Raw genomic sequence first — 107,484 nt, 5'->3', positions numbered from 1 at the left:
GAAAAGGGGACATTACTACTTTGCACAAAGGGGACATTACTACTTGGGGCTAACAAATTTCTGCAATACGCTTGCCAAATCCGCCAATTTACTGCACTATTGATCTCGATCTGATTCAAGCCGACTGAAAACATGCACGCTGCGCGCCACTACTTTTATTTTTACTTTAGCTATTCCAGCCCATCGGCGGTGGAGAAGCGGTAAGCACTCGAGTAGAAGAGCCCAAACCAACTTTCTAAAAAACCGCCAGCGATGGCGGTTTTTTTTTGTCCAATTTCGATATTGATCCAGGAGAACGCCATGCCCCGCACCGACGATTTACGCATCCGAGAAATGAAAGAACTGACGCCTCCGTCCCATTTGATCCGCGAATACGGCTGCTCCGAAAAGGCCGCCAACACGGCTGCCGACGCGCGGATTGCGCTGCATCGCATCCTGCATGGCCAGGACGACCGCCTGATGGTCGTGATCGGGCCGTGCTCGATCCACGATACCAAGGCGGCGATGGAATACGCGCACCGGCTGGTCAAGGAACGGCAGCGCTTTGCCGGCGAGCTGGAAATCGTGATGCGGGTCTATTTCGAAAAACCGCGTACCACCGTCGGCTGGAAGGGCCTGATCAACGACCCATACATGGACAACAGCTTCCGCATCAACGATGGCCTGCGCATGGCGCGCGAGTTGCTGCTCAATATCAATGAACTCGGTCTGCCGGCCGGCACCGAATTTCTGGACGTGATCAGCCCGCAGTACATTGCGGACCTGATCAGCTGGGGCGCGATTGGCGCCCGTACCACCGAATCACAGGTGCACCGCGAACTGGCATCCGGCCTGTCGAGCCCGGTCGGCTTCAAGAACGGCACCGATGGCAATATCAAGATCGCGGTGGAAGCGATCAAGGCAGCGTCGCAGCCGCACCATTTCCTGTCGGTCACCAAGGGCGGCCATTCGGCGATCGTGTCGACCAACGGCAATGAAGATTGCCACATCATCCTGCGCGGCGGCAAGACGCCCAACTACGATGCCGTCAGCGTCGAAGCGGCCTGCCAGGGCATTGCCGCATACGGTCTGGCGGCACGGCTGATGATCGACGCGTCGCACGCCAACAGTTCCAAGAAACCGGAAAACCAGATCCCGGTCTGTGCCGATATCGCGCAACAAATCGCCAGTGGCGACACCCGCATCGTCGGCGTGATGGTCGAGTCGCATCTGGTCGCCGGCCGCCAGGACCTGATACCCGGCAAGGAGCTGACCTACGGCCAGTCGGTCACCGACGGCTGCATCAATTGGGAAGACAGTGTGAAGGTGCTGGAAGGCTTGGCGGAAGCGGTTCAGCAACGCCGCCTGAAGGATCCGGACGCGTAAGCGGAATGACCGGCATCGGTGTTGCAATGCAACGGGCACCGATGTTTTGCACAAGGAATGAGCGCTCCGGGTACGATAATGTTGTCAAATACCGGATTTACGCTTCATCCTGGCGGCCGCTCGCCATAAAACGCCCAGTTGCCCAGTTGCCTGATACTGTCCCGGCGGGCTGCTGACGATAATTTATCGTGACATGCAGCTTTAATCTTGCGTGAAAAATGGAGCGGCATCGCCGTCGCGGACCGCAACAAAGTATCGCCAGCACCACAGCAGCGGGAGGATTATCGACCATGTGACGAGTCCAGTTCCTGTGAACGCCTGATCGTCGAGCAGATAGTAATTGCACAGGCGCTGCGGAGCTTCCTGGTACAGCATGCCAACGATCGCCATCATGCCGGCGAAGTTTCCCAGGAAGAAGAGTTGAATCACTTTGTTTGCGCGCGACAGGGAAGCGGGAAGTATCAGCCCGTTAATGAATATCAGGACAAATTTGAGAAATTCTTCTGTCGGCGATACGAGCGCGTGCTCCAGCGTCTTCGGAATCATCCAGTAGGCAATCAACAGGGTCGTTGCCAGCATGCCGGTGAGACCGTGTTCGTCATACGCGCGCCAGCGTTTGACGAGGGCCCAAGCCGGGTTCCGGTGCAGCGCGGTGCAATTGGTGCAATTGGCGACAGCCAATGCGGTCAAACAACCGGCACTCAGTATCGCCGGGATCTGCACCAGCATGTGCAGTGCCATGGTCCGCTCCAGCCACTGTCGACATCCGATGGCCGCAAACAGCGCGATCGTTCCAAGCAGCAAAAATACCGTCGTTCTGGCGGGGGCGGAAAACTGCAGTCTCAAAACGCACATGACTTCCCCTGGCCCGATCCCGGCTTGCCGCGTCCAATCGGATTCTCCGCCGAGGACAGTGCTGATGCCAGCGCAGTGTCGGGGTCGTCATAATCGACGATGCGCGCCAGCTGCCCATCCACGAGTAGGTGAAAAGCCGCATTGTGCTGAAATTCTCCCAGCGGCGCGGGGATCACGACAATCCCGAATGCAGCAAGGAGTGCTGTTCGTTCTTTTGCATCGGCGATGCCGGCAAATTGCCAGATCTGTGGCTTGGCATGCATCCGCCTGGCATAGTCCGATAGCAGGGTGGGCGTATCGCGTTCGTCAAAGCTGAGGCTTAACAGGCCAACGCGCTGTCCCAAGCCGCGTCTCTCAATGATGTCCTGCAGTTGCTGGAATTCGGTGCCGACCGCGGAACAGATCGCATTGCAGCGGGTGTAAATGAAAGACACGATCCTGACCCGTCGATCGCAGCGCAAGGCCTCGCTCAGACTCACGCTGACGCCGGACTGCGTCTGCAAGATAACATCGGGAATTGCCTTCGGATGCTCGCTCACAGATAGCCTGCGCGCATCTTCGCTGGTGGCTACACGAAAACCCTCGGTCGTTCTGTAAATCGCAGCGCATCCTGCGACCAACACCAATAAAAGGGCAAATACGGTTTTCATTGCAGCATGCGCGCTCAACGCTCAAGCATCATTTCAGCTTGGCCAGCTCATCGTCGCCGTTCCATGGCGATGTCTTCGCCTTGCCCGCTTGCCGTTCTGTCTGCACCGAGGCCACCGCAATCGGGCCGGCCTTGTTGCCAAAATTGGCGCGGACGAAGGTCAGCACGGCGGCGATTTCAGCATCGCTTAATTTGTCTTTGAACGCGGGCATCGTGCCAGTGTAGGCGGTGCCTTTCACGGTCAATTTGCCGGAAATGCCATGCAACAAGATATTGACAGGAAGGCTCTCTTTGGCCAGCACCCATTCCGACCCGGCCAGTGGCGGGAATACGCCCGGCAGCCCGGCGCCGCTGGCCTGATGACAGGCCACGCATTGCGCCGCATAAATCTGTGCGCCATCAACCGGCCCGGTGCTCGCTCCGGAGTGCGCCATCAGATCTGCCTTGGTGCGGTTATCACCCCATTGCGCCTCGTCGCCAGGATGCGCCATCAGAATGTAACCAATCGCCCACGACAGCGCCAACACGATGATGACGATCACTTTTTTCGGCACCGGGCGATTCGTTTCATGCGGATCGGGGTTTTCCCGAATTTGCGGGTCCGATGTTTTAGATTCTTCTACCATGGTGCAACTCCAATTGTGCAACGGGCGCTGCCGCTGGATATCTTGTTGATCTTATTTTTTGATGACCTGCGCAGAAATCGCGGGGTAAGTATGGTCAAGCGAGATCAGGTATTGCACCAGATCGAGCGCTTCGGGCTTGGCTACCACGACTTTTCCAGCCGGGTTATATCCTGGTGGCAGGGTGATGACCTTGTCGCCCGGTTCGGCCTCAGGCTTGATCTCGAACAGGAAGGGATACGATGGCATGATGCTGCCAGGTGTATACGCGCGCGGCTGATACAAGTGACCGATGTGCCAGTCGACGCTGGGCTGACGCGCACCGATATTGAATAAATCGGGCCCGGTGCGCATGGTGCCAAGCAAGTGCGGATTATCGTAATAATAATCCGCGGCAACCGATGCACGCCCCCAGCCCCGTTGAAAGTCGGGCGCCTGCACCTTGTCGCGCGGCTGTTGCGAATGACAATAAATGCAGCCATTCCTGATGTATTGGTCGCGCCCGCGCAGCTGCGCCGAGGTATACGGCTTCAAGCCGGCCGCTGGCTTCACACCGGACAATTGCATGTACGGCATTACCACCAGCGAAGCGGTGGCCAATGCCAGCGTTACCATCGAGCCCGTCAACAGTTTGAGTTCGTTTTCCATGGTTAAGCCGCCGCCATTGATGAGGGGGTAGAGGGAACGTGCAGCAGTGCAGCGCCAATCCGACGTGGCCCGTAGCGCAACGCCATTGCGGCAAAATGAAATGCAAATACCAGGTGGCCAAGCGTCATGATGGCGCCGCCAACCGAGCGACTTTTCAGATAGGGGATGGTGACCCGAACCGATTCCATGAATGGCCGGGTGGCATCGAGCATGGCCATCCCTTGCAGCCAGCCGCCGATAGACAGACCGACGAAGTAAATCGAAAAACCGATGACGACCAGCCAGAAATGCAGGGCGATCAGCTTGGGATACGGCCACTCCCATGACATCACGCGCGGCATCACGAAGTAGATCGCGCCGAACATCACCATCGTGAAAAACCCGTACAGGCCCAGATGGGCATGGGCCACGGTAACGTGCGTGAAATGGGTGACGGTGTTGACGCTGCGCAGCGCCTCGACAGAACCCTGAATCGAACTCAAGGTGTACATCATGCCGCCCAGCACGATAAATCGCAGCGTGGGTGAATAGATCAGCGTCGCAAACTTGGTCCGCATGGTCAGATGCTGATTGACCGAAAACGCGATCACCGGCACGATCATCATGACGCTTTGTACGATCGATAATGTGATCAGCCAGCCCGGCACCGGACCGCCGATCAAGTGATGACCGCCGACCTGTCCATAAAAGAACGCGAGCGTCCAGAAACCCAATAACGACAAGTTATAAGATTGCACCGGGCGGCCGATAATTTTTGGCAGGAAGTAATACACGGCCGCCAACGCCATCGGCGTATAAAACAGCCCCAATACGTTGTGTCCGAACCACCAGTTCATGGTGGCTTGCTCGACGCCGAAGTGCACACCAGGGACGTTCCCTACCAGAAATAGAATCGGAAACCAGAACAACGCTGCACCCATGTACCAGATCGACACATAGAGATGATTGACGCGCCGATTCTGCAAGGTAAACACCAGCGGCAACCCGACCAGGGCACCACCGATGACGAGCAAAATGTCGACTTGCCACGGAATCTCCAGCCACTCCATGCCGTCACTGAGACCTACCGCAATGCAGCCGATACCGGCAATCAGCCCCGCGTTCCAGATCAACGCACCCAGCATCGCAAAGCGTGCGCCAAGCAATTCGGTCTTTAACAGGCGCGGCAACATCCAGATCGCAATGCCCAGTGCCGCCATCGGTGCCCAACCGTAGGCCACGGCATTTAGATGAATGGTCCGTAGGCGGCCGAAGCTGAGCCAAGCCTCGCTATTGAGCCAATCAGGCTCATGCAGCTTGATGGAGCTGGTCAGTCCTGCGAACGATGCCAGAACCAGCCAGACCACGGCGCAGGAAAGAAACACAAAGGTCACAAAAGCAGTCGAGCGATCGGCCTGCATCCGCTCTTTCAAGTCTTGCTCCAGTTGAGCCGTTTGAGCGGCATCCAATGGCAGGAGCTCAGGATCGGCGGCCGATTTCTGCAAACCGATACGTTGCACCGGACTAGCCGCAGGCTCTTCCACCCGGCCTATTTCTCCTTCGGAAAAAATGACTTTGGCGGCCGCCGGATTGCTGTCAAACAATCTTTTCCGCAAGGACCAGATGAATATGAATAATCCGGTAATCGAAAGAATGAATGACGATAAGAGTAGGGTGACGGTATCCATGAGCATTCAAAATAGTGATGTGAATAGAAAGATGGAGCGAGGGCGCCGAACGTGTCATGCGTGCCGCCATCCTGATCTAACCCTCCTTGCCGTCGATCCTGGCATGCAACAAGTAAGGCCCATACACCAGCAAGTACAGCAGAAACGCGCAGGTCCAGCACAAGGTGGCGGCCAGCAATGCGCTGGCCCGGATATCGAGACTGGTGATATTGGCGCACAAACGCGCTACGGCGCCGATTTGAATCAGCACATACATCGCCACTTCGCGCCGCCCGGCCTGCAACGGCCGACCCGTATGGCCCAGCGCGGTGCGGGTCAGCATGCCGATGATCAGTCCTGCCATCGCGCCAATCGCCAGCGCATGGAAGGCGCTACTCTCGGGCACGATATGCAGCGCCGTCAATGCGATCAGGACCAGGCCAAGGGGTATCCATGCATAGGATAGATGCAAAATCCACAGCAAGGGATGGCGCCAGCTGCGCTGCGGCGTCCAGCTCGCCAAACGCAACGATTGCGCGCCTGCTGCCAGCACGGCGACAATGGCAATTACATCGCCGGGAAATCGGCATAGCCATGCGATCGCGGTCAGCGCGACCAGGGCCAGCGCGACCCGGTCTAGCGCGACCCGGTCCAGCGCGACCCGGTCCAGCTGCGGACGCATCGCGGGTTGGCTGCCGGACACGGTATTTTTGGTAAAGACCGGAATGACGCGTCCACCGATCACCGTCTCCACCATCACGACAATCAAGATCGCCGTTTGGATTGCCAATGTGGGCGACACCGCGATCCACCCAAGATTGGCCGCGTGAAACAGGCCATTGACGACGCTCAGCAAGGCAAGGAAGACGATCAGCAACAGATTGCGTCGATTGCCGGCTTGTCTCAGAACGCCCCATAACGGCCACGCCGCACACGGGATGAATGCCAGATCGATGGCTGCCGCGACGACCGGATCAGCCATCAGCATCGCCACGCGTCCAGCGATCCACAGAGCGCACAAGGCCGCCAGGTGCCGGCCGTGCGGGGTCGGCAAATTGGTCCAGTTGCGCGCTGCCGTGAACAGGAAGCCGACAATCACCGCCACCACAAAACCGAATATCATCTCGTGCATATGCCAGCCGAGGCTAATGCGCGGTGCGACCGGAATCCACCCTGAATAAACGGCCAGCCATAATGGGACGCCGATCGCGGCAAATGCCGCCGCCAACAGGTAAAACGGCCTGAATCCCAATGCCAGTACCGGATGGCCCCACCAGTGTTGCTTGCGGCGGCCGAGACTGTCAGGGCTGTCCGCGCTCGAGATGTTTATTCGTGGCATAAATCCAGTTTTTTATTTTTTAAACATATATAATAAATACTGCATTTGGTGTGAAATATAGGCTGCTACACCACTTAACGCAATATGTATTTTGTATTTTCACAGCAATCTGGACCACCGATGAGACTCACAGCGTATACCGATTACACACTGCGGACCTTGATGTACCTGGGCTTGCACCGCGATCGCCTGGTAACGATTCAGGACATTGCCGATCTGCACGGCATTTCAAAAAATCACCTGATGAAAGTGGTGCATCAATTGGGTACCAGCGGCATCGTCGCGACGGTGCGCGGGCGCAATGGCGGGCTTAAGCTCAACAAGGAGCCGGAAGATATCAATATTGGGGAAGTGGTCCGCAACACCGAGACCGATTTCTACATGGCCGAGTGCTTTGACCGCGAACACAACAAGTGCGTCCTCTCCCCCGCCTGTTCCTTGAAACAGGTGTTGGGTTCGGCGACGCGAGCGTACCTTGACGTACTCGATGGCGCGACACTGGCAAGCCTGATTCCGAACGGTCGCCAGTACGACAACAAAACCATCAGTACGGTAAAGATGCATCCGAGGCCAAAGCAGGTCAAACCATCGGAATAGGACTGCCCGTGCCGAATTATTGCCAATGGACTGCCGCGGCAATTGCGCATCAGGTGTACCGCCGGTTGCGATGCGCGAGCGCTGATCAAGGCATCGCATGTGATTGTTATGTCAAATTAATTGCATCGTGAAATGAATATTGCCATGCCCAGCAATGACCGCGCCACGCTTGTCACCGTCAGCGATTGGTTTGACTGGACCGACCAGCTATTCTCGTTCAAAACCAGTCGCCCGCCCGGTTATTGCTTCACGCCGGGTCAGTTTGCACGGCTCGGGCTCGCGGTAAATGATGGAATGGTATGGCGCGCCTACTCGATCGTGTCGGCCAGTACCGCCGACCATCTTGAATTCTATGGCATCGTCGTTCCCGGCGGATTGTTTACCACGGCGCTCAAGGTATTGCGACCGGGTGACCCAATCTGGATCGAGCAAAAGAGCGTCGGGTTCATGACGGCCGACCGTTTTGTCGACGGTGAGGCCTTATGGATGCTGGCAACGGGTACCGGTTTGGGGCCATACATTTCAATCTTGCGGGAGCGCGACGTCTGGGAAAAATTCAAGCATATCGTGCTGGTTCACGGGGTGCGCCGATCAAATGAACTCGCCTATCTGGACCAGTTCGTCGCGTTGCAAGCGCATCCGCCATGTGCCACGGATCCGGCGACGCTGCAGCTGGTCCGATCCGTGACACGGGAAGCTGCAGCACAGGGCGCAGGATTGCCAGGATTGCTCAAGGGCAGGATTACCACCTTACTGGAAAACGGCACCCTAGAAAGTGCTGCAGGCATGCGCTTGACGCCCGAAGCATCGCGTGTGATGTTGTGTGGCAATCCGGACATGATTACAGACGCCCGTCGCCTGCTGCATCAACGCGGATTTTTACCGTGCCGCCGTGTCATTCCCGGTCAATTCCTGACAGAAAATTATTGGTGACCATGGCGATCCGCTCGCAGGTCATTCTTTGATCACGCCGGAATGGACAGGCGGTGCCTATCGGTTGCATGCAAGTGGCGAACTAGCGCATTGACGGGGGGGAATTCGCCGACTCGGCTCAGCGCCGAGGTCCGACTCGGTGTCATGGGTGGCGAACAATCATCGTCTGTACCTGTTACCGCCGGCGCACGGCGACCTCAGAACCGCCGCGTCAGCGTCATCTGTTCGCCATCGCGGCGCATATCGGTGCGGTTCAGGAACGACATGCCGAGCAAGGCGTACGGCAGCCCGGTTTCATGGATCACCGCATCGATCTGGCGCAATTCGATATCGCCGACCTTGACGCTGTCGAGCTTGATGCGATACACCGCGGCGACGCCGTTGGCGGTATTGACGGTGATCCGCTGTCCATTCTTGTAGTCGATGCCAAGGCGCAGCGCGTCGCTAGCCGACAGCGCAACCATCGACGCGCCGGTGTCGACCAGCATGCGCATGGTGCCGCCATTGATCTGGCCCTGGGCAAGGAAATGGCCACGGCTATCGGCCTGCAGCGTAACACTGGCGGGACCGGTGGAAATGGTGTGATTTGCGTGCTGACCAATGACCAGGGTCTGGCGCTTGCCATTGACTTCGACGGTGGCGCTGTTGCCATCGCTGGCGACCAGGCGCGTGCCTTCGGCAATGGTGTTGCCGATCGCATAGGTCTTCGGCGCCGCATCGTCGATCACCAGCACCGCCTTGCCGGGAAACAGGCCAACTACGCCGATGTCGGCGGCGTCAGCAGTGCCGGCCAGCAGCAACAGGCAGGTCATCAGGGGGATGATGCGCATTCGATTCTTTCGGTGAGCCGGTCCGGCATCTGCCGCGTTTCCGGCTTGCGGTTAGCTGCCATCGCCGCCGGATGTCAGTCGCGGAAGTTGTTGAATTCCAGCGGCAGATCGGCAACTTCCTTGCGCAGCAGCGCCATCGCCGCCTGCAGGTCGTCACGCTTGGCGCCGGTGATGCGCACCGCTTCGCCCTGGATGCTGGCCTGCACCTTCATCTTGCTGTCCTTGATGATGCGGACGATTTTTTTCGCGGCCTCCGATTCGATGCCGTTCTTGATCTTGATGACTTGCTTGACCTTGTCGCCGCCGATTTTTTCAATCTTGCCGATGTCCAGAAAGCGCACGTCGACGCTGCGTTTGGTGAGCTTGTTGGTCAACACATCGCGCACCTGGCTGAGCTGGAAGTCGCTATCGGCGTAGGCGGTCAGATCGCGTTCTTTCTGTTCGACCCGGGCGTCGCTGCCCTTGAAATCGAAACGGGTCGAAATTTCCTTATTCGACTGTTCCAGTGCATTCTTGACTTCGACCATATTGGCTTCTGATACAACGTCGAACGATGGCATGATGTTTCCTTTACTTGTCTTGTGTTATTTCACCGCGCAGCGTCTGCTGCATTGTCCAATCGGCCATTTTAACGGACAACATACCGGGTGGCTATCCCGCTGTCCGGCGCATTTCCAACTGATTTCCATCTATAATCGGCGCGCTATGACAGTTCCACTCACAATAGAGCGCGATTTTTCGCTGCGCCGACTCAACACCTTCGGTATCGAGGCCAGCGCGGCGGCCTATCTGCGCATCACGGCGGCCGGGCAACTGGCCGACATCGCGCACGACGCCAGCCTCGACGGCTTGCCGCGGCTGGTGCTGGGTGGTGGCAGCAATATCGTGCTGACCGGCGATTTTCCCGGCCTGGTAATGCATATGATGATCGAGGGCATCGCGGTCATCGGCGCGGATGCGGATGCGGTCTATGTGCGGGCGGCGGCCGGGGAGTCCTGGGCTGGCTTCGTGCAGTGGACGCTGGCGCAGGGCTGGGGCGGGCTCGAGAATCTGTCGCTGATACCGGGTAGTGTCGGCGCTGCACCAATCCAGAACATCGGCGCCTATGGCGCGGAGCTGAAGGATTGTTTTCATGCGGTGAGCGCATTCGATCGGGAAACCGGCCGGATTTTCACGCTGGACAAGGCCGCCTGCCAGTTCGGTTACCGCGACAGCGTGTTCAAGCAGGCGCTGCGCGAGCGCGCGATCATTCTCGACGTCACCTTTGCGCTGCCGAAACGCTGGCAGCCGAATATCCGCTATGCCGACGTGGCGCACGAACTGGCGGCGCGGGCATTGCAGGCGCCCACCCCGCGCGATATCAGCGATGCGGTGATCGCGATCCGCAGCCGCAAACTGCCGGACCCGGCGCAAATCGGCAATGCCGGCAGCTTCTTCAAGAATCCCGTGATTTCGGCTGCCCGGCGCGATGCGCTACTGCTCGAGCACCCGCAACTGGTCAGCTACGCGCAACCCGATGGCAGCATCAAACTGGCGGCCGGCTGGCTGATCGATCAATGCGGCTGGAAGGGCAAACGGCTCGGCGCGGCCGGGGTCTATGAAAAGCAGGCGCTGGTGCTGGTCAATTGCGGCGGCGCGACCGGTCGCGACGTGACGCAACTCGCCGCCGCGATTGCGGCCGATGTGCAGGCCCGTTTTGGGGTGCGGCTGGAGCCGGAACCAATATTTGTTTAGGCGCGCGGTCGCCGCGGCGTGGCCGCGCCGACTACCACTGCTAAGCGGATTATTGGGGGGTATATGTAAAAATAGGCGGGTTACCGCATTTATTCCGGCGGTGTTTAAGTATACTGCTGGCAGTATAAATCGAGCGAACGATCTGGCCAGCGGCCCTGCGGGTGCCGCAATGCCGCCCGCATTCCAGCCGATTTCCGATTGATTCGATCCAGTCGTGTCGCGTCAACCGAAGTGACACACGTAATCAAGTGTCTCGACCGTCTCGATATCAAACCGCGCATTACCCGCGACCTTGAATTTCTGGCCACCCTCGTATTCGTTCCATTTTTCTTCCCCTTGCAGCCGGACGCGGCATTTACCGCCGACGATTTCCATCAGCTCCGGCGCCTCGGTGCTGAAGGTCAGTGTTGACGGAAAAATCACGCCGATGGTTTTTTTCGTACCGTCAGGGAAGATTAGGTTATGTGAAACGCACTTGCCGTCGAAATAGATATTCGATTTCTTGATCACGGACACATGGTCGAATTGGGTGCTCATTTTTACCTCTTCTTCAGTTGATGCCGCGCATTTGACAACGGTGACGCGGCGGATTTGCCTGCATTCGTTTCGTATGCTACCAGTGCGTTGCCGGCGCGAGTTTGATCCCGCGCCAAGTGTCGGTTGTACATTGCCTGATGGCAAGGACGTCAGTTGTAGAATGGGTGCAACCCATCCATTCAGTTCGATCGCCGCTGCGTTGCACCCATGCGACGGCACGCGCAGCCCAAAAAAAGGGTCCACCGGACCCTTTTTCAATCGCGATAGCCGAGCAGCCCTGCTTACTTTCCGCGCTTGGCCCGCGCATTGGCTGCGATGCGCAGCCGCAGTGCGTTGAGCTTGATGAAGCCGCCGGCATCGGCCTGGTTGTAGGCGCCACCGTCTTCGTCGAAGGTCGCGATGTTCATGTCGAACAGCGAATCGGTCTTCGAGTCGCGCGACACCACGATCACATTGCCCTTGTACAGCTTGATGCGGACCCAGCCGTTGACCGATTGTTGGGTATGGTCGATCAGCGTCTGCAGCGCGACACGTTCCGGCGCCCACCAGTAGCCGTTGTAGATCATCTCGGCGTAACGTGGCATCAGGTCATCCTTCAGATGCGCGACTTCACGGTCGAGCGTGATTGATTCGATCGCGCGGTGCGCACGCAGCATGATGGTGCCGCCCGGGGTCTCGTAGCAGCCGCGTGATTTCATGCCGACGTAGCGGTTTTCCACCAGATCGAGGCGGCCGATGCCGTGCTTGCCGCCGAGCCGGTTCAGTTCGGTCAGCACTGCGGCTGGCGACAGGCGCTTGCCGTTTAGCGCGACGATGTCGCCCTTCTCGTATTCAATATCGAGGTACTCGGCCTGATCCGGCGCCGCTTCCGGGCTGACGGTCCAGCGCCACATCGATTCTTCGGCTTCCGAACTCGGGTTTTCGAGGTGACGACCTTCGAAGCTGATGTGCAGCAGGTTGGCGTCCATCGAGTACGGCGCGCCGCCTTTCTTGTGCTTCATGTCGATCTCGATGCCGGCATCTTCCGCATACTTCAGCAGTTTCTCGCGCGACAGCAGATCCCATTCGCGCCACGGGGCGATGATCTTCACGCCCGGCATCAACGCATAGGCGCCCAGTTCGAAGCGCACCTGGTCGTTGCCCTTGCCGGTCGCGCCGTGCGAGATGGCGTCGGCGCCGGTCTCGCGTGCGATTTCGATCAGGCGCTTGGCGATCAGCGGCCGTGCGATTGAGGTGCCGAGCAGGTATTCGCCTTCGTACACGGTATTGGCGCGGAACATCGGGAACACGAAGTCGCGCACGAATTCTTCACGCACGTCGTCGATGTAGATGTTTTCCGGTTTGATGCCGAACTTTATCGCTTTCTGGCGCGCCGGTTCCAGTTCTTCACCCTGGCCGAGGTCGGCGGTGAAGGTGACGATTTCGCATTGATAGTTATCCTGCAGCCATTTGAGGATGACCGAGGTATCGAGTCCGCCGGAATAGGCCAGTACCACTTTCTTGATGTCGCTCATGTGCTTCTCTTTTCCATTAACAATCTAATCAAATAAAACCAAGGTAAATCGAACCGAATCAGGCCGGGTCGTGGCACACCGCTTCGACGTTATTGCCGTCGGGATCGAGCACGTATGCGCCGTAATAATGTTGGTGATAATGTTCCCGCAAGCCGGGTGCCCCGTTGTCGCGTCCGCCAGCGGCCAGCGCCGCCGCGTGAAACGCATCGACTGCGGCGCGGCTTTTGGCGCGCCACGCGATATGCGCCGGACCAGAAACCGGCGTCACCTGCACGAACCAGGTGTCGTATTTGCCGGCATCGCTAAAGCCGAGCATGCGCACGCCGTCATGCTCGAATTCCAGCGCGGCACCGTAGCCGAGAGGCGCCAGCACCTTCTCATAGAAGGCCTTGCAAGTGTCGATATCGGCGACGCGGAAAGTCATGTGGTCGAGCATGGTGCCTCCATTATTTTACGCAACGACAGGCTGCACCACCGCACGGCGGTGTCTCCCGCGGATTCGCAAGCTGTTATCGACGCCCGAGTACCAGGTATTCGAGCAGGGCCTTTTGCACATGCAGCCGGTTTTCTGCTTCATCCCAGACTACTGATTGCGGACCGTCGATCACGTCGGCCGCGACTTCTTCGCCGCGATGCGCCGGCAGGCAGTGCATGAACAACGCGTCCGCTGCCGCGCGCGCCATTTTCGCGCCGTCCACGATCCAGCCGTCGAAGGCCTTCAGCCGCGCCGCGTTTTCATCTTCGTAACCCATGCTGGTCCAGACGTCGGTAGTCACCAGATGCGCGCCCTGGCAGGCGTCGGATGGATGTTCGAACAAGGTGTAGTGGCTGGCGTCGACCGTCACCAGTTGCGGGTCGAGATCGTAACCCTTGGGGGTCGACACATTCAGACGGAAGCCGAAGACCGCGGCCGCCTGCAGCCACGAGTACAGCATGTTGTTGGCATCGCCGATCCAGGCCACGGTGCGACCGGCGATCGAGCCGCGCTGCTCGATATAGGTAAACACATCGGCCAGCACCTGGCACGGGTGGTGCTCGTTGGTCAGGCCATTGATCACCGGCACCCGCGAATTGGCCGCAAAACGCTCGATGATCTCCTGGCCGAAGGTGCGCACCATGATGATGTCGCACATGCGCGACATGACTTGCGCCGCATCCTCCACCGGCTCGCCGCGGCCGAGCTGGCTGTCGCGCGTGTTCAGGTAGATTGCGGCGCCGCCGAGCTGGTGCATGCCGGCTTCAAACGACAGGCGGGTACGGGTCGAATTCTTTTCAAACACCATCACCAGCGTGCGATCGATCAGCGGGTGGTGCGGCTCGTAATTTTTGAATTTGCGCTTGATCAGGCGAGTGCGCTCGATCACGTACTCGAACTCGTCCAGCGTAAAGTCGGAAAACTGCAGGAAATGTTTGATTGGCATAAAGAGAATCAGCGGCATCACGACAATGCCGCCGCGGGTCATGTTCTTGTTGTGCTAAATGTTTGATTATAAGAGATTTATTGCAGGCTGTTTCCTTCAACCGGGGATGGGCGGGCATTTCGGCAAGGCGAGACCGAAACCTTGCCTGAGCTGCCGCCCGGCAAGCACACGCTACGACTGCTGTTTGCCGACCACAAGAGTGTTCCTTACTATATTCGACGCACATCGTCGACGCACATCGCTGATTTCTCTCCAAACACCATCGCACCGATCGGCGTTCGATTGCCAGGAACGGTGCGCGCCAACATCAACCGACAGGCCCGACCTGCAGTATGTCGCAGACCCGGCGAAATCTTGTTGACGTTGTCATTTATGCAAGCTAGGATCGCCCCTGCGCCTTTACTTGCATCTTTACCAATCATGCTGAGTGCGGCGCAAGTCCGGTTAAATTGATCATAAAACCATAAAAAAGGAACGAGCATGCTTGAATCGAAAGTGACTGTATCCAGCTTGGGCAAGCTTACCAAGCTTTGCCTGACCGCTGCGATTGTTGGCCTGGCAGGTGGCGCCGCTGCCGGCGAACCCCAGCGATTTATCGTCGCCTATAAGGCCGGCGCTGACTTGAATGCCAATGCGGCAGTGATCCGCGCCCGTGGCAATGTGAAACTCAAGATTCACGGCATGAATGCGATGTCGGTTGAAATGTCGGACCAGACGCTACAGGATTTGCGCAACGACCCCAGTATCGACTATGTCGAAGCAGACGCGATCCGCAGCCTGCCTGGCGTGAATACGATGTCGGCTGCAATGGCGGACCAGGCACTGAGCCTGTCCTCGGCGGCTAGCCCGTCCTCCGGCAAGACCTATTTCCCGGGTCAACAAATTCCTTACGGGATCAAGATGGTTCAGGCGGACCAGCTGCCGAACGGCGGCGCGCGCACCGGCAATCGCATGGTCTGCATCATCGACTCCGGTTACGATCTTCAGCACGAAGACCTGAACAACAACGGCACAGTCACCGGTGAATACGACCCCGGCACCGGCTGGTGGAACGCCGACGAAAACCATCATGGCACCCACGTGGCTGGCACCATCTCGGCCCTCAATAACAACGGCACCGGCGTGGTTGGGGTCATTTCGAGCCGCCAGCTGCACCTGCATATCGTCAAGGTTTTTGGTGCTGATGGCTGGGCTTATTCCTCGAGCCTGGTCGCCGCTGCCAACAAATGCGCCAGCGCCGGTGCCAACGTGATCAGTATGTCGCTGGGCGGCGCCGAGCCAACGTTGACCGAAGCAAATGCCTTTGCTGCACTGGCCAGCAAAGGCATTCTGTCGATCGCCGCTGCCGGCAATAGCGGGAATGCGGTGCTGTCTTACCCGGCATCCTATCCCAGCGTGATGTCGGTGGCTGCGCTTGACGAAAACAAGCAGCATGCCAGCTTCTCGCAGTACAACAACAAGGTTGAAATCGCTGCGCCGGGCGTCCACGTGCTGTCCACCGTTCCAATGGGCACCGGTAGTGAATCGACGATCAGTATTGCGGGAACGACCTACGTGGCCGGCGACATGACCGGTTCTCCGAAGGCGACCGTCACTGCGCCGCTGGCCGATTTTGGGATCGGCGATGCAGTAAATGCTGCGGTTGCCGGCAAGATTTGCCTGATCGAACGCGGCGTGATCGCTTTCGGCGCCAAGGTGGCAAACTGCCAGGCTAGCGGTGGCGTCGGCGCAATCGTCTACAACAGCCTGGGCCGTGGCAGCTTCGGCGGCACGCTCGGCGATACCGTGACCGCCATTCCGTCCGCGACCGCTTCCGCCGCCGACGGCGCTGTGATGCGGACGCAGCTAGGTCAGAGTGCCACGGTCAAGGTCAAGGCCACCAATTATGCGTATTTTGATGGCACCTCGATGGCGACGCCGCATGTATCGGCAGTTGCCGCTCTGGTGTGGAGTTACTTCCCGATGTGCTCCGCAGACCAGATTCGCACCACGCTCGACAAGAGCGCTGAAGACCTCGGCGCGCCGGGACGCGATCCTCAGTACGGTTTTGGGCTGGTTCGTGCCAAGGACGCTTACGATCGCCTGGCGACCTACGGTTGTAACAACTAATCGCTGTTGCCGTCTGGACAATCAAAAAAGGACGCTTCGGCGTCCTTTTTTGATTGTCCAGACGGCGCTGGCGATTGCGGCCTGAAGCATGACTGCGGCCAGCGCCTAATACAGTTTTTGCGACGATTCGTGCAACAGCTGTGCGTATAGCGCATGGCGCATGCGCGCGATCTGACCGCCTTCGGTCGCGGCCAGGACTGCACAGCCGGGTTCGATCAGGTGATGGCAGTTGTAATACTTGCAGTTACCCAGAAATGGTGAAAATTCACGGAACGCGCGCTCCAGCATGCCTTCCGACAAATGGTACAGGCCGAATTCCTGAAAGCCGGGTGAATCGATGATCGAGCTGTCATTACCCATCGCATACAGCCGGGTGAAGGTGGTGGTGTGCTTGCCGGTGTCGAGCGCCGCGGAAATCTCGCGGGTGGCGATTTCGGCGTCGGGTACCAGCAGATTGATCAGCGACGACTTGCCCATGCCGGACTGGCCGATCAGGATGCTCGACTGGCCGGCCAGCAAGGGCGCCAGCGTGGCGCAAGCCTGTTCCGGAAAGGCGCGCGCCGATACCTCGTGCACCGGATAGCCGAGCGATGAATACGGCAGCAGCCGCTCGCGGGTTCGGGCCAGCGCGTCGGTGACATCGGTTTTGTTCAGGATGATATGGGCACTGATGCCGGCCGCGTCGGCCGCCACCAGGGCACGCGAAATCAGATCGTCGGCAAAGCCGGGCTCGGTCGCCACCACGATGAACAATTGCGTGAGATTGGCCGCCAGCAATTTGGATTTGTATTGGTCCGAGCGATACAGCAGAGTCTTGCGTTCGGCGATCGATTCGATCACCGCCTGGTCAGCCGAGGTCAGCTTCAGATTGACGCGGTCGCCAACCGCAACATTGGTCTTCTTGCCGCGCGTCACGCATTGCAGCCGTAAGGTTTCGGTTTGCGCCAGATAATGGCGGCCGTGGGCGGCGATGATGGTGCCGGTAAGTTGGGTCATTGTTGCTTATTCAATTCGCGTATTCCATTCCCATAAGTGCGTTGATGCTGCGCAGGCCGGCCATTGTGTCAGTTGTTCAGGTATTCAGGGCAAACGATTGCTGGAAAATCGCATCCACCTTGGCGGCGCAGATGAAATCATTTTCCGAGAGGCCGCCGCGACCGGCGTTGACCGAGTGGGTATCGAACCTGACGCTGCAGCGGTTATAGGTCACCACCAATTCCGGATGGTGGTCTTCGGCGTGGATCACATAGGCGATCGCATTGATGAAAGCCAGGGTCTCGTAATAATTATTGAAGGAAAACGTCTTGCATATTTTTCCTTGTTGCAGCGCCCAGCCTTCAATCAGTTTCAGGTATTGCGCGATGTCGGCGTCGCTCAACGCCTGTTCCTGATGGGCGCATTTCTTTTCGAGCAAATCGGCAGTGGTCAGCATGATGTGGTCCTCGCTATATTAGTGCGCGCTGTCAATGCGCGTGGGCGGCCAGCAGTTTGCCGATACGCACGCTGGCCGGCGGATGCGAATCATAAAATTTGGAATGCAGCGGATCGGGCGTCAATGTCGATGCGTTATCCTCGTACATCTTGACCAGCGCCGACACCAGGTCGTGCGCATCGGTATATTTGGCGGCAAACGCATCGGCCTCGAATTCATGCTTGCGTGAAGTGATCGAGGTCAGCGGCGAGAACACGAACGTAAACACCGGCAACGCCAGCGCGAACAGGATCAGCGCCATCGCATCATTACTGCCTAGCAGCAGCGGATCGACGCCCAGGCCGGTGTAGAACCAGACCTGCGTCTTCAAATAGCCGAGCAATGCCAGAAACGCGAGCGACAGCGCAAACATCATGATGATACGCTTGACGATATGCTTCAGCTTGAAATGGCCGAGCTCGTGCGCCAGCACCGCCTCGATTTCCTGGGGCGCCAGGCGTGACAGCAGGGTGTCGAAGAACACGATGCGCTTGGCGGCGCCGAATCCCGAAAAATAGGCATTGCCATGAGCGCTGCGTTTCGAGCCGTCCATCACGTACAGGCCTTTCGACGCGAACCCGACGCGCGTCATCAAATTCTCGATCCGGGCGCGCAGGCTGTCATCGGTCAGCGGCACAAACTTGTTGAACAGCGGCGCGATCACGGTCGGGTACAGCACCAGCATCAGCAGCTGGAACCCGCTCCAGACCAGCCACGCATACAGCCACCACAGGTCGCCGGATTTTTCCATCAGCGTCAGCACCACCCAGATCAGCGGCAGCCCGATCGCGGCGCCGAGCAGCGTGCCCTTGACCAGATCGGTGAAGAACAGCCGCAATGTCATCTTGTTGAAACCGAATTTCTGTTCCAGCACGAACTGCTTGTAATAGTCGAACGGCAGATCGACCACGCCGGAAATCACGGCAAATGCGACCAGCAGCGATATCTGGTAAGCCATGCCGGGTCCGGCAAATTGAAATAGGGTGGTGGACAGCCATTGCAGCCCGCCCAGCAGGGTGAAGCCAACCAGCAATGCAGTATTGACGAGCAGCATGACCAGTCCGAGCTTGGTTTTGGCGACCGTGTAATCGGCCGCTTTCTGGTGCGCTTCGAGCGGGATTTTTTCGGCAAATTCTGCCGGCACCGCATGGCGATGCGCCAACACATGACGTATATGTCGCGCACTGAGCCAGAAGCGCAGGGCCACCGTCAGCGCCAGAAAACCGACAAACAAAAATGAAAACGTGAGAGAAAGCATGCCGTGCCTGTGAGAAAATGAGCGATTGCTAAAGCCTAGGAAAGAATTATGTCACAAGCCACAGATTTGTCCGCACCAGCGTTGGTGCCGGGCACGCCGGCCCGTCCCAATGAATTCAACCTGGTCTGGGTCGACATGGAAATGACCGGCCTCGATCCCGACAATGATCGCATCATTGAGGTGGCGGTGGTGGTGACCGACATGCACCTGAATATCCTGGCCGAGGGGCCGGTGTTCGCGATTCATCAATCGGACGACACCATGAACGGCATGGATGCGTGGAACAAGGGTACGCACGGCCGCTCCGGCCTGATCGATCGGGTCAAGGCCTCGACCGTGTCGGAGGCGGATGCCGAAGGCGCGCTGATCGACTTCCTGAAACATTTTGTGCCGAGCGGCAAATCGCCGATGTGCGGCAACACCATCTGCCAGGACCGCCGCTTCATGGTGCGCGGCATGCCGAAGCTGGAGGCATTCTTCCACTACCGTAATCTCGACGTGTCGACGCTGAAGGAACTGTGCAAGCGCTGGAAACCGGAGATTGCGACCGGCTTCAAGAAACATCAGAAACATACCGCGCTGGCCGACATCATCGAATCGGTAGAGGAACTGCGTTACTACCGCGAGCATTTCATCAAATTGTAATCAGCAAGCTGCAGCATGCTGCAGCATGCGCGCAGCGCTGCACGTTAGCAGGTGGCGTGTTGCTACAAGGACCCGGAGTCGGCTCGCGCCGGCAGGCGGGGGGCGGCACAGACTTGCGAGTCTCTGAGTCTCTGATATACTCCGTCGTTATTGTTTATTTGCCGCATATCAAATGATGGGAGTTAGTGCATACTCCCGATATCGCGTTAAGTTGTAGCCGTGCATCCTGGCGATGCGGCTGCCATGCGCAGCGACGAGCGCACCGCAACTGGCCGAATGTCGCGACGCTCGCGACCCGCTGCCAGCCCAATCGCGGTGACTGATTACACCGGTCGGGCGCGATATCCACCTTGTGCCTCAAGCGCGAAATCGCTCTTTCAATCGCATCCATTGGCTGATGCACCACAAATCTGCGCCGCGCCCGTAACATCGGCGCCATCCATTTCAGCCATACCACTGCAGGCCGACGCGATCAACGCGCGTCGGCACAACCGCGAAACAGGCGCCCATGGCGCCATATCGCGCCACCTACACAGGACTCTGCTTATGATCGAAACCCTGCTCCGGCAATATCAGCACTATAACGACCGCGACAGCGACCCGAGCGTGCTGCTGGCGGCACTGGTCGCGGCCATTCGTCCGCGCCGCAAGGGCGATGTCGCCGCCGCAACGCAGTCGCTGCACGCCTTGTGTCACCTGCTGAACAGCAACGATGACTGGCGTGCGATGATGCGCAGCGCGATCGTGAGCTTGCTGCTCGGGCGCAAGCATCTGTCGCTATATGTGGACGCGGGGATTTTGCCAAACACCGGATTCTTCTCCGAGTCGGCGCGTCGTGTCAGCCATAAACTGCTGCCCGATGCGATCGATCCGGCCTATTTGCGCGATGTGATGCGCCTGATCTTTACCGAGCCCGATGACGCGCGCTGGGTCAGCGGTGTCGCTGGCGAGGTCTGGCTGGAACTGTTTGCCGCCTTGCGTTTTGGGCAGGATGACGAGTTCGGCCTGCGCATGCTGCCGTACGTCATCGGACAATTGCTCGAAGCGATCCAGGTGCTGTCGTATCGCATTTCCGCGATGGGACTGGAGTCGGAGCTGATCCATGTCGATCCGCAACTGGAAAATGTCGATTCGGCATTTCTGGCGCAAAACGTCGCGACGCTCAGTTATGCCGGCGCCTATGCGGCGTGGTGGCAGGACGCGCAGCAATCGTGGCCCAGCAGCACCCATCTGCTGGTACAACTCGGACAGTGCCGCGATGTCATCAACCGCACCCGCGACCACGCATCGGAAACCGGCACCAGCGTCCACCTGACCTTTACGCTGGAGCGCTTGCGCCAGCATTTGAGCCGGACTGAAAGCCTGTTGGCGGTGCTGACCGCGCTTGGGCAAAGCCGCACGCTGGAGGCAGTCGGCCAACCGCTGGTTGCGTTGTTCAAGTATCTCGTGATGTCGGAATGCCGGCGCAACAATCTGGCCCACTACTGGCGCCAGAACATGTCGGTGCTGGCGATCCGCGTCACCGAGAACGCCAAGCGCACCGGCGAACACTATATTACCGACAACCGGCGCGAGTATTTTGCGCTGCTGCGCTCGGCGCTGGGTGCCGGTTTCATCATCGCCTTCATGGCCGCCAGCAAAATCCTGATGGGTCGTTTGCATCTGGCGCCGCTCAGCCAGGCGCTGTTGTACTGCCTCAATTACGCGCTCGGGTTTGTGCTGATCCATATGCTGCATTTCACGGTCGCGACCAAACAGCCGGCGATGACCGCCAATGCCATCGCCGCCAGCATCGAGGACAGCGGCGACGACAAGCGCAGCCTGGCCGATCTGACGACGCTGATTGCGCGCACCACGCGCAGCCAGTTTGCTGCAATCTTCGGCAACATCCTGCTGACCGTGCCGGTGGCGATCCTGATCGCGATGGCATGGCACGCGGTGAGTGGCGCCCATTTCGTCGATGCCGGCAAGGCCACCAGCATGCTGCAGGAGATCGACCCGTTGAGTAGCGGCGCATTTTTCTACGCGGCGAATGCGGGATTCTGTCTGTTCCTGTCCGGCCTGATCGCCGGCTATTACGACAACCTGTCGACCTACAACAAGATTCCGCAACGGCTATTGCAGCTGCAATGGCCGCGACGCTGGTTTGGCGAGGCGCGCATGCAGCGCTTTGCCGGCTATGTCGAGCGCAATCTGGGCGCGCTGGCGGGGAATTTCTTTTTCGGCTTCCTGCTGGGCGGCATGTGGGCGATCGGCGTGCTGTTCGGTTTGCCGATCGACATCCGCCACATTACTTTTTCCGCCACCAATGTTGGCTTTGCGCTGGTGGCCTTCGATTTTCATCCGGACACGCGGATGCTGGTGATGGGCGTGATGGGTGTGGCCGTGATCGGACTCACCAATCTGGCGGTCAGCTTCGCGCTGGCGCTGATGGTGGCGCTGCGCGCGCGCAGCGTCAGTTTTGCACAGGAACGGCAACTGGCTAGCAGCCTGTGGCACCGATTGCTGCGCCGACCCCGCGAATTTTTCCTGCCGCCGAAGAATTAAGGTGGAGTATTGCTATTTTTGCCGTATTTTAAATGCGGGATAGCTGCATATTGACGGGAGTATTGTATTGAGTATGCCATCCCGTGCGATAGGGTGCAGGCGCAACGGCCGGCGGATTGGTCGCCCATCCGCCGCATGCCGTCGATGCAGCGCCGTTGGGACGTTTATGCCGTCGGTTCGGCGCCGCAGCACTTCTTAAACTTCTTGCCACTGCCGCAAGGACACAGGTCGTTGCGCCCGACCTTCGGCGCCTCGCGCTTGACGGTGTCGATACCGGAGCTGCGCAGCGGTAGCCAGAACTTGTAGATGTCCTGGATATTTGCTTCAATCTCGATCGCCAGCTTGTGCGCCTTGACCGGGTCATCGACCAGCGGTAATTCGTCCTCTTCGATCTCGTCGGCGCCGAGCAGGTAGATCGGTCGCATCAGTGGTGCCAGGTTCGATTCCCAGATCGGCTCCCACGCCTCGGCGCGCAGGTTGATGCCTTCCCAGAAGCCCCAGGCCCAGGCCTCGCCGTCGATCAGCGATTTGCCTTCGTGCTCGTGCTCGCAAAATAGCGGCTCGAACTCCTTCGGCGCGACTTCCAGCGTGATCGCGATCTCATTCATGAAGCGCACGATCAGATTGACCATGCGCTCGGCTTCCTTGTCGTTCTTGAAGGTCGGCAGCTGTTGCTCGCTGCCCCACACCTGCGGCAGCCATTCGCTCATCGGGATCATCACCGGCCCGATCGCGATCGCGCTCAGGTAGCCATGCAGCGAATCCATCGTCATCGCATCGTCCGGACAGCGGTCGGACAGCAGGAACTGGTCTAGTTCGTTAAATTCTTTATCGGAGAGTGGCTGGTCGAGTTGCATGGTGTGCTCGGAAAGGTGGCGGAATCAGGGCGACAGTGTAACGCGTTGCGGTTGGATCGCGGCGCTGGGGCGATGGTTCGCGCCAATCGACAATGCCGCGTCGCGATGGCTGCACCGATAACCGGACCGGCGGTTCAATTGCTACGTACAATGGTGGTATGCCTATTTCAACCCCACTATCCTTCATCGATTTGTCGCCCGATTGCGTGCTTGATGCGCTCGACAGCATCGGCGTGCGCGGCGATGGCCGCTTGCTGGCGCTCAACAGTTACGAAAACCGGGTCTACCAGGTCGGGCTGGAAGAGGGCCCGCCAGTCGTGGCAAAGTTCTATCGGCCGGCGCGCTGGAGCGATGCCGCCATTCTGGAAGAGCACGCGTTCGTGCACGCACTGGTGGAGCGCGAGATCCCGGTGGTGCCGGCGCTGGCGGTCGATGGCGACCGGACGCTGCATCAGTTCAATGGCTTTCGCTTCGCGGTGTTCGCCAAGCACGGCGGCCGGGCGCCGGAACTGGAAGACCGCGCGACGCTGGAATGGATCGGGCGCTTCATCGGACGCATACACGCGGTCGGCGCGTTGCAATCGTATCAACACCGGCCGACGCTCGATATCGCCAGCTTCGGCGAAGAGCCGCGCGATTTCCTGTTATCGCACGACTTCATCCCGCCGGCGCTGATGGCGACTTACCGCAGCGTGGTCGAGCAGGCGCTTGAAGGTGTGCGGCGCTGTTACCAGCGCGCCGGCGAAGTGGCGATGCTGCGCCTGCACGGTGACTGCCATGGCGGCAATGTGTTGTGGAACGAAGTCGACCCCAAGCGCGCCGGTGGCGGTCCGCACTTCGTCGATTTCGATGACAGCCGCATGGGGCCGGCGGTGCAGGATCTCTGGATGCTGCTGTCGGGCGAACGGGCCGACATGCAGCGCCAGCTGGGCGATGTGCTGGCCGGCTACGAGGATTTTTGCGATTTCGATCCGCGCCAATTGCACCTGGTCGAAGCCTTGCGCACGCTGCGCCTGATCCATTACGCGGCATGGCTGGCGCGGCGCTGGGACGACCCGGCGTTTCCGCTGGCTTTTCCGTGGTTTAACACGGAGCGCTACTGGCAGGACCGGATTCTCGAACTGCGCGAGCAGATCGCATTGATGGATGAGCCGCCGCTATGGACGGCCTGAATCGCGCAAGTGATCAGTATGTGCAACTTCACCTTAATTAAATTGCGCAAATAGATTGTGATGACGGGAGTATGTTGATATTTCGTGGTCTCGGATGAAGCAGAGTTCAGCTGGAACCTCAGCTGGAATCGATCGAACCATGGTAATAAATCAATCAGCGCGCAAAACTTTCTTCTATACTATTGTTTTTGGATTTCGCCAGGGGCCACCATGAAAACCGTCTCGCAGATTCTGCAGTCCAAACCTAACCAGCAGGTCTACCGCATCGCTCCCACGGCACCGGTACTGGAGGCGGTGAAGTTGATGGCCCAGCATGGCATTGGCGCCGTGCTGGTGATGGACGGCGAGCAGATCGTCGGCATCATGAGCGAACGTGACTACGCCCGCAAAGTCGTGCTGCTGGGTCGATCCTCCAGTGATACGCCGGTGCGCGACATCATGAGCGCCAATGTGATGTACGTGCGGCCGGATCAAACCAATGAAGACTGCATGGTCCTGATCACCGAGAACCGCCTGCGCCATCTGCCGGTACTCGATCAGGGCAAGCTGGTCGGCATGATCTCGATCGGCGATCTGGTCAAGGACATCATCTCCGAGCAGCAATTCGTGATCCAGCAGTTGCAGCACTACATCAGCGGCGAGCGCTGACAGCTGAGCGCATCAACAAGTACCGCCTTGGCGTTGAACTGCTTACGATTCCTGCGGCCGGCCGCAGTACCCTGAAACAAAGGTGTGCCGGTCGCCATTCGCCTCATAAGCGCTGAATGCTGATCGATACCCGATCGGTCGATGTATTGCTGACCTGATGCAGATCGCCGATGCTCGGCGACACCGCGCTCACGTCACCGGCGTTTAGCTTGACCGGCTCGCCATCGCGTCGCGGCAAACCGTCTGGCGCAATCACGTAGCGCTGCGATATTTCGCCCCGCGCAACATCCCGATCAATCCCCATACGGTTGTGGATCGGCGTGCACTGCGCCGGCCCCCAGACGAAACTGACCACCGAAAAACGCTGCCGCGGATCCAGATGCAGCAGGTATTGCCGGACTGCTGCAGGTCCGGCTGCGCGCACGATGCCGGCAACCAGTCGTCCCTGGCCACCAGCCGCCGCAGCAGTTCGCCGCCATCGTGAATGATCGCCGCTTCAGCGGGCGCGCTGCCCAGCAAGTCGCTGAAGGACGCGATAAAGCGCTGCAGAGGGGAGGCATGGTCTTGCGACAGGGCGCGCCTTGTCAAGCGTGCATGGTTGGAAAAATCCCCACTGCCCGGTATTTGGGCAATGCTAATTAAGTATTTAAAATCAATGACTTAACGTAATGTTCCGTGGTTGCGCACAAACTTGTCCACAGAAGGTGTGCGTAAGTTTCCACAGTACCGTCGAGTTGTCTTTTTCTCGAGGATAAGACCGGCAATAATATGTACTAAGTCAAATTCGATTCTATATAGAGTGTCAGATTAGGTAAAAACTCCTCGCAGCGAAGGGCGGTAATCGGCCATGAACGGTCATTCGATCCCATGCGTGGGCATCTGTCCTCATCCAGTCGATGCCGCATTTTCTGCCATTAGTAGCTCAAGTTCTCGACGATCGGAAATATTGATAGAATGCAAAATAACCTTGTTGTGTTGCTATTCACCGAAATTTAATGCTGTGTGAATGCCCAGCTACTGGTCCGCAAAGCTAGATTAGGAGCCATTCTTGGCTATTTCATGTTTCGGAGTTCGGGCGCAGCCGACGTAGATACAGCAAAGGTGCGCCCGATAACAAAGTTAGCACTCATACCATGGACATACCACCGCTTATTGAAATAGGATCCGATCCTGTCTGGCTCTTTGCCCTTTTTGGCGTGTTCCTGCTTTTCTTTCACGCCTGGCTTGTCTACTGGAAGCCAATTGGTGACATTGGGTGGAAGCGTGTTGATTACCTTTGGCTTAGTGTTGCTGTTATCGGCCTCGTGGGTCAATCTACTCAGGTAAGGCAGCACTGGTACGCATCTGCGTATGACATTTCGCACTACAGAGTAGAAGGTGCTTTGATGGCATTGAAACGGCGAGCCGATTTTTCCATTGGCCCCGCCATATGTCGGACCTTCGTTAGAACAGAATATTCACCGACGAATTTCGATCAAGTTCAGGCCGAGTACAACTATGCTTGTGCTGAGTTCACCAGACTCACCAAGGAAGTCCGATCTGTCGAAGGAAACCGCGACGTTGGTTTTCTCGATCTGTTGGACACCTCACTTACACGGAACAAACTCACGGATTCAATACTCATCGAAACTTTAGCCAATCTAGAAACGGCTCACCGTGGGTTTATCGATGCGTTGAAGGAGAGATCAAATTCAAAATACAAGACACAGACTACTGCGAACGAGTTTGTGCTGATCGTCCTTTCTCCGTTCCTTCTCATGTTTGCTCTTGCTCTCAGAATTGCAAAGGTCACTGGTGAAATTCGCCTCAAGCGCTAACCCTACATATATGGACTCCCCCAAAGTACAAGAAACCGCGCTATCCGGTTAATTTCACCTTAGCCCCCAAAGGAGCACTCGTCCCTATGCCACCAACCCATCCCTTCTATGTTGACTGGACGTTTTGGGCAGTTATCGTCGCCTTACTAGCAGTCCTCCTTTCGCAGCTTCCGCCCGTGCATATCTTGCTGCGGCCGAAGCGACTGGAAGTTGAAGTTCATAGCCGCCTGCAGGTAACTCACCAAGTCGGCAATCCGAACGTGGGACTCTATGTCAACATCGCAAACACTGGTGGCCGTGAGCTTCGTGTCCGCAGGGTTCAAGTCGACGTGTCGCGCGACGGAAAGTACCTCGGCGCATTGCCCGCCCAGAACTACTTCGAAACCCCTTCTTCCCAGTCATCGGTGCTGTTCGTGCCGTTCTCGCTCAAGCCCGGTGAGCATTGGGGGCACGCCGTGAACTTCTTGAGCTTCTTCGATCGTCAAACCGAAAAACTCTATCGACAGAACCAGTCGGCGTTGGACGCCGACATTCGCCGCAAACTAGATGCGCGACCGAAGGGCGATGAGCAAATTGTTGTTGCAGAGCAGTCGTTGGTGGCGCCATTCACCGCCCTGTTCGATCGGCTCTTCATCTGGGAACCTGGCGAGTACGTCTTCGCTCTTTCGGTTAATGCCGATCCTGGCTCTGCTTCATACACAAAGAAGTACAGGTTCACGCTATACGAATCCGACACACTTGCGTTGAGAAAGAACGCAGAGGACTACCAATACGGCGGGGGTATCTCCTACAACGTACCGCGTCACGTCGGTGTATTCGTTCCGTTGGCAGAGCATGTGGGATAACCCTTCCATCGAACGGACACACAACGGAGGGGCACGGCGCGCGCCGTCTGGCGCCGTGCCGCCGTTGTGTGCCGTTGATGTCAAACGTTATGCGTCACCATGAGCATGACTTGCCTCGTACAGTACGCAGCGGCTGCAAAGGACACTGTCATCATGTTGGCAGCGGTGGTCGGCGCATATGTTGCGTTGCGCGGTCTCTCAACTTGGAATCGACAGCTCAAAGGCGGAGTTGAGTACGACCTCACACGCCGAATCTTGAAATGTACTTTTCGTTTGCGTGAGGCAATCAAAGGAGTTCGAAATCCAGTGATTTGGGGCAACGAAATGCCGTCACCACGTGAGAACGACGCGCAACGATTGACAAAGGAACAATTGCGACACTACGGTACAGCCAATGCGTACCAGAAGCGATGGGACAAAGTTACAGACGTTCGGTCTGACCTGCAAACAGAACTGCTGGAAGCCGAAGTCATATGGGGCCGAATTATTCATGAGAAGTTCGATCCGCTGTTTAAGCTACAAAATGAACTTTTTTCGTCCGTTCATGCGTACGTGGCTGCGTGCAACCCCGATGAATCAGAGCAGGCGCGAGCCGCCTACCAAGAAATAATGCAGAAACGCAGGGACATTCTGTATGACTTATCGTCAGAAGTTCAGGATGAATTTTCTCAAGATATATCTCGCGCAATCGAAACAATTGAATTATTTCTACAGCCGCATCTTCGAAAGTGAGGCGTAGCCCCTCAATCCAGCGCGCTGCCTTCGGCAGCCGCTGATTCGAATGTTAGGCACAGTGGAAAGGAAGGCTACATTCAGTACTTCGGCGGAGACCTTTGTGCGAGCGCAGTTCCGCGAACGCTTCATACACGAGGTCACAAAGTATCCAGGCAGGTCAATGGCGCGTGTATGCCACGACATCGATGCGGTGTTTGAGAGCCGCTATCGCAACGGTATGTGTGGATACGAAGAGAGTGATGTGTGCTCTTTACGAAGAGAGTGATGTGTGCTCTTATTTACGGTCATGTGCAATTAGAGAATCCAAACTTGGGGCGAGGCGATGGAGGTCGTACAAGGAGACAGAGGTGGCATCCTCATCATCATCGACGGGTCGGGTAAGCGCTTCTTTGCTCAATCAGTAGGATTTCCGCCGCCCGACCAGTTTGCGTGCAACGAGTAACCCCTCCACCGAGCCGACAGACTCAAGCTATGCTTGAGTCTGTCGCTCATGTCGAACGTTGGGCGTCCGCTTTCGATAAATCTGTACTTCCGCTTTGGGTAAGATCATTCTCAGCCATTCAAATCAGACATGAATTGTCAGGCTAGGTCTGAGTTAATACAAATAATAAAAAATATTTTTAAGCCAATGATAAAAGATGCTCCGCACGCGCACAAAAATTGCACGGAGAATTTTCAGACATAAAAAAAGACCCAGATTAGAATCTGGGTCTTTTTTTATTGTACTGCTGGTATTCGTGGTAGGCCGTGCGGGATTCGAACCTGCGACCAACGGATTAAAAGTCCGCTGCTCTACCAGCTGAGCTAACGACCCGAAAGAACAAGATTATAGGCAACTCCGTGCCGGCTGTCAAACGTAAAACTGTTTTTGGGCAAACATTTGCTTACTGCACCAATCCATCACCGCGTGTGACGACAACCAAACGACAACCGCACGCGAATGGCATCATCGGGCGGTGGAGAGCCTTTCCTTCGCGGTCTGCGCCGCCGGCGTGTCGGGGTATTTCGCGACTAGCGATTCCAGCGTTCTCTTTGCCGCTGACTTGTCTTTCAGTTCGGTATAAGAGCTGGCGATGTTCAGCAATGCGTCCGACGCTTTGGGACTGTCAGGGTAATTCTTGACCACTGCCTGCTGCGCGTTGATGGCATTCTTGTAATCACGCTGCGCATAGTAGGAATTGCCGAGCCAGTATTGCGCCGAAGCCGCATAGCCTGACTGCGGATAGCGGCGCAGGAAGTCGTAAAACGCGGCGCCCGCACCCTTGTAGTCGCCTGCCTTGAAGGTGGCTAACGCCGTGTCATAGGATTTTTGTTCCGACGGTTCGATGTTGGCTTCCTTGCCGTCGACGTTCATTTTCTGCGGTTCCAGCTTGCGCAGTCGGCCGTCGAGATCGACGTAGAAGTCTTTTTGGCGGCGCTGCTCGTTAGCCAGTTCATTGGCCAGCACTTCGAGCTGACCGCGCAGCTTGGCGACTTCCTGTCGCAGTTGCTCATTCTGGTTCGCCAGTTCGAGCGTACTGCTGGCGTTGGCCTTGCTATCGAGGCGGGTATTCACTTCGCGCTGCAAGGTGTCCATGCGGGTGCGCACGTCGAGGATCGCGCGGCGCGCTTCATTGTCATCGAACAGGGCGGCACTGGCCGTCAGCGGCGCAAAAGAAACTGCGGCCAACACGGCCGCAGCGACAGTTGATTTTGAAAAAATCATCATACTTGTCTTTGGTTGATTGAATGCTGATTGTTAAATGCTTACTGATAAGCGATGTCGGAACGGCGGTTTTCGGCAAAGGCTGCCTCATCGCTGCCCAGTGCTTTTGGCTTTTCCTTGCCGAACGAGACAGCTTCGATTTGCGCTTCCGACACGCCCAGCAGTGCCATCGATTTACGCACCGCTTCTGCGCGTTTCTGGCCTAGTGCCAGATTGTATTCACGGCCGCCGCGCTCGTCGGTATTGCCCTGGACAACGACCTTGCGATCCTTGTGTGCAACCAGGTATTTGGCATGTGCTTCGACCACGCCCTTGAATTCATCCTTGACGATGTAGCTGTCGTAGTCGAAGTAGACGCTGCGCTTGGCGAGCACGCCTTGCGGATCGTTCAGCGGATCGGTCGAGCCGGTGTCGACGGTGGAGACCGTGCGGGTGTCCGGCGTCGTGGTGGTGGCAGGGGCGCGATCTTCCACTTTGACATTGTCATTGAGTTTGACCGGCGAGCTGCATGCTGCCAGCAATACTGCGCTGGATACGATCATGGCGAGTGTTTGAAGTTTACGCATCTAATTTCCTTTGTTTGTTGTTGAATAAAAATCTGAATCACTGAACTGGAATACTGTGATCGGCGACGCGCTGTCACTGGCTAGTCACTGGCTATTTACCGAATTATTTCATGAACGGACCCCAGGTCGGTTCACGGATATCGCCGGCCTGGGTGGTCAGGCGGTATTTGACGCGACCATCGATCGAGACCACGGCGAGCGCGCCGCGGCGTCCGGATTCGGTAGCATACATGATGTATTTCCCATTGGCAGAAAAGCTCGGCGATTCATCCTTGGCGGTGTCGGAAAGCCGTTGTTCCTGGCCGCTCGCCAGATCGAGTACAAACAGCTGGAAACGGCCTTCGCGGCGCGAGATGAAGGCCAGCGATTTGCCGTCCGGCGCCACGCGCGGGCTGATGTTGTAGCTGCCGTTGAAGGTGACGCGCTGGGCATCGCCGCCGTTCGCGCTCATCTTGTAGATCTGCGGGCCGCCGCTGCGGTCGCTGGTGAAGTAGATCGACTGGCCATCGGCGGAGAATTGCGGTTCGGTATCGATGCCGGCAGTATGGGTCAGGCGGCGCAGGCCGCTGCCGTCGGCATTGATCACATACGACTGGGTCAGGCCGTCGCGCGACAACGCCACCGCGAGCTTGCTGCCGTCCGGCGACCATGACGGCGCCGAATTGCTACCCTTGTAATTGGCGACCACAATGCGCTGCCGGGTGACCAGGTCCTGCACGTAGACCACGGGTTTTTTTGCCTCAAACGACACATAGGCGACCTTGGTGCCATCGGGCGACCAGGCAGGGGAGATGATCGGCTCGTTCGAGCGCAGGGCGACCTGCGTGCCTTCGCCATCGGCATCGGCGACTTCCAGCCGGTATTCCTTGCCCGCTTTGGTGACGTAGGCAATGCGCGTCGAGAAGGCGCCGCGGTTGCCGACCAGTTTTTCATAAATGTCGTCGGCAATCCGGTGTGCGGTGACGCGCGTCGACTGCGGTTGAGCAGCCAGCGCCAGGGCTGATAGTTGCGCGGTTTTTACCGTATCGAGCAGTTTGTAACGGACGTCGAAACGGCCGTCTGCCAGCTTCTGCACGCTGCCGACCACCAGCGCGTCGGCGCCGCGCGCCTTCCATTCACCGTAATTGATCGCGGTCGTCTCCGACATCACATTGCCGGTGTCGATGATCTTGAAATAGCCGCTCCGCGCCAGGTCGGCCTTGATGATGGCGGTAACTTGCTGCGGCGCGATCGCTTCGTCGGCAAAACCGGCGATCGCAATCGGGATCTGGTTGGCGCCGACGCCGGAAGTCTCGATCCGGATCTGGGCTTGCGCCAATGCGGCAGTCGTCAATCCGATCAGCGCCAGGCCGCGCAGGAAATGTTTGTTGGTCATGACTATTGATCTTTCAGCTGATGGACCCCGTGGAAACCGCGCGGTACGGAACCCGATTTATCCTTGGGATATGGTTGCGATTTTTCAATGGCGCGCCGCACCGCCTCGTCGAAACCGGGTATGCCGGACGGTTTGGTCTTGCGGATGCCGCCGACCGAGCCGTCGGGCAGCAAGTCCACCTCATACTCTACGGCGGGATTGCCGGTCAAGTCTTCGGCGGCGTTGAAGTTGATATTGGACTTGATCTTGGCACTCACCCGCTGCGCATAACTGGGGTCGCCACGCGGCCCCTGCGATTGCGCGGCGGTACCGGTGCTGGTGGCGGCGCCGGTGCCGCCAGCTTGCGCCAGGATGCGATTCATATCTTCATCGTGCCGTTTCTTGTCGGCAGCCGCCTCCGCTGCAGCCCGCTTTTTCTTGGCATCTTCATCCGCTTTCTTGGCGGCTTCGAGCTTTTTCTTGTCCTGCGCTTCTTGAGCCACCTTCTGATCTGCCTGCTGCTTCGCTTCGGCCTTGATCTTGTCCTTGCGATCCTGTTCGGCTTGCAATTCGCGTTGTTTTTGCTGCTCAGCCTGTTGCTGTTCGCGCTCGCGTTCCTTGCGTTGCTGCTCCTTGCGCTTTTTCTCCTGTTCCAGCGCGATGTCCGGCTTCGGCACTGGCGGCTCGACGACTTGCGGCTTCGGGATTTCCTTGACCACCGGCGGTGGCTCCACTACCGGCGCTGGTTTGGTCACTATTTCGGGTTCCGGTTGCGGGCGTGGCGCTGCTTCGCGGACGTCCGGGCTCCAGACTTCAGCCTCGATCGCGACCGGGGTCTCGTTTTGCCAGCGAATGCCGATCCACAGAAACGCGAACAGCGCCGCGTGCATTGCCGCGGCCAGTGCCAGCGCGCGCCAGCGGCCCGGTTCTTCCGGTACAAAATAAGGATACGGGACAGTCTTCATTGCGCAATTGCTCGGTCAGCGGCGATCACTTGGTGGCTAGCCCGACGCGATTGATACCCAATTTTTTGGCCTCCGAGATGACCTGGATCACCTCATCGTATTTGATGTCGCGATCGGCCGAGATCATCACCGGTAGCTCGTCATCGGCCTCGTGCAGCGCGCGCAGTTTTTGCATCAGCAGTGCACGGCCGGCGGCGCTTTCTGGTTTGCCAGAGCGGCCTTTTTTCCCCGTAATGCCGATGGTGGCGGTGGTATTGGGTTTTAGCGTGATCTCGATATATTCGGTCGGCGGCAGTGCCGTCTTGGCGGCGGTCGGCAGGTTGATCACGCCCGGATTGGTGATCGGCGCCGCCACCATGAAGATGATCAGCAGCACCAGCATCACGTCGATATAGGGCACGACGTTGATTTCGGACTTGAACTTGCGGGTTCGTCCGCTGCGCATCGAACCTGAATTGAAGGAGCCCATCGCTGTACCTTACCGCGCCTGCCGATGCAGGATGTTGGAGAATTCTTCGACGAAGCTTTCGAAGCGGATCGACAGCCGGTCGATATCGTGCGTAAAACGATTGTAGGCGACCACCGCAGGGATCGCGGCGAACAGACCGATCGCGGTTGCCACCAGCGCTTCGGCGATGCCTGGTGCCACTGCGGCCAGCGTCGCCTGCTGCACATTGGACAGGCCGCGGAAGGCATTCATGATGCCCCAGACGGTGCCAAACAGGCCGACATACGGCGACACCGAGCCGACCGACGCCAGAAATGCCAGATGCGCGTCGAGTCGATCCATCTCGCGCTGGTAGGCGGCCCGCATCGCTCGCCGCGCGCCGTCCAGCATCGCGCCTTGGTCGGCCGCATCCTTGTTGGGGTACGTCGCCTTGACCTTGATGAATTCAGCCATGCCCGATTCGAAAATACGTTCCAGCGCGCCGTTCTTATGGCGGTTGCTGGTGGCGTTCTGATACAGCGCATGCAGATTGCCGCCGGACCAAAAGGTACGCTCGAATTCTTCAGTCTGGATGCGCGCCGACTTGATCGTGAACATCTTGCGGAAGATGTAGGTCCAGCTGGTGAGCGACACGCCGAGCAGCAGGGCCAGGATCAGTTGCACGATCACCGATGCATTGGTGATGAGGGATAGGAAGGAAAGGTCTTGGGTGACGGTCATCGGTCTGTGGTGTGGTGGCTGCGGGTCTATTGTAAGCGGTCAATTGTAACCGCGGGATCCGGGTGGCTGGTGATGCCAGGTGTTGGGCATCGTCGGAAAGGCACGCTGCAGGCCGCTGCAGACGACATTGGGTGCTTCGGTAGCATAACTATGTTTTTCTGAGCACGTATCAATTCTCAATTTTTGTTACAACTTCAGCCGGAATCGGGCTGGGGCGAAAGCTGTTGACATCGACGCAACCGACCTTGATGCGGCCCGAACTGAGCAGTTGTTCGCCGCGCCACGCCTGCTGCATGAACTGGACCGAGGCGCGGCCTAGCTTTTCGACCACCACGGTGACGGTGAGCAAATCGTCGAGCCGGGCCGGCGCATGGTAGTCCACCGCGGTACTTTTGACGATGAACATCACGCCGTGGGTTTCGGATAAGGCTTGCTGTCCGACGCCGGCAGCGCGCAGCCACTCGGTGCGGGCGCGCTCGAAGAATTTGAGGTAATTGGCGTAAAACACCACACCGCCGGTGTCGGTATCTTCGTAATAGACGCGGATATTCCAGGTGAAGTCAGGGGACATTGCAGTGGGTTAAATTGAGCGGGTGGGTGGTGCGGTGAACATCGGCGTCCGCGCATGGAAGGGTATTCTTTATGTTGTCAATGAAGGCGATCATCGGTTGCCCCCTTGCAATGCGAGCCGAAATTGTAGCCCAAAGCGCCAGCCTGCTTCCGATGCCAGTAATGCACGGGAGAAACAGGCATCATCTGCCGCGCTGCATATGCAAAATTTTAGGGAGTATATGGCCAAAGTGCATCATTACAGCACGGATTCATTGCGCTTTAAAAAATACAAGGAGTAGTATATTTATGAATCGCGAACGGACCTGCAACGTCAAAAAGAGGTCGAATGGCAGTGCGGCAGCACAGTCTTGCCCAAATCCGGCCATTCCCTTACAATCTGCGCTCTATTTCGTCTCACGTGACTGGCGAAAAAGTCGGGGTCGGTGATCAGCACCAACCAGCATCCCGGCGACAAGATGGAGATCCATCGGGGAACGTGAGATTTCTTCAGCCGTTCGCCTGGGCAGCCACAAATGGAAGCGCACGACTGAGGCTGCCTGTCTTCTCTTATTTGGCCCTCATTCGATTCTGGCAAACGCTTGCTCACCTAGCTGTCATGCAGTGCAACGCATTTGTCTCGCATTTGTCTCATTATCGTTTGGAGTTATTCATGTTCGCAAAAAACCATACCCTCGCCAATGTCGACCCCGATTTGTGGGCCGTGATCCAACAGGAAAACGTTCGCCAGCAAGAGCATATCGAGCTGATCGCGTCCGAGAACTACACCTCGCCGGCCGTGATGGAAGCGCAAGGCTCGCAACTGACTAACAAATACGCGGAAGGCTATCCCGGCAAGCGCTACTACGGCGGCTGCGAATACGTCGACGTCGTCGAGCAACTGGCGATCGACCGCCTCAAGCAATTGTTCGGCGCCGAAGCCGCCAACGTGCAGCCGAACTCCGGCTCGCAAGCGAACCAGGGCGTGTTCTTCGCGATGCTCAAACCGGGCGACAGCATCATGGGCATGTCGCTGGCCGAAGGCGGCCACCTGACCCACGGCATGCCGCTCAATATGTCCGGCAAATGGTTCAACGTGGTTTCCTATGGCCTGAACGACAAGGAAGAGATCGACTACGACGCGATGGAACGGCTGGCGCGCGAGAAGAAGCCGAAGCTGATCATCGCCGGCGCCTCCGCCTACGCGCTGCGCATCGACTTCGAACGTTTCGCCAAAGTGGCGAAAGAGATTGGAGCCTACTTCATGGTCGACATGGCGCACTACGCCGGTCTGATCGCCGCTGGCGTCTATCCGAACCCGGTGCCGCACGCCGACTTCGTCACCTCGACCACGCACAAATCGTTGCGCGGCCCGCGTGGCGGCATCATCCTGATGAAGGCCGAGCATGAAAAAGCCATCAACTCGGCGATTTTCCCCGGCATCCAAGGCGGCCCGCTGATGCACGTGATCGCCGGCAAGGCAGTCGCGTTCAAGGAAGCCTTGACCCCGGAATTCAAGGAATACCAGCAGCAAGTCGTGAAAAACGCCGACGCGCTGGCCAAGGCACTGATCGCGCGCGGTCTCCGCATCATCTCCGGCCGCACCGAATCGCACGTGATGCTGGTCGACCTGCGTGCCAAGAACATCACCGGCAAGGCGGCCGAAGCGATCCTCGGCTCGGCCCACATCACCTGCAACAAGAACTCGATCCCGAACGATCCTGAAAAGCCATTCGTCACCAGTGGCATCCGTCTCGGCAGCCCGGCCATGACCACCCGCGGCTTCAAGGAAGCGGAAGCGACCAAGGTCGGCAACCTGATCGCTGACGTGCTCGACAACCCGCACGACGAGGCCACCATCGAGCGCGTGAAGGCCGAAGTCAAGAAAATGACCGACGCGTTCCCGGTCTATGCCTGAATCGGTAGGTAAGTAGTTCGGTCTGAAGTACAGCCCAGCCAAGGGCCGGCGCCTTGCCAGGCGCCGGCCCTTGGCTGACCACCTTGCAAGCACCACTACGCATTACCCATCGCGATGAAATGTCCGTTCTGCCAGCACGAAGACACCCAGGTTCTCGACACCCGCGTCTCGGAAGAGGGCGACAGCATCCGTCGCCGTCGCCGCTGCGTCAGCTGCGACAAGCGCTTTACCACCTTTGAGCGGATCGAACTGGCGATGCCCGTCATCGTCAAGAAAAACGGCAGCCGCACCGAGTTCGATCAAACCAAACTGCGCGCCAGCCTGATGCTGGCACTGCGCAAGCGCCCGGTATCAGCCGCTGCGCTCGACACCGCCATCCACCACATCGAAGACAAGCTGCGCTCCAGCGGCGAACGCGAAGTCAATTCCGGCGTCATCGGCGAACTGGTGATGCGCGAGCTGAAACGACTCGACAAGATCGCCTATATCCGCTTTGCCTCTGTATACAAGAGCTTTGAGGATGTGGCCGAGTTCCAGGACGCGATTGAAGAGGTTGACCAGGAGCGCAAGCCTCCCACCCAGTAGCCAGGGCCGGTTCGAGCCCGGCTTACATCCTCAGTTACTCCGCAATTACTTCGTCTGATTTGGACATCAGACAACCTGTGATATTTGACGGGTGAGCGGTGCCATTAAGTTGCCATAAATAAACTACACTGCCGTCACTTAAATACCGTGATCGGTGTGTCATGCGCAATCCAGTACAAACCCAGCCACAAAACCGCCAGCAAGGCGGCTTCACCCTGATCGAGGTCTTGATATCGGTATTCGTGCTGGCGCTCGGCGTGATCGGTGCCGCCGGCATGCAGTTGGTGGCGATGCGCACCGGCCAGCAATCGGGCGCGCAATCGCTTGCGGTACAGCTTGCAACGGAGATGGCCGACAAAATGCGCGCCAACGGCAAGCAGATGAATCAGTCGGACGCCAGCAATCCTTACCTCGGTGTCAAATTCGACTCGGTCAACGATACTGCGCCAACTGCGCCTGCCGCGAACTGCTATAACGCCGCGTGCAGCGATGCCCAGATGGCAGCTTTCGATGTGTACGAATGGAAAAAACGCATCAAGGCGGTCCTGCCCGGGGGCCGTGTCGAGATCTGCCGTGATGCAAAGCCGTGGGACAGCGCCAAAGGCACGCTTGCCTGGTGCGCGGCGACGGCGTCCAACAAAACCACTGATCCCATGGTGATCAAGGTCGGCTGGAACGGCAAAGGCAAAAACGCCGACGGCAGCTCCAATGGCGACGGCAAATATCCTCCAGCCGTGGCGATCACTATCGAGTCCTACACAAAATGACGCGACTTCCATCAAACGGCAAGCGAAGTTGCGTCCTCGTGACGCGCAACGGACAGTCCGGCCTGACCCTGGTCGAACTGATGATCTCGATCACGCTGGGCATGTTGGTGGTGCTGGCTGCGACGGCATTGCTCGTGTCGAGCAAATCCGCCTACACCGGTCAAGACGACAGTGCCAAGGTGCGGGATACGGCCAACTACGCGCTGGAGCTGATCAACCGCGCGGCGCGTCAGGGCGCCTACGAAAACTGGGACACCGGCGAAGGTGGCGCGCCGATCCTGACGCTGCCCAAGATGAGCGCCAATATTGCCGGCCTGGATGCCAGCAGCTTGAAAGATACGACCACCGCCATCGATTCTCCATTGACAGGCGCGACCGCCGTGGTCAATGGCAGCGATGTGTTGGGAATCCGATTCTTCGGTTCCGGCCCGGCTGGCAAACCCGACAATGGAATGATCGACTGCGCCGGTTTTGGCATTTCCGCGCCAGCCTCCCAAAGTACCGCCGAGCAGGATCGCGGCTGGAGCATTTTCTATGTCGTCAAGGACACAGGCGGAGAACCCGAGCTGCGCTGCAAATATTATCCGGACGGCGGCGGTACATGGGCATCGGTGGCGGTGGCGCGCGGGGTCGAATCCTTTCAGGTGCTGTACGGCCTGGATACCGATGGCGCTAAACCTGGCGAGGGTGACAGGATCCCGAACCAGTTCGTCACCGCGACAGCCATCAACGCTTTGGACGACAAGCTGTCGCTGGATGGCGCCGATGCGGCGGCCCAGGCGATCGATAAAAACAAGAGAACCAACTGGAAGAGAGTGGTCGCGATCAAGGTCGCGCTGCTGCTGCGCGGGACAAACAAGTCTCGCAACGATGTACTGAACCAGACCTACGATCTGTTCGGTTCGGACTACAGCACGGGCAATGCCGCAGCCGACACCGGCACGTTGATCAAGGAAGCCGAGCTACCGACGGCGACCAGAAACCGATACAGAAAGTTGTTCCTCGCGGACATCCAGTTCCGCAATCAGGCCGAGGGTAGCGGAAAATGACAGCACGAACCAGAGCACAAATGGAAGCAGGACGACCATCTCGTTCGTCCGCCATGCCGGTCGGGCGGCTCGCGCCGATTCGTTTCAGGCAACGTGGCGCATCGCTGATCGTGTCCCTTTTGATGCTGATTGCGGTACTGCTGCTCGGTATCTCGGCTGCGCAGATGGCGTTGCAGAGTGAAAAAGCATCGCGCAACGACCGTGACCGGCAGATCGCCTTCCAGGCCGCCGAGGCGGCGCTGCAGGATGCCGAGATGGATATCGAAAATTCCACCGACACCAGTTCGCGCAGCAGCACCTTTTCCGAAAAACCGGTACTGGCCAATTTCGACGCCGATTGTGGCCAGGGAGCGACCAACACCTATCTGGGTCTTTGCACTACGGCAGTGGCAGGTGCAACGCCCGTCTGGTTGAAGGTCGATTTTACCGACACCGGTTCAAGCTCGACCAGGACCGTCCCTTACGGCAAATTCACCGGTCAGACCATGCAAGTTGGGAATGGCCAGCTCAGCAGCAAACTGCCGCGCTACCTGATCGAGGTGGTCAATTACAAGGCTGCCGGCGAGGATGCCAGCGCCCAGGCAACTTTCTTTTATCGCGTCACCGCGATGGGATTCGGCGCGCGCGATACGACCCGCGTCGTTTTGCAGAGTTTTTATCGCAAGGTCGACAAGCCATGATGTTCGGAGCCATACCAATGCCTAAGTCATTCAAGCGGGTCGCCGTATCGACGGGGCTCGCGTTGAGCCTGGTGCTGGCGCAAACGGCAACTGCCGCGGTGCCGGAAGTCAACCTCGCTCAGGGGCCTTTATATAGCGGCAGCGGCAATGTGCATCCGAACATGCTGCTGAACCTGTCGGTCGAGTTTCCGACCGTGGGTGCCGCATACCGCGGGGCGAGCGACTATGACAAGACCAAGCCCTATATTGGTTATTTCAATCCTGCAAAGTGCTATACCTATCCGACTTCGGTGGCCGGCGCCAAGGTCGTGAGCATCACCACCGGTGCGACCGTCAACAATTCCAGGCCGGTCGCTTATCGCACGACCACGACCACCTCGACTTCGGGCGGGGTGACCACCATCGTCACCACCGTCGATACCGTCACCAGGGTGGCGGGGAAAGACGCCGTCCCCGCAATCCCTGGCGACCCGACGATACCAGCCGTGCCTGCCGTGCCGACCACCTACAACCATACCCCCACCATCACCACGTCGACCACCAGCGCCATCCCTAACCCGGATTTGACGGATGCCGGCCATTTTTCGATCTTGAAGGTGGCCGATGCCAACCATGAATGCGGCGGTGATTCCTTCAGCGGCAACTTCATGAACTGGGCCTCGTCGTCCTCGATCGACATGCTGCGATATGCGATGACGGGCGGCGACCGGATCATCGATACGCTCGATACCACCGTCTTGCAACGCGCGTATTTGCGCGACGTCGGCGGCACCTTCTATGCAGACGCCACCTATTTTCCGCGCAAATCGGTGGATGGCTCCGGCAGCTCCAGCGCGCCGGGGCAGGTGACGCCGTTCAATACGAAGACGCTTTACGTGGTGTCTTGCCGCAATCGGATCCTGTTTAGCGACGTGGCGATGACGCATCGGGATAAAAATAAAAAGCTGATCAATGATAATGACTGCGACAGCACGCGTACCAGCGGTGCGACGCCCGATACGCTATTAACCTCGGATAAATATTTCGGCGAATACCTGACCCGGGTCAGGGTCTGCGACGGTAGCGAAGGCCCGGACCGCCGCGACAACGCGAATTGGCCGAACTTCTGTCAGAAATACGGCAGCAATTACAAGCCGGAAGGCGATTTGCAGCGCAAATCCGACAAGCTGCGGGTCGGGGTGCTCGGTTATCTGACCGAACACTCGACCACTGATCAAAATTTGTATGGTGGTGTGGTGCGTGGGCGCGTCAAATATGTCGGCCCGAAGAAATTCGATGCCCCGGCATTCAGCGAAAGCGCCAACGATAAGCCTGAATGGAGCGCAACGACCGGTGTGTTTTACAACAATCCGGAAGATGCAAATAATCGAGATGCCAGCGACAACAGCGGGGTGATCAACTATCTGAACAAGTTTGGGCGCACCAATCCAAGCAGCCTGGGCCGCTACAAGGGCTATGACCCGATCGGCGAACTGTATTACGAATCGATCCGCTATCTGCAGGGGCGCCAGCCGACGTCGGATGCAATTTCTTCGCTAGGAACGGCAACTACCGATGACAATTTCCCGGTACTGAAAACCTGGACCGATCCGGTGACCGCGTCCTGCCAAAACAATTACGCGGTAACGATCGGCGACGTGAATACCCACTACGACCGTTACATCCCAGGAAATACCAGAGACACCTATACCAAGGATATCAAATCACCGAGTATAGCGGACCCGGGGCGCCTGGCCGATGTTGTCGACCCCGCCCCCAAGAAGCGACAGTGGCCGGCGCTCGATGTGATGGCGCAAACCAAGCTGGTTGGCAACATGGAGGAGGATGCGTCCGGCTCCTTTGGTAATTCGTCCAAACGTGCGAATCTGAACAATCCGACCACTCTGGACATGATCGACACCGGTTCCAGCGGGCATGGCACCTACTATATGGCCGGGCTGGCGTACTGGGCGCACACCAACGATATCCGGTTCGACAAGCCGGTGCGCGTGAACACGTTCTCGATCGACGTCGATGAAGGTGGTGATGGAAAAATTGATTGCAATACACGCGCCCCTAGTGCGGGAGAACCGTCTGATTGCGTGTCGAAAACTACTTATCCGAATCCGGAAAAGACTTCCACGAAACCGAGGAACAGCCAGCTTTATCTCGCAGCAAAATACGGCGGCTTCCTCGATCGCAACAAGGATGGCAATCCGTTCAAGACCACCGTGGGCAATGACCCGACCGAACTGACCAACAACAGCGAATGGGCCAGCAACGGCACCGATCCGGATAATTATTTCCTGGCCAGTGATCCGGTCAAGATGGTCAATGCGATCCATAATATTTTCAAGGAAGTGGCCCGCAACAGCGGCACGATTTCCGGCGTGACGCTGACCTCGACGCGGGTGTCGTCCGATAGCTCGTTCGTGTACCAGCCCGGTTTCGACCCGTCCAAATGGAGCGGCAGCCTGTTGAAACTCGAACTGAAGCTGGTGGATACGGCGCCTGGCAAACCGACCGACCCCGGCCATGTCGCCAAGAACGTCGTTCAAATCCAGGACGCGAAATCGCCTACCTGGGATGCGGGCGTGGTGTTGACCGGGAAACCCGCGTCTACCGCCGCAAACGGTTCCGCGATACCGGCCGTGGCACCGTATCCGACTGCTGACAATCGCGCCATTTACACGGCCAAAGTCGCTGCCGATGGTTCGCTCATCACGATGCCCTTCACCTGGACGAGCGGACTGGGTGCGGCCCAACAAGACCTGTTGAATCTGTCTCCTGTCACCGGCACCAGCGACGGTTTGGGCCAGCAACGTGTCAATTTCCTGCGCGGTGGCCGCGCCGACGAGATCGGCCAGGCCAATGGCGTGTTCCGCCAGCGTGATCGCGTGCTGGGCGACATCGTCAACAGCAATCCGACCTATGTCGGCGCGCCGGCCGCCGGCGTGCAAGGCAAGGACTACAAGACGTTTTACGACGACCACGCCAATCGCACCAAGGCAGTATTTATCGGTGCCAACGACGGCATGCTGCACGCGTTCTCGGCGTCGGACGGCGCGGAATTGTTTGCCTATGTGCCGAATGCGCTGATCGGCAGCATGAATCGGATGACCGACCCCAACTATGTGCATCAGCCGTATGTCGACGGCACCATGACGGTGACCGAGGCGTATGTGTCGGGCAAATGGAAGACCATTTTGGCGTCGGGCATGGGCGGCGGGGCACAAGGCGCATTCGTTCTGGACGTCACCAATCCCGCCGATTTTTCCGGCGGCAGCGGCGCGATCTGGGAATTTACCGACAAGGACGACGCGGATATGGGCAACCTGACCAGCCCGCCGCTGGTCGCGAAATTTCGTACCGGCGGTACTGCTGCCGCGCCGACTTACCAATATGTTGTCGTCATCCCGAGCGGCCTGAACAATTACAAGGACGATACGGGTTACAAGGATGCCAGCGGCAACAGCGCTTGCAATCCGGCCTCGACCACCTGTGACGCAACGGCGCCGGGCGCCCTGTTCCTGCTGTCGTTAGACAAGAATCCGAAAGACGCCTGGAAGCTCAACACGAATTACTACAAGTTCAAGACGCCGCTCAAGGACAACACCCTGCAAAATGGCCTGGGTTCGCCGGCTCTGGTGACCGGTAGCGACGGGGCAGTGCGCTACTCCTACGTCGGGGACCTGCAAGGCAATCTGTGGCGTTTCGATTTCACCGGCGATGCGCCTTGGTCCGGCGCGCTGCCGGGCAACGGCACGCCATTGTTTACCGCCAAGGATGGCAATGGTGCGCGCCAGCCAATCACCGAGCAGCCGAAAGTGGTGTTCGCACCCGGTGGCGGTTATGTCGTGCTGTTCGGCACCGGTAAATTTGTCGAGAACGCCGATGCCGCAGCGGGCAACTTCAAAACGCAGTCGTTTTACGGAATTTACGACACGACCTACAATAAAGACGTAGTCACCGGCCGCAGTCAGCTGGCGAAACGCACCGTAGCTGCGGACACGGCAACCGGCAGCGATGCCGTGACCGTGAGCGGCGACGATTTTGACTATGGCGTCACGTCGCCCGCCTTCAAAGGGTGGTATTTCGACTTCCTCAATTCCGCCACCACCGGCGAGCGCAGCGTGACCAATGCCCTGGTGGCCTACGGCAAGCTGTTTTTGAACAGCCTGGTGACCGGCAGCGATCCGTGTGTAAAAGGTGGCGGCCGGACCTATGCGCTTGATGTCCTGACTGGCTTGCCGATCAATGGCGACGGCGTGGGCGTAAGCGGCGGCGTCACCGGGCAGGTATCGACCGTCGGCATGCTCAGCTCGCCGGTGTTGTTCGAAACCGGGACTACGGTGGGCGACAGGGATTCGATCGGCAAGCGCGTCGCCAAGAAAAGCTATTCGGTTTTCAATTTCGGCACCGGCGGTAGCGCCGGTACCGCCGGTGCCGCGACCAATGGCACCGGCTCATTCAAGCCACCGGCAGGTCGCAATAGCTGGCGCGAAGTGTTGAACTATCAGGAATTGCGCGATGCAGCCAATAAGTAATCGGGGGTGACAAATGAAAAATAGATTCACGCATGGATTCACCCTGATCGAAGTGATGATCGTCGTTGCGATTGTCGCGATCATCGCCTCAGTCGCATTTCCTTCGTATCAGAAATCGGTCATCAAGGCCAAGCGAAGCGAAGGGCGTGCCGCATTGATGCAGATCATGCAGCAGCAGGAACGCTATTATTCGCAGCGGACTACCTACATCATTTCGTCCGATTCGGCCTACGCGTTCAAGAAATATTCGGGCGACAGCTCTGCAAGCAGCGTGTACGACGTGGCAGCAACAGATGGCTGCGCCACCACCGGCTTGGCTAACTGCGTGCTGCTCAGCGCCACGCCGAAGTTTACCGATACCGATTGCGGCACGTTGAAGATCGATAGCACTGGTAGTAAGAGCGCCACGGGTTCCGGCGCCGGATGCTGGTAAGCCTGTGAAAATCCCTACCTCTACTGGCGCCGCCGTCAATGTCAAGGGCTTTACGCTCATCGAATTGATGATCACCCTGACGATCGCCGCCATCTTGCTGGCGATTGGCGTGCCAAGTTTCCGGAGCCTGATCCAGAATCAAAGAATGACGACGACGGTGAATGATTTGTTTTTCGCCATTAATCTGACGCGTTCGCAGGCTTTGCAAATGGGTGGGCGGGTCGATCTGGCGCCGATCGACAATGCGGACTGGTCCAAGGGATGGAGAATATTCGTCAACAAGCCGAACGACACCGATCTGACCTACAACAGCGATGACCAGCTGGTATTCAGCCATGGGCCGATTCCAAACGGGATCACGATTACGACTGCCTTCACTGACGGGGTAACACAATATATTACCTATAACGGCACCGGACGCACTCGCACCAATACCAGCAGCCAAACCCCGCAGCTCGGCACCATCACGTTGACGCAGGATACGCAAATTCGAAGGATCAAGCTTAATTTCCTCGGACGTCCACGTGTCTGCGACCCGGCCCAGGAGCCGACGACCTGCACCAGCACCGCCGACACCAAGTGAGCTGTATACTTGCTGCATGCGCAAGCAGCCGCTTGCGGTATTGTTTCGTTCTTTGTGTTTGATATTCGGAACCCCGTGGAAAATCTCGATGATCAGCAATGCATGGCGCGCGCCTTGCAATTGGCCGCCCATGGCATATATAGCACCGCACCTAATCCCAGGGTCGGTTGCGTCATAGTCAAGGACGGCCGGATCCTGGGCCAGGGCAGCACCCAGCCGCCCGGCGGCAACCACGCCGAAATCCAGGCTCTCAACGACGCCCGGACCAAAGGCCATGACGTACGCGGCGCCACGGTGTATGTCACCCTGGAGCCTTGCAGCCATTTCGGCCGCACCCCACCTTGCGCCGATGCACTGATACGCTCAGGTGTCGCCAGAGTCGTGGCGGCGGTGGGGGATCCCAATCCGCTGGTCGCAGGGCAGGGCCTGGCGCGACTCAAAGCCGCCGGGATCGAGGTCGTCTGTGATGTGTTGGCGGACGACGCGCGCGAGCTGAATATCGGCTTTTTCTCGCGCATGCAGCGCGCCAAGCCGTGGGTGCGGATGAAGGTGGCGGCCAGTCTGGATGGCAAGACTGCGCTGTTTAACGGGCAAAGCCAATGGATCACTTCGCAGCCGGCGCGTGACGATGGCCATGCCTGGCGTGCCCGCGCCTGCGCGATCCTGAGCGGGATCGGTACCGTCAGGGAAGACGACCCGCAATTGACAGTGCGCGCGATCGAAACGCCGCGCCAGCCGCGCCGCATCGTTATCGACAGCAAGCTCGACATCAGTCCGGATGCGCGGGTGCTGGCCGGCGACGCTACCTGGATCGTGACTGCCACTAGCAATGCGGAGAAGGAAGCGCGCTTGCGCGACCGGGGCGCGGAGGTAATCGTGCTGCCAAATTCGGACGGCAAGGTGGATTTGCCGCAACTGATGCTGGAATTGGGCCGACGCGAAATCAACGAACTCCATATCGAGGCCGGCGCCAAGCTGAACGGCTCGCTGGTGCGCGAGGGCTGTGTCGACGAACTGCTGCTGTACCTCGCGCCCAGCCTGCTCGGTGACGCCTACGGCATGTTTGACCTGAAGGCGATCGAGCGCCTGGATCATAAATTCGCGCTCCATTTCCATGAGGTCAAGCAAATTGGGCCGGATTTGCGTATCCTTGCGCGATTCAACTGATTTGGAACCATCATGTTTACTGGAATCGTCGCCGCCATTGGCAAGATCACCGAGGTACAGGCCTTCGACGACGCCAACGCCGGCGTGCGCCTGAGCATCGATGCCGGCGGCATGCCGATGACCGATGTCGCGCTGGGCGATTCGATCGCGATCAATGGCGCCTGCATGACCGTGGTCGAAAAGACCGACCGGAGTTTCAAGGTCGATGTCTCGCGCGAGAGCCTCAATTGCACGGTCGGACTCGATGCCGTGCGCGAAGTCAATCTGGAAAAGGCGCTGACGCTGGCCGAAAGGCTCGGCGGCCATCTGGTCTCCGGCCATGTTGACGGTCTCGGCGTGGTGCACAGCTTCGCGCCGGTCGGCGAGTCTTGGCAATTGGTAATCGAGGCGCCGCACGAACTGGCAAAATATCTGGCCTACAAGGGTTCCATCGTCGTCAATGGCGTATCGCTGACGGTGAACCGGGTCGAGGATCTGGCTAGCACCAGGGCCTGCCGCTTCTCGATCAATCTGATCCCGCATACGGTGCAAATGACAACGCTGAAACAACTGACTGCCGGCGCCCGCGTGAATCTGGAAATCGACTTGATCGCGCGTTATGTCGAGCGGATGCTCAGCCTCGAACAGAAATAATCGCATCTGCGGCGTTGTGGTGCCGGCGGGCAACGGGCGAAGGAAGTGTGGAAAATATACTCCTTCGAATATGCCGTTGTTCCGCTTTAAATCACTGCAAAAAATTGCAATACTCCACCAATAATCTCGGATTGGCCACCAGCCATCATTTTGCCGATGCATGAACCAGCCGCGCCGCAAGCCTGCGAATGAGATGCCGTTAAATCCTTTAAGCTCGTCGCCCTTGCAGGGCGCGGCTGTGCTTGCCAGCACAGACCGTTTCAAAGGCAGGCAGCACGCTGCCTGAATTCCCTGCTACACGCTAGCCAGAAAGCCGGAATGCCGGCCACCGGAATGCCGGCCACCGGAAAAATGTACACTCGACCCCATCCAACCACCGTTTCTAGGTTTACAATATTGGGTTACACAGGATTCCAAACATGTCTATAGCCTCTACCCAAGAAATCATCGCTGAATTGCGTGCCGGCCACATGGTCATTCTGGTCGATGAAGAAGACCGTGAAAATGAGGGCGACCTGGTCCTGGCCGCCGATTTCGTGACACCCGAGGCGATCAATTTCATGGCCAAATTCGGCCGCGGCCTGGTGTGCCTGACCTTGACCGAAGAACGCTGCGCGCAATTGCAGTTGCCGATGATGACATCCAGCAATGGCACCGTCTATGGCACCAATTTCACGGTATCGATCGAAGCGGCCGAGGGCGTCACCACCGGCATCTCCGCGGCAGATCGGGCGCGCACGGTGCAGGTCGCTGTCGCCAAGGAGACCACGCCGGCCGACATCGTGCAGCCGGGCCATATTTTTCCGCTGAAGGCGCAAAAAGGCGGCGTGCTGATGCGTGCCGGCCATACCGAAGCCGGTTGCGATTTTGCCGAACTGGCCGGGCTGACGCCGGCAGCGGTCATTTGCGAAATCATGAAGGACGACGGCAGCATGGCGCGTCTGCCCGACCTGATCGAGTTCGCGCAGCTGCATGGGCTGAAGATCGGCACCATCGCCGACCTGATTCACTACCGCAGCCAGCACGAAAGCATCGTCGAACGCATCGCCGAGCGCGACATGCAGACGGTCCATGGCACGTTCAAGGCGATCGCCTACCGTGACAAGCCGAGCGGCTCCGCGCACTTGGCGCTGGTGCACGGCGCGATCACGCCCGCCGGCGAGACGCTGGTGCGGGTGCATCAGCCAGTCTCGATTCTTGATCTGTTGGAAACCAAGGCCACCACCCATTCCTGGAACTTGGCGGCGGCGATGGCGGCGATCAAGGCATCGGAGCGCGGCGTGGTGGTACTGCTGAACTGCGAAGAATCGGCCGAGCAGATGTTTGCCCAGTTTGCCGCGCTCAACACGCCGGAAGGGAAGCCGCAGGCGCGCGCCGCCAGCATGGACCTGCGCAACTACGGCATCGGCGCGCAAATTCTGAAAGACATCGGCGTCGGCAAAATGAAACTGCTGGCCAGCCCCAGAAAGATGCCATCGATGACCGGCTTCGATCTCGAAGTGGTGGGGTATCAGGACAAGCCGCATACTGACACCAATAAGTGAATTCAATAAGTGACGTCAATGGTTGACGTCACCCAATCATCCATATCGAGGCATCCATGACAGTAGGCATTTACGAACAAAACCTGAGCGGCGAAGGTCTGCGCATCGGCATCGCGCAAGCGCGCTTTAATGAAGACGTCTGCCATGGGCTGGTGTCGGCCTGTCTGGCGGAGCTGAAGCATCTGGGCGTGGCCGATGAAGACGTGCTGCACGTCACCGTCCCGGGCGCGCTGGAAATCCCGCTGGCGCTGCAGAAACTGGCAGATACCCGGCAATTCGATGCGCTGGTCGCGATCGGTGCGGTGATCCGTGGCGAGACTTATCACTTCGAACTGGTGTCCAACGAATCCGGCGCCGGCATTAGCCGGGTCGCGCTGGACTATGGCATTCCGATTGCGAATGCGGTGCTGACCACCGAAAACGACGAACAGGCTGAAGCGCGAATGGCCGACAAGGGTACCGAAGCAGCGCGCGCCGCAGTCGAAATGGCCAACCTGGCCTTGGCGCTGGAAGAACTGGCGTTGGCCGCGGACGAAGAAGAATAAGATGAACCCGACCGAAAAAAGCCCGCACGCCAATCCCAGCAAGAACCGCTCGCCGCGCCACCGCGCACGTGAATTCGCGTTGCAGGGGCTGTACCAATGGCTGCTCAATGACGCCGACGCATCTGCCGTGGCCAACAATATCCGCGCCGCCCACGGCTTCGACAAGGCCGACGCCGAGCATTTCAGCGTGCTGTTGACCGGTACCATCCGCGATGTCAGCGCATTGCGGGCCGACATCGCGCCGCTGATCGACCGCACGGTCGCCGAATTGTCGCCGGTCGAACACGCCGTGCTGTTGCTCGGCGCCTACGAGTTGAAGAACCACATCGAGATTCCGTACCGCGTCGTCATCAATGAAGCGGTCGAACTGGCGAAATCGTTCGGCGGGATCGACGGTCATAAATACGTGAACGGCGTGCTGGACAAGCTGGCGACCAAACTGCGCGCAACCGAAGTGGCGGCCGACAAGCGTCGCTAGTCGATGGTTGGCCTGGACGGCCCGGTTATGCTGAAATCAGCCACAGACGCCACGCGCTTTGCGTGTTTTCTGTGGCTTTGTTGTTGGCGGGCAGGTGTTCGCATAGCGCGCGCCGATGGCTACCGGTAGCAGCAACATACTACGAATGGTAACCGCAGTACTCGCATATAAAATAACGGTGTTTTTAATATACTCGTTAAAAATGCAGAAATTTCGATCATGTGTAGCGCACCGCAATAGGCAAGTCCATGAATAATTCCAGTATCGATTTCCCGCTCGCGTCACGCCTGGCGAACATCGCACCGTTCCATGTGATGGAAATCGCGAAAATGGCGGCGGCGCTGGAGCGGCAAGGCCGCCACATCATTCACATGGGGATCGGCGAGCCGGACTTTAGCGCGGCGCCACCGGTGATCGATGCCGCCGCACGCGCGATGGCTGACGGCAAGCTGCAATACACGTCGGCGATCGGCTTGCCGGCATTGCGCGAAGCAATTTCCGGCCATTACCGCAAGGTCTACGGGCTGGAGATCGCCCCGGAACGGATTGTGGTCACCGCCGGCGCATCGGCCGCGTTGCTGCTGGCCTGCGCGACCCTGGTCGAACGCGGCACCGAAGTCCTGATGCCGGACCCGTCATATCCGTGTAATCGGCATTTCGTGGCGGCGTTCGAGGGGCAGGCCAAGATGATCCCGAGCGGACCGGCCGAGCGCTTCCAGCTGTCCGATGCGATGGTGCGTCAGCACTGGGGCGCTGCCACGCGCGGCGTGTTGCTGGCGTCGCCATCGAATCCGACCGGGACCTCGATCGCGCATGAGGAACTGGCGCGGATCGTCGCCACGGTGCGCGCCAAGGGCGGCTTCACCATCGTCGACGAAATCTACCAGGAGCTGACTTACGACGAGCAGCCGTTTTCCGCGCTGTCGCTGCAGCAGGGCGGCGACGGCCTGATCGTGATCAACAGTTTTTCGAAGTATTTCAATATGACCGGTTGGCGGCTGGGCTGGCTGGTGGTGCCGCAGCACCTGATCGCGCCGATCGAGAAACTGGCGCAAAACCTGTTCATCTGCGCGTCGACCATCGCCCAGCACGCCGCCGTGGCGTGCTTCGCACCCGAGTCGCTGGCGATCTTCGAGGCGCGCAAGGCCGAATTCAAGCGCCGCCGCGACTATATCGTGCCGGCACTGCGCGAGCTTGGTTTCGTCGTGCCGGTGACGCCGGACGGTGCATTCTATGTCTACGCCGACTGTTCGGCATTGCTGAGTGCCGATATCGCCGATGCCGATCAGCTCAGCATCGCGATCCTGAACGAGGTCGGCGTGGTGGTGGTGCCGGGGCTGGATTTCGGCCCGCATACCGCCAGCCGCTATATCCGTATCTCGTATGCGACCTCGATGGACAACTTGCAGCAAGCGGTGGAGCGGCTGCGGACCTTCTTCGCCGCGCGGCATTGACGCTATCGATAGTTCTGGCCGAAGGAACAGGTTCCCAAGGGGACAAAAAAAGGAGCCCAAGGCTCCTTTTTTATTGACGTTGCAGTCCGGGCGGACTGCGCGGATCTGGCTATAACGCCGCGATCTGGTCGGTCTTGGCCTGCGGCGCCGCCTTGCGCTCGATCGGCTGGGCGCTGGCTTCGGCCGGCTCATCCGATTTGGGCTCGGCTCGGTCGATCCGGCGCGGTTTCTGCACGATCACGTTGCTGGTCGTATAGATTGGCACATTCTTGCCGATCGCGACTTCCTTCAGGCGCCGATATTCGGACATCACCCGTGCGCCATAGCCCGCATCGTTGTCAAACGCCGCTGCGCCGACATAGGTTTTCAATCCGGCTTCGACCGAACCGCCGCGCGTCACATAGTCTTTCAGGATCAGCGAGCCGACCTTGATATTGGCCATCGGGTTCAGCGCCGCCTTGATGCCGCCCAATTGTTGAAATTTTTCGTGATGCAGTTTCGACATCACCTGCATCAGGCCTTGGGCGCCGACCGGGCTCTCGGCGTAAGGATTGAAGCCCGATTCGATCGCCATCACGGCCAGGATCAGCAGTGGATCGAGCTTGATTTCCTTGGCGGTCAGATAGGCATGCGCGACGAACATATTGGCAGCATCGCCGGCCACGCGATAGCGCTTGGACAACCAGCCGGTCACCAGTTTTTGCTGACGTTCGGTGCCGGCCGGCACGATCGCGTCGGGAACCGGCACGACGTCTGTCTGGTCAGCGGTGCGGGTGTCGGCGGCGTTCGGCATGGGCGCCTCAGCGCTCTTCGGCACGGGCGCCTCGACGCTCTTCAGGGCGGCCAGACGCGACTGCTGATAGGCTTCGACGGTCTGCTCGCCGATGCTCTTTGGCGCAAATGGCGAGAGTGCCTTGAGCTTGTCGGCGAATGCCGGGCGCACGAACATCACACCCAACACGACCAGCGCAGTGACGCCGAACAACATCAGGGTGTGGTGCGCGGTCATCAAGAAGGCGCGGGCGGTGTCGCGGGCGGAGATGGCCCCTGCGGCCGATTGCTGGGCCAATTGTCGGACAGGACTGGATAGTGTCCGGATGAAGCGATTGATCATAGAACTCCCTGAATCGTCACGGCGTACCCATGCAGCGGCTGCATCGCTTGCCTTTATTGCAAGCTCATTGCGCGCTATATCGCGTGTTGTTACCGGAGCACCGGTATCGCTGGCTGTGGGCTGTTACCGTGAATCAGAACATCGTCTGCCGTCGCATGGCGCGACCAAACAGACGCCGGAGTTGCTTGCTGTAAGCTGTGCTCGCCGTGGGCGATGCAACAGTGGCAAACAACTTTTTTTCGGGGGAAGGCTGACGCCTTTTGAGAACACTCCTTAAAATGTCGTTGGGGCCCGATCCCCGTGAATTGATTTAGCTGCTGTTTCGCTAGCCTAGTCGCCGCCTTCGTGTTAGAAGGATGACTTTCTTATCAAGTTGGCCGAATTGTAGGGGCTGGTTTATATCGAGTCAATACTATAAAAGTAATTCAATATTACTTTTATATCTTTCTTATTTCGCTGCACCGCAGCATTTTCCAATGAAATCAAGCACTTGGCCTCAGGTTTTGAACCATAGAGTCCGAACTCACAAAAATGTAAAAAAAGATGAAATACACTGATTTGCGCGATTTTATTGCCCAATTGCAACGAATTAATGAACTTAAATCGATTTCGACCCCGGTTTCACCGTATTTGGAGATGACCGAGGTGTGCGATCGCACGCTACGCGCGGGCGGACCGGCGCTGTTGTTCCAGCAGCCGACCGGACACACCATGCCGGTGCTCGGCAATCTGTTCGGTACGCCGCGCCGCGTCGCGCTCGGGATGGGGGCCGACGATGTCAGCGAGTTGCGCAAGATCGGTCATGTACTGGCAACGCTGAAAGAGCCCGAGCCACCGAAGGGCTTCAAGGATATTCTGGGCCTCGGTTCGCTGGTGAAGGCGATGTGGGACATGGCGCCGAAAGAGCTGCGCGCCGGCCCATGCCAGGACGTGGTGTGGGAAGGCGACGATGTCGATCTGGCCAAGCTGCCGATCCAGCATTGCTGGCCGGGCGACATCGCGCCCCTGATTACCTGGGGGCTGGTGATCACGAAGGGGCCGCACAAGAAGCGCCAGAACCTCGGCATCTACCGGCAGCAGGTGCTCGGTCGCAACAAGGTCATCATGCGCTGGCTGGCGCAGCGTGGCGGCGCGCTCGACTTTCGGGACCATGCGATCGTCAACAAGGGCCAGCCCTATCCGATCGCGGTGGCGCTCGGCGCCGATCCGGCCACTATTCTGGGTGCGGTGACGCCGGTGCCGGACAGTCTGTCGGAATACCAGTTCGCCGGCCTGTTACGCGGCAGCCGCACCGAGCTGGTGAAGGCGATTGGCAGCGAATTGCGGGTGCCGGCGTCGGCCGAGATTGTGCTGGAAGGGCATATCTACCCGGATCCATCGCATGCGAGCGGATACGAGCATGCGCTTGAAGGGCCATTCGGCGACCATACCGGCTATTACAATGAGCAGGACTGGTTCCCGGTATTCACCATTGATCGCATCACGATGCGGCGCGATCCGATCTATCACTCGACGTATACAGGTAAGCCGCCGGATGAGCCGGCCGTGCTGGGCGTTGCGCTGAACGAGGTGTTCATCCCGCTGTTGCAAAAACAGTTTTCCGAGATCACCGATTTTTATCTGCCACCGGAAGGCTGCAGCTACCGGATGGCGGTAGTGCAGATGAAAAAATCGTATGCCGGTCACGCCAAGCGCGTGATGTTCGGCGTCTGGAGCTTCCTGCGCCAGTTCATGTATACCAAGTTCATCGTGGTGGTCGACGAGGACGTGAATATCCGCGACTGGAAGGAAGTCATCTGGGCCATCACCACGCGTGTCGATCCGACACGCGACACCACGCTGGTCGAGAATACGCCGATCGATTACCTCGATTTCGCGTCGCCGGTCAGCGGACTCGGCAGCAAGATGGGCATCGATGCCACCAATAAATGGCCGGGTGAAACCAGTCGCGAGTGGGGCCGGACCATCGCGATGACGCCGGAGGTCAAGGCCAGGGTGGATCAGATCTGGCAAGAGCTCGGGTTGTAATGGCCCGCATGCGGCAGCGCTTGCCGATCAAGACGGCGGATCTGCAAAAAGCGCTGCCGACTCGGGGCCGATGCGGTACAATTCACCCCGGCGGGCCCCTGCGCATTGTGGCATGGCTAACCTGGTCAGGTCGGGAACGAAGCAGCCACGGCTATTCACCATAAGTGCCGCAGACAAGGCTCGCCTTCTTCAGTTGTCCATTTTCCCCGCTTGATGCAACGGCTGTCGCGCCGTTGAGCCTGCCCAGCAGATTTTTCCACACCCGCAATTTGAGCGCCCAATGCGACCTCGGGATTGCCCCTGGCATTGCCGTTGCAGTCGGGCGGACTTGGTAAGATCAGGCTATTTCTGCAGATTGTTGCGGATGGTGGTCATCGCGGCCAGGCAGCTTGCAAGCTCGACCTGGTCCAGATCGGCCGTCATCTCAGAACTCAAGGCATACGACAGCTGTTCGATGATCCGGATCTGCTCGGTTGCCTTCGCTGTCAGCACCACGTCCTTGCGGCGCTTGTCATGCACCGCGGTGAGCCGCTGTATCCATGCATTGCGCTCGAGTTGATCCAGCAGGCGTACCAGCGTCGGACCTTCGATGCCGAGTTTGTGCGCCAGCTCTTTTTGCTGCAAGCCGCCGGGGTTGCGGTGCAACTGCAACAGGACCTGACGCATCGACAGATTCAGGCCGAACGGCTTCAGGCGTAAATTCATCTGCTGCCGCCAGCCACGCGACACTTCGCCGATCATGCGACTCAGTTCGCGTTGAATTTCATTCTGTTCGCCGCTTGGCCGGGGAATCTTGTGCACATTATTTGCCATGCGTTGTGGTGGTGAAAAGCAATCCTTACGTCGGACGACAAGAGGGAATATGTTATGCTGATCGATAGTATAGCTAATAAATTTATCTGCGATACAAGTTCAGTTTCAAGTTCAGTTTCCAAGCCGCGACAGCGCGCTGATGCAGCCGGCTATTCAGAAGGCGATTTTTAAAGCCGTTGCACACTTGTTTGGCGTCGCCCGAACGGCGCTATAGTTAATCCTCCTGACATTCATTATGCGTTTGACACTCAAGCATTACCTGACCGCGGCGTTGATCGTGGCAACCACCGGCGGTGGCTATTACGTCGCAAAAGACAAGACCGCAGAACCGGCGAAGCAGGGACGCAGCCAGGTTCAGATAGTCAAAACCGTGCTGGCGCAGAAAAAATCGATCCCGATCAATCTCAATACCAATGGCTATGTCACCGCCATCAACACCGTCGATGTGCGGCCGCAGATCCAGAACATCGTGCGCACCGTGCATGTCACGGAAGGGCAGGACGTGCGCGCCGGTCAATTATTGTTCACGCTCGATGCGCGTAATGACAGTTCCAACCTCGACAAGGCGAAGGCGCAGTTGGCGCACGATAAGGCCGATCTGGCCGATGCCGAGATGAATTTGAAGCGCAACCAGGAGCTGCTGGCCAAGAATTTCGTGTCGCCGGCGGTGGTCGACAGTGCACGTAACAAGCTGGAGTCGGTGCGCGGCACGCTGCGCGCCGACCAGGCCGCGATCGATGCGAGCAGCGTGGCGCTCGGCTTTAACCAGATCACGGCCAGCATCGCCGGTCGCATCGGCGCCATCAGCGTCCATCCCGGCAGTCTGGCGCAGCCGAGCGGCGTGCCGATGCTGACGATCTCGCAACTTGATCCGATCGCGGTCAGTTTCTCGGTACCGGAGCGCGAGCGGTCCAATATCGTCGCGTCCTATCCGAACGGAAGTGCTCCGGTATTCGTTAAACTGGGCGATAAGGAGATCGAAGGCAAGCTGATATTCATCGACAACAGCGCCGATCAGCAAAGTGGCACTATCAAGATGAAAGCGCAATTTACCAACGGCCAGCATCCGTTATGGCCGGGATCGTTCGTCACCGTGCGGCTGGTGTCGCAAACGCTGGCCGATGTGGTCGTAGTACCGGCGCAAGCGGTAGTGACCGGGCCGAACGATAGCTTTGTGTATGTCGTGCAAGGCGACGACAGTGTCATGCTGCAAAAGGTCAATGTGATCGCGACCGAGCAGGCGCAGAGCGCGCTGTCCGGTTTGACCGCGGGCGCGCGTGTGGTGGTTGAAGGCGGACAAAACCTGCGGCCGGGCGTGAAAGTCAAAGAAGTGGTGGCGACCAAATAGAGCGCGATCCGATGATACCTGGCATCCTCGACTACCGCGCCGGCGAGCGCCGCAAAAAATGCCGTTCCAATCTCGTGTGATTGGAGTATGTGAAAATTTCTCATGATTTGTAAGCGCAATGCATGCTTAATTTCAGGAGTATATGGTACGGGCAGAGAACCAAAAGCTGCCCGCCACGCGCTGCCAACGGGCGTCATCACGACGCCAACACCACGCCGTCTCTCATCGCTTACCAACATCGTCAACCGGACTAACCACCGTGAATATTTCGGAACTCTGCATACGCCGCCCAGTCATGACCGTGCTGCTCTCGATCGCGATCGTGGTGATCGGCGTGTTCGCTTACACCTTGTTGCCGATCGCCGCCTTGCCCAGCTACAACACACCGATCATCAATGTGACGGGCGTGTTGCCGGGCGCCAGTCCGGAGATCATGGCGGCCTCGGTCGCGACCCCGCTGGAGAAACAATTCTCGACCATCGCCGGACTCGCGACCATCAGTTCCAGCAACACCCTCGGCAGCACCTCGATCACGCTCGAATTTACCCCCGACCGCGATATCGACGCGGCAGCGGTCGACGTGCAGGCGGCGCTATTGCGGGCGCAGCGCAGCCTGCCGGTCGAGATGACGTCGTTGCCGGCGTATCGCAAGGTCAATCCGGCCGACGCTGCGGTGCTGCTGCTGGTGCTGACCTCGCCGTCGATTTCGCTGGCCGATCTGGATGATTATGCAGAGAATCTGATCTCGCCGTCGCTGTCGACCATCGACGGCGTCGCGCAAGTGTCGGTGTTGGGCCAGCGGCGCTATGCGGTGCGCGTCAAGGCCAAGCCGGCGGAGCTGGCGGCGCGCAATATGACGCTCGACGAGTTGGCTTCGGCGATCCACGCCGCCAATGCCAACAGTCCGGTCGGGGTGCTGGACGGACCGCGCCAGAGCATGACGCTGGAAGCGAATCAGCAATTGCGCAATGCGGCCGCTTTCGGCAACCTGGTCATCAAGAGTGCCGACGGCTTGTCGACCCGGCTGCAGGACGTGGCGGAAGTGGTCGACAGTGTCGAATCGACCAAGAGCGGCAGCTGGGCCAATGGCGAACCGTCGATCGTGTTGGCGGTACAGCGCCAGCCGAATGCGAATACGGTGGCGGTGGTCGATGCGGTGAAGGCCACCTTGCCGCAATTCAAGGCGCAGATGCCGACCTCGATCAACCTGAAGGTCTTCCTTGATCGTTCCAACTCGATCCGCGACGCGATCAAGGACGTCAAGTTCACACTGTTGCTGACGGTATTCCTGGTGGTGCTGGTGATTTTTCTGTTCCTGAAACGGCTGTCGGCGACCGCGATCCCGGTCGTGACGCTGCCGATTTCATTGATCGGTTGCTGTGCGCTGATGTACTGGCTGGGCTACAGCCTCGATAATATTTCGCTGCTCGGGATCACGATCGCGGTCGGACTCGTGGTCGACGACGCCATCGTGGTGCTGGAAAACATCGTGCGCCACGTTGAGCACGGCATGTCACCATTGGAAGCGTCGCTCAAGGGCTCGCGCGAGGTGGGATTCACCGTCATGTCGATCTCGATTTCGCTGGTCGCCGTGTTCATCCCGATCTTCTTCATGCCGGGCGTGATCGGCCTGATGTTCCATGAATTCGCGGCCGTGGTATCGCTCGCGGTCATGGTATCGGCGGTGGTGTCGCTGACCCTGGTGCCGATGCTGTGCAGCCGATTCTTGCGCCACGAAACGCATGAGAACGACACTTGGCTCGGCCGTCATTTTGAAAAATTGTTCAATGCGGTGCTGACCGCATACACGCATGGGCTCGACTGGTGTCTTCAGCGCAGCAAGCGGGTATTGCTGGTGGCGCTGGCGACGTTCGCGCTGACCGGATTGCTGTTCGTGACGATCCCGAAAGGCTTCTTCCCGAGCGAGGATATCGGCCAGATCAGCGTCACCGTGGAGGGACCGCAGGACGTCTCGTATCCGACCATGGTGCGGCTGGTGAAAACCGCCGCCGACATCATCGGGCACGATCCGAATGTCGACAGCGTGATCTCGCGCGTGTCCGGCACCAACACCGGCAATCTGTTTGTTGGCCTGAAGCCGCTCAAGGAGCGCAAGCCGATGGATGTGGTGCTGGAACAGTTGCGCCGCAAGACCGGCAACGTACCAGGCTTGTCGGTCTATTTTTCACCGATCCAGAACTTAAGGCTGGGTGGCAAGTCGAGCAAGAGCCGTTACCAATATGTGATGCAAAGCGTGCGCGCCGAGGAGCTGAACGACTGGTCCGAACAATTGCAGGCCAAGATGCGGGCCGAACCGATCTTCCGCGATGTCACCAGCGATTCGCAATTGAAGGGGCTGCAAGCGGTAGTCGACATCAATCGCGACCGCGCCAACGATGCCGGGGTACAGATCCAGGATATTCGCACCGCGCTATACAGCGCCTATGGTGACCGTCAGGTATCGACGATATTCACCAGCAGCAACAGCTATCTGGTGATCATGCAGGATGCCAATTCGGGCCAGCAGAGCGAATCCGATCTGAGCAAGATCTATGTGCGCGGCAAGAGCGGCGCGCTGGTGCCCTTGATGAGCATCGCCTCGGTGCGACGGGATGCCGGGCCGATTTCGGTCAATCACCAGGGGCAGTTGCAGGCGATTACGATTTCGTTCAACCTCGCGCCGGATGTCCCGCTCGGCGAAGCCAGCAAGCAGATCGACCGCATCAAGAACGAGTTGAAGTTGCCGGCCAGCGTGATCACGTCATACTCCGGCGACGCGGCCGTGTTCCAGTCGTCGCAGGCCAGTCAGATCGCATTGCTGGTGCTGGCAGTGACCGTGATCTATATCCTGCTCGGGGTGCTGTACGAGAGTTACATCCATCCGATCACGATTCTGGCCGGGCTGCCGTCGGCCGCGGTCGGCGCTCTGCTGGCGCTGCGCCTGTTCAATTTCGAACTGACGCTGATTGCCACCATCGGTATCCTGATGCTGATCGGTATCGTCAAGAAGAACGCCATCATGATGATCGACTTCGCACTCGACGCGCAGCGCAGTCAGAACCTGAGTCCGGCGGAAGCGATCCGCACCGCCTGCCTGCTGCGCTTCCGTCCGATCATGATGACCACGTTGGCGGCATTGATGGGGGCGCTGCCGATCGCACTTGGACTGGGTGCGGGTGCGGAATTGCGCCAGCCGCTCGGTGTCGCGATCGTCGGCGGTCTGCTGGTGTCGCAGGTGATCACGCTGTTCATCACGCCGGTGATCTATTTGACGCTCGACCGCTTCAGCGGTGCCGGTCCGCTGCAGATCGAGGCCGAGCGGGTGGCGCCAATCAAAGCCTGAGCATTGGGCTTGGCCGGGGTAGGGCACGGTAGCGGCGCCCTTCCACCTGCCGGCACCCTACACCGGCCAGGCCCGTTCTACGATGCCCCGGTGCAGCGGCGACGCCGCCAGGGTGCCGTAGACCCGCCCGCATTCGTGGTCGGTGCGACTGGCGACGAAGATGTCGGCAATGTTGCCAGGCGCATGTTGCAGCATCAGATGCGCTTGCGCCGCCAGCACCAGTTGTTGCGTGAAACGGCGCGCCTGCATTTCGCGCTGTTCCGGTGCTGTCGTCAGGTCGGCCTTCAGGCCATCGACCAGGCGGCCCAACCCCGGGTGAGTGCCGGCAGTTGTGCTCAACTGGTCGAGCAACGATGCAAACCCCTGTGGCTCGCGCTCGATCGCACGCAGCACGTCCAGGCACATCACATTGCCCGAACCTTCCCAGATCGAATTGACCGGTGCTTCGCGGTACATGCGCGCCATCGGTGCACTCTCGACGTAGCCGTTGCCGCCCCACACCTCCATGCATTCGCCGGTAAATTCCAGCGCGCGTTTGCAGACCCAGAATTTGGCGGCCGGCGTCATGATGCGGCGCCATGCACGTTCTACCGGGTCCTGGGGCGACTCGGCCGCGCTTGCCAGCCGCAGCATCAGCAGCGTCGCCGCTTCGCTTTCCAGCGCCAGATCAGACAAGACATTGCGCATCAGTGGCTGGTCGGCCAGCGGCCGTCCGAATGCGCTGCGATGGCGCGCGTGGTGGATCGCCTGCACCAGCGCATGGCGCATCAGGCCGGCACTGCCGATCACGCAGTCGAGCCGGGTGTGATTGGCCATCTCGATGATGGTCGCGATGCCGCGGCCTTCTTCACCGACCATGACGCCGTAGGCGTCCTGGAATTCGACTTCACTGCTGGCGTTGGACCTGTTGCCCAGCTTGTCCTTCAGGCGTTGCACCAGCACCGCGTTCTTGCTGCCATCGGGACGCCAGCGTGGCACGAAAAAGCACGACAGGCCGCCGTCGGCGCGCGCCAGCACCATATGCGCGTCGCACATCGGTGCCGAGAAAAACCATTTGTGTCCGGTCAACGCATATTCTGCGCCGCGCCCGGTGCCGTGGAGCGGGCGCGCTACCGTGGTATTGCTGCGCACGTCGGAGCCGCCCTGTTTTTCGGTCATGCCCATGCCGATCAGGATCGATTTCTTTTGCGCCAGCGGCAGATCGCGCGGGTCATGCTCGCGCGAGAACAGTTGCGCCTTCAGCGCTGCAAACAGTGCTGGCTCGTTTTGCAACACCGGAATCGCGGCGTACGTCATGGTGGTCGGACATAAGGAGCCCGATTCCACCTGCGACTGCAGGAAATAACCGGCCGCGCGCGCCACTTGCGCGCCGGGGCGGGGCTCCATCCATGGCAAGGCCTGCAATCCTTCACGCCGCAGCAATCGCAATAATTCGTGCCAGCTCGGATGAAATTCGACGCGGTCGATGCGATTGCCGAAACGGTCGTGGCTGAAGAATTCCGGCGCATGCCGATTGGCGAGCTCGCCCAGCTCCAGCACCGCGGCGCTGCCGAGTTCGGCGCCGAAGCGGGTCAGGTCCGCGCTATGCCAGCCGGCCTGTTCGCGCTGGACGCCGTCGCGCAGCGTGATATCGGTGTCAAACAGGTTGTAGTCCTGCAGTTGCGGAACCTGGTTGCTCACTTCGTGGGTTGGCCATTGCATGATGGAAATCCTTATCGGGATCGCATTGCGCCGCTGCGCATCGGCGGAGTTAATAATTTTATGGAGTATCAGTAAATTTGTTAAATAATTTAGACGGAAATTAACATGCAGTCATGGAGTATATGTGGGCGAAAGCTTCGGTTTGCTCGGTAGACCTAGGCCGCAAGCCGATGCTGCAGCCGCGCTCCCAGCGCTGCAGCCCTGTTCCAGTATAGGATTGCGGCGCAAAGCGCGATGCAGATTTTTTTGCCGGCGGCATAAGGTAAAATCACGCCATGTCCTATCAAGTCCTCGCCCGCAAATACCGTTCCAGAAACTTCGAAGAGCTCGTCGGCCAGGAGCACGTCGTGCGCGCCCTGACGCATGCGCTGGGCAGCGGCCGGCTGCATCACGCCTACCTGTTCACCGGCACGCGCGGCGTCGGCAAGACTACCTTGTCGCGCATTCTGGCAAAGTCGCTCAACTGTATCGGTTCCGACGGCAGCGGCGGCATCACGGCGCAACCCTGCGGCGTCTGCCAGGCCTGCACCGCGATTGATGCCGGTCGCTTCGTCGATTACATCGAGATGGACGCGGCGTCCAATCGCGGCGTCGACGAGATGGCGCAATTGCTGGAGCAAGCGGTGTACGCGCCGTCCAATGCGCGCTTCAAGGTCTATATGATCGACGAAGTGCACATGCTGACCAACCACGCCTTCAATGCGATGCTGAAGACGCTGGAAGAGCCGCCACCGCATGTCAAATTCATTCTGGCCACCACCGACCCGCAAAAAATTCCGGTGACGGTGCTGTCGCGCTGCCTGCAATTCAACCTGAAGCAGATGCCGCCGGGTCACATCATCGGCCATCTGGAAAATATTCTCGGCCAGGAAGCGATCGAGTTCGATACGCCTGCGCTGCGTCTGCTGGCGCAGGGGGCGCACGGTTCGATGCGCGATGCGCTGTCGCTGACCGATCAGGCGATTGCCTACGCCGCCGGCAAAGTGACGCTGGAAGCGGTGCAGGGGATGTTGGGCGCGCTCGACCAGTCGTTCCTGATCCGGCTGCTCGATGCACTGGCCGCGAAGGACGGCGCCGGGCTGCTGGCGATCGCCGACGAAATGGCGACGCGCAGCCTGTCGTACAACGTTGCACTACAGGACCTGGGCACGCTGTTGCACCGGATCGCGCTGGCGCAAACGGTGCCTGCCGCCGTGCCCGACGATTTGCCGGAGCATGCCGACATCATGCGGTTGGCGGCGGCGTTCGATCCCGATGAAGTGCAGCTGTATTACCAGATCGCGGTCCATGGTCGCAATGAGCTGGGCCTGGCGCCGGACGAATATGCCGGATTTTCGATGACCTTGCTGCGCATGCTGGCGTTCCGGCCCGAATCTGCTGCAGTACAGCTGCCGCCGGCGGCAACGCCGAACGCGGCGCACAAGCCGGTTAGCGCAAGACCGTCACCGGCGTCGATGGCGGTCGCCGGGGCGGCGGCCAGCAGCGCCGTTGCGCCTGCAGCGTCCAATGCCGGGACACCAAGATCAAGCGCGGCGCCGGCAGCGGCCAGCGCCACGATGCCGGTTGCCGCTGCTGCCGGTGCTGCGCGTGCTGCCATCAGTCCAGCCATGGCCGCGCTGGCAGCCGCACGCGCGGGTGGACGAGGGCAATCCGCTGCGCTGTCGCCATCACGCGTGTCACCAGTTGCACCCGTAGCAGCAGTAACAACATCATCGCCAAGACCGCAAGCGGCGGCCTCGATGGCCGTGCCCGCCGAACCGGCATCGTCACAGGCATCGGTACCGGCATCGACACCACCGTGGGACAACGATGAGCCACCATCGTGGTTCGGCGATGCGGACGCTGCCATCGATTCCGCGGCTCAAAAAAAAACTGAAGCGCCCCCAGGGGTCGATGCCGATTTCAGCCAGGTAATGCCCAATGCGGCTACCCTGTCGCCTGCGCGGCACACGGTGGCCCAGCCCATCGCCGAGCGAGCAGCACCACCAGCGCTGCTGCTGCACCCGATTTCTGACCTGAACTGGGATGGCAACTGGCCGACACTGGCCGCCGCCTTGCCGGTGCGCGGTGTGGCACAGCAGCTGGCGCAACAGTCGGAATTGCTCAGATGCGACTATCAGTCTGGCAGCGGCAGCGGCAGCGGCGCGGCGCAATTTCACTTGCGGGTGCCGCTGGAAACGTTCTGCAGCACTGCCAATGTCGACAAACTGGCGATGGCGCTGTCCGAACATTTCGGCAAGACCGTACGCGTCACGACTGAAATCGGGGCCGTGGTGCATACCGCCAGCGCGCAGGCGCAGGCCGATCGTGCACAACGCCAGCTGGAAGCGGACGCGACCATACAAGGCGATCCCTTCGTGCAAAGCCTGATGCGCGAATTCGGTGCAACCATCGTGCCGGGTTCGATCAGACCAATTTAATAAACCATCTATCTATTGACGGAGAATGACCATGATGAAGGGCCAAATAGCAGGGCTGATGAAGCAAGCCCAGGCGATGCAAGACAACATGAAAAAGATGCAGGAACAGCTGGCATTGATCGAAATCGAAGGTCAGTCCGGCGCCGGCATGGTCAAGATCGTGATGACCTGCAAGAATGACGTCAAGCGCGTGTCGATCGACCCGTCGCTGCTGGCCGAGGACAAAGACATGCTGGAAGACCTGGTGGCGGCCGCCTTTAACGATGCGGTACGCAAGGCCGAAGCGATGTCGTCGGAAAAAATGGCCGGCATGACCGCCGGCATGCCGCTGCCACCCGGCTTCAAATTGCCGTTTTAAAGCAGCGCATGATTCTGGAAGTAGCGCAGCTTGAAGTGATCCCCGGACTGGAGGTGGCGTTCGAGGCCGCCTTCGCCGAGGCCCAGCAGATCATTGCATCGATGGGCGGCTATATCTCGCATGAGCTGCAGCGCTGCGTGGAGCAGCCCAATCGTTTTATCCTGCTGGTCAGATGGCGAACACTGACCGACCATACCGTTGGCTTTCGTGATTCCCCCCAATATCAGGAATGGCGCAAGCTGCTGCATCATTTCTATGATCCTGCTCCGAGCGTGCTGCATTACGAATCCGTTGTCCAGAATTCGATTGTACGTACCGGCATAAATTGAAATCGACTTCCAACCTTGATGTTCTGACGGAAGCGCTGCGCCGCCTGCCCGGCGTCGGGCCCAAGTCCGCCCAGCGCATGGCTTTTCATCTGCTGCAACACGACCGCGACGGCGCCGCACTGCTTGGGCGCGCACTGTTGCAAGCGGTCGAACACGTCCGGCACTGCACGCTGTGCAACACCTTCACCGAAACCGCAGTATGCGAAACCTGTCTCGATCCCGAGCGCGATCCCAGCCTGCTGTGCGTGGTCGAGACGCCAGCCGATCAACTGATGATCGAGCAGACCCTGACCTTCAAGGGGCTGTATTTCGTTCTGATGGGCCGCCTGTCGCCGCTCGACGGCATCGGACCGAAAGATATTCACCTTGAAAAGCTGATAGCGCGCGCCACCGATGGTGTGGTGAGCGAAGTCGTGCTGGCCACCAATTTCACCAATGAGGGCGAGGCGACCGCACACTACATCAGTGAGATGCTGAAGGCGCGCGGCCTGCAGGTGAGTCGTCTGGCGCGCGGCGTGCCGGTCGGTGGCGAGCTCGAATACGTCGATGCCGGCACGATTGCACGTGCGATGCTGGATCGGCGCAGCACTTGATTGGCATCGCAGCATACGTCTGCACAACTATCCTGGAGGTTGAATGAACAAGCATTTCTGGAAGCAGTTTGCCATCGCGCTGGTACTATTTTTGCTGGGCTATTTCACTTTCAATCACAAACTGTTCGGCTAACCCGGTAATTCATTTTTTAAATACTGGTCAACGCAAATTAAAATTCCCGGCGTATTTAAACGACTTTATTTACATACTCCCTGCAAGGCGGGCATAAAACAAGATGGGCGCAGTTGACACTGCGCCCATCTCTATTGCTGCCACCGAATCGCCGCGCCGTCTGCGATTGTTCTTATTTCGCTGCGGTTGGCGCCAACGCAGCGGACTCGTTCAAGCCGCCGCCGAGTGCCCGGTACAAATCGATCGCATTGGTCAGGCGCAGCAAACGCGTTTGCACCAGTGACTGTTGCGCCGCGAACAGGTCGCGCTGCGCATCGAGCACCTCGATCGAACTGGCGACGCCGTTCTGATAGCGCAGATCGGCCAGTTTCAGACGTTCCGCCTGTGCATCGAGGAAGGCTTGCTGCGCATCGATTTGTTCGTCCAGCGAGCCGCGCGCGACCAGCGCATCGGCCACTTCGCGGAATGCGGTCTGAATCGATTTTTCATACGCGACCACCGCCAGGTCCTTGCGCACTTCGGCCAGATTCAGGTTGCCGCGGTTGCGGCCGGCATCGAAGATCGGCAATACCAGCTGCGGCGCAACCGTCCACGCCATGGTACCGGCCTTGAACAGGCCAGACAATTGATTGCTCACCGTGCCAACACCGGCCGTCAGTGAAATACGCGGGAAGAAGGCGGCGCGCGCGGCACCGATATTGGCGTTGGCGGCTTTTAACTGGAGTTCGGCGGCGCGGATGTCGGGCCGACGGGTCAGCAAGTCGGACGGCAACCCGGCCGGGATATCGGTGACCAGATTCTGCTCGGACAACGTTGGTCCAGCCGGCTCATCGGCGAGCGGTTTCCCGACCAGCAAGGTCAGCGCATTCCCGGCTTGTGCGCGTTGCCGTGCCAGCGTCGCCAGCGCGATGCGGGCGGACTGTACCAAGGTGTCGTTCAGGCGCAGATCGAGTGCTGACGTGGCGCCCACTTCGAAGCGCTTTTGCGCCAATTTATACGCGCTCTGGCGGCCTTCCAGCGTGCTTTGTGCCAGCGTCTGCTGTTCGGCAAACGCGCGCTCAGCCAGATACGCCTGGGCCACTTGCGCCACCAGGCTGATCTGCGCTGCCTGGCGCGCTTCCTCGGTCGCCAGATATTGATTCAGCGCGGCGGCGCTCAGGTTACGCACACGCCCGAAAAAATCCAGCTCGAACGAGGCCAGGCTGAGGCCGACCTGATAGCTGGTGGCGATGTTGTTGCCGGTGCCGGTCGGTGCCCGCGATCCGGCCGCGACGGCATCGATGGTCGGCAGGCGATCTGCCGACTGGATGTTGTATTGCGCGCGGGCTTCCTGGATATTCAACGCCGCGGTGCGCAGGTCCCGGTTGTTCTCCAGTGCATCGGCGATCAAAGCCTGTAGGCGCGGCTCCGGGAAGAACTGGCGCCAGCCGAGCGTAATAGTATCGACGGCATTGGCGGCATCGGCGGACTGAGGTGCGCCGGCGCTGCTGCCCGGCTGGGCAGCCGCATCGCCTGGGTAGGCGGTCGCGATCGGCGCCTGCGGCCGCACGTATTGCGGCGCCAGCGAACAGCCGGACAGGATGCCGGCCGCCAGCAGTGCGGTCGCGATGTGGCGCGGGGTGGGTTTAAACATTGGTATCCTCCACGGTGTGCTGGATATGCGCGGCATACATCTTGCGCTGCCGCTCGCTGCCTTTGAAGAAGCCGCGGATCACGACAAAGAATATCGGCACCAAGAATACCGCCAGCGCGGTCGCGGTAATCATGCCGCTCATGACGCCGGTGCCGATCGCGCGCTGACTGGCGGAACCGGCGCCGGTCGCCAGTACCAGCGGCATCACGCCGAGGATGAATGCGAGCGAGGTCATGAGGATCGGACGGAAACGCAGATGCACCGCTTCCAGCGTCGCCTCGATCAGGCCCTTGCCTTCCGCTTGCAGGTCCTTCGCGAATTCGATGATCAGGATCGCGTTCTTGGACGAAAGGCCGATGATCGCGATCAGGCCCACCTTGAAGTACACATCGTTCGGCATGCCGCGCAAGGTGACGCCCAGCAGCGCACCGAGGATGCCGAGTGGCACCACCAGCATCACGGAGACCGGAATCGACGTGCTTTCATACAATGCCGCCAATACCAGGAACACCGCGACCAGCGACAGTGCGAACAATGCCGGGGCCTGCGAGCCGGATGTCTTTTCTTCCAGCGACTGGCCGGTCCACTCGAAACCGAAGCCGGGCGGCAACTGCCCGGTCAGTTTTTCCAGCTCGGCCATCGCTTCGCCAGTACTGCGACCCGGTGCCGCATCGCCGGAAATCTTGACTGCCGGATAGCCGTTGTAGCGCAGCAGCTGCACCGGCCCGACCGTCCAGTGGCTGTCGGCAAACGCCGAAAACGGCACCATGGTCCCTTGGGCATTGCGTACATACAGCCGCATCAGGTCTTCCGGTTGCAGGCGCTGCGGCGCATCGGCCTGGACGATCACGCGTTGTTGCCGGCCCTGATTCGGGAAGTCGTTGACATAGGCCGAGCCGAGTGCGGTCGACAACGTGCTGTTGATATCGGCATACGACAGCCCGAGCGCATTGGCCTTGTCGCGGTCGATGTCGAATTGCAGTTGGGGCGTGTCCTCCAGGCCTTCGGGCCGCACGCCTTTCAGCAGTGCACTCTTGGAAGCCATGCCGAGCAACTGGTTACGGGCTGCGATCAAGGCATCGTGACCGAGTCCTGCGCGGTCCTGCAGCCGGAACGTGAATCCGGTGGCATTGCCCAGTTCGGGAATCGGCGGCGGATTGACCGGGAAGATGATCGCGTCGCGAATCTGCGACAGCGCGCCGAAGGCCCGTCCGGCAATCGCGTTGGCCGACTGCTCAGGGCCGCGCTCGCTCCAGTCCTTGAGCGGCGTGAAGGCCAGGGCGGCATTCTGACCGTTACCCGAGAAGCTGAAGCCGGCGACCGCAACCACATGGGCGACGCCTGGTTGCTTCAGGTAATACTGCTCAACCTGCTTGATCACGTCCATCGTGCGATTGGTGGAGGCGCCCGGCGGCAACTGGATATTGGTGATCAGATAGCCCTGGTCCTCGATCGGCAGGAACGACGACGGCAGACGTACATATAGCAGCCCGACGCAGAGCACGATCACGCCGTACACCAGCATGAAGCGCCCGGTCTTGTTCAGCATCCGCGCGATCGTGCTTTGATAACCGGTGGCAGTACGGCTGAATCCGCGATTGAACCAGCCAAAGAAACCGGTCTTCGCATGGTGATGGCCGGCGGTGACCGGTTTCAGCAGCGTGGCGCACAGCGCCGGTGTCAGCGTCAAAGCCATTAGCGCGGAGAAGACCATCGAGGACACCATCGACAGCGAGAACTGGCGATAGATCGCACCGACCGCACCGCCGAAAAACGCCATCGGGATGAATACCGCAATCAGCACCAGCGTGATGCCGATGATGGCGCCGGTGATCTGGCCCATCGCCTTGCGCGTTGCATCGCGCGGCGACAAGCCTTCTTCGCTCATGATGCGCTCGACATTTTCGACCACCACGATCGCGTCATCGACCAGGATACCGATCGCCAGCACCATGCCGAACATGGTCAGCACGTTGATCGAGAAGCCGAACAGCAGCATTGACGCGAAGGTGCCCATCAGGGCCACCGGCACCACGATGGTCGGAATCAGGGTGTAGCGAATATTCTGCAGGAACAGGTACATCACCAGGAACACCAGTACCACCGCCTCGAGCAGGGTCTTGACGACTTCCTCGATCGAAATCTGGACGAATCTCGAGGTGTCGTAAGGAATCGTGTATTTGACGCCAGGCGGGAAATATTTCGCCAGTTGATCCATCCGCGCATGGACCGCCTTGGCAGTGCCGAGCGCATTGGCGGTCGGCGACAACTGGACCCCGATGGCGGAGATCGGCTTGCCATCGATGCGCGCCGAAGTGCCATAGTTTTGGCCGCCGATCTCGATGCGGGCGACGTCGCGCAAGCGCACCACCGATCCGTCCAGATTGGCGCGCAGCACGATGTTGCCGAATTCTTCGGGGGTCGCCAACTGCCCGGTCACGACCACGGTCGCCGTGATCTGCTGTGTATCGGGGTTCGGCAAGTCGCCCAAGGTGCCGGAGGCGACCTGCGCATTCTGGTTGCGAATCGCAGTGGCAACATCGGCCGGTGTCAGCTTGAGCCCGACCAGCTTGGCCGGGTCGATCCAGATCCGCATCGCGCGTTCGGTGCCGAACAGCTGGGCCTGGCCGACGCCGGGTACGCGCTTGATTTCATTGAGTACATTGCGCGACAAGTAGTCGCCCAATGCGACCGGATCGAGACTGCTGTCCTGCGATGATAGCGTGATGAACAGCAGGAAATTGCTGCGCGCCTTGGTGACTGTCACGCCCTGCTGGGTGACCGCCTGGGGCAGGCGCGCTTCGACCCGTTTCAGCCGGTTTTGTACGTCCACCGCCGCCAGGTCGGCATTGGTGCCGGGCTGGAAAGTAACGGTGATCTGCACCTGGCCATTGGCCTGACTTTGCGATTCGATGTATTGCAGGCCATCGGCTCCGTTCATTTCCTGTTCGATCAGCGTGGTGACGCTGTCGTCCAGGGTTTTGGCGCTGGCGCCGGGATAGATTGCCGTCACCACGATTTGCGGCGGTGCAATGCTGGGGTATTGCGCGATCGGCAGACTGGTGATCGAGAGCGCACCGGCCAGCAGAATGAATAGCGCGATCACCCATGCGAAGACCGGGCGGTCAATAAAGAACTTTGACATGCGGACGCTCCGTTAGGTTTTTTGACCAGGTTTTTGGGCCGAGTCGGAAGCGGCAGGCTTGGCGCCGGCGCTGGTTTTTGCGTCAGCGCCGGGGTTTGCGCCGACATTGGGTTGGGATGCCGGTGGTGGCTGATTCGCTGCGGCTTTGGTCCAGGGCATGGCTTTGACCGGTGCCCCCGGTTTGATTTTTTGCAGGCCCTCGACGATTACCTGGTCGCCGGCTTTCAGGCCATCGCTGACGATCCAGCGATCGCCTTGCGCGGTATCGGCCTTGATCGCGCGAGTGGCGACTTTGCCATCGCTGCCGACTACCATTACCGAGGTACCCTCCGGCCCGCGGACCACCGCTTGCTGCGGCACCGTAATCGCCTGGTCGTTGACCGCCTGTTGCAGCCTGGCTCTGACATACATGCCGGGCAGCAGGAAGTGGTCTGGATTCGGGAATTCGGCGCGCAGACTGACGGCGCCGGAGCTTTCGTCCACGCTCACTTCGGAAAACAGCAACTTGCCGGCTTGCGGATGTTCGCGACCGTCTTCGGTGACCAGCGTAACCTTGGCCTGTCCCTGGCCGAGACTTTTCAGCTTCCCGCTTGCCATCGCGCGTTGCAGCCGCAACGCATCGGCACTCGATTGGGTCAGGTTGACATAGACCGGGTCGATCTGCTGGATGGTCGCCAGTGGTGTCGCTTCACCTTGGCCAACCAGCGCACCTTCGGTCACTTGGGCGCGGCCGATCCGGCCCGAGATGGGCGCAGTGACGGTGGCGTAACTCAGATTCAAGCCGGCGCTCTGGCGCGCGGCCCGGGCCGCGGCGACATCGGCAGTGGTTTGCTTTTGCGCGGCGACGACGTCATCGTATTCCTGCTTGCTGACGGCGTTCTGCTCGACCAGCGGTTTGTAGCGTTGCGCCTTCAGGCTGGCCTGCAATTGGGTCGCTTCGGCTTTGGCGACGGCCGCTTCGGTGCTGGCATAGGTTGCCTGGAACGGCGCCGGATCGATCCTGTACAGGACGTCGCCGGACTTGACATCGCTGCCCTCGCGAAACACCCGCTTCAGCACGATCCCGGCCGCACGCGCACGCACCTGCGCAACCCGACTGGCTTCCAGTCGGCCCGGTAGTTCGGTGGTGATCGCCAGACTGGTCGGTGCGACGGTGATGACTGACACTTCGGCCGGCGGCATGGCGCCGGGTCCCTGGGCTACCGACTTGTCGCCGCAGCCCGCAAGCGCGACCGCTAATGCTACGGAAGAAATGGCTAGTGTGATACGTGTCAAGCGGGGCAGGGGGCTGACTGAGATCATGAATATTCTCGCGCGAATGGGGTTTGTTGATTGGTTAAGCAGGAACTTGGAGATCCGGCATGTCAAAACAAACAACAAGGATAACTGAATCATGTGCCATGCACATTGCGCCAGCGTTGTTGGTCAGGCATGCCAAAACCTTCAAGAATTGCGTATAGTCGTTTATTATACATACATGCGTGGATGTATGTATGATGTATGTAGCATGTATTGAGTGCCCGCTCGACCCTGAATGAAGGGGGCCGACTGGCAACAACGGAAGAGCACAAAGGATATTCAGAATGGCCAGATGCACCAAGGAAGCAGCGCTAGAAACTCGTAGTCGGATCCTCGATGCCGCCGCAGATGTGTTTTTCGCGCAAGGTGTGTCGCGCACGTCGTTGGCCGATGTGGCCGCGGCCGCCAACGTGACGCGCGGCGCGATCTACTGGCACTTCCGCAACAAGAGCGATCTGTTCGACGCGATGGTGGAGCGCGTGCGCCTGCCCATGCAATCAATGATGACATCGCATCTGGATGATCCAGACAGCGATCCGTTGGCGCTGTTGCGCGCAGCCGCTGTGTTCGCCCTGCGCGACACGATGCGCAATCCGCATTCGCGCAAGGTGGTCGACATCATTTTCCACAAGTGTGAACTGGTCGATGCCGCCGATCCGATCCTGATGCGCCAGCACGAGAATTTTCGGGTCTGGATGGGCAATGCGGTGCGGCTGTTACGACTGGCAATCGCAAAAGGCCGCCTGCCGGCCGACCTCGATCCGCAGCGTGCCGCCGTGCTGCTGCATGCGACGCTGTCGGGTTTGTTGGATAACTGGCTATTTATCCCGGACAGTTTCGATCTGGACGCCCAGGCAGAGCAACTGGTCGACGCCTGTCTTGACGCGCTGCGCTGTTCGCCCTCGTTGCGGATCGATCGGCCAGCTTAGCCACCCTTACTTAGCCCCCCTTACTTAGCGACCCATTAACGTAGCGCGGCGATTAATGCTTCCAGCTTGACCGTGTCGGCGCAGAACAGGCGGATCCCTTCCGCCAGTTTTTCGGTCGCCATCGCATCATCATTGAGCATGCTGCGGAAGGCTTTTTCGTCGAGCACGATTTTTTGCTGATCGGATGCCTGGGCCTGTTGTGGGCTGAGTCTGCGCAACACCGGCGCGTCGCTGTCGGCCAGTTTCTGCAGCAAGTCGGGGCTGATGGTCAGCAAGTCGCAACCGGCCAGTTCCACAATTTGGCCGATGTTGCGAAAGCTCGCACCCATGATCTCGGTACGCTGGTCGAACTTGCGGTAATAACTGTAAATCCGTTTGACCGATTGCACGCCGGGATCATCCGCCGCCGCATAGTCGAGGCCGCTGGCTTTCTTGTACCAGTCGTAGATGCGCCCGACGAAGGGCGAAATCAACTGCGCGCCTGCATCGGCGCAGGCGACCGCCTGGGGCAGGCTGAACAGCAGTGTCATGTTGCAATGGATGCCTTGTTGCTCCAGCACTCGGGCGGCGCGAATCCCTTCCCAGGTCGATGCGATCTTGATCAGCACGCGTTCGCGCGAGATGCCGGCGGCTTCGTACAGGCCAATCAGTTCGCGGCCCTTCGCAATCGTGCCTTCGGTGTCGAACGACAGGCGGGCGTCAGTTTCGGTCGAGACCCGACCCGGAATGATTTTCAGGATTTCCAGACCGAAGGCGACCAGCAGCTGGTCGACGATGTGCGCCATGCCGTGTGCAGCATGGTCGCGCACTGCGCGTTCCAGCAAGGGGCGGTACTCGTCCTTCTGGACCGCTTTCAGGATCAGCGACGGGTTGGTGGTTGCGTCGCGCGGCGCGAACGCCTTCATCGCCTGAAAATCGCCGGTATCGGCAACGACTGTGGTGAATTGTTTCAGCTGTTCTAGTTGGTTCATGGCATGCAGGATTAACGAGTAGTCGAAATATTGATTATGCACACCTTAGCATGCATCCCGCGTCGAGTTTGCGACCGCCGGTCCGGACCAGAGGCGCTCAACCAATGAAAGAATCGAACTGCATGTCCAGGTCCTGCAAGGTCTTTTGCGCATTCTGCATTTGCTGGCGGAACTCGGGGCCACGCTTGATCGCCAATCCGACCGCCAGGATATCGATCACGACCAGATGCGCGAGACGGGCCGAAATCGGCGTGTAAGGGTCAGTATTGAAGACCAGGTCGATCGGGATCGGCACGGTCGCCAGCTCACTCAACGGCGTACCGCTGGGTGCCAGTACGATGATGTCGGCGCCGCCCCTGCGCGCCAGTTTGACGCTGCGCACCAGAGCCGAATTGTTGCCGCGCTGCGAGATCGCCACCACCGCATCACCGGCGCGCAGCAATGTTGCCGCGATGCTGTGGACGTCGGGATCGGAATAAGCCACGGTCGGCACGCCGGAGCGGAAAAACTTATGCTGGGCGTCGGCTGCGACAATACCCGAGGTACCCTGACCATAAAATTCGATCTTGTTGGCACGCGCCAGAATGTCGAGCGCACGTTCGATGGCGCCAGCCTTCAGGGTGTTGCGCAGGTCGAGCAGGGTGTTGATCGAGCGGCTGCAAATCTTGTTGATCAGGTCGACCGCCAGATCGTCCTGCGCCGGCAGTTCGTTGGCGCCCGGCATTGCCAGCGCCAGACTTTGCGCCAGCTTCAGCTTGAATTCATGCCAGCCGTCGTAACCGACCGTGCGACAAAATCGCACTACCGTCGGCTCCGATACCTCGGCGCTTCTGGCCAGCGCGGTGATATTTTCGGACACCGCCAGCTCCGGTTTCTGCAGTACTGCAAGTGCGACTTTCTTCTCCGATCTGGAGAGTGAGTCGAGCTGGGAGCGTATGGCGTCGAGCAACATTGCTTTTCTTTCTGGCGGCTGCGGTACAGGGTGATTGGGGGGCGGCGCACTTACAGGGTGGCTTTCGCCTTCGCGATTGCGATCAAGCCGTTGGTCGAACTGTCGTGATCATCCGGCCTGGATTGTCCCGCCAGTTCGCCCTGGATCGTTCTTGCCAGCGCCTTGCCCAGTTCGACGCCCCATTGGTCAAAGCTATTGATGCCCCACAATACGCCCTGCACGAAGGTCTTGTGTTCGTACAATGCGATCAGCGCGCCGAGCGCGGCTGGCGTCAATGCATCCATCAGGATGGTGTTGCTGGGGCGATTGCCGGGGAAAACCTTGTGCGGCACCAGTGCCTCAATGTCGCTGTCAGGCAGGCCTTGTCCCTGTAATTCGGCGCGTACTTCGGCGCCCGTCTTGCCGCGCATGAAGGCCTCCGATTGCGCGAAGCAATTGGCCAGCAGGGCCGCGTGATGCTGCGGCAGCTTGTGGCTCGGTTGCAGACAGCCAATGAAATCGATCGGTGTGACATCGGTGCCCTGATGCAGCAACTGGAAGTAGGCGTGCTGGCCGTTGGTGCCGCAATCGCCCCAGACGATGGGGCAGGTCGCGACGCCGACCGGGCTACCGTCGAGCGTCACACGTTTGCCGTTGCTTTCCATCTCGAGTTGCCGCAAGTAAGCGGGAAAGCAGCTCAGATCCTGGTGGTAAGGCGCTATCGATAATGAGTTGCAGCCGAGGAAATTGCGGTTCCAGAATCCGATCAGCGCGAACAGCACCGGCATATTGCGTTCCAGTGGAGCGCTTCTGAAATGCAGATCCATCGCGTGTGCGCCTGCCAGGAAGGCAGAAAAATGCTCGAAACCAACTGCCAGCGTGACGGATAAACCAATCGCCGACCATACTGAATAGCGCCCTCCGACCCAATCCCAGAACGGGAACATATTGTCCGGATCAATGCCAAAGGATTGAATGGCCTCCAAGTTGGTCGACACCGCCACAAAATGCCGCGCCAATGCGTCGACAGCGGCGGTATTGAGGAACCAGGCGCGCGCGGACTGCGCGTTGAGCATGGTTTCCATCGTCGTAAACGTCTTGGAGGCGACGATGAACAGCGTGGTTTCCGCGTTAACGCTGGTCAATACCGCGTCCAGGTCGTGGCCGTCGACATTCGACACGAAATGCATGCGTAGCCGCGGGTGCCGATACGCACGCAGCGCGAGTGTCACCATTTTTGGACCGAGATCGGAGCCGCCGATACCAATGTTCACGATGTCGGTAATGGGTTTGCCGCTGTACCCCAGCCATTCGCCCGAGCGGACACGGTCCGTGAATTGTTTGATTCGATCGAGCACGTGATGGACGTCGGCGCCGACGTCATCGCCGTCTACCATCAGGGCTTGGCTACGCGGCATGCGCAATGCAGTGTGTAGTGCCGCGCGGTGTTCGGTGGTATTGATCTTTTCACCGGTGAACAGGGCTTCGCGCGCTTGCTCTACGTCGCGTTCGCGCGCCAGTTCGCACAGCAGTTGCATGGTGTTCTGGTCCACGCGGTTTTTCGAGTAGTCGAGAAACAGACCGGCGGCCGTCAGCGAAAACCTTGAAAACCGGTCCGGATTTTTAGCGAACAACTCTCTCATCTGCCAATGCTCGGCCTCGATGGTGTGATCTTGCAGCGCCTGGTAGGCTGCGGAGTTGGACAATGCGGGTAAATGCATGTGCAGTGTAGTGCGATGTAGTGCGATGTAGTGCAATGAAATAAAGCGACCGGAGAATTTGTTGAACTATACATCACAGATTGGTAATTTCATTACAAAATGATGCACGATGTTTGCGGCTGCGCAAGCCTTGCCGACCTGATCCGCAGCATTGTCAATAGAGTTGGTTGAGGCCGGTGCGCTGACCAGCGTGAGAGGCCCGCAATCGGCACTTCGTGTAATTTCATTTCATTGATGTTCCTATGAAGGGGTTTGATGATGCCGGTTCTCCCCGCGATCCCTCCCGCCATCCACCACATTGTCGCGGCAGTCACGGCCCGGATTACGGCCCGCAGTGCGGTTACCCGCGCCGCCTATCTGTCCCATTTGACGGCAGCGCGCGCTCAGGGCGTGCACCGCACTGCCTTGTCCTGCACCAACCTGGCGCATGGCTTCGCGGCGTTTCCGGCCGCTGACAAGCTAGTGTTGAAGCAACAGAGGCAGCCGTCAGTCGCGATCGTGTCAGCCTATAACGACATGTTGTCGGCGCATCAGCCCTTGGAGCGCTTTCCGGCGATCATCAAGCAGGCGGTGCGGGCCGCCGGTGGCGTCGCCCAATTTGCCGGCGGCGTGCCGGCGATGTGCGATGGCGTCACGCAAGGCCAACCCGGCATGGAATTGTCATTGTTCTCGCGCGACACGATTGCGATGGCGACTGCGGTGGCGCTATCGCACAACATGTTTGATGCCGCCTTGTACCTGGGCGTGTGCGACAAGATCGTGCCCGGTTTGCTGATTGGCGCGCTGCATTTCGGACATTTGCCGGCGCTGTTCATCCCGGCCGGACCGATGATCAGCGGCATGTCGAATCCGGAAAAAGCCCGCATCCGGCAGCTGTATGCGCAAGGCAAGCTGGGCCGCGACGAGTTGCTGGAAGCGGAATCGGCGTCTTACCACGATGCCGGCACCTGTACTTTTTACGGCACCGCCAACAGCAACCAGATGCTGATGGACATCATGGGACTGCACCTGCCGGGCGCCGCCTTCGTCACGCCCAACACGCCGCTGCGCGACGCGCTGACGGCGGCGGCGGCACGCCGCGCGGTCGAGATTGCGGGTCCGGGACCGGCGTATACGCCGGTCGGGCAGGTAGTCGATGAAAAAAATATCGTCAATGCGATGGTCGGTCTGCTCGCGACCGGCGGCTCGACCAACCATACCATCCACCTGGTCGCGATTGCGAAGGCGGCCGGCATCGTGATCGACTGGAACGACTTCAATGAATTGTCGGGCGCAGTGCCGATGCTGACCCGGATTTACCCGAACGGCGAGGCCGACATCAATCATTTTCATGCGGCCGGCGGCACCGGCTTCGTGATCCGGGAACTGCTCGACGCCGGCCTGCTGCATGATGACGTGACCACGATACTCGGCCACAGCTTGCGGGCCCACTGCCAGGAAGCCTTTCTGCAGGGCGATCAGACCGTGGTGTGGCAACCGGCCGCGGCCGGCAGCGGCGACGACGCCGTGCTGCGTGGCATCGCGAACCCGTTTTCCACCGATGGCGGCTTGAAACTGGTGTCCGGCAATCTGGGCCGCGCGGTGATGAAGGTATCGGCCGTCAAGCCGCAGCACCGTTCGGTACAGGCGCCGGCCTTGCTGTTTGATTCGCAGGAGGCGTTCATGCATGCCTACACCGCCGGCGAACTGGAGCGCGATTTTATCGCCGTGGTGCGCTTCCAGGGGCCGCGTGCCAACGGCATGCCGGAACTGCACGCATTGACGCCGGCGCTGGCCAATCTGCAGGATGCCGGCTGGCACGTCGCGCTGGTGACCGACGGCCGCATGTCCGGCGCGTCCGGCAAGGTCCCGGCGGCGATCCATGTGTCGCCCGAGGTATCGGCGGGCGGGCCGCTCGGCAAGTTGCGTGCCGGCGATCTGGTCCGGCTCGATGCGGAAAGTGGCACGCTGCAGGCGCTGGTGCCGGACCACGAGTGGGCGGCCAGAAAGCAGGCCACGGTCGATCTGGCGGCCAACCGGATTGGCATGGGACGCGAACTGTTCCAGATGTTCCGTGACGCCGTCAGTGCCGCGGAGCAGGGCGCGACCAGCTTCGGACTGCCATCGCCGGCGTCGTCTGGCGACGTCGATCACGTTGCCGAGGTGCGCGAAGCCGAACCGTTTTCGGATGAAGATGATTTGATCAGGAAACCGATCTAGTCGCGTCGGCGCAGGGCGGAAGACTGAAACCAGGCGAAGCAGCGCGCCGGATCTCGGCGCCGCGCTCTTGCCCCTCCATGGTCGCCGATCGGCCATCAATGAATTTGCGGATTGTCGCTATTGTTTTACTTGAAGCACGCTAATATGGCTGCGAGCATGCACTTCCGGTTCTGCCTGTTTCGCGCAGCACGGTGTCACCTGAGGCAGGTCATCCCCTCTAATCCATGTCCGCCATCATGATCAACAGCAGTGCGTTCCTCTCGCTGCTCTTCTTATTGGGGCTCATCAGTTCCGCCTCATCCTGGGGCCGCAGCCCCTTTCAGATGCGCTGCGAAGAGACGCTGACGCACAAGGCGGTCGTCGTGAGTTCATCTCAATCCGGCTATCGCGTCGACAATACCGTTTCCAGCCGGGTCTTGAATACGATGAGTATCCACACCTACGCCAGCGAGCAGATGCTGGGGCTGACCGAACTTCAGTCCAGCATCGAGATCGAGTTTGACGGCCCGGTGCTGCAGGACCCGCAGAGCGGCACCGAATGTCTGGCGCCGCGCGTCCAGGTCGCCCTGCGGTATATGCCGATCAAGGTCTATGTCGCCAGGGAATTTGCCGAAGGAACTTGCCCGTACGCGGAAGTCCTGACGCACGAGTTGCGACATGTGCAGGTCTATCGCGAGAACTTGCCCAAGGTCGAGGCACAACTGCGCAGCGCGTTGGCCAAACGTTTCCCGCCCAAGTTACTGTATGCGCCGGCAGGCCAGAGCAAACTGGTACTGCGGCATGACATCGACACCAAATGGCTGACCTATATCAAGGAGGAAATGGCAAAAGTGGAGGCAATTCAGCGGTCGCTTGATTCCGATGAAGAGGCATACCGCCTGAGTCACGCCTGCGCGGGCGCGGTGGCGCAGGAGCTGGGGCTGCATTATTGATGGTCGATGTCGACGACTACCGCCCGCCGACAGACCAGGTCGGTGCCGATCGGTGGCATGTTTGCTCGGCAATCACCGCGCTGCCATTGGTCACCCAAACGTAGCAACGTGGGCTTTCATCTTTGCATTGGGTTCGTTGTTTTCAAACAATACGCTTCGGGAGAAGATTTATGGCTCTTGCCAACGTTAATATTGACGACAAATTCGCTCTGGAGACCGGGCGGATTTTTTTAACGGGGATCCAGGCGCTGGTCAGGCTACCGATGATGCAGCGACAACGCGATCTCGGCGCTGGGCTCAACACTGCCGGGTTCATCTCCGGCTACCGCGGGTCTCCCTTGGGCAACCTGGATCAGGCGCTGTGGAAGGCCAAACCTTTTCTGGAGAAGAACCACATTCATTTCCAGCCCGGCGTGAACGAGGACCTGGCGGCAACCGCAGTATGGGGAAGCCAGCAGACCAACTTGTTCTCTGGCGCCAAGTACGACAGTGTGTTTGCCATGTGGTACGGCAAGGGGCCGGGCGTGGACCGCAGCATGGACGTGTTCAAGCACGCCAATGCCGCCGGCAGCTCGCGCTATGGCGGCGTGTTGCTGGTGGCCGGGGACGATCATGCGGCCAAATCGTCGACCTTACCGCACCAGAGCGATCACGTGCTCGCTGCAGCAATGATTCCGGTGCTCAATCCCGCCGGCGTCCAGGAATACCTGGATTTGGGTATCCACGGCTGGGCGATGTCACGCTATTCCGGTTGCTGGGTGGCGTTCAAGGCAGTGACTGACACGGTGGAAAGCACCGCCTCGGTCTACGTCGATCCGCATCGGATCACGGTGGCGCTGCCGGAAGATCTCGTCATGCCGGCGGGCGGCCTCAATATCCGCTGGCCGGATCCGCCGCTAGAGCAAGAGCTGCGCATGCAGCACCACAAAGTGTATGCGGCGCTCGCCTATGCCCGGGCCAATCACCTGAACCAGATCGTGATCGACAGCCCGCGTGCGCGGCTGGGCATCATCACCACCGGCAAGTCCTATCTCGACGTGCGCCAGGCGCTCGATGCGCTCGGCATCGACGGCGACCATGCCGCCGAAATCGGGCTGCGCGTCTACAAAATCGGCATGAGCTGGCCGCTCGAGGCCGAAGGGGTGCGCCACTTCGCGGAAGGCTTGGAGGAGATCCTGGTGGTGGAAGAAAAGCGCCAGATCCTCGAATATCAGCTGAAGGAGCAACTGTATAACTGGCGCGAGGATGTGCGCCCGCGCGTGATCGGCAAATTCGACGAGAAGGGCGAGTGGGAATTGCCGATGGGACAGTGGCAGTTGCCGGTGGCGGGCGAGTTGACCCCGGCGATGATCGCCCGCGTGATTGCGCGCCGCATCGCCCGTTTCCATACCAGCGAGCGGATTTCTCAGCGGCTCGCGTTCTTTGATGCCAAGGAGAAAGCCCTTGCCAAGCCGCGCTTGAGCCTGCAGCGCGTGCCCCATTATTGTTCTGGTTGTCCACACAACACGTCGACCAAGGTGCCCGAGGGCAGCCGCGTGATCGCTGGCATCGGTTGCCACTACATGGCGACCTGGCTCTCTCCCGACACGACGCAAACGTTCAGCCAGATGGGCGGGGAAGGTGTGCCTTGGATCGGGCAGGCGCCTTTCACCGAAACCCGCCACGTGTTCGCCAACTTGGGCGACGGCACTTACTTCCACTCCGGGCTGCTGGCGATCCGGGCGGCAATCGCGGCCAACGTCAATATTACCTACAAGATTCTGTATAACGACGCCGTGGCGATGACCGGCGGGCAGCCGGTGGATGGCACGCTGACCGTGCCGCAGATCACTCAGCAACTCACGGGTGAAGGTATCAAGCGCATCGTGGTGGTCACCGACGAGCCGGAGAAATATCCGCGTGACGCCGGATTTGCCCCCGGGATCCCGATCTACCACCGGGAAAAACTGGACGCGGTGCAGCGCGAGTTGCGCGAGGTCCAAGGGGTGTCGGCGCTGATCTACGATCAGACCTGTGCCGCCGAAAAGCGCCGGCGCCGCAAACGTGGCAAATACCCAGACCCAGCCAAGCGGGTAGTCATCAACGAAGCCGTGTGCGAAGGTTGCGGCGATTGCAGCGCAAAATCCAATTGCCTGTCGGTCGTGCCGATAGAAACCGAATTCGGCCGCAAGCGGACGATCGACCAGTCTTCATGCAACAAGGATTATTCCTGTGTCAATGGCTTCTGCCCGAGCTTTGTGACCGTGGAAGGCGGCAAATTGCGCAAGGGAAAAGCCGTGGCCGGCGCCGACCAGGACTTTGGCGACCTGCCGGAACCGACGCTGCCGTCGATCCGCGAACCCTACGGGATACTCGTGACCGGCGTGGGCGGGACCGGTGTCGTCACCATCGGCGCGTTGCTGGGCATGGCGGCGCACTTGGAGGAGAAGGGGGTATCGGTGCTGGATATGGCCGGCCTGGCCCAGAAGGGGGGCGCGGTGTGGTCCCACATCCGTATCGCCGAGCGTCCCGAGGCACTCTACGCGGCGCGCATCGCCGCCGGCGAGGCTAACGCAGTGATCGGCTGCGACATCGTGGTGGCGGCGAACGACGAGTCGCTGGCGAAGATGCAGGCGGGCGTGACACGGGCGGTGATCAACAGCGACCAGGCCATTACGAGCGATTTCGTGCGCGGCTTTGCAGCCCAGGCCGCGACCGGGGACCTTGGCCGTTACCGCGATCCGCAATTTCCAGTCGGTCCGATGGAGAACCAGATCCTCGATGCCGTTGGTGACGGTAACGTCGAGTTTTTCAATGCGACGCGGCTTGCGACTGCGCTGATGGGCGACTCCATTGCCACCAATCTGTTCATGCTGGGCTACGCCTATCAGAAGGGACTGGTGCCGGTGTCGGCGGAAGCGATCCTGAAAGCCATCGAGCTCAATGGGACGGCGGTCGAATCGAGCAAGCAGAGCTTTCTCTGGGGGCGGCGTGGCGCCCACGACCTCGCCGCGGTTGAAAAAGTCGTTACGCCCGCCGAAGCGGTCCCCGCGCGCCAGCGGCTGTCGGGCAGCCTGGACGAGATCATCGCTCGGCGCGTCGAGCAACTGACGGCCTACCAGGATGCCGCCTACGCGCGCCGTTACACGGCCTTGGTCGAGCGCGTCCGCCAGGCGGAGTCGAGCAAGGTCCCTGGCAGCACCAAGCTCACCGAAGCGGCGGCCCGTTATTACTACAAGCTGCTCGCTTACAAGGATGAGTACGAGGTGGCGCGGTTCTACACTGACGGGGAATTCTTGAAGCGGGTGCATGCGACTTTCGAGGGCGACTTCAAGCTGACGTTTCACTTGGCCCCGCCGCTGTGGGTCAAGCTTGATCCGGTCACCGGGGAGCCGCGCAAGCGCACCTACGGCCCCTGGATGCTGAGAGCCTTCTGGGTGCTGGCGAAGCTCAAGGGCCTGCGCGGCACTGCCTTCGACATCTTCGCGCGCACGGAAGATCGCAAGCTCGAACTCAGTCTGATTGCTGATTACGAGCGGGTGATTGAGGAATTGATCACCGGACTGGAGGCGCGCGATCACGAAGCTGCCGTCGAAATCGCCTCGCTTCCTGAACAGATCCGCGGCTACGGCCACATCAAGAAACGCCATGTAGAGCATGCCAAGAAGCGCGAAGCGGAGTTGCTTGAGACATTTCGCCGTAGGGATCAGCCCCGGCCCGAACCCGCCGCAAAGAAGCGGCCCGACATCGTCATAATGGCTGGATGAGGCGTAAAACAGGCCGCAGGATGGCCCCAGTTTCAAGGTGGTCTTCCAAAAATAATGCAGCCCATGTACTACCGTGAAAACAGGCTATCGATTAACGACTGCAGACGAGGGGATTACACCATGTCCGTTTTTTCACATAAATAGCCATTGACCAAGAAGCCGGTGACACCGTACCGCTCACAGACTTTAACAGCCGATTCTCCGGGGGCGCCGAGCCGTAAGTCCCACAGACTCCTGGGGCAACCGACGACGAGGCAGTTGCCACCGCGTGCGACGCGCGGTAGAACTCGCTGCCAAATAAATACTGATAGGCGTATTGTCAACAGGCATCGCGCCAAGGCGGTGCTGTCAGCCGAAACGGCGAGCTGGCCACGGCATCGGCGTAAAATATGCAGATTATTTTTCAGCTGATCGCCATGACCCAAGACGAACTCAAACAAGCAGTAGCCCGCGCCGCCCTCGATTACGTAGTCGATGGCGAAATCATCGGCGTCGGTACCGGCTCGACCGCCAATTTTTTCATCGATGAACTGGGCAAGATCAAGCATCGCATCAAGGGCGCGGTGGCGTCGTCGGAAGCCACGGCGGCGCGCTTGCGCTCGCATGGGATCACGGTGTTCGATCTGAATGAGGTCGACGCGATGCCGGTGTATGTCGACGGCGCCGACGAAATCACGCCGCAGGGCGCGATGATCAAGGGTGGCGGCGCGGCGCTGACGCGCGAGAAAATCGTCGCCTCGGTCGCACAAAAGTTCGTGTGTATCGCCGATGGCTCCAAACTGGTCAACGTTTTGGGCAATTTCCCGCTGCCGGTCGAGGTGATCCCGATGGCGCGCGCGGTGGTGGCACGCAAGCTCGCAGCGCTGGGCGGCGAGCCGCGCCTGCGGCTGAAGGACGGCCAGCCACTGCTGACCGATAACGGCAACCTCATCATCGATCTGCACGGCATGCAGATCGAGCGGCCGGCCGAACTGGAGGCCGTCATCAACAATATCGTCGGTGTCGTGACGGTCGGCCTGTTTGCGCAGCACGGCGCGAATGTCTGCCTGCTCGGCACCACCGACGGCGTCCAGACGCTCAGCTTCTGAAATCGCGCGCCATAGCGGCATTGCAGAACGCAGTAGTGGCTAGTATGTGAAATATCCGGTTTGTTTATGCTGGCAACAGTGACTTTGCAACAGGAGTATATGAGTAAGTCAGAACCGCGTTACCACTTTCATCCCGCCCAAACGCGATAGCGCAGATGCAAAACCTCCTGTTGTTAATCTGCGCTGTTTTTTTGGTGCTGTTGAACGGCTTTTTTGTGGCGGCCGAATTCGGCCTGGTCAAGCTGCGCCAGACCCGCATCCGGGCGATTGCGAAGAAGCAGGGCTGGCGCGGTCGCATCCTGGCCACAGTGCACGGCAAGCTCGACGCCTATCTGTCGGCTTGCCAGCTCGGCATCACCCTGGCCTCGCTCGGCTTGGGCTGGATCGGCGAGCCGGCGTTCGCCAGCTTGCTGGAGCCGGTATTCGGCTGGATCGGCATCACTTCGGCGGAACTGATTGAAGGCATCTCGTTCACGTTCGCGTTCTGCGTGATTTCGTTTCTGCATATCGTAGTCGGCGAACTGGCACCGAAATCGCTGGCGATCCGCAATCCGGAGGTCATCGGCTTGTGGACTGCCGCACCGCTATACGGTTTTTACTGGACGATGTACCCGGCGATCTGGCTGCTCAATGCGAGCGCCAACGCGGTGTTGCGGCTGGCCGGGCTCGACGGTGTGCATGGCCATGATGCGCATTATTCGCCGGACGAACTGAAGCTGATCCTGCGCAGCAGTCGCGCCGGCGAACTCTATTCCCGCGACGAATGGAATATCCTGGCACAGGCGCTCGACTTCAGTGAATTAGAGGTGTCCGACCTGATGCGCCCGATCCATGAGATCGCCGCGTTACAACAATCGCTGTCCGTGCATGACAACCTGCAAATCATGTGCCGCAGCCGCTTCAGCCGTTATCCTTTTTTCGATAGCAATGGCGTCGATGTGCTCGGCGTCATCCATCTGAAGGACTTGTTCCTGGCCCAGCAGGACGGCAAGCCGATCGACAGCCTGAATCCCTATCTGCGACCGATCGAGTGTGTGTCGCCGCGCATGCCGGCGCAGGAACTGTTCCGACGCTTCCGCACCGGCGCCCCGCATTTTACGGTGGTCGGGCGCAAGGGGCACAAGCCGGAAGGCTTCATCACGCTGGACAATCTGCTGGGCGCGCTGGTGGGCGAAATTCGCGACGAATTCCGCCAGAATGACAATGACTGGACCCGACTCGATGACGGCACCTTGATCGGCAAGGGCAGCCTGCCGATCTTTTCGCTGGAGCGCATGCTCGGCCTCGATGTCGACCATGAAACCGGCAGGCTGGACGAGGTGGAATCGGTCGGTGGCCTGATCATGGCGCAACTCGGCGCCATTCCCGAGCAGGGCCAGAAAATTGAATTCGAGCAATTCGATGTCGTGGTCAAGAAAATGAACGGGCCGCGCATCCTGCTGGTACGGGTCTACCCAAGAGTCGGAACTGCGCCGACCATGGCACCGTGATCTCGCACGCCGATTGCGTGTGCCGGATACGTCTGGCTGCAAACTATACAAATAGCGAACGGATTGTTCGATCGCCAGGAACTATGCTGCTTATACAATCGGTAACACGATCGTCGCAACGAGGCGCCGATCACGGCCTCTAAGTTACACACGAAGGAGGTTATCATGCGCACAATTGTTATCCTGGCTTTGAGCGCTTTTATTGCCGGATGCGCAACGGATGCTGAACGCAGCGTTCAGCAGCAGCGCGAAGTTGAACGAATGATGGCGGTATATGGCCCGGCATGCCAGAAACTCGGCTTTGGTGCCGATTCGGACAGATGGCGCGATTGCGTGTTGCGACTGAGTGCGCAGGATAGTTTCGAGCGTTACAGCCGCGCGCCGAGCACGACGACCTGCTTTGGCGGACATCATGGCTTCCTGCAGTGCACGTCGTTCTGAAGCTATCGCGACAACAGAACCGGTGCTTGATGCGCATGCAGCGGTATCGAGACCGGCTGTATAGGGCAATCTGATGGCGAAGGCTGCTTGATGCCGGTGCCAGTGCGTGAATCCAGTCAAGGATTTTTAACATTGCAGGGGAGTATGAGTTAAAACCGCACTATTCCCCGCGTGTTTGCTGCGGCGTTAAAAATACTGCGGGTAGTATTTTTAACGCCGTATTTCATTTACTCGGTCGGCGGCACATAACCGACTGCCGCATCAGCACCCTCGCCAAAGAAATGCTTTTCCATCTGCGTCGCCAGATATTTACGGGCCCGCGCATCAGCCAGGTTCAAGCGGTTTTCATTGACCAGCATGGTCTGATGCTTGAGCCAGGCAGCCCAGGCTTCCTTTGACACATTCAGATAAATTTTCTTGCCCAATTCCCCCGGGTACGGCGGAAAATCGAGTCCTTCGGCTTCCTTGTTCAATTTAATACAGTGGATCATGCGAGCCATATACTTCTCCTGTGTGTTGGCTTTCCCGCGCGCGGGAATTGAATTTAATAGTGATACTGCCAGTATTCATGTTGTTTAGCATGGTTCGGCGCGACCTGCCGGCGGTCACAGCTGCTTGATCAGCACCTGCGATTTGCGCTGCCAGTTATACATGTGCAAGCGGTCCTTCGGCAATGCGTCGACAGTGGCGTGGGCGAAGCCGCGTTTCAGGAACCAGTGCGCGGTACGCGTTGTCAGCACGAATAGTTTGGTGAAGCCGGCGGCGCGCGCGCGGTTTTCCAAATGCTTCAGGATGCGCTCGCCATCGCCTTGTGCCTGCACCTCCGGATTGACGGTCAGGCAGGCCATCTCGGCCATTTTTTCAGCGGGGAACGGGTATAGCGCGGCGCAACCGAAAATCACGCCATCATGCTCAATCACCGAGAAATAATCGATTTCACGCTCGATCAATTCGCGACCGCGCTTGACCAGGGTGCCGTCGGCTTCCAGCGGTTCGATCAGCTTGATGATGCCGCCGACGTCTTCGATGGTCGCTTCGCGCAGGCTTTCCAGATTCTCGTGGCTGATCATGGCGCCGACGCCATCGTGGGTAAACAGTTCCAGCAACGCCGAGCCGTCAATCGAGAACGGCACGATGTGCGTGCGCGGCACGCCGTTGTGGCAAGCCTTGATCGCGTGCTGCAGGTAAAACGCCGAATCGGCCGGCAGGAAATCGGCCTTCAGCACTGCTTCGGCCTGGTGCGACGACAGTTCGTGGATCTCGACACCGGCTGCGTCCGTCATCATCGGTGTTTCGGTGATGAAAATCAGTTTATCCGCATGCAACGCCACCGCAGCCGATACCGCGACGTCTTCCATCGTCAGATTGAAGGCTTCGCCGGTCGGCGAGAAGCCGAGCGGCGACAGCAGCACCAGGCCGCCGGCACTCAGAATCGGGTGGATGGTCTCGGATGCGATCTTGCGCGCCTTGCCGGTCAGCTCCAGATCGACGCCGTCGATCACGCCGAGCGGCCGGGCGGTCACGAAATTGCCGGAAATGATGCGGATCGCCGCGTGCGCCATTGGCGTATTCGGCAAGCCCTGGCTGAAAGCCGCTTCGATATCGAGCCGCAACTCGCCGGCCGCTTCTTTCGCGCATTCCAGCGCGGCAGTATCGGTGATCCGGATGTCGTTGTGGAAACGACCCTCGACGTTCCGTAGCGCCAGCTGCTCGGCCACCTGCGGGCGCGAGCCGTGCACCAGCACCACCTTGATGCCGAGTGCATGCAATAACGACAAGTCTTGCGCCAGCACCGGCAACGCGCCGGCCATTACCAGTTCACCCGGGAAGGCCAGCACGAAGGTCTTGCCGCGGAAGGCGTGGATATATGGCGCGACCGAGCGCAGCCACTGGACGAAGAGTTCGGGATTTTCCATGTTGCGCATTATAATTCGCCCAGCCATGTCACAGCGTCGATCCCCACAAAAAACAATGCCAGCCAACCCCAGTCCGCAACCGCGCCGATCCGCCGACGGCGCCCCCTGCGGGCGTCAGCCATCCCAGCCACCAAAACCAAGCCAGGCGCCATTCCGCAATCCCTTGCCGCCGATTACGTTCCCGGAAGAATTGCCGGTATCGGGCCGGCGGGCTGAGATCGCGGCCGCGCTGCAGGCCAATCAGGTCATCATCGTGTGCGGTGAAACCGGATCCGGCAAGACCACCCAGTTGCCGAAAATCTGCCTTGAACTCGGGCGCGGACAGCTTGGCCTGATCGGCCATACCCAGCCGCGCCGCATTGCCGCGTCGTCAACCGCCAAGCGGATCGCGCAGGAACTGGGGACGCCGCTCGGCGAGCATGTCGGCTTCAAGGTGCGCTTCGCCGATACCCTGACCAAGGGCGCAACGGTCAAGCTGATGACCGACGGCATCCTGCTGGCCGAGACCCAGACCGACCCACTGCTGAAGCAATACGACACCATCATCATCGACGAGGCGCACGAACGCAGCCTGAACATCGATTTCCTGCTCGGTTACCTGAAGCAGTTGCTGCCACGGCGACCGGACCTGAAACTGATCATCACGTCGGCCACCATCGACGCCGACCGTTTTGCCCGGCATTTCGGTCAAGCTGACAAGCCGGCGCCGGTGATCGAGGTCTCCGGGCGCCTGTACCCGGTCGAAATACGCTACCGGCCGGTTGATGGGCTCCTCCCCCTTCAAGGGGGAGGTCGGGAGGGGGATGGGATTGCGGCGACAGGCTTGAAACCCATCCCCACCCCGTCCCTCCCCTTGAAGGGGAGGGGGAGAATGGGAGAAGCGCAGCGTCGAGAGCAGCGCGACCTGATGGACGCGGTGGTCGATGCGGTCGACGAGCTGAGCCGGATCGGTTCCGGCGACGTGCTGGTATTTTTGCCCGGCGAGCGCGAAATCCGCGATACCGCCGAAGCACTGCGCAAACACCATCCGCCACATATTGAGATCCTGCCGCTGTTCGCGCGGCTGTCGGCACAAGAGCAGGAGCGCGTGTTCAAGAGCTCGCATGCGCGCCGCATCGTGCTGGCCACCAACGTCGCCGAGACCTCGCTGACCGTTCCCGGCATCCGCTACGTGGTCGATGCCGGGCTGGCGCGGGTCAAGCGCTACAGCTATCGCAACAAGGTCGAGCAATTGCAGATCGAGCCGATCGCACAATCGGCCGCCAATCAGCGCACCGGACGCTGCGGCCGGGTGGCGGCCGGCGTCTGTATCCGCTTGTACGACGAGCAGGACTATCTGCTGCGGCCGAAATTTACCGAGCCGGAAATCCTGCGCTCGTCGCTGGCCGCGGTCATCCTGCGCATGAAGTCGCTGCATCTGGCCGATGTCGAGACCTTTCCTTTCATCGAACCGCCGCCGGGCCGTGCGATCGCCGACGGTTATCAGTTATTGCAGGAACTCGGTGCAGTCGATGACGGTAACCAGCTCACCACACTTGGCAGGAAGCTGGGCAAGTTGCCGCTCGATCCGCGCGTCGGCCGCATGATCCTGGCGGCGCTGGACAACGTCTGCCTATCCGAAATGCTGATCATCGCATCGGCACTGTCGGTCCAGGACCCGCGCGACCGGCCGTTGGAAGCGCAGGCCGCCGCCGATGCCGCGCACAAGAAATTCGCCGACGAAAAATCAGAATTTCAAAGTTACCTGAAGATCTGGAAATGGTTTGACGAGGCGATCGAACACAAGAAAACCAACCGCCAGCTGCAGGATAATTGTCGCGCCAACTTCCTGTCGCAACTGCGGCTGCGCGAATGGCGCGACGTCCATTCGCAACTGCTGACCATCGTGCGCGAACAGGGCTGGCGCCTGAACGAGGCGCCCGCAACTTATGAGAACCTGCACACGGCGTTGTTGACCGGTTTGCTCGGCAACCTCGGTTTCAAGTCCGATGAGGATGCCCACTATCTGGGCGCGCGCGGCATCAAATTCCACATCTGGCCGGGTTCCAGTTTGCTCAAGAAGGCAGGGCGCTGGCTCGTCGCCGCCGAACTGGTCGACACCACGCGGCTGTATGCACGCTGCGTGGCGCAGATCCAGCCGGAATGGCTGGAACGCGTCGGCGGTCATCTGTTGAAGAAATCCTACGGCGAACCGCGCTGGGAGAAGAGCAGCGGCCAGGTGTCGGCCTACGAACGCGCGACCCTGTACGGCCTGGTGGTGTACAGCCAGCGCCGCATCAACTACGGCGCGATCAACCCGACCGAAGCGCGCGAGCTGTTCATCCGCGACGGGCTGGTCGGCGGTGAATTCAACACTCGCGCACCGTTCCTGGCACACAACCAGAAGCTGGTGCGTGAGATCGAAAACCTGGAACACAAATCGCGTCGCCTGGACGTGCTGGTCGATGACGAACTGATCGCCGCGTTCTACGACAAACTGCTGCCGCCCGACATCTGCAACGCCATTGCGTTTGAAAAATGGTACAAGGATGCCGCCGCAAACAATCCGCAGCTGCTGGTCCTGAGCCGCGACGAACTGATGCGGCACGAAGCGGCCGGCGTCACCACCGACCTGTTCCCGAAACAGATGACGGTGGCCGGGGTCGAGATGGCGCTGACCTATCACTTCGAACCCGGCAGCCTGCGTGACGGTGTGACCCTCGCGGTGCCCTTGTATGCGCTGAACCAGGTAGCGCAGGATCGCTGCGACTGGCTGGTGCCCGGCATGTTGAAGGAAAAGACCCATCTGCTGCTGAAATCGCTGCCGCAAAAACTGCGCCGTCACTGCGTGCCGTTGCCGGACTATGCCGCCGGATTCTGCGAGCGGGTGCAGGCGGCCTCGGCTTTCGGCAGGGGCAATCTGCTCGATGCCATCATCGCCGATATCCGTGAACAGACCAGTCTCGCGGTCAAGCTGAGCGACTTCAAGAGCGAGACCTTGCCGGCGCATCACTTCATGAATTTCAAGGTGATCGACGAGCATGGGCGGCAACTCGACATGGGCCGCAATCTGGCCTGCTTGCAAGGCGAGCTGGGCGGGCAGGCGCGCGCCAGTTTCCAGAAGCTGGCGGTTTCCACTACCGGCAGCAATGACTCCCTCCCCTTCAAGGGGAGGGCTGGGGAGGGGATGGGTTCAGCATCCGGCACAACCCATCCCCCACCCAACCTCCCCCTAGAAGGGGGAGGAGCGAAAGCGGGAACGTCTGCGACAGCGTATGGAAATCTCACCACCTGGACCTTCGGCGAACTGCCGGAACTGCTCGAAATCACGAAGGGCAAGCTGACCCTGATCGGCTTCCCGGCGCTGGTCGACAAGGCCACGCATTGCGATCTGGAAGTGTTTGATGACCCGGCCGTCGCGGCGCGCACGCACCGGATCGGGCTGCGCCGCCTGTTTGCGCTACAACTGAAGGAGCAACTCAAATATCTTGAGAAGAACATCCCCGGCCTGCAGCAGATGGGCATGCAGTTCATGCCGCTCGGCACGCAGGAGGAATTGCGTGACCAGATACTGAACACGGCACTGGAGATCGCCTGCCTGCAGGAACCGCTGCCGACCAATGTCGAACAGTTCAACCAGCGCAAGGACGAGGGCAAGTCGCGGCTCGGTCTGCTGGTCAACGAGATAGCGCGGCTGCTGGCGCAGATACTGACCGAATTCCATGCGCTGCCGAAGAAGCTGCAGGGCGTAAAGGGACATGCCCAAGCCGGCGCCGACCTGCAGACGCAGCTGCAGGCGCTGGTTGGCAAGCGCTTCCTGGTCGATAACGATTACGCGCAGCTGGCGCATTTCCCGCGCTACCTGAAGGCGATCAATGTGCGCATCGACAAGCTGCGCGCGGACCCGGCACGCGACGCCAAATGGCTGGCCGAATGGAACCAGGTGGCCGCGCCGTATCAGCGCGCCGTGAAAGACCGGCAGGGCAGCAAGCAGGTCGACCCAAAAATGATCGAGTTTCGCTGGATGCTGGAGGAGTTGCGCGTGTCGCTATTCGCGCAGGAGTTGCGCACGCCAATGCCGGTGTCGGTCAAGCGCTTGCAAAAAGTGTGGGAGTCGCTGCAACGTTGATGGCCCAAACCGTCCCGCGGCATGCTTCATCCGCGCGGCGTGGGCTGCGACATCGCCATCGCACCGCATTGTTGCGATGCAGTAATTCTGCTTGACGCAAGGCCGACGCGCGGCTTACAATCCGCCCGTTTTCATTTTGCGGAGACCCTTTCATGGGTACTTGTTCCAGTGGCTGTTGTTGCCGACCTGTAGTCGGCGCTGCCTTGGCAAGATAAAGCAGGATTCCCCTGCCGTCATCTCGCCACCGGCGGATGATGGTGTCTCAAGGTTCAGGAATCATTTCTGAACCGTCTGATTTCCAGAAACAACTCATTTTATTGTCAAATCCCGGTCTTCAAGCTGCAGGATTTGCCATGCATTTGCTTCGAAACGTCGTGCTGCGCAACTAGCCGTGCACGCAACGCGACGTGTCGATCATGCGGACTCGTGCCAATCAAAGGCTCTTTGCGTCAACCTTGTTCATGTTTCAAGAGCGGTCGGCTGCGTCATTGCGCCGTCATATTCGTGCTTGACACTGGACGATTGCGGGCAGAGGTGTGTCGTGTCGAAAAAGAACAAGAAACTGTGGGTGGCCGCATGGCTGGTTGTCTGTGCAACCAGCGTCGCGGTGGCGCATGCGGAAGAGCTACAGGATGAAAACTGGAACGCGAAATTCCAGACCACCTATATCTGGCAGACCAAGCCATCGTTTAACGCCGCCTATTCCGGCCAGAACAGTCTGAAGCCGGGACACGAAAAGGCCTATTCGTTTTCGGCCACAGCGGCGTTCGGCTGGCGCCCGTGGGACGGTGCCGAGTTGTATCTCGATCCCGAACTGCTGCAGGGCGTGCCCTTGTCGAACCTGACCGGGCTGGCAGGGCTGTCGAACGCGGAACAGCAAAAATCGAGCGGTCCCAACCCGGTGCTGTATCGTGCCCGCCTGTTCCTGCGCCAGAGCTGGAACCTGGGCGGCGAGACTAAAACGGTCGAATCGGATGTCAACCAGCTGGCCGGCAAGGTCGACGCAAGACGCCTGGTCGTGACCGTTGGCAATCTGTCCGTCATCGACCTGTTTGACGGTAACGGCTTCGCCCACGACCCGCGCAGCCAGTTCATGAACACAGCGCTGGCGACCAACGGTGCCTACGACTATGCGTCCGATGCGCGCGGGTATACCTGGGGCGCGGCGGCGGAATATTTCTACGACGACTGGACGTTGCGCGCCGGACGTTTCCGGCAACCGCTTGAGTCGAACGGATTGCCGCTCGACTCGGGCATCTTCAAGCATTTCGGCGACCAGATCGAGCTGGAACATGCGCATACCGTGGGCGGGCAGGGCGGCAAGCTGCGTCTGCTGGCATTTCGCAACGCCGCCAGCATGGGCAGTTTCCGCGATGCGCTGTTCGACGCGCAAGCCAGTGGCGGCGTCCCGAGTGTTGCACGAGTTCGCAAGGAGAGCATCAAGTACGGCTTCGGTGTCGGATTCGAACAAAACCTGACACCCGATATCGGCGTATTTGCACGCGCCGGCTGGAACGATGGTGCGACCGAGGCGTACGCCTTTGCCGAGATCGAGCGCGCCCTGTCCGCTGGCGCAGCGTTCAAGGGGACGTCATGGGGACGCCACGACGACGTGCTCGGGCTGGCGCTGGCGCGTAATGGTTTGTCCGCCGCACATCGGGATTATCTGGCCGCCGGCGGCGTCGGCGCCTTCATCGGCGACGGCCGCCTGAACTATCGGCCCGAGACCGTGCTGGAAGCGTATTACAACATCAAGCTGGTGAAACACGTGTCGGCTACGGTGGACGTGCAGCGCATCGCCAATCCCGCCTATAACGCCGATCGCGGTCCTGTGACTGTCGGTTCGATTCGTTTGCACGCAGAATTCTAGGAATTGAACATGAATCTGAACCTGAATATCCTCAAGGACAGCTTCGTCGGCTTCGTCCGCAGCCACGGCATGACACGCCATTTCCGGCGGCTGGCGGTGCTGGACATGTTCAAGGGCAGCGCCGCATCCAGAGAGGTGCCGCCGTCGCTGGCACAGACGCTGATCGCTGCGGCGCAAGCCGATACCGCCGCCTTGCTGGCGAGGCTCAATAGCCGCGTCGATGGCTTGACCGAAGCGGAAGCCGATGATATCCGCGCACAGGTCGGCCTGAACGAGGTCCAGCATGAAAAACCGTTGCCATGGTGGATGCACCTGTGGCAATGCTACAAGAATCCGTTCAACCTGCTGCTGACGGTACTGGCACTGGTGTCCTACTACACCGAGGACATGAAGGCAACGATCGTGATCGGCACGATGGTGGTGCTGTCGACCTTGATGCGCTTCGTACAGGAGCTGCGCTCCAACAAGGCGGCCGACCAGCTCAAGGAGATGGTCAGCAATACCGCCACCGTGCTGCGCCGTGATCCGGAGCAGCGCTATTCACACGACGATGCCGATGCGGCGCTGCGCTTGCTCGACATGACCCTGCATCCGAAGGGCGTCAAGCGCATCGAGCTGCCGATCAAGCACCTGGTGCCGGGCGATATCGTCCAGCTCGCCGCCGGCGACATGATTCCGGCCGATCTGCGCGTGCTGACGGCCAAGGATCTGTTTATCAGTCAAGCGGCGATGACCGGCGAATCGCTGCCGGTCGAAAAATTTGCGGTGCATCGCGGCAGCGAAGCCGGCAATCCGCTGGAGCTGGACAACCTGTGCTTCATGGGTACCAACGTGGTCAGCGGGTCGGCCACGTCAGTGGTGATCGGCACCGGCAACCAGACTTATTTCGGCGCCATCGCCGAGCGCGTGACCGCCAGTGATCGCGGCCCGACCGCGTTCCAGTCCGGCGTCAATCGCGTCAGCTGGCTGCTGATCCGCTTCATGTTGGTGATGACGCCCATCGTGTTGCTGATCAACGGTTTCACCAAGGGCGACTGGGTCGAGGCCGCGCTGTTCGCACTGTCGGTCGCGGTCGGCCTGACACCGGAAATGTTGCCGATGATCGTCACTTCGACCCTGGCCAAGGGCGCGGTGACGCTGTCGCGCCAGAAGGTGATCGTCAAGCGGCTCGACGCGATTCAGAATTTCGGCGCGATGGATGTGCTGTGCACCGACAAGACCGGCACCCTGACCCAGGACAAGATTTTTCTGGAACGCCATACCGATATCTACGGCCAGCCTTACGACGCGGTGCTGCAATACGCCTACCTGAACAGCTATTACCAGACCGGCCTGAAGAACCTGCTCGATGTCGCGGTGCTGGAACACGCGGAATTGCAGCGCGAAATGAGTGTCGCCTCGGCCTATCGCAAGGTCGATGAAATTCCGTTTGATTTCGAACGCCGTCGCATGTCGGTGGTCGTCAGCGAACGCGAGGATCACCACGAGCTGATCTGCAAGGGCGCGCTGGAAGAAATGGTGTCGATCTGCACCCATGCATGGGAGGACGGCCGGGCCGTGCCGCTGACGACACAATTGCTGAGCCAGATCCGAGCCACCACCGCCGCGCTGAACGGCGAGGGCTTGCGGGTGGTGGCGGTAGCGGCCAAGGATTTGCCGCCCACCAAGGAAGTGTACGGCGTCGCGGATGAATCGGATCTGGTCCTGATCGGCTACATTGCGTTTCTTGATCCGCCGAAGGAATCGACGCGGCCCGCGATCGCCGCGTTGAACCGGCACGGGGTCGAGGTCAAGGTGCTGACCGGCGACAATGAACTGGTGACGGCCAAGATCTGCCGCCAGGTCGGATTGGCGGTGCAGGGCATGCTGCTCGGCGCCGAGGTTGAACGGATGAGCGATGCGGAATTGGCGATCGCGGTCGAGAGCACCACGGTGTTTGCCAAGCTGAGCCCGATGCACAAGGAACGTATCGTGCGCGTGCTGCATGACAACGGCCATGTGGTCGGCTTCATGGGCGACGGCATCAACGATGCGGCGGCCTTGCGCGCGGCCGATATCGGGATCTCGGTCGATACCGCGGTCGATATCGCGAAGGAGGCGGCCGATCTGATCCTGCTCGAAAAGAGCTTGATGGTGCTGGAAGAGGGCGTGCTGGAAGGGCGCCGCACGTTCGCCAACATGCTCAAGTACATCAAGATGACGGCCAGCTCCAACTTCGGCAATGTATTTTCGGTACTGATCGCCAGCGCCTTCTTGCCCTTCCTGCCGATGCTGCCGCTGCATCTGCTGGTGCAGAACCTGTTGTATGACGTGTCGCAGATTGCGATCCCGTTCGACAATGTCGATGATGAATTCCTGCAGAAACCGCAGCGCTGGAATCCGGCCGACATCGGCCGCTTCATGGTGTATTTTGGCCCGATCAGTTCGATTTTTGACATCACGACGTTCGCGCTGATGTGGTACGTCTTCGGCGCCAACACGCTGCAGCACCAGACCCTGTTCCAGTCCGCCTGGTTCATCGAGGGACTGCTGTCGCAGACCCTGATCGTGCACATGATCCGGACCCAGAAGATCCCGTTTATCCAGAGTCGTGCGTCGTGGCCGCTGCTGGGCATGACGATCGTCATCATGGTGCTCGGGGTCATGCTGCCGATGTCGCTGGTCGCCCATTATTTCAAGCTGCAGGCATTGCCGATATCGTATTTTTACTGGCTGTTTGCCATTCTGCTGGCCTATGGCGGCCTGACGCAGGCGATGAAGGGATGGTACGCGCGGCGTTACGGCTGGCAGTAGTCCGACAACCGCCTGGGTTTCGGACATGGCGGGCGGAGTGTGTGAAAATGACACTCCGGTTCAACTTTGGAGTGTCAGCATGCCCCGTCCGATGCGTTTGATTGCCGTCACTGTCGCGTTCATCCTGTCCGGTTTGCTGGCGTGGCCGGCGTCGGCGCAGAACGTGATCAAGATGTCGACCACCACCAGCACCGAGAACTCCGGCCTGCTCGGCTATCTTCTGCCGGCATTCGAGGCCAGCAGCGGCATCAAGGTACAGGTAATTTCGGTCGGGACCGGCAAGGCGCTGGAACTGGCCAAAAACGGCGATGTCGATGTGACGCTGGTGCATGCGCGCCCGGCGGAAGACAAATTTGTCGCTGACGGACATGGCGTGAACCGGCGCGACGTGATGTACAACGACTTCATCATCGTCGGCCCGGCCAGCGATCCGGCTGGCATCAGAGGCGGTCGCGATGTGTTGGCCGCACTGCGGAAAATCGCCGACAGCAAGGCCAGATTCATTTCGCGCGGCGACAATTCCGGTACCGACCAGATGGAGAAAAGTTATTGGAAATTGCTGGGTATCGTGCCGACTGGCAATAATTACCTGGTGGCTGGCCTTGGCATGGGGGAAGTATTGACCATGGCTGGGGAGCTGCAGGGGTACACCTTGAGCGACCGCGCCACTTACGGCGCGTACCGCGCCAAGAGCGGCTTGGCGGTCCTGGTCGAAGGCGACCCCAGAATGTTCAACCCGTATGGCATCATCGCGGTCAATCCGGCCAAGTACAAGGACATCAATTACCAGGGGGCGATGCGGCTGATCGACTGGATCACGTCGGCGCCGGGGCAGAAAAAAATCGCCGAATTCCGGGTCGATGGCCAGCAACTGTTTTTTCCGTCAGCCCAACGCTGAGCGTGGTTCACCACCACCAACCACTCTCTGTCACACCATCCTCGCCACCATGGACAGCATCGACCTGGAAGTCTTAAAAGCCTGTGCGCAATGGATCGCCGACGGCCAGCCTTGCGCGCTGGTGACCGTGGTCCGCACCTGGGGCTCCAGCCCGCGACCGGAAGGCGCGACGCTGGCGATTCGCAACGATGGCTGTGTGGTCGGGTCTGTGTCCGGCGGCTGCATCGAGGACGATCTGATCGCACGCGTCCGCCGCGAAGGCATCCGGCGGACGTTGCCGGAACTGGTTCGCTACGGCATCAGCGCCGATGAGGCGCACCGCTTTGGTCTGCCGTGCGGTGGCACGATTGAACTGGTCATCGAGCCGCTGTCCAGTACCAGTATGGTCGCCGCGCTATTGCAGCGCTTGGAAAATCACGAGCTGATCGCGCGCCGGGTCGACTTGCGGAGCGGCGCGGTGACCTTGGTCCCGGGTCACGCGGGCCAAGCCATGCAGCTGTCCCAGCACGCTCTCACCACCTTGCATGGCCCGCGCTGGCGCTTGCTGATCATCGGTGCCGGTCAGTTATCGCGCTTTCTGGCGCAGATCGCAGCCGGCATGGATTACCACGTGATTGTCTGCGATCCGCGTGCGGAATACCGCATTGGATGGAACCTGCCTGGCGTCGACGTGGTCCATGCGATGCCCGATGACCTGGTGCTGACCATGAAGCCCGACGCGCGCTGTGCGGTTGTGGCGCTGACGCACGACCCCAAGCTGGACGACCTGGCCCTGATGGAGGCGCTGAAATCGGAGGCCTTCTATGTCGGCGCGATCGGCTCACGCATCAATAACGCGAAACGCCGCGAACGGCTAGCCCAGTTCGAGCTGAACGCAGCGCAACTGGCGCGGCTGCACGGCCCAATCGGTCTCTACATCGGCAGCAAAACGCCGGCGGAAATTGCCATTTCGATCATGGCAGAACTGACTGCCGTCAAGAATGGCGTCGCCTTGCCGGACGCCATGCGGGTCGAACATGCCAAGGCCGCAATGCATTGAGCATTATTGTTGCAGTTAGTCTTTCCTACTGGCGGTCGAGCAGGGCTTTTCGCGTAAAATCTCGTTCAAACCGGCACCATGTTGGTCCGCTGCTATCTTTGAAGAATACCTACCAATGACAATCAAGTCTGATAAATGGATCCGCCGCATGGCGCAAGAAACCGGCATGATCGAACCGTTCGAGCCGGGTCAGGTCCGCGAGGCCAACGGCCACAAGATCGTGTCCTACGGCACCTCGTCGTATGGCTACGATATTCGCTGTGCCGATGAATTCAAGATTTTCACCAATATCAACAGCACCATCGTCGACCCCAAGAATTTCGATGAGAACTCCTTCGTCGATATCAAGAGCGATGTCTGCATCATCCCGCCCAATTCGTTCGCGTTGGCGCGTACCATCGAATACTTCCGCATCCCGCGCAGCGTGCTCACCATCTGCCTGGGAAAATCGACCTACGCGCGCTGCGGCATCATTGTCAACGTCACGCCGTTCGAACCGGAGTGGGAGGGCTACGTGACGCTGGAGTTTTCCAACACGACGCCGCTGCCGGCAAAAATTTACGCCGGCGAGGGCTGCGCCCAGGTGCTGTTCTTTGAAAGCGATGAAGTATGCGAAACCTCGTACAAGGATCGCGGCGGCAAATACCAGGGACAGCGCGGAGTGACGCTGCCCAAGGCCTGATGATGTCCGGCCACGGATAATCAGGTCCCATGCCGATTGCATTTCTCCGTCGTCTGACCGGGAAAGTGCGTACTGTCGACGCCAATCGGCAACTCGGCCTGTCGCTTGCGTTCGTGGCAGGTGCGGCGAATGCCGGCGGATTCCTGGCGGTGAATCAATACACCTCGCATATGACCGGCATCGTGTCAGCCATGGCCGACCAACTGGCCTTGGGAAACGTCACACTGGCATTGGCGGGATTGGGGGCGCTGCTGTCGTTTATCGCGGGCGCGGCCAGTTCCTCATTGCTGATCAACTGGGCGCGCCATCGTCGGCTACACAGCGAGTATGCCTTGTCGCTGCTGCTGGAGGCCGCGCTGCTGTTGTGCTTTGGCCTGCTGGGCGGCAATCTCGCGCTGCATATGGGCTTATTTGTGCCGCTGACCGTGATGCTGCTGTGCTTCATCATGGGCTTGCAAAACGCGATCATCACCAAGCTCTCGAAGGCCGATATCCGCACCACGCATGTCACCGGTATCGTGACCGACATCGGCATCGAGCTTGGCAAATGGCTGTACTGGAATCCCAACAAGGACAACCCGGATCAATTCCTGGTCTTTGCCAACCGTCAAAAATTACGCCTGCTGTCGCTGTTGTTGCTGATGTTTTTCTCCGGCGGCTTGGTTGGCGCCGTCGGCTTCAAGCACATCGGTTTTTTGTCGACGATTCCGCTGGCGATGATCTTGTTGCTGCTGGCCGTCGTGCCGGTGGTGGACGATCTGCTGGAGCGATGGCGAGCCTAGCGGCAGTGCAGGTTTCTCCGCTGCTTGCGCAATCAATTTGAGTGCGACGGCAACCGGCCGGACGCAGCCGGCGCGTTACCATCGAGAGCGTTTCGCTTACTGGCGGACACAATCCACAAAATACCCGCGCTTGCCGTCCACTTCGCGTTTCACCAGCCCGTGTACATCGGTTTCGAAGCCGGGGAAGCGCTCGTTGAAGTCACGCGCGAACTTCAGGTAATCGACGATCGTCTTGTTGAAGCGCTCGCCCGGGATCAGCAGCGGAATGCCCGGCGGGTAGGGCGTTAGCAGGATCGAGGTGATGCGACCTTCCAGTTCGTCGATCGGCACGCGGTCGATTTCGCGATGCGCCATCTTGGCAAACGCGTCCGACGGCTTCATCGCCGGTTGCATGTCCGACAGGTACATCTCGGTAGTCAGACGCGCTACGTCATACGCCTTGTAGAAGTCGTGAATCTGCTGGCACAGGTCGCGCAGACCGATACGCTCGTAGCGCGGGTTGGCAGCGGCGAATTCCGGCAGGATGCGCCAGATCGGCTGGTTCTTGTCGTAGTCGTCCTTGAACTGCTGCAGTGCGGTCAGCAGTGTGTTCCAGCGGCCCTTGGTGATGCCGATGGTGAACATGATGAAGAATGAATACAGCCCGCATTTTTCGATGATGACGCCGTGTTCGGCCAGGTATTTGGTGACGATCGAGGCCGGGATGCCGGTTTCGCCGAACTTGCCGTCCAGCGACAGTCCGGGCGTGACCACGGTCGCCTTGATCGGGTCGAGCATGTTGAAACCCGGCGCCAACTTGCCAAACCCGTGCCAGTCGTCCTCGGCATTGATCATCCAGTCTTCGCGCGAGCCAATGCCGTCTTCGGAGAAATTGTCCGGTCCCCATACCTGGAACCACCAGTCCTTGCCCCATTCCTGATCGATCTTCTTCATCGCGCGCCGGAAGTCGAGCGCTTCCAGGATCGACTCTTCGACCAGCGCGGTACCGCCCGGTGCTTCCATCATCGCGGCGGCCACGTCGCACGAGGCGATGATCGCATACTGCGGCGAGGTCGAGGTGTGCATCAGATAGGCTTCATTGAAGGCGTCCTGATCGAGCTTGACCGACTCCGATTCGCGTACCAGGATCTGCGACGCCTGCGACAATCCGGCCAGCAGCTTGTGCGTCGATTGGGTCGAGAAGATCATCGATTCCTTGGCGCGCGGGCGGTCGCGACCGATCGCATGCATGTCCTTGTAGAAATCGTGGAAGGTCGCATGCGGCAACCACGCTTCGTCGAAATGCAGGGTGTCAATTTTGCCGTCCAGCATTTCTCTGAGCGTCTCGACGTTGTAGATCACGCCGTCGTAGGTCGATTGCGTGATGGTCAGGATGCGCGGCTTCTTGTTGGTGGCTTCACGCGCAAACGGATTGGCTTCGATCTTGCGCGCAATGCTTTCCGGCGTGAATTCTTCCAGCGGAATCGGCCCGATGATGCCGAGGTGGTTGCGGGTCGGCATCAAAAATACCGGGATCGCACCGCACATGATGATCGAGTGCAGGATCGACTTGTGGCAGTTGCGGTCGACCACCACGATGTCGCCCGGCGCGACGGTCGAGTGCCACACCATCTTGTTGCTGGTGCTGGTGCCGTTGGTGACGAAATAACAATGGTCGGCATTGAAGATGCGCGCTGCGTTGCGCTCGGATGCCGCAACCGGGCCGGTGTGGTCGAGCAACTGGCCGAGCTCTTCGACCGCATTGCAGACGTCGGCGCGCAGCATGTTCTCGCCGAAAAACTGGTGGAACATCTGGCCGATAGGCGATTTCAAAAACGCCACGCCGCCCGAATGGCCGGGGCAATGCCAGGAGTAAGAACCGTCATTCGCATAATGCACGAGTGCGCGGAAGAAGGGCGGCGCCAAGCCATCCAGATACGATTTGGCTTCGCGGATGATATGGCGCGCGACGAATTCCGGCGTGTCCTCGAACATGTGAATGAAGCCATGCAGTTCGCGCAGGATATCGTTGGGAATATGGCGCGAAGTGCGGGTTTCGCCGTACAGATAGATCGGGATGTCGGCGTTCTTGTAACGGATTTCTTCGACGAACGCGCGCAGGGATTTCAGCGCGTGATCGGTTTCTTCATCGGTGCCGCCGCCGAATTCTTCGTCGTCGATCGACAAAATGAAAGCCGAGGCGCGCGATTGCTGCTGCGCGAATTGCGACAAATCGCCGTAGCTGGTCACACCCAGCACCTCCATCCCCTCTTTCTCCATGGCATCCGCTAGCGCGCGTATGCCGAGGCCGGAAGTGTTTTCGGAACGGAAATCTTCGTCGATGATGACGATGGGGAAGCGGAATTTCATCGGGATCTCCAACAAGAGCGAATTACGTGAATGACGTCACGGCCATTGCCGGCCGGTCTCGTGAACCGGCGCGCCGGTGCGTCAAAAAATAAGCCTGAATTTTCGCAGATATGCAGCTTACGTGGTGGAAAAATGCCGTGCTAGGGCAGATTAAGTGATCTCGCCAGTTGTCATTGCTGCAAGTCGGCGCGCCGGCGCGCAAACCATCAAGTCGATGCGGCTGCAGCCCCGATGCATCCGATCAGCTTCCACTGCGGCCCAATTCCGAAGCAGTGGAGGGAAGCCAGGCCAGCCGGCGAATCCGGCGCCCGGCGGCGCTTTCCGGAGCGCCAAACTCCACATTAACGCCGGGCAATTGGCGGCAAATTGGCGTGATCGCAGCAGATCGTGCCGGCACATGTTTTTTTCTGGCTTGCGCGCGACCAAGCGCCGGGCCTGCTACGGTGCAATACAAATATACAAATTCATATCTTCTGGTACACAATGCAAGCTTAGGGTGAATTCCGACGCCGGGGACAGTGGCGCATTCAGACGGATTCATATATTAAGTTCCGCGACCAACTCGAACGAGTTGATCGCCATCCATGGAGATATAAGAGAATGCTAAAAAATGGCTCACTAATTCTCAAGACCGGCCTGGTCGCCATCCTGTGCGCGTATGCCGGCATGGCTGTCGCAGCAAAAACCCTGGTGTTTTGCTCGGAAGGCAGCCCCGAAGGTTTTAATCCCCAGCTTTTCACGACCGGCACCACGCATGATGCGTCGTCGGTGCCGATGTACAACCGTCTGGTCGAGTTTGACCGTGGCAACCTCAACATCGTTCCTGCCTTGGCCGATTCGTGGGACGTCTCGCCGGATGGCCTGACCTACACGTTCAAGCTGCGCAAGGGCGTCAAGTTCCACAGCAGCGCGAAATTCAAGCCGACCCGCGACTTCAATGCCGACGATGTGCTGTTTACCTACAACCGGATGGCCGATCCGAGTCACCCGTACCATAAACTGGCGGCCGGCCAGACCTTTGCCTATTTTGAAGACATGGGCATGAGCAAGATTGTCGACAAGCTGGAAAAGGTCGACGACCAAACCGTGCGCTTCAAGCTGAAGCATCCTGAAGCGCCGTTCCTCGCCAATATGGCGATGGATTTCGCCTCGATCCTGTCGGCGGAATATGCCGACAAGATGAAGGCGGCCGGAACGCCCGATACGGTCGATCGCGAGCCGATCGGGACTGGCGCCTTCCAGTTGGCGTCTTACCAGAAGGACGCGATCATTCGCTACAAGGCCTTCGACCAGTACTGGGATGGCCGCCCGAAGATCGATAATCTGGTGTACGCGATCACCCCGGACGCCTCGGTGCGCTACGCCAAGCTGAAGGCAGGCGAATGCCATGTGATGGCGTTCCCGAAACCAGCCGACATCGCCACCATGAAGACCGACCCCGCCATCAACTTGCAAGTCAAGGAAGGCCTGAATATCGGCTATGTGGCCTTCAACGTCGAGAAAAAGCCGTTTGACAACAAATTCGTGCGCCAGGCGTTGAGCATGGCGATCGACAAGTCAACGATCCTGAAAACGGTGTTCCAGGGCGCCGGCCATCCGGCCAAGAATTTGATTCCGCCGACCATGTGGGGCTTCAACGACCAGGTCAAGGATTATCCCTACGATGTCGCGAAGGCCAAGGAACTGCTGGCCAAGGGCGGCTATCCGAACGGCACCGAAGTCGAGCTGTGGTATCTGCCGGTCAGCCGTCCTTACAACCCGGACGGCAAACGGATGGCCGAACTGATCCAGGCCGACTGGGCCAAGATCGGCGTCAAGACCAAGCTGACCACCTATGAATGGACCGAATACCGCAAGCGCAGCAAGACCGGCGAGCAGCATGCGATGATGTTCGGCTGGTCCGGCGACAATGGCGATCCGGACAATTTCTTCGGCCCGATCCTTTCCTGCGAAGCGGTCAAGGGTGGCGGCAACGTCTCGCGCTGGTGCAACAAGGATTTCGAGGACCAGTTCCAGAAGGCCAAAACCACGCCGAAACAGGGCGAGCGCGCCAAGTTCTATGAAAAGGCCCAGGAAATCGCGCACGAAGAAGCACCGGTGATCTACATCGCAAATTCGGTCCGGTATACGCCGGTGCGCAAGGAAGTGGTCGGCTTCAAGATGGATGCGACATCCCACCATTATTTCGACAAGGTCGATCTGCTCAAGTAAGCCGGACCGGCGCCTTGCTCAAGCGCTAGAAGTTGCAAGCATGGTGACGGCGGAGCGATCATCCGTTATCATGCTGCACCGCCGGGCGGATCGATCGCGATCGCCCGGCGGTGGCGTCAATGCCCTTATCCATCCTATCCCGATGGGTACTTCGGGTACTGCGCGCCTATTGAACTGGTAGCGGCCCACAAGGCTGGCTACTGCTGTAGTTGCTGCTCAACCATCAATCGAACAGGGTAACTCAATGTTTGGATTCCTCCTGCGTCGTGCGGGATTGGTCATTCCGACCTTTCTCGGCATAACGCTACTTGTGTTTGCGCTGATCCATCTGATTCCCGGCGACGCCGTCGAAGCCATGTCCGGTGAGCGCGGCATGGAACCGGCGCGCTACGCCCAGCTGGTACATGAATTCGGCCTCGACCAGCCACTGTACGCCCAATATTTCGATTATCTCGGCCATGTCTTCAAGGGTGATCTCGGTGCATCGATCACCACCCACGAGCCGGTGCTGCGCGAATTCCTGTCACTGTTTCCAGCCACGCTCGAACTGTCGACCTGCGCGATGCTGCTGGCGCTGGTGATCGGCCTGCCGGCCGGCATCCTGGCCGCGTTGAAGCGCAATACCTTTCTCGATTATTCGGTGATGGGCGGCTCGCTGACCGGCTACTCGATGCCGATTTTCTGGTGGGCACTGCTGCTGATCCTGCTGTTCTCGGTGACGCTGGGCTGGACCCCGGTGTCGGGCCGCATCGATATCCTGTACGACCTGCAGCCGGTGACCGGCTTCATGCTGATCGACAGCCTGCTGTCCGGTGAGCCGGGCGCATTCAAGTCCGCCGCTTCTCATCTCATCCTGCCGGCCATCGCGCTCGGTACCATCCCGCTGGCGGTGATTGCGCGCATGACGCGCTCGGCGATGTTGGAAGTATTGCGCGAGGACTATGTCCGTACCGCCCGCGCCAAGGGCCTGTCGCGCTGGCGCGTGATCGGCGTGCACGCCTTGCGCAACGCGCTGATTCCGGTAGTCACCATCATCGGCCTCCAAGTCGGCACCATGCTGGCCGGCGCGATCCTGACCGAATCGATCTTTGCCTGGCCCGGCATCGGTAAGTGGCTGGTGGAGGCGATCCATCGTCGCGATTATCCGGTGGTGCAGGGCGGTATCCTGCTGTCGGCGACCATCATCATCGTGGTCAATCTGCTTGTCGATGTCCTGTACGGCGTCATCAATCCACGCATCAGCCATAAATCATGAGCAACACAACTATCACGCCTCCGGCACGCCCGGCAATGCCTGTGGCGGCATCTGGTACGGCACCTAGCGCGCCACCGCATCCGTTGCGTGAAATGTGGGACTACTTCCGCCAGAACCGCGGTGCGGTGATCGGCCTCGCCGTGGTCTGCATCGTGCTCCTGCTGGCAATTCTGGCCGATCTAGTGGCGCCGCATACGGCGGCCGAGCAATTCCGCGATGCCACGCTGGTGCCACCGGTGTGGCAGGACGGCGGCAGCAGCAAGTTCATTTTGGGCACCGATCCGGTCGGCCGCGATATCCTGTCGCGCCTGATCTACGGCACCCGGCTGTCGCTGATGTTTGGCCTGGTCTCGGTAACGCTGTCGCTGGCTTTTGGCATCGTGTTTGGATTGTTGGCAGGCTACTATCGCGGCGTCATCGAAGTCGCGATCATGCGCTTGATGGACATCATGCTGGCGCTTCCCAGCCTGCTGCTGGCAGTTGCCGTGGTGGCAATCCTCGGGCCTGGCCTGATGAACGCGATGTACGCGATCGCGATCGTGATGCTGCCGCATTTTGCACGCCTGACGCGTGCCGCCGTGATCGGTGAAATGTCGAAAGATTATGTCAGTGCTTCCCGTATCGCCGGCGCCGGCACCTTTCGCATCATGTTTAATTGCGTGCTGCCGAACTGTGCTGCACCGTTGATCGTGCAGGCCACGCTCGGGTTTTCCAGTGCCATCCTGGATGCCGCGGCACTCGGCTTTCTCGGCCTTGGCGCGCAACCGCCGACGCCGGAATGGGGCGCGATGCTGGCCGATGCACGTGAGTTCATCCTGAGCGCATGGTGGGTCGTGACCTTCCCGGGCCTGGCGATTCTGATCTCGGTGCTGGCATTCAACCTGATGGGTGACGGACTGCGCGACGCGCTCGACCCGAAACTGAAACGATAGCGAATCGATAATGGCACTGCTAGAAATCAAAAACCTGCGCGTTGAGTTCGGCTCCGAGGGTGCGCCGTTCAAGGCGGTCGATGGCCTCGATCTGAGCATCGAGCAAGGCGAAGTGGTCGGCATCGTCGGCGAATCCGGCTCCGGCAAAAGCGTCACGTCGCTGGCCCTGATGGGCCTGATCGACTATCCGGGCCGGGTCAAGGCTGACCGGATGGCGTTCGAAGGGCGCGACCTGCTTGGCATGAAGGACAAGGAGCGGCGCGGCCTGCTCGGCAAAGACATCGCGATGATTTTCCAGGATCCGATGACCAGCCTGAATCCGTGCTTTACGGTGGCCGATCAATTGATCGAGACCTTGCGCGTGCATCAGGGCGGATCGAAGAAGGAAATGCGTGCCAAGGCGCTGGCGCTGCTCAAGCAGGTCGACATTCCCGATCCTGAGCACCGGCTCGACGCCTACCCGCACCAACTTTCAGGCGG

At 59.5% G+C, this 107,484-nt stretch carries 89 protein-coding genes, 1 tRNA gene, 1 other RNA gene, 1 pseudogene and 1 riboswitch (1 of these 93 running past the window's edge); of the genes and pseudogenes, 53 read left to right on the top strand and 39 right to left on the bottom strand.

Annotated features, from left to right (window positions below; translation table 11 throughout):
- Positions 1-170: 170 nt before the first annotated feature.
- On the bottom strand, positions 171-302 hold the full coding sequence (locus ACFOFO_RS09870) for a hypothetical protein (protein WP_390326109.1): 132 nt from the start codon (positions 300-302) through the stop codon (positions 171-173).
- Between ACFOFO_RS09870 and aroG the strand changes: the two genes are divergently transcribed.
- The gene (gene aroG / locus ACFOFO_RS09865) at positions 301-1,365 is read left to right on the top strand and encodes a 3-deoxy-7-phosphoheptulonate synthase AroG (protein ID WP_390326106.1); all 1,065 of its coding nucleotides are present in this window, start codon (positions 301-303) and stop codon (positions 1,363-1,365) included. The two genes, ACFOFO_RS09870 and aroG, sit on opposite strands and share 2 nt — an antisense overlap.
- Positions 1,366-1,566: 201 nt before the next feature.
- On the opposite strand, the gene ACFOFO_RS09860 is transcribed toward aroG, so the two are convergent.
- From ACFOFO_RS09860 to ACFOFO_RS09835, 6 genes are all read right to left on the bottom strand, one after another.
- Complete coding sequence (locus ACFOFO_RS09860) at positions 1,567-2,094, bottom strand: hypothetical protein (RefSeq protein WP_390331457.1); 528 nt, start codon at positions 2,092-2,094, stop codon at positions 1,567-1,569.
- A gap of 113 nt (positions 2,095-2,207) precedes the next feature.
- The gene (locus tag ACFOFO_RS09855) at positions 2,208-2,870 is read right to left on the bottom strand and encodes an SCO family protein (RefSeq protein ID WP_390331456.1); all 663 of its coding nucleotides are present in this window, start codon (positions 2,868-2,870) and stop codon (positions 2,208-2,210) included.
- A gap of 28 nt (positions 2,871-2,898) precedes the next feature.
- Entirely contained in the window at positions 2,899-3,495 is a 597-nt protein-coding gene (locus ACFOFO_RS09850) for a c-type cytochrome (protein ID WP_390326100.1), read from the bottom strand.
- A gap of 51 nt (positions 3,496-3,546) precedes the next feature.
- On the bottom strand, positions 3,547-4,140 hold the full coding sequence (locus tag ACFOFO_RS09845; protein ID WP_390331455.1) for a cbb3-type cytochrome c oxidase subunit II: 594 nt from the start codon (positions 4,138-4,140) through the stop codon (positions 3,547-3,549).
- 2 nt (positions 4,141-4,142) lie between these two features.
- Positions 4,143-5,807 (bottom strand): cbb3-type cytochrome c oxidase subunit I, encoded by a 1,665-nt coding sequence (locus ACFOFO_RS09840; RefSeq protein WP_390326098.1) that lies wholly within the window; start codon positions 5,805-5,807, stop codon positions 4,143-4,145.
- 76 nt (positions 5,808-5,883) lie between these two features.
- Positions 5,884-7,125 (bottom strand): NnrS family protein, encoded by a 1,242-nt coding sequence (locus ACFOFO_RS09835; RefSeq protein WP_390326097.1) that lies wholly within the window; start codon positions 7,123-7,125, stop codon positions 5,884-5,886.
- A gap of 120 nt (positions 7,126-7,245) precedes the next feature.
- On the opposite strand from ACFOFO_RS09835, the gene ACFOFO_RS09830 reads away from it, so the two are divergent.
- Positions 7,246-7,722, top strand: a complete 477-nt coding sequence (locus ACFOFO_RS09830) for an RrF2 family transcriptional regulator (RefSeq protein WP_390326095.1) — start codon at positions 7,246-7,248, stop codon at positions 7,720-7,722.
- A gap of 144 nt (positions 7,723-7,866) precedes the next feature.
- A complete protein-coding gene (locus ACFOFO_RS09825) occupies positions 7,867-8,655 on the top strand; it encodes a ferredoxin--NADP reductase (RefSeq protein ID WP_390326093.1) in 789 nt (262 codons plus the stop codon).
- 197 nt (positions 8,656-8,852) lie between these two features.
- On the opposite strand, the gene ACFOFO_RS09820 is transcribed toward ACFOFO_RS09825, so the two are convergent.
- Complete coding sequence (locus ACFOFO_RS09820; RefSeq protein ID WP_390326091.1) at positions 8,853-9,485, bottom strand: retropepsin-like aspartic protease family protein; 633 nt, start codon at positions 9,483-9,485, stop codon at positions 8,853-8,855.
- A 74-nt stretch (positions 9,486-9,559) separates the two neighbouring features.
- Positions 9,560-10,045, bottom strand: a complete 486-nt coding sequence (locus ACFOFO_RS09815; protein ID WP_390326090.1) for a YajQ family cyclic di-GMP-binding protein — start codon at positions 10,043-10,045, stop codon at positions 9,560-9,562.
- A 145-nt stretch (positions 10,046-10,190) separates the two neighbouring features.
- Between ACFOFO_RS09815 and murB the strand changes: the two genes are divergently transcribed.
- The gene (murB, locus tag ACFOFO_RS09810; RefSeq protein WP_390326088.1) at positions 10,191-11,219 is read left to right on the top strand and encodes a UDP-N-acetylmuramate dehydrogenase; all 1,029 of its coding nucleotides are present in this window, start codon (positions 10,191-10,193) and stop codon (positions 11,217-11,219) included.
- Between the two features lie 222 nt (positions 11,220-11,441).
- Here the strand turns inward: murB and ppnP are convergent, their stop codons facing one another.
- The 5 genes from ppnP to ACFOFO_RS09785 all read right to left on the bottom strand — a co-directional run bounded on the left by ppnP (position 11,442) and on the right by ACFOFO_RS09785 (position 15,173).
- Complete coding sequence (gene ppnP / locus ACFOFO_RS09805) at positions 11,442-11,756, bottom strand: pyrimidine/purine nucleoside phosphorylase (RefSeq protein ID WP_390326087.1); 315 nt, start codon at positions 11,754-11,756, stop codon at positions 11,442-11,444.
- A 281-nt stretch (positions 11,757-12,037) separates the two neighbouring features.
- Positions 12,038-13,270 (bottom strand): argininosuccinate synthase, encoded by a 1,233-nt coding sequence (locus ACFOFO_RS09800; RefSeq protein WP_390326085.1) that lies wholly within the window; start codon positions 13,268-13,270, stop codon positions 12,038-12,040.
- Between the two features lie 58 nt (positions 13,271-13,328).
- Positions 13,329-13,706, bottom strand: a complete 378-nt coding sequence (locus tag ACFOFO_RS09795) for a VOC family protein (RefSeq protein WP_390326083.1) — start codon at positions 13,704-13,706, stop codon at positions 13,329-13,331.
- A gap of 73 nt (positions 13,707-13,779) precedes the next feature.
- Complete coding sequence (gene argF / locus ACFOFO_RS09790; protein WP_390331454.1) at positions 13,780-14,691, bottom strand: ornithine carbamoyltransferase; 912 nt, start codon at positions 14,689-14,691, stop codon at positions 13,780-13,782.
- Between the two features lie 209 nt (positions 14,692-14,900).
- A complete protein-coding gene (locus ACFOFO_RS09785) occupies positions 14,901-15,173 on the bottom strand; it encodes a hypothetical protein (RefSeq protein WP_390331460.1) in 273 nt (90 codons plus the stop codon).
- Between ACFOFO_RS09785 and ACFOFO_RS09780 the strand changes: the two genes are divergently transcribed.
- A complete protein-coding gene (locus ACFOFO_RS09780; protein WP_390331453.1) occupies positions 15,172-16,800 on the top strand; it encodes a S8 family serine peptidase in 1,629 nt (542 codons plus the stop codon). The genes ACFOFO_RS09785 and ACFOFO_RS09780 overlap by 2 nt on opposite strands.
- A 105-nt stretch (positions 16,801-16,905) precedes the next feature.
- Here ACFOFO_RS09780 and rsgA read toward each other — a convergent pair whose 3' ends face one another.
- From rsgA to ACFOFO_RS09765, 3 genes are all read right to left on the bottom strand, one after another.
- Positions 16,906-17,796, bottom strand: coding sequence for a ribosome small subunit-dependent GTPase A (gene rsgA / locus ACFOFO_RS09775; protein WP_390331452.1), 891 nt, complete (start codon positions 17,794-17,796; stop codon positions 16,906-16,908).
- 76 nt (positions 17,797-17,872) lie between these two features.
- Positions 17,873-18,235, bottom strand: a complete 363-nt coding sequence (locus tag ACFOFO_RS09770) for a 4a-hydroxytetrahydrobiopterin dehydratase (protein WP_390331459.1) — start codon at positions 18,233-18,235, stop codon at positions 17,873-17,875.
- A 28-nt stretch (positions 18,236-18,263) separates the two neighbouring features.
- On the bottom strand, positions 18,264-19,529 hold the full coding sequence (locus ACFOFO_RS09765; protein WP_390331451.1) for a M48 family metallopeptidase: 1,266 nt from the start codon (positions 19,527-19,529) through the stop codon (positions 18,264-18,266).
- A gap of 48 nt (positions 19,530-19,577) precedes the next feature.
- Here ACFOFO_RS09765 and orn point away from each other — a divergent pair, with 48 nt between their 5' ends.
- Together orn and ACFOFO_RS09755 are read left to right on the top strand one after the other, a co-directional pair.
- A complete protein-coding gene (gene orn, locus ACFOFO_RS09760; RefSeq protein ID WP_390326076.1) occupies positions 19,578-20,174 on the top strand; it encodes an oligoribonuclease in 597 nt (198 codons plus the stop codon).
- Positions 20,175-20,720: 546 nt separating this feature from the next.
- A complete protein-coding gene (locus ACFOFO_RS09755) occupies positions 20,721-22,721 on the top strand; it encodes a site-specific recombinase (RefSeq protein WP_390326073.1) in 2,001 nt (666 codons plus the stop codon).
- 164 nt (positions 22,722-22,885) lie between these two features.
- Here the strand turns inward: ACFOFO_RS09755 and ACFOFO_RS09750 are convergent, their stop codons facing one another.
- On the bottom strand, positions 22,886-23,578 hold the full coding sequence (locus ACFOFO_RS09750; RefSeq protein WP_390326071.1) for a UPF0149 family protein: 693 nt from the start codon (positions 23,576-23,578) through the stop codon (positions 22,886-22,888).
- A 158-nt stretch (positions 23,579-23,736) separates the two neighbouring features.
- Between ACFOFO_RS09750 and ACFOFO_RS09745 the strand changes: the two genes are divergently transcribed.
- Both ACFOFO_RS09745 and ACFOFO_RS09740 read left to right on the top strand, forming a co-directional pair.
- Positions 23,737-24,750, top strand: coding sequence for a serine/threonine protein kinase (locus tag ACFOFO_RS09745; RefSeq protein ID WP_390326069.1), 1,014 nt, complete (start codon positions 23,737-23,739; stop codon positions 24,748-24,750).
- Between the two features lie 210 nt (positions 24,751-24,960).
- Positions 24,961-25,398, top strand: a complete 438-nt coding sequence (locus tag ACFOFO_RS09740) for a CBS domain-containing protein (RefSeq protein ID WP_390331450.1) — start codon at positions 24,961-24,963, stop codon at positions 25,396-25,398.
- A 115-nt stretch (positions 25,399-25,513) separates the two neighbouring features.
- Here the strand turns inward: ACFOFO_RS09740 and ACFOFO_RS09735 are convergent.
- Positions 25,514-25,971: pseudogene (locus ACFOFO_RS09735) on the bottom strand (cysteine dioxygenase family protein); the annotation flags it as partial.
- Positions 25,972-26,531: 560 nt separating this feature from the next.
- Here ACFOFO_RS09735 and ACFOFO_RS09730 point away from each other — a divergent pair.
- The 3 genes from ACFOFO_RS09730 (at position 26,532) to ACFOFO_RS09720 (ending at position 28,792) form a co-directional block, all read left to right on the top strand.
- Positions 26,532-27,215 carry a hypothetical protein gene (locus tag ACFOFO_RS09730; RefSeq protein ID WP_390331449.1) on the top strand — a complete coding sequence of 228 codons (684 nt, stop codon included), beginning with the start codon at positions 26,532-26,534 and terminating at the stop codon, positions 27,213-27,215.
- 86 nt (positions 27,216-27,301) lie between these two features.
- Entirely contained in the window at positions 27,302-28,060 is a 759-nt protein-coding gene (locus ACFOFO_RS09725) for a hypothetical protein (RefSeq protein ID WP_390331448.1), read from the top strand.
- 153 nt (positions 28,061-28,213) lie between these two features.
- A complete protein-coding gene (locus tag ACFOFO_RS09720; RefSeq protein WP_390326060.1) occupies positions 28,214-28,792 on the top strand; it encodes a hypothetical protein in 579 nt (192 codons plus the stop codon).
- 741 nt (positions 28,793-29,533) lie between these two features.
- On the opposite strand, the gene ACFOFO_RS09715 is transcribed toward ACFOFO_RS09720, so the two are convergent.
- The 8 genes from ACFOFO_RS09715 to ybgC all read right to left on the bottom strand — a co-directional run bounded on the left by ACFOFO_RS09715 (position 29,534) and on the right by ybgC (position 35,124).
- Positions 29,534-29,609, bottom strand: a tRNA-Lys gene (locus ACFOFO_RS09715).
- Between the two features lie 132 nt (positions 29,610-29,741).
- Entirely contained in the window at positions 29,742-30,503 is a 762-nt protein-coding gene (gene ybgF, locus ACFOFO_RS09710; protein WP_390326058.1) for a tol-pal system protein YbgF, read from the bottom strand.
- A gap of 38 nt (positions 30,504-30,541) precedes the next feature.
- Positions 30,542-31,066 carry a peptidoglycan-associated lipoprotein Pal gene (gene pal / locus ACFOFO_RS09705; RefSeq protein ID WP_390326056.1) on the bottom strand — a complete coding sequence of 175 codons (525 nt, stop codon included), beginning with the start codon at positions 31,064-31,066 and terminating at the stop codon, positions 30,542-30,544.
- Between the two features lie 103 nt (positions 31,067-31,169).
- A complete protein-coding gene (gene tolB, locus ACFOFO_RS09700) occupies positions 31,170-32,441 on the bottom strand; it encodes a Tol-Pal system beta propeller repeat protein TolB (RefSeq protein WP_390331447.1) in 1,272 nt (423 codons plus the stop codon).
- A 2-nt stretch (positions 32,442-32,443) separates the two neighbouring features.
- Positions 32,444-33,385, bottom strand: coding sequence for a cell envelope integrity protein TolA (gene tolA / locus ACFOFO_RS09695; RefSeq protein WP_390326055.1), 942 nt, complete (start codon positions 33,383-33,385; stop codon positions 32,444-32,446).
- A gap of 25 nt (positions 33,386-33,410) precedes the next feature.
- A complete protein-coding gene (locus ACFOFO_RS09690) occupies positions 33,411-33,854 on the bottom strand; it encodes an ExbD/TolR family protein (RefSeq protein ID WP_390331446.1) in 444 nt (147 codons plus the stop codon).
- Between the two features lie 9 nt (positions 33,855-33,863).
- Complete coding sequence (gene tolQ, locus ACFOFO_RS09685; RefSeq protein WP_390326052.1) at positions 33,864-34,553, bottom strand: protein TolQ; 690 nt, start codon at positions 34,551-34,553, stop codon at positions 33,864-33,866.
- Positions 34,554-34,722: 169 nt separating this feature from the next.
- Positions 34,723-35,124 (bottom strand): tol-pal system-associated acyl-CoA thioesterase, encoded by a 402-nt coding sequence (ybgC, locus tag ACFOFO_RS09680; RefSeq protein WP_390331445.1) that lies wholly within the window; start codon positions 35,122-35,124, stop codon positions 34,723-34,725.
- Positions 35,125-35,158: 34 nt separating this feature from the next.
- On the opposite strand from ybgC, the gene ACFOFO_RS09675 reads away from it, so the two are divergent.
- The 15 genes from ACFOFO_RS09675 to ACFOFO_RS09605 all read left to right on the top strand — a co-directional run bounded on the left by ACFOFO_RS09675 (position 35,159) and on the right by ACFOFO_RS09605 (position 51,464).
- Positions 35,159-35,404 (top strand): hypothetical protein, encoded by a 246-nt coding sequence (locus ACFOFO_RS09675; RefSeq protein WP_390326051.1) that lies wholly within the window; start codon positions 35,159-35,161, stop codon positions 35,402-35,404.
- A 109-nt stretch (positions 35,405-35,513) separates the two neighbouring features.
- Positions 35,514-35,637: riboswitch (ZMP/ZTP riboswitch) on the top strand.
- 138 nt (positions 35,638-35,775) lie between these two features.
- Positions 35,776-37,020 (top strand): serine hydroxymethyltransferase, encoded by a 1,245-nt coding sequence (gene glyA / locus ACFOFO_RS09670; protein ID WP_390326050.1) that lies wholly within the window; start codon positions 35,776-35,778, stop codon positions 37,018-37,020.
- A gap of 114 nt (positions 37,021-37,134) precedes the next feature.
- Positions 37,135-37,605 carry a transcriptional regulator NrdR gene (gene nrdR / locus ACFOFO_RS09665; protein WP_390331444.1) on the top strand — a complete coding sequence of 157 codons (471 nt, stop codon included), beginning with the start codon at positions 37,135-37,137 and terminating at the stop codon, positions 37,603-37,605.
- A gap of 161 nt (positions 37,606-37,766) precedes the next feature.
- Positions 37,767-38,372 (top strand): type IV pilus modification protein PilV, encoded by a 606-nt coding sequence (pilV, locus tag ACFOFO_RS09660; RefSeq protein ID WP_390326048.1) that lies wholly within the window; start codon positions 37,767-37,769, stop codon positions 38,370-38,372.
- Positions 38,369-39,421 carry a PilW family protein gene (locus ACFOFO_RS09655; RefSeq protein ID WP_390331443.1) on the top strand — a complete coding sequence of 351 codons (1,053 nt, stop codon included), beginning with the start codon at positions 38,369-38,371 and terminating at the stop codon, positions 39,419-39,421. The genes pilV and ACFOFO_RS09655 overlap by 4 nt, the downstream gene beginning before the upstream one ends.
- Complete coding sequence (locus tag ACFOFO_RS09650) at positions 39,418-40,101, top strand: pilus assembly PilX family protein (RefSeq protein ID WP_390331442.1); 684 nt, start codon at positions 39,418-39,420, stop codon at positions 40,099-40,101. The genes ACFOFO_RS09655 and ACFOFO_RS09650 overlap by 4 nt, the downstream gene beginning before the upstream one ends.
- A gap of 17 nt (positions 40,102-40,118) precedes the next feature.
- Positions 40,119-44,627: a pilus assembly protein gene (locus ACFOFO_RS09645; RefSeq protein ID WP_390331441.1), complete on the top strand. Its 4,509-nt coding sequence runs from the start codon at positions 40,119-40,121 to the stop codon at positions 44,625-44,627.
- Positions 44,628-44,640: 13 nt separating this feature from the next.
- Entirely contained in the window at positions 44,641-45,060 is a 420-nt protein-coding gene (locus ACFOFO_RS09640; protein ID WP_390326039.1) for a type IV pilin protein, read from the top strand.
- A 4-nt stretch (positions 45,061-45,064) separates the two neighbouring features.
- The gene (locus ACFOFO_RS09635) at positions 45,065-45,643 is read left to right on the top strand and encodes a GspH/FimT family pseudopilin (protein ID WP_390331440.1); all 579 of its coding nucleotides are present in this window, start codon (positions 45,065-45,067) and stop codon (positions 45,641-45,643) included.
- 75 nt (positions 45,644-45,718) lie between these two features.
- The gene (gene ribD / locus ACFOFO_RS09630; protein ID WP_390326035.1) at positions 45,719-46,810 is read left to right on the top strand and encodes a bifunctional diaminohydroxyphosphoribosylaminopyrimidine deaminase/5-amino-6-(5-phosphoribosylamino)uracil reductase RibD; all 1,092 of its coding nucleotides are present in this window, start codon (positions 45,719-45,721) and stop codon (positions 46,808-46,810) included.
- Between the two features lie 12 nt (positions 46,811-46,822).
- Complete coding sequence (locus ACFOFO_RS09625; protein ID WP_390326033.1) at positions 46,823-47,443, top strand: riboflavin synthase; 621 nt, start codon at positions 46,823-46,825, stop codon at positions 47,441-47,443.
- A gap of 419 nt (positions 47,444-47,862) precedes the next feature.
- Complete coding sequence (ribBA, locus tag ACFOFO_RS09620; protein ID WP_390331439.1) at positions 47,863-48,987, top strand: bifunctional 3,4-dihydroxy-2-butanone-4-phosphate synthase/GTP cyclohydrolase II; 1,125 nt, start codon at positions 47,863-47,865, stop codon at positions 48,985-48,987.
- 56 nt (positions 48,988-49,043) lie between these two features.
- Complete coding sequence (gene ribH, locus ACFOFO_RS09615; RefSeq protein WP_390326032.1) at positions 49,044-49,532, top strand: 6,7-dimethyl-8-ribityllumazine synthase; 489 nt, start codon at positions 49,044-49,046, stop codon at positions 49,530-49,532.
- 1 nt (position 49,533) lies between these two features.
- Positions 49,534-50,010 carry a transcription antitermination factor NusB gene (gene nusB, locus ACFOFO_RS09610; protein ID WP_390326030.1) on the top strand — a complete coding sequence of 159 codons (477 nt, stop codon included), beginning with the start codon at positions 49,534-49,536 and terminating at the stop codon, positions 50,008-50,010.
- 248 nt (positions 50,011-50,258) lie between these two features.
- The gene (locus ACFOFO_RS09605; protein WP_390326029.1) at positions 50,259-51,464 is read left to right on the top strand and encodes a pyridoxal phosphate-dependent aminotransferase; all 1,206 of its coding nucleotides are present in this window, start codon (positions 50,259-50,261) and stop codon (positions 51,462-51,464) included.
- A gap of 109 nt (positions 51,465-51,573) precedes the next feature.
- Here ACFOFO_RS09605 and ACFOFO_RS09600 read toward each other — a convergent pair whose 3' ends face one another.
- Positions 51,574-52,578: a transglycosylase SLT domain-containing protein gene (locus ACFOFO_RS09600; RefSeq protein ID WP_390331438.1), complete on the bottom strand. Its 1,005-nt coding sequence runs from the start codon at positions 52,576-52,578 to the stop codon at positions 51,574-51,576.
- A gap of 543 nt (positions 52,579-53,121) precedes the next feature.
- Here ACFOFO_RS09600 and ubiD point away from each other — a divergent pair.
- Together ubiD and ffs are read left to right on the top strand one after the other, a co-directional pair.
- On the top strand, positions 53,122-54,606 hold the full coding sequence (ubiD, locus tag ACFOFO_RS09595; protein ID WP_390331437.1) for a 4-hydroxy-3-polyprenylbenzoate decarboxylase: 1,485 nt from the start codon (positions 53,122-53,124) through the stop codon (positions 54,604-54,606).
- A gap of 89 nt (positions 54,607-54,695) precedes the next feature.
- Positions 54,696-54,794, top strand: an RNA gene (gene ffs / locus ACFOFO_RS09590) — signal recognition particle sRNA small type.
- A 154-nt stretch (positions 54,795-54,948) separates the two neighbouring features.
- Here ffs and ACFOFO_RS09585 read toward each other — a convergent pair.
- Entirely contained in the window at positions 54,949-55,419 is a 471-nt protein-coding gene (locus tag ACFOFO_RS09585; RefSeq protein ID WP_390326028.1) for a MarR family winged helix-turn-helix transcriptional regulator, read from the bottom strand.
- 235 nt (positions 55,420-55,654) lie between these two features.
- On the opposite strand from ACFOFO_RS09585, the gene ACFOFO_RS09580 reads away from it, so the two are divergent.
- Entirely contained in the window at positions 55,655-56,767 is a 1,113-nt protein-coding gene (locus ACFOFO_RS09580; RefSeq protein WP_390326027.1) for an efflux RND transporter periplasmic adaptor subunit, read from the top strand.
- A gap of 259 nt (positions 56,768-57,026) precedes the next feature.
- Positions 57,027-60,110: an efflux RND transporter permease subunit gene (locus ACFOFO_RS09575; RefSeq protein WP_390331436.1), complete on the top strand. Its 3,084-nt coding sequence runs from the start codon at positions 57,027-57,029 to the stop codon at positions 60,108-60,110.
- A gap of 57 nt (positions 60,111-60,167) precedes the next feature.
- On the opposite strand, the gene ACFOFO_RS09570 is transcribed toward ACFOFO_RS09575, so the two are convergent.
- Positions 60,168-61,811 carry an isovaleryl-CoA dehydrogenase gene (locus ACFOFO_RS09570; RefSeq protein ID WP_390326025.1) on the bottom strand — a complete coding sequence of 548 codons (1,644 nt, stop codon included), beginning with the start codon at positions 61,809-61,811 and terminating at the stop codon, positions 60,168-60,170.
- A 275-nt stretch (positions 61,812-62,086) separates the two neighbouring features.
- Between ACFOFO_RS09570 and ACFOFO_RS09565 the strand changes: the two genes are divergently transcribed.
- Genes ACFOFO_RS09565 through recR form a run of 4 tightly spaced genes read left to right on the top strand, consistent with a single transcriptional unit; the run spans position 62,087 to position 65,511 of the window.
- The gene (locus ACFOFO_RS09565) at positions 62,087-64,231 is read left to right on the top strand and encodes a DNA polymerase III subunit gamma/tau (protein WP_390326023.1); all 2,145 of its coding nucleotides are present in this window, start codon (positions 62,087-62,089) and stop codon (positions 64,229-64,231) included.
- A gap of 31 nt (positions 64,232-64,262) precedes the next feature.
- Complete coding sequence (locus ACFOFO_RS09560; RefSeq protein ID WP_390331435.1) at positions 64,263-64,589, top strand: YbaB/EbfC family nucleoid-associated protein; 327 nt, start codon at positions 64,263-64,265, stop codon at positions 64,587-64,589.
- An 8-nt stretch (positions 64,590-64,597) separates the two neighbouring features.
- The gene (locus ACFOFO_RS09555; protein WP_390326021.1) at positions 64,598-64,918 is read left to right on the top strand and encodes an antibiotic biosynthesis monooxygenase family protein; all 321 of its coding nucleotides are present in this window, start codon (positions 64,598-64,600) and stop codon (positions 64,916-64,918) included.
- Positions 64,915-65,511 carry a recombination mediator RecR gene (recR, locus tag ACFOFO_RS09550; RefSeq protein ID WP_390326020.1) on the top strand — a complete coding sequence of 199 codons (597 nt, stop codon included), beginning with the start codon at positions 64,915-64,917 and terminating at the stop codon, positions 65,509-65,511. The genes ACFOFO_RS09555 and recR overlap by 4 nt, the downstream gene beginning before the upstream one ends.
- Before the next feature lie 305 nt (positions 65,512-65,816).
- On the opposite strand, the gene ACFOFO_RS09545 is transcribed toward recR, so the two are convergent.
- From ACFOFO_RS09545 to ACFOFO_RS09535, 3 genes are read right to left on the bottom strand one after another with little or no spacing between them, the layout of a single operon-like run.
- Positions 65,817-67,277 (bottom strand): efflux transporter outer membrane subunit, encoded by a 1,461-nt coding sequence (locus ACFOFO_RS09545; RefSeq protein WP_390326018.1) that lies wholly within the window; start codon positions 67,275-67,277, stop codon positions 65,817-65,819.
- A complete protein-coding gene (locus ACFOFO_RS09540) occupies positions 67,270-70,422 on the bottom strand; it encodes an efflux RND transporter permease subunit (protein WP_390326017.1) in 3,153 nt (1,050 codons plus the stop codon). The genes ACFOFO_RS09545 and ACFOFO_RS09540 overlap by 8 nt, the downstream gene beginning before the upstream one ends.
- A 12-nt stretch (positions 70,423-70,434) precedes the next feature.
- Positions 70,435-71,724 (bottom strand): efflux RND transporter periplasmic adaptor subunit, encoded by a 1,290-nt coding sequence (locus tag ACFOFO_RS09535; protein WP_390326015.1) that lies wholly within the window; start codon positions 71,722-71,724, stop codon positions 70,435-70,437.
- Between the two features lie 281 nt (positions 71,725-72,005).
- Between ACFOFO_RS09535 and ACFOFO_RS09530 the strand changes: the two genes are divergently transcribed.
- Positions 72,006-72,650, top strand: coding sequence for a TetR family transcriptional regulator (locus tag ACFOFO_RS09530; protein ID WP_390331434.1), 645 nt, complete (start codon positions 72,006-72,008; stop codon positions 72,648-72,650).
- A gap of 35 nt (positions 72,651-72,685) precedes the next feature.
- Here the strand turns inward: ACFOFO_RS09530 and tal are convergent, their stop codons facing one another.
- The 3 genes from tal to pgi form a co-directional block, all read right to left on the bottom strand.
- Positions 72,686-73,621 (bottom strand): transaldolase, encoded by a 936-nt coding sequence (gene tal, locus ACFOFO_RS09525; RefSeq protein WP_390331433.1) that lies wholly within the window; start codon positions 73,619-73,621, stop codon positions 72,686-72,688.
- Positions 73,622-73,718: 97 nt separating this feature from the next.
- Positions 73,719-74,573 carry an SIS domain-containing protein gene (locus tag ACFOFO_RS09520; RefSeq protein WP_390326010.1) on the bottom strand — a complete coding sequence of 285 codons (855 nt, stop codon included), beginning with the start codon at positions 74,571-74,573 and terminating at the stop codon, positions 73,719-73,721.
- 50 nt (positions 74,574-74,623) lie between these two features.
- Positions 74,624-76,273 carry a glucose-6-phosphate isomerase gene (gene pgi, locus ACFOFO_RS09515; protein WP_390331432.1) on the bottom strand — a complete coding sequence of 550 codons (1,650 nt, stop codon included), beginning with the start codon at positions 76,271-76,273 and terminating at the stop codon, positions 74,624-74,626.
- A 255-nt stretch (positions 76,274-76,528) separates the two neighbouring features.
- On the opposite strand from pgi, the gene edd reads away from it, so the two are divergent.
- The 6 genes from edd (at position 76,529) to ACFOFO_RS09485 (ending at position 86,169) form a co-directional block, all read left to right on the top strand.
- Positions 76,529-78,472 (top strand): phosphogluconate dehydratase, encoded by a 1,944-nt coding sequence (edd, locus tag ACFOFO_RS09510; protein ID WP_390331431.1) that lies wholly within the window; start codon positions 76,529-76,531, stop codon positions 78,470-78,472.
- Between the two features lie 224 nt (positions 78,473-78,696).
- Complete coding sequence (locus tag ACFOFO_RS09505) at positions 78,697-79,404, top strand: hypothetical protein (protein ID WP_390326004.1); 708 nt, start codon at positions 78,697-78,699, stop codon at positions 79,402-79,404.
- A gap of 170 nt (positions 79,405-79,574) precedes the next feature.
- A complete protein-coding gene (locus tag ACFOFO_RS09500) occupies positions 79,575-83,150 on the top strand; it encodes an indolepyruvate ferredoxin oxidoreductase family protein (RefSeq protein WP_390331430.1) in 3,576 nt (1,191 codons plus the stop codon).
- Positions 83,151-83,566: 416 nt separating this feature from the next.
- Complete coding sequence (gene rpiA / locus ACFOFO_RS09495) at positions 83,567-84,238, top strand: ribose-5-phosphate isomerase RpiA (RefSeq protein ID WP_390328206.1); 672 nt, start codon at positions 83,567-83,569, stop codon at positions 84,236-84,238.
- A gap of 155 nt (positions 84,239-84,393) precedes the next feature.
- Positions 84,394-85,728 carry a hemolysin family protein gene (locus ACFOFO_RS09490; protein ID WP_390331429.1) on the top strand — a complete coding sequence of 445 codons (1,335 nt, stop codon included), beginning with the start codon at positions 84,394-84,396 and terminating at the stop codon, positions 85,726-85,728.
- 165 nt (positions 85,729-85,893) lie between these two features.
- Entirely contained in the window at positions 85,894-86,169 is a 276-nt protein-coding gene (locus ACFOFO_RS09485) for a hypothetical protein (RefSeq protein ID WP_390326002.1), read from the top strand.
- Positions 86,170-86,396: 227 nt separating this feature from the next.
- Here the strand turns inward: ACFOFO_RS09485 and ACFOFO_RS09480 are convergent, their stop codons facing one another.
- Positions 86,397-86,669, bottom strand: coding sequence for an oxidative damage protection protein (locus ACFOFO_RS09480; RefSeq protein ID WP_390331428.1), 273 nt, complete (start codon positions 86,667-86,669; stop codon positions 86,397-86,399).
- 105 nt (positions 86,670-86,774) lie between these two features.
- A complete protein-coding gene (gene argA / locus ACFOFO_RS09475) occupies positions 86,775-88,085 on the bottom strand; it encodes an amino-acid N-acetyltransferase (RefSeq protein WP_390326000.1) in 1,311 nt (436 codons plus the stop codon).
- A gap of 55 nt (positions 88,086-88,140) precedes the next feature.
- On the opposite strand from argA, the gene hrpA reads away from it, so the two are divergent.
- The 7 genes from hrpA to ACFOFO_RS09440 all read left to right on the top strand — a co-directional run bounded on the left by hrpA (position 88,141) and on the right by ACFOFO_RS09440 (position 100,257).
- Entirely contained in the window at positions 88,141-92,193 is a 4,053-nt protein-coding gene (hrpA, locus tag ACFOFO_RS09470) for an ATP-dependent RNA helicase HrpA (protein ID WP_390331427.1), read from the top strand.
- A 541-nt stretch (positions 92,194-92,734) separates the two neighbouring features.
- Positions 92,735-94,063, top strand: a complete 1,329-nt coding sequence (locus ACFOFO_RS09465; protein ID WP_390331426.1) for a carbohydrate porin — start codon at positions 92,735-92,737, stop codon at positions 94,061-94,063.
- A 15-nt stretch (positions 94,064-94,078) separates the two neighbouring features.
- Positions 94,079-96,856, top strand: a complete 2,778-nt coding sequence (gene mgtA, locus ACFOFO_RS09460; RefSeq protein ID WP_390328204.1) for a magnesium-translocating P-type ATPase — start codon at positions 94,079-94,081, stop codon at positions 96,854-96,856.
- Between the two features lie 79 nt (positions 96,857-96,935).
- The gene (locus ACFOFO_RS09455; RefSeq protein WP_390325993.1) at positions 96,936-97,754 is read left to right on the top strand and encodes an ABC transporter substrate-binding protein; all 819 of its coding nucleotides are present in this window, start codon (positions 96,936-96,938) and stop codon (positions 97,752-97,754) included.
- A 49-nt stretch (positions 97,755-97,803) separates the two neighbouring features.
- The gene (locus ACFOFO_RS09450; protein ID WP_390325992.1) at positions 97,804-98,793 is read left to right on the top strand and encodes an XdhC family protein; all 990 of its coding nucleotides are present in this window, start codon (positions 97,804-97,806) and stop codon (positions 98,791-98,793) included.
- A gap of 115 nt (positions 98,794-98,908) precedes the next feature.
- Complete coding sequence (dcd, locus tag ACFOFO_RS09445; RefSeq protein WP_390325990.1) at positions 98,909-99,475, top strand: dCTP deaminase; 567 nt, start codon at positions 98,909-98,911, stop codon at positions 99,473-99,475.
- Positions 99,476-99,504: 29 nt separating this feature from the next.
- The gene (locus ACFOFO_RS09440; RefSeq protein WP_390325988.1) at positions 99,505-100,257 is read left to right on the top strand and encodes a YoaK family protein; all 753 of its coding nucleotides are present in this window, start codon (positions 99,505-99,507) and stop codon (positions 100,255-100,257) included.
- Between the two features lie 96 nt (positions 100,258-100,353).
- Here ACFOFO_RS09440 and ACFOFO_RS09435 read toward each other — a convergent pair whose 3' ends face one another.
- Positions 100,354-102,606, bottom strand: coding sequence for an Orn/Lys/Arg family decarboxylase (locus ACFOFO_RS09435; protein ID WP_390331425.1), 2,253 nt, complete (start codon positions 102,604-102,606; stop codon positions 100,354-100,356).
- A gap of 600 nt (positions 102,607-103,206) precedes the next feature.
- Here ACFOFO_RS09435 and ACFOFO_RS09430 point away from each other — a divergent pair.
- From ACFOFO_RS09430 to ACFOFO_RS09415, 4 genes are all read left to right on the top strand, one after another.
- Entirely contained in the window at positions 103,207-104,817 is a 1,611-nt protein-coding gene (locus ACFOFO_RS09430; RefSeq protein WP_390331424.1) for an ABC transporter substrate-binding protein, read from the top strand.
- Between the two features lie 244 nt (positions 104,818-105,061).
- Positions 105,062-106,072, top strand: coding sequence for an ABC transporter permease subunit (locus ACFOFO_RS09425; RefSeq protein ID WP_390325986.1), 1,011 nt, complete (start codon positions 105,062-105,064; stop codon positions 106,070-106,072).
- The gene (locus tag ACFOFO_RS09420) at positions 106,069-107,004 is read left to right on the top strand and encodes an ABC transporter permease subunit (protein WP_390325984.1); all 936 of its coding nucleotides are present in this window, start codon (positions 106,069-106,071) and stop codon (positions 107,002-107,004) included. The genes ACFOFO_RS09425 and ACFOFO_RS09420 overlap by 4 nt, the downstream gene beginning before the upstream one ends.
- Before the next feature lie 10 nt (positions 107,005-107,014).
- Positions 107,015-107,484 carry the start of an oligopeptide/dipeptide ABC transporter ATP-binding protein gene (locus tag ACFOFO_RS09415; protein ID WP_390325981.1) on the top strand. It continues 535 nt past the right edge of the window, so only the first 470 of its 1,005 coding nucleotides appear in the window; it begins with the start codon at positions 107,015-107,017; its stop codon lies off the right edge, out of view.

It is taken from the genome of Pseudundibacterium arcticum, from assembly GCF_042646465.1.
Lineage (GTDB): Bacteria > Pseudomonadota > Gammaproteobacteria > Burkholderiales > Burkholderiaceae_D > Undibacterium_A > Undibacterium_A arcticum.
Note: the sequence above shows the minus strand (reverse complement) of the source record. Positions and strands in the feature narration are given on the sequence as shown.

Coding starts and splice junctions, on each gene's coding strand:
- aroG (WP_390326106.1), top strand. CDS start 301: ATGCCCCGCACCGACGATTTACGCATCCGAGAAATGAAAGAACTGACG.
- ACFOFO_RS09870 (WP_390326109.1), bottom strand. CDS start 302: ATGGCGTTCTCCTGGATCAATATCGAAATTGGACAAAAAAAAACCGCC.
- ACFOFO_RS09860 (WP_390331457.1), bottom strand. CDS start 2,094: ATGCTGGTGCAGATCCCGGCGATACTGAGTGCCGGTTGTTTGACCGCA.
- ACFOFO_RS09855 (WP_390331456.1), bottom strand. CDS start 2,870: ATGAAAACCGTATTTGCCCTTTTATTGGTGTTGGTCGCAGGATGCGCT.
- ACFOFO_RS09850 (WP_390326100.1), bottom strand. CDS start 3,495: ATGGTAGAAGAATCTAAAACATCGGACCCGCAAATTCGGGAAAACCCC.
- ACFOFO_RS09845 (WP_390331455.1), bottom strand. CDS start 4,140: ATGGAAAACGAACTCAAACTGTTGACGGGCTCGATGGTAACGCTGGCA.
- ACFOFO_RS09840 (WP_390326098.1), bottom strand. CDS start 5,807: ATGGATACCGTCACCCTACTCTTATCGTCATTCATTCTTTCGATTACC.
- ACFOFO_RS09835 (WP_390326097.1), bottom strand. CDS start 7,125: ATGCCACGAATAAACATCTCGAGCGCGGACAGCCCTGACAGTCTCGGC.
- ACFOFO_RS09830 (WP_390326095.1), top strand. CDS start 7,246: ATGAGACTCACAGCGTATACCGATTACACACTGCGGACCTTGATGTAC.
- ACFOFO_RS09825 (WP_390326093.1), top strand. CDS start 7,867: ATGCCCAGCAATGACCGCGCCACGCTTGTCACCGTCAGCGATTGGTTT.
- ACFOFO_RS09820 (WP_390326091.1), bottom strand. CDS start 9,485: ATGCGCATCATCCCCCTGATGACCTGCCTGTTGCTGCTGGCCGGCACT.
- ACFOFO_RS09815 (WP_390326090.1), bottom strand. CDS start 10,045: ATGCCATCGTTCGACGTTGTATCAGAAGCCAATATGGTCGAAGTCAAG.
- murB (WP_390326088.1), top strand. CDS start 10,191: ATGACAGTTCCACTCACAATAGAGCGCGATTTTTCGCTGCGCCGACTC.
- ppnP (WP_390326087.1), bottom strand. CDS start 11,756: ATGAGCACCCAATTCGACCATGTGTCCGTGATCAAGAAATCGAATATC.
- ACFOFO_RS09800 (WP_390326085.1), bottom strand. CDS start 13,270: ATGAGCGACATCAAGAAAGTGGTACTGGCCTATTCCGGCGGACTCGAT.
- ACFOFO_RS09795 (WP_390326083.1), bottom strand. CDS start 13,706: ATGCTCGACCACATGACTTTCCGCGTCGCCGATATCGACACTTGCAAG.
- argF (WP_390331454.1), bottom strand. CDS start 14,691: ATGCCAATCAAACATTTCCTGCAGTTTTCCGACTTTACGCTGGACGAG.
- ACFOFO_RS09780 (WP_390331453.1), top strand. CDS start 15,172: ATGCTTGAATCGAAAGTGACTGTATCCAGCTTGGGCAAGCTTACCAAG.
- ACFOFO_RS09785 (WP_390331460.1), bottom strand. CDS start 15,173: ATGCTCGTTCCTTTTTTATGGTTTTATGATCAATTTAACCGGACTTGC.
- rsgA (WP_390331452.1), bottom strand. CDS start 17,796: ATGACCCAACTTACCGGCACCATCATCGCCGCCCACGGCCGCCATTAT.
- ACFOFO_RS09765 (WP_390331451.1), bottom strand. CDS start 19,529: ATGCTTTCTCTCACGTTTTCATTTTTGTTTGTCGGTTTTCTGGCGCTG.
- orn (WP_390326076.1), top strand. CDS start 19,578: ATGTCACAAGCCACAGATTTGTCCGCACCAGCGTTGGTGCCGGGCACG.
- ACFOFO_RS09755 (WP_390326073.1), top strand. CDS start 20,721: ATGATCGAAACCCTGCTCCGGCAATATCAGCACTATAACGACCGCGAC.
- ACFOFO_RS09750 (WP_390326071.1), bottom strand. CDS start 23,578: ATGCAACTCGACCAGCCACTCTCCGATAAAGAATTTAACGAACTAGAC.
- ACFOFO_RS09745 (WP_390326069.1), top strand. CDS start 23,737: ATGCCTATTTCAACCCCACTATCCTTCATCGATTTGTCGCCCGATTGC.
- ACFOFO_RS09740 (WP_390331450.1), top strand. CDS start 24,961: ATGAAAACCGTCTCGCAGATTCTGCAGTCCAAACCTAACCAGCAGGTC.
- ACFOFO_RS09730 (WP_390331449.1), top strand. CDS start 26,532: ATGGACATACCACCGCTTATTGAAATAGGATCCGATCCTGTCTGGCTC.
- ACFOFO_RS09725 (WP_390331448.1), top strand. CDS start 27,302: ATGCCACCAACCCATCCCTTCTATGTTGACTGGACGTTTTGGGCAGTT.
- ACFOFO_RS09720 (WP_390326060.1), top strand. CDS start 28,214: ATGTTGGCAGCGGTGGTCGGCGCATATGTTGCGTTGCGCGGTCTCTCA.
- ybgF (WP_390326058.1), bottom strand. CDS start 30,503: ATGATGATTTTTTCAAAATCAACTGTCGCTGCGGCCGTGTTGGCCGCA.
- pal (WP_390326056.1), bottom strand. CDS start 31,066: ATGCGTAAACTTCAAACACTCGCCATGATCGTATCCAGCGCAGTATTG.
- tolB (WP_390331447.1), bottom strand. CDS start 32,441: ATGACCAACAAACATTTCCTGCGCGGCCTGGCGCTGATCGGATTGACG.
- tolA (WP_390326055.1), bottom strand. CDS start 33,385: ATGAAGACTGTCCCGTATCCTTATTTTGTACCGGAAGAACCGGGCCGC.
- ACFOFO_RS09690 (WP_390331446.1), bottom strand. CDS start 33,854: ATGGGCTCCTTCAATTCAGGTTCGATGCGCAGCGGACGAACCCGCAAG.
- tolQ (WP_390326052.1), bottom strand. CDS start 34,553: ATGACCGTCACCCAAGACCTTTCCTTCCTATCCCTCATCACCAATGCA.
- ybgC (WP_390331445.1), bottom strand. CDS start 35,124: ATGTCCCCTGACTTCACCTGGAATATCCGCGTCTATTACGAAGATACC.
- glyA (WP_390326050.1), top strand. CDS start 35,776: ATGTTCGCAAAAAACCATACCCTCGCCAATGTCGACCCCGATTTGTGG.
- nrdR (WP_390331444.1), top strand. CDS start 37,135: ATGAAATGTCCGTTCTGCCAGCACGAAGACACCCAGGTTCTCGACACC.
- pilV (WP_390326048.1), top strand. CDS start 37,767: ATGCGCAATCCAGTACAAACCCAGCCACAAAACCGCCAGCAAGGCGGC.
- ACFOFO_RS09655 (WP_390331443.1), top strand. CDS start 38,369: ATGACGCGACTTCCATCAAACGGCAAGCGAAGTTGCGTCCTCGTGACG.
- ACFOFO_RS09650 (WP_390331442.1), top strand. CDS start 39,418: ATGACAGCACGAACCAGAGCACAAATGGAAGCAGGACGACCATCTCGT.
- ACFOFO_RS09645 (WP_390331441.1), top strand. CDS start 40,119: ATGCCTAAGTCATTCAAGCGGGTCGCCGTATCGACGGGGCTCGCGTTG.
- ACFOFO_RS09640 (WP_390326039.1), top strand. CDS start 44,641: ATGAAAAATAGATTCACGCATGGATTCACCCTGATCGAAGTGATGATC.
- ACFOFO_RS09625 (WP_390326033.1), top strand. CDS start 46,823: ATGTTTACTGGAATCGTCGCCGCCATTGGCAAGATCACCGAGGTACAG.
- ribBA (WP_390331439.1), top strand. CDS start 47,863: ATGTCTATAGCCTCTACCCAAGAAATCATCGCTGAATTGCGTGCCGGC.
- ribH (WP_390326032.1), top strand. CDS start 49,044: ATGACAGTAGGCATTTACGAACAAAACCTGAGCGGCGAAGGTCTGCGC.
- nusB (WP_390326030.1), top strand. CDS start 49,534: ATGAACCCGACCGAAAAAAGCCCGCACGCCAATCCCAGCAAGAACCGC.
- ACFOFO_RS09605 (WP_390326029.1), top strand. CDS start 50,259: ATGAATAATTCCAGTATCGATTTCCCGCTCGCGTCACGCCTGGCGAAC.
- ACFOFO_RS09600 (WP_390331438.1), bottom strand. CDS start 52,578: ATGATCAATCGCTTCATCCGGACACTATCCAGTCCTGTCCGACAATTG.
- ubiD (WP_390331437.1), top strand. CDS start 53,122: ATGAAATACACTGATTTGCGCGATTTTATTGCCCAATTGCAACGAATT.
- ACFOFO_RS09585 (WP_390326028.1), bottom strand. CDS start 55,419: ATGGCAAATAATGTGCACAAGATTCCCCGGCCAAGCGGCGAACAGAAT.
- ACFOFO_RS09580 (WP_390326027.1), top strand. CDS start 55,655: ATGCGTTTGACACTCAAGCATTACCTGACCGCGGCGTTGATCGTGGCA.
- ACFOFO_RS09570 (WP_390326025.1), bottom strand. CDS start 61,811: ATGCAATGGCCAACCCACGAAGTGAGCAACCAGGTTCCGCAACTGCAG.
- ACFOFO_RS09565 (WP_390326023.1), top strand. CDS start 62,087: ATGTCCTATCAAGTCCTCGCCCGCAAATACCGTTCCAGAAACTTCGAA.
- ACFOFO_RS09560 (WP_390331435.1), top strand. CDS start 64,263: ATGATGAAGGGCCAAATAGCAGGGCTGATGAAGCAAGCCCAGGCGATG.
- ACFOFO_RS09555 (WP_390326021.1), top strand. CDS start 64,598: ATGATTCTGGAAGTAGCGCAGCTTGAAGTGATCCCCGGACTGGAGGTG.
- ACFOFO_RS09545 (WP_390326018.1), bottom strand. CDS start 67,277: ATGTTTAAACCCACCCCGCGCCACATCGCGACCGCACTGCTGGCGGCC.
- ACFOFO_RS09540 (WP_390326017.1), bottom strand. CDS start 70,422: ATGTCAAAGTTCTTTATTGACCGCCCGGTCTTCGCATGGGTGATCGCG.
- ACFOFO_RS09535 (WP_390326015.1), bottom strand. CDS start 71,724: ATGATCTCAGTCAGCCCCCTGCCCCGCTTGACACGTATCACACTAGCC.
- ACFOFO_RS09530 (WP_390331434.1), top strand. CDS start 72,006: ATGGCCAGATGCACCAAGGAAGCAGCGCTAGAAACTCGTAGTCGGATC.
- tal (WP_390331433.1), bottom strand. CDS start 73,621: ATGAACCAACTAGAACAGCTGAAACAATTCACCACAGTCGTTGCCGAT.
- ACFOFO_RS09520 (WP_390326010.1), bottom strand. CDS start 74,573: ATGTTGCTCGACGCCATACGCTCCCAGCTCGACTCACTCTCCAGATCG.
- pgi (WP_390331432.1), bottom strand. CDS start 76,273: ATGCATTTACCCGCATTGTCCAACTCCGCAGCCTACCAGGCGCTGCAA.
- edd (WP_390331431.1), top strand. CDS start 76,529: ATGATGCCGGTTCTCCCCGCGATCCCTCCCGCCATCCACCACATTGTC.
- ACFOFO_RS09505 (WP_390326004.1), top strand. CDS start 78,697: ATGTCCGCCATCATGATCAACAGCAGTGCGTTCCTCTCGCTGCTCTTC.
- ACFOFO_RS09500 (WP_390331430.1), top strand. CDS start 79,575: ATGGCTCTTGCCAACGTTAATATTGACGACAAATTCGCTCTGGAGACC.
- rpiA (WP_390328206.1), top strand. CDS start 83,567: ATGACCCAAGACGAACTCAAACAAGCAGTAGCCCGCGCCGCCCTCGAT.
- ACFOFO_RS09490 (WP_390331429.1), top strand. CDS start 84,394: ATGCAAAACCTCCTGTTGTTAATCTGCGCTGTTTTTTTGGTGCTGTTG.
- ACFOFO_RS09485 (WP_390326002.1), top strand. CDS start 85,894: ATGCGCACAATTGTTATCCTGGCTTTGAGCGCTTTTATTGCCGGATGC.
- ACFOFO_RS09480 (WP_390331428.1), bottom strand. CDS start 86,669: ATGGCTCGCATGATCCACTGTATTAAATTGAACAAGGAAGCCGAAGGA.
- argA (WP_390326000.1), bottom strand. CDS start 88,085: ATGGAAAATCCCGAACTCTTCGTCCAGTGGCTGCGCTCGGTCGCGCCA.
- hrpA (WP_390331427.1), top strand. CDS start 88,141: ATGCCAGCCAACCCCAGTCCGCAACCGCGCCGATCCGCCGACGGCGCC.
- ACFOFO_RS09455 (WP_390325993.1), top strand. CDS start 96,936: ATGCCCCGTCCGATGCGTTTGATTGCCGTCACTGTCGCGTTCATCCTG.
- ACFOFO_RS09450 (WP_390325992.1), top strand. CDS start 97,804: ATGGACAGCATCGACCTGGAAGTCTTAAAAGCCTGTGCGCAATGGATC.
- dcd (WP_390325990.1), top strand. CDS start 98,909: ATGACAATCAAGTCTGATAAATGGATCCGCCGCATGGCGCAAGAAACC.
- ACFOFO_RS09440 (WP_390325988.1), top strand. CDS start 99,505: ATGCCGATTGCATTTCTCCGTCGTCTGACCGGGAAAGTGCGTACTGTC.
- ACFOFO_RS09435 (WP_390331425.1), bottom strand. CDS start 102,606: ATGAAATTCCGCTTCCCCATCGTCATCATCGACGAAGATTTCCGTTCC.
- ACFOFO_RS09430 (WP_390331424.1), top strand. CDS start 103,207: ATGCTAAAAAATGGCTCACTAATTCTCAAGACCGGCCTGGTCGCCATC.
- ACFOFO_RS09425 (WP_390325986.1), top strand. CDS start 105,062: ATGTTTGGATTCCTCCTGCGTCGTGCGGGATTGGTCATTCCGACCTTT.
- ACFOFO_RS09420 (WP_390325984.1), top strand. CDS start 106,069: ATGAGCAACACAACTATCACGCCTCCGGCACGCCCGGCAATGCCTGTG.